Genomic DNA, 112,771 nt, shown 5'->3' with positions numbered 1-112,771 from the left:
GACGAACCGCGTCGCCGGCCGTCGGAACACCTCGTCTGGGGTGCCGACCTGTTCGATATGGCCGTCGCGCATGATGACGATGCGGTCGGCAAGCGTCATCGCCTCGACCTGGTCATGGGTGACATAGATCACCGTCGACCGCACCTTGGCGTGCAGCTTCTTGATTTCGGTCCGCATCTGCGTGCGCAGTTTGGCGTCGAGATTTGAAAGCGGCTCGTCGAACAGGAACACGTCGGGATCGCGTACGATGGCGCGGCCCATGGCGACGCGCTGGCGCTGGCCGCCGGAAAGTTGCGACGGGCGACGGTCGAGCAGCGTGTCGAGGCCGAGGATGGCCGAGGCTTCGGCGACGCGGCGCTCCATATCCTCCTTGGCGGCCCCGGCAATCTTCAGGGAGAAGCCGAGGTTCTCGCGCACCGTCATGTGGGGATAAAGCGCGTAGGACTGGAACACCATCGAGATGTTGCGCGAACGCGGCGGCAAATCGTTGACGACGCGGCCGCCGATCTCGATCGAGCCGGCACTGATCTCTTCCAGCCCTGCGATCATCCTGAGCGTCGTCGACTTGCCGCAGCCGGAGGGGCCGACCAGCGCGATGAATTCGCGGTCCGCGATGTCGAGGTCGATGCCGTGCACGATCCCGACATTGCCGTAGCGCTTGGTCAGCTTTTGGAGGGAAACCGTTGCCATGGGATCAGCCTTTCACCGCGCCGGAGGTCAAGCCGCCGACAAGGTGTTTCTGGACGATGTAGGTGAGGGTGAGCGCCGGGATGATCATCACCACGGCGAGCGCGCACATGCCGCGCCAGTCGATGGTGAATTCGGCCGTGTAGTCGAGCAGGCCGACCGGCAGGGTCTTGGCGCTGACCGAGCGGGTAAGCTGCGAGGCCAGCGCGAACTCGTTCCAGCAGGTCAGGAAAGCAAAGATCGCGGCGGAGGCGATGCCGGGCCCGGCAAGCGGGAACTCGACCTGCCAGAAGGCCTGCCAGCGGGTGCAGCCGTCGATCTGGGCGGCTTCCGCGAGGTCCTTCGGCACCTGGCGGAAGAAGCCGTCGATCAGCCAAATGGTGAACGGCACGTTGAGCGCGACATAGGCCAGGATCAGTCCGAAATGCGTGTCGATGATGCCGAGCCTGACATAAAGGAAGAACAGCGGCAGCGAGAGCGCGATACCCGGCACCGTGCGCGTCAGCATCAGGCCGAGGAAGACGCCCGACTTGCCGCGGAAACGGTAGCGCGCGAAGGCATAGCCGCCGGCCATGCCGATGGCCACCGCGATCATCGTCGAGGTCACCGAGATGATCAGCGAGTTGCGGAAATATTCTATGACCGGGATGCCGCCCTTGCCGATCCCTGAGAACATCGCAACATAGGCGTCGAACGAGATCTGCTGCGGGATCCACACCGGCGGCTTGGCCATGATCTCCACCGTCGGCCGCAGCGACGAAAGCACGATCCACAGGCCGGGCAGGCAGATGGTCAGCATCGCCAGGAACAGGCCGATGCGATAGGCGATGCCCAGCAGCCGGCGCTTGAGGCGGGCGGAAGAATTCTCGTCCATCACCACTCCGCACCGATCTGCGTGCGCGCCGCGGCGAGCTTGTTGAAGAAATAGACGGTGAAGGCGATCGACAGCAGGATCGAGAAATAGGCCATGGCGTTGGCCATGCCCATGCGCCCGTCGCTGTAGGCGGTGCGCGCCACCAGCGTCCATAAAAGCTCGGTGCGGCCCGCCGGCCCGCCATCGGTCATGATCTTGACGATGTCATAGGCGCGCGCGACGTCGAGCGAACGGATGGTCATGGCGATGTAGGCGAAAGGCATGACGAACGGCCAGGTCACATAGCGGAATGTCTGCCACGGCGTGCAGCCGTCGACGCGCGCCGCCTCGATCGGCTCCTTGGGCATGGCGAGCAGCCCGGCGAGGATCAGGATGGCGAAGATCGCCGTCGACGACCAGATCTCGGCGATCGAGATGGCGATGAAGGCGAGATGGCCTTCGATCAGCCACGCAATGGCATCCCTGGTGATGCCGAGCGATTGCAGGGCGTTGTTCACCAGGCCGATATTGTCGTTGAACATGAACTTGAACTGGAAGCCGACGAGGATCGGCGAGAACATCATCGGAAACATCATCAGCGTGCGCAGGATGCGCTGGCCGCGCGTCGCCTTTTCGACCAGCATGGCGAGGCCGAGGCCCAGCAGCATTTCGAGATTGAGCGCGATGGTCAGCAACAGAACCGTGCGGCCGAACGCCCACCAGAAATCGGCGTTCGCCAGGATCGAGAGATAATTGCGGAAGCCGACAAAGACGAAGAACGTTTCGGGCTTGGTCAGGCGGAACGGCGTGAAGCTGGAATAGAGCGACAAAAGCAACGGCACCACGACGACCGCCGCCAGCACGATCATCGCCGGAAGCAGCAGCAGGAATGGCGCGGATGGCTTGAAGCCCTTCATTGGGACCCTGTGAGTTGCATTCGATTGCCGCCTGTCGAGCCGGGCGGGGCAGGCATCGTCATCGTGGAACACCCGAGGCAGTGCGCGCCTTAAGACGCGAGCGCCTCCCCCATGACTGATGGGGGAGGCGGCCTTGGGAGCGGTTCTACAGCTTGCCGGCGTCTTCGAGGATTTGCGTCGCCTTGGCGGCGGCTTCGTCGAGCGCCTGCTTGGACGTCTTGTCGCCGAGGATCGCCGCCTGCAATTCGGGATAGACGGCGTTCGAGATCTCGATCCATTCAGGCGTCTGCGGCACCGCGAAGGCGTGCTTGGCTTCTTCCTGGAAGGCGGAGAGGACCTCCTTCTTGTAAGGATCGTTTTCGGCCTGCTTCAGGTCCCAGTCCCAGACCGCGGTGCGGGTCGGCAGCGGGCCCGCGGCGGCTTCCAGCTTCTGGCTGTCCTCGTTGGTCAGCCACCACACCAGCGATGCCGCGGCCTCCTTGTTCGGGCAGTTCTCGGTCACCGAGAAGCCATGGAAACCGGACCAGCCGGTGTGCTTGCCGGACGAGCCTTTCGGCGCGACCTTGACGCCGACATTGCCGGCGACCTTCGACGACTTCGGATCGTTGAAGAAGCCGGCCCAGCCCGGCCAGTCCAAGTTGATGGCGACGGTGCCCGAGGCAAAACCCTGGCCCAGATCGTCCCAGAGATAGTTGGTGGTTCCGGCCGGCACGGCCTTGGCCTTGTAGAGGTTGACGAACCAGTCGAGCGCCCGCACGCCGGCTTCGGAGTTGAAGACCGGCTTGCCGTCCTTGTCGAGATACTCGCCGCCCTCGGCCACCACCATCTCGTAGAAGCGGCCGTTGATCGCCTCTTCTTTACCGGCGAACTGCGTGCCGTAGAAGTTGGGCGGGTTGGCGAAGAACTCGGCCTGGTCGGTGACTTCCTTCCAGGTGTCCGGCGGCACCAGATCATAGCCGTATTTCGCCTTGAACTTGGCCTTGTTGTCGGCGTTCTCGTAGAGGCTCTTCTGGTAGTAGAGGGCAGAGACGTCGAACTGCGCGCGCGGCAGCATCTCCAGCTTGCCATCTATGGTCGCCGCCTTGATCGTCGATGGCACGAAGGCGTCGATCTCTTCCTTGGGCAGCAATTTGCTGAGGTCGGTATAGAGGCCGGTATACTGCGGCGCGAAGGAGGAATGGTTCCAGCCGACGCACCAGTTGGTGCTGCCCGAGGCGATGTCGGACTTCAACTCCTTGTCGATGTCGAAGCCGTTCTTCTTGGTCAGGATGTTGACCTTGGCGCCGGTCGCCTTCTCCCATTCGGGGATGCGCTCGTAGAGCTTTTCATATTGCTGGCCGCCGATCAGCTTCACGTCGACGGTAACGCCTTCGAACTTGCCGGGCAGGTCGCCGGCAAGGGCCGCGCCTGCGCCTGACGCAAGCAACAATGCGCCGGCGCACACGCCGGAAAGCAGTCTGTTCATTGGTATCCTCCCTGGGTGCGCCTTGGCGGCGACCGCAACTCGTCTGATGACAAGAAGTGTTACATTCATATACAAACAAAACATTCATGGATACGTCAAGGCGAATTTTGTTTCCGCCGGCAGCATTCCTGCGTATATGAAGAATCGATTTCACTGGAGGGAAAGCCCATGGATGATAGCGAAGACGAGCGGTATCGCGCGCCTGCGCTCGACAAGGGGCTCGACATCCTGGAACTGCTGGCCGGCGTCGACGGCGGCCTGACGCAGGCGGAAATCGCCAAGAAGCTCGACCGCAGCCCCAACGAGTTCTACCGCATGCTGGACCGGCTGGTGCGACGCGGTTATGTCACGCGGCTCGACGGTGACCGCTATTCACTGACGCTCAAGCTGTTCGGCCTGGCGCAACTGCACGCGCCGGTGCGGCGGCTGGTTTCCTATGCGACGCCGTTGATGCGGGAGCTGGCGGAGACGTCGCAGCAGGCCAACCAACTCGTTGTTTTTGATCGCGGTTCCGCCGTGGTCATCGGCCAGCAGGAGGCGCCGAACTACTGGGGCATCTCGATCCGGGTCGGCGCCCACATCAGCCTGTTCGACACCGGTTCGGGACATGTGCTGCTCGCTTTCCGTTCGCAGGAGGAGCGCCAGATGATGATCTCCGAACATGTCCGCAGCACCGACAATACGGCGCAGCCGCCCGAGTTCTTTGCCCGTCTCGACCAGATCAGGGAACGGGGATATGAGATGATGGCCTCGATGCAGACTGCCGGCGTCTACAATCTGTCGGCACCGGTGCGCGGCTCCGACGGCAAGGCGATCGCGGCGCTTTCGATTCCTTACATCACCGTCGTCAACGCACCGTCCGCGCCGGACATGACCCGCACCATCGAACTGCTGCTGGCCACATGTGAAAAGCTGTCGCGTCTGGCCGGGTCGGCCGTCGGTTCATCGGTGTAATTCTTATTTGAATGAAGAATTCCTCCGTGAGATGATGTGAAAGATACGGGAGGAGCCCTGCCATGATCATCGACACCCACCTGCACCTCATCGACCGCTCGGCCTTGCGCTACCCGTGGCTTGCCGGCGTGCCCGCTCTCAACCGCGACTTCTCCTACGAGGAGTACGGCGTGGAAGCTCAACGTGTCGGCGTCGAGCGTGTGCTGCATATGGAGGTCGATGTCGACCCTGCCGATATCGAGGCCGAGACCGAACGTGTCGAAGGCCTGTCGAGACAGGCCGGCAGCATGCTGGCCGGGGCGATCGCCGCCTGCCGTCCGGAAGAGGCCAATTTTGCGGCCTATCTCGAGCGCCAGCGAGCAAAGCCGTTCGTCAAGGGTTTTCGCCGCGTCCTCCACGTCATGCCCGATGAACTCTCGGAAGGCGCGCTATTCCGGGACAGCATCCGGCGGCTCGGCGGCACCGGGCTCACCTTCGATCTCGTCGTGCTACCGCATCAGATTCCCAAGGCGATCGCGCTCGCCGATCTGGCGCCCGACGTCCAGTTCGTGCTCGACCATTGCGGCGTCCCCGACATCAAGGGCAATGGCGAGCATCCGTGGCGCGAACACATGAGCGAAATCGCGCGGCGTCCCAACGTCGTGGCCAAGATTTCCGGCGTCGTCGCCTATGCCGATCCCGGCAGTTGGACGGTCGAGACGCTGCGGCCCTATGTCGAACACACGATCGGTTCGTTCGGCTGGGACCGCGTCGTCTGGGGCAGCGACTGGCCGGTCTGCACGCTAGGCGGCGGTCTGTCGACCTGGGTGGCGGCGACCCATGCGTTGCTTGCGGGTTGCAGTGTTGCGGAACGCGACAAGCTCTTGTCGGCGAACGCCCGCAAGCTCTGGCGGCTTTAACCGGCTCCGCTTGGGGTTCTTCAGATCGTCGCCGAAACGTGCCGTTCGCGGCCGTAGAGCGACACCAGCAGCACGATGATGAAGCCGAGTGCTGCCTGCACCGCCGAGGGCTGGAAACCGAGCCCGATCAGCAGTGTGTTGATCTCGGTCAGCACCAGCACGCCGGCGATCGTGCCGAGATAGCTGCCGCGGCCGCCGACCAGCGCGGCGCCGCCGACGACCACGGCCGCGATGGTCTGGAACAGGTAGGGCTGCCCGACGTCGCCATAGGCTGAGCCGGTGAAGCCGAGCAGCAGAACGCCCGCCACCGCGGCGAAGAAGGCGCTTGCCGCATAGGTGATCATCCACATACGGACGGGATCGATCAGCGCCAGAGGCGCGGCACCCGGATTGCTGCCGAGTGCGTAAAGCCGGCGTCCATAGGGCGTCCGCTCCAGCACCAGGACGACGAGCGCCGCCAGCACGACGAGACAGGGCACCAGCCATGGAACCGGCAGCGGTCCGGCCGATCCGCCGATAGACACGAAGCTCGAAACCGCCTGCGGTGCGGAGCCTGAAGGAAAGCCCGCGGTCCACAAAAGCACCAGCCCTTGCACGACCATGCCGATGCCGAGCGTGACGATAAGCGGCTGGATGTCGAGGCTGCGCGCGATCAGCCCGTTCAGGCCACCGATAAGGATCGCCAGCACGCCGACGAGGCCGCAGACGAGGACAAAATTCCAGCCATCGCCGTAGAGTTGCGCGGCCACGACATTGGCAAAGCCGATGACGAACGGGATCGACAGGTCGATGCCGCCCATGATGACGACCAGCGTCTGCCCGATCGAGGCGACGGCGAGCAGCGAGGCAAGCACCAGCATGGCGCGCACCGCAAACGGGCTGGAGTAGCCCGGAATGAGGATGATGCCGGCAAGATGCAGAAGGGCGGCAACACAGAAGGCGCCGACGACACGGGCATTGGTTGTCGCGAATAGATTTCGGCCAGCCATGTCAGCGCCTCCCGATGGCAAAGCGTTCCTGCAGCGCGGTCAGCATCACCGCCAGCACCAGTATGGCGCCGTAGGCGATCTGCAGCACGAAGGTCGAGACGTTGAACGTCGTCAGCACGCTTTGCAGCAGGAAGATGTCGACAGCGCCGATCGCGGCACCCGCGACGCCACCACGGCCGCCGGCAAGACTGACACCGCCGAGCGCCACGGCGGCGATGGCGATCAGCGTGTAGGTCGGGCCGATGTTGGGATCGGCCGACCCGATCAGCGCAGTCAGCATCAGTCCGGCGCAGCCGCCCAGGATGCCGGTCATGACATAGGCGATGAAGCGCACGAGCGTGACGTCGACGCCGGCCGTATAGGCGGCGCGATCGTCGCTGCCGACCGCCATCAGCTGGTCGTAATAAGGGCTGCGCCGCACCAGCCACCAGAAAAGGAACATCAAGGCCAGCGGCAGAAGCGAGAGTGGGCCCGCCAGGGCTTTCAGCCAGGCCGGCGCCGGGCCGATCGGCGCCGGCAGGATGGTCAGCGTCACCCCCGTCAGGATCAGATAGGTGCCGAGCGTGGCCACGATCGGCTGGATGCGCACGATGGTCGCCAGGAAACCGTTCGCCGCCCCGACCAGCGCACCGATGAGCAGCGCCGCCGGAACAAGCGCCAGCGGCGAGGATATTCCGGCGCGCAGGAAAAGCACCTGGATCACGATGGCGTTGACGAAGCCCATCAGCGGCCCGACCGAAATATCGATGCCGCCGCGCCCGGCGAGGATCACCGGCGTCGAGGCGATGGCCGCACCGATCAGCGGCGCCGCCAGACCAACCAGCGCACCCCAGGAGCCCGGCTGGAACCGTGCCGGGCTCAGCATCAGATTGATCGCCAGCAGGGCGATCAGCAGTACGACGGCGAAGCCGACGCTTCGGCCGAGGGACAGGATGCGTGCGAAGGGTCTCATGCCGCGCGTCCGAACATGGCTGCGATCACGTTCCCGGTGGTCATCGCCTGGCCGGCGATTTCCGCCACGACTTCATTTTCGCGGAACACCAGCACGCGATGGCAGAGAAGAAGGATCTCCTCGATCTCGCTGGACAGGATGACGAGCCCCATGCCGTCGGAAGCCAGCCCGCGAAAGACGTCGTAGAGAACATGCCGGGTCGCTACGTCGACGCCGCGCGTCGGGTCGTTGAGAAGCAACATTGCGGGGTCCAGCGCCAGGGCCCGCGCCAACAGCACCTTCTGCTGGTTGCCGCCGGACAGGGTGGTGATCGGCGCGTCGGGCCGAGGCGCCGATATCGACAGCCTTTCGCGATAGGCCTCGTAGCGCGCCTTGCGCGCCGCCGGGCTGATCAGGCCGAGGCGGGTATCGCGAGACAGCGTCGAGACGGCGAAATTGTCGAGCACCGATTGCGTCGGGAAAATGCCTTTGGCACGCCCGCGCGGAAGATAGGCGATGCCGCTCGATACGGCCTTGCGGAAGCCGGTGATGGCGCGGGATGCGCCGGGCAGATCGAGGGTTATCGAACCGCCAAGCGGCGCGACTAGGCCGGCGAGCATCTCGAGGAAAAGCTCCTGGCCGTGGCCATCCAGGCCGGCGAGCCCAACGATCTCGCCGGCGGCGACCGCCTGCATGATCGGGCTGGCGTCCGGTGCGATGACGAGGTCGCGGATAGTGAGGGCGGCGCGATCAGCCATGCGCCAGCTCCGCGGCGGTGCGTGGCGCCATCGCCTTGAGAAGCTCCGCCGGCGTCGAAGCGCCGCGCTCCTCGGTGCGCACCACGCTGCCGCCGCGCAGGATCGAGATGCGATCCGAAAGCGACGTCACCTCATCCATGCGGTGGGTGATGAACAGGATCAGGCAGCCTTCGCCGGCAAGCGTGCGCATCAGCGAAAAAACGGACTCGCGGTCGGCGAAGTCGAGTGCTGCGGTCACTTCGTCGAGGATCAGGATCTTTGGATCGCGCACGACCGCACGAGCAAGAACGACGAGTTGCTGTGCTGCGAGCGGCAACTGCCCGGCGGGCATGTCGAGCGGAACGTTGGTGACGGCGAAACGTTTGAGGGCGGCGGCTGCCCTGTCGCGCCGCTCGTTGCGGGGAACCGCGCGCCGGACCAGGCCGTCGAGGCCAAGCAGGATATTGTCGGTCACGCTGCGGTCCGGCGCGATCAGCACTTCCTGAAAGACCGTGGCGAAGCCTTGCGCCTGGAAGGCCGAGGGGGTTCCGCCCGAAAACGGCCTGCCTTGCAGCAGGACCGTGCCGCTGTCGGGCTGAACGATGCCGGACAGCAGCTTGACCATGGTGCTCTTGCCCGAACCATTCTCGCCCAGGATGGTGTGGATGGTTCCTGCCCGGAACGCGATCGAGGCGTCCGCAAGCGCGACCGTCTCGCCATAGCGTTTGGATATGTTTCTGATTTCAAGCATGTCGCGTTTCGAAGCTGGCAAGCCGGCCCTCCGAAAGGAGCCGGCTTGTCGAGGTCTTATCTGGCCCAGGCGTCACTTCGCGCAGGCGTCTGGCACCTTCGAATAGTCCCATCCCTTGGTCGGCGCCGGGTTGGAGAAATAGGCGTCGAGCCATTCTTCCGGCATCGGATCCTTGGGCGGCACCGGGAAGATCGATACGGCATCCGTCGTCATGCAGTCCTTGTACCAGGCGCCGAGATCGGCATTGTGGACCGGCGGAATCGGAATGAGCAGCGTGTTCAGCTTCGGCTTCTGGCCGTCGAGCATGCGTTCGCCGACGCGAAACAGCGTTTCGGCGGTCCAGTGCGGCAGCACGGCATGGCCCTCGAAGCGGTACTTGTCGGGATTGGCCTTCCAGTAGCCCAGGGCATCGCCGGTGATCGAACCGGTGATCAGCGGCGCCGGCCGGCCGGCTTCGGCGAACGCCTCCGCGACGACGCGGCTTTCGCTGCCTGTCGTCCACACCGCATCGATCGGCGCCGGGTTGGTGGCGATCGCCTGCAGCACCACCGTCTTGGTGACATTGGCCGTCCAATTGCCGTTGACCGTGCGCGAGATCTTCAGCTTGGGGTTTTCCGCCAGCGCCTTGTCGGCGCCCTGGCGCTCCTGAACCACGATCGGGTGGCCGGCGATGCCCTCGACCAGCAGGATGCTGGCGCCATCAGGCTTGGCCTTGCCGATCGCCGTCATCATGTCGTAGCCCCAGCGCGCATAGTTGGAATCGACATTGATCGCGTTCGGGCTGGTCACCGAACCGGCGGCGGTGATGAACGGGATGCCTGCCTTGGCGGCCGCATCGATGGCGTCATCGAGCGCTGTTGCCGAGCCCGGGATCGAGGTGATGATCGAGCACTTCTTGTCGATGAAGGCGCGGATCTGGTTGATCTGCTGGCTGGCGTCGTTGTTGGAATCCGACACTTCGAAGCTGGAGACGGTGCCGTCGGCGATCAGCCCGTCGACCAGGCGCTTCAGCTCCTTGGTGACGGTGACCCGCCAGGGGTTGCCCTGGTAGGATTCCGAATGGCACCATTTCCATGGCTTGGACGGCGGGTTGAAATTGTCCCAGGCCGATGGCAGCACGTTCTGCGGCGCGCCGTCATATTGCGCCTTGAGTTCATCGGGCAGCCCGCTGATGACGCCTTGCACGTCTTCGGCAAAAGCTGTCGTTGCGAGTGAGGCGAAGGCGGTTGCGGCCACAAGGCCGCGGATCAGGCTGTTCATTTGTCTCCTCCGTTCGATTTTTTCAGGCTCCTCCACCGGCAGTGCCGGTCGCCTGCGCCGGGGCGCTCTGCCGAAACAGGCGATTGAGATCGGCAATAACCTGGCTGGAACGATGCCCTGAGGTCATGCCGGAATTGACGCGGTCGGACGCGGCCTGCTGGAACGCCATGTAACCATCATGGCGAGGCCGCACCCATGCGCCCTCCAGGGTCGCGCGCGTATCGCGATAGAAATTGCCGGTCGCCGCATTGACGGCCTGATCCTCCCAGGCCGCGGCATGGCCGGGCTGTCCGCCGGCCGCGGCATAGGGGCCACGCTGGACCTCGCCGCTGGCGAGCCAGTAGGCGAAATCGGTTGCCGCCTCTTTCGCCTTCGAGAAGGCCGACACCGCTATGCCTGTGCCGCCAAGCGCCGTGCCAATCGGGCCGCTGGATCCGACAACAGGGATGTCGCCAAATGCCAGGCGATGTGGGCGAAACCCGGCCATCGCGTAGGAAACATAGCCGTAGATCAGCGGTGCGCAGACGATCGGGGATCCGGCCTGCGCCATCCGCTCCGAAACGGCGATCGGATCCATCTCGAAGCAGGCCGGGTCGACCAGCGCGGCAATCTCGCGCATTGTCTCGAAGACTTCGCTGCCGGCCTCGCCGTCGATGAGATCGTTGGACGGGTCGGTCGCGCAAGCATGCCCGAGATTGCCTGCGAGCGTGAAGAACACCATCATCGAATGCGGTGGCCGCAACGGCAGCAGCACGCGTGCCTGCCGGGCGAGATCGAGCACTTCGCTCCATCGCGATGGCGGTGCGCCAAGCGCATCGGGCCGCCATGCCTGGACCTGCGTCGCGGCATCGATGGGAAACGCCCAGTGCCGTCCCTGCCATGTGTAACTCGGATAGGACTGGCCGACGCTGCCGGAGGAAAGTGCCGCGCGCTCCGCCTCGCGGCCGGCGACATCGAGCGGCTCCAGGCAGCGTTCGGCGGTGATCTGGCCGACATGCGGATGGTCGATGACGATCAGATCATAGGCGCGCGCCAGTTCCTCGACCGGGAAGGACTCGAAGTCCTGCAGCGAACGCTTGTCCCATTCGACGGCAATGCCGGTTTTCTGCTTCCACAGCGACGAGCAGGCGACCATCGGATCATAGCCGCGCGGATGGTTCCAGGTCATGCCCCTGAGCGTGGGCTTTAGGAAGCGCGTGGTCACAGGCCGAACTCCTCGCGGATCGCGGCGCTATGCTCGCCGATGCGCGGTGCTGCCCGGTCGACCTTGGCCCTGATGCCGTCGACCCTGAGCGGCGAACTGGTGGTAAGGATCGAGACATCGTCCTCGCGCGTCACCGTCTGCAGCATGTCGAGCGACTGGAAGCCCCCGCTTGCCAGCATTTCCGGCCAGGTCAGCACCTTGGCGCACCAGATGTCGGCGGGTTCGAGAACATCAAGCCACTCGTCGACCGTCCTGGTCGCGATCCGCTGCGCGACGATCGCCTTGATGTCGTCGCGCGCGGTGAACCAGGATGCCGGCTTGTCGCGGTAGGGCGCCAGTTCCTCCAGCGACAGCAGGTCGGCGAGTTTCGGGATCGGTGTCATGGCGATGGCGAGATAGCCGTCCTTGGCGGGATAGACGCCGTAAGGTGCCGACAGATAGGCATGCGCGCTGCGGAAGCTGGAGCGGCGCGGCAAACGGCGGCCGTCATTGAGATGCGTGGTCAGTACCTCGAACTGGAAGTCGACCAGCGCTTCCAGCAGGCTGGTTTCGATATGGCTGCCCTGGCCGGTGATGCCGCGCCGCACAAGGGCGGCCAGTATGCCTTGCGCGCATGCCGCGCCCGCCAGCATGTCGCCGATAGCAAGCCCGAACGGCACCGGCCCCTGGTCCTCGTCGCCGTTCAGCCACATCACCCCGGAGCGCGCCTGCGCCAGGAGGTCCTGGCCGGGCCGCTTGACCCATGGGCCGTCCTCGCCATAGCCGCTGATCGAGGCATAGACCAGGCGCGGGTTGATCTTGCGGACCGCCTCGTAGTCGAGGCCGAGCCGTTCGATGACACCCGGCCTGAAATTCTGGATCAGCACGTCGGCCTTCGCCAGCAGGCCGCGCAGCGCCTTGAGATCCGCCTCGTCCTTCAGGTCGATGGCGAGGCTTTCCTTGGCCCGGTTGATGGCATGGAAGATGGTGGAATCACCGCCGATCTCGGTGTCGCTGAGATAGAGCCGGCGCGACAGGTCGCCGCCGTCCGGACGCTCGATCTTGATGACGCGGGCGCCGAGATCCAGCAGCCTGAGCGAGCAGTAGGGCCCGGACAGGAACTGGCTCATGTCGACGACGACGAGACCGGCAAGCGGCAATTCGGCTGCTGCCGGCATTTCTACTTCTCCGTCTTGCCGAGGAAATCGGCAGGGTTGCGGTACTTCACCGTCTGCAGATGCTCGCAATAGAGTACGAGTTCGCCTTCGCCCTTGAACACCTCGTAGCTGGCGCGGATCAGCCCCATGTCCTTGTAGCGCGGCGTCTTGTCGAGGTTGGAGCGGATCGAATAGATCGTGTCGCCGATGAAGACGGGCTTTATGAAGCGGAGCTTGTCGTAGCCATAGGAAAACGCATTGACGCAATTGGTGGCGACGAGCCCCAGGCCAGCCGAGAAGACGAAGGCGCCGGCCACCAGCCGCTTGCCGAAAATGCCCTCCGTCTCGGCAAACATCTGGTCCTGCACGTAAGGATGGATGTCGAGCACCAGCGTGTTGAACAGGTGGCTGTCCCCTTCGGCCATGGTGCGGCGCAACGAGCGGATCTTCTGGCCGACCGGCCAGTCCTCGTAGAACCAGTTCTCGGCGTTCCAAACCGGCAAGGCGGCATGTTCCGCGGGCATGTTGGCCGGATGCGTCGAGGCGACGCCGACGGTCGGTGCGAAGTCGTTCATCGCTGGCTCCGCTGGCACTGCGCGAGGCACGGCACAAGTTTCGGAACACGCGTCAAGGCGCCAGATTGCACGACGTCTCCTCCCGTCAATCTTCTTTTGTAAATACTATTTTCACATATGGGGTTGCGTTGCAAGCGAGGACGGGCGAAATTTTGGCTGTTTCCGCTGCGCTCGAGCCCGGCGGAACAGGGAGGAAAACATGCGCGATGCCTGTCTGGTCTTTGTCGGCAGCCTGAACCGGGAGGCGCCCTATTTTCAGGGCGCACGCGGCGTCGGCCTCGGCGTCTACAGCTTCGACGAGGAGACGCTGGAAACACGAAAGCTGGCCGAGACCAGTGACATCGACAATCCGACCTTCCTGTCGGTGACGCCGGACGGTTCGCGCCTCTACGCCAATTCGGAAGTCTTCGCCTGGCGCGAAGGAACGGTTTCGGCCTACGGCTTCGACCGCGCCTCGGGCACGCTCACTTACCTGAACAAGCAGCCGTCACTCGGCAGCATCACCGCGCATAACACCATCATCCATGATGGCACGAAGCTGCTGGTCGCCAACTACGGCATGGGCGAGGGCGGTCCAGATCGCGCAGTCGCGGTCTATGGCTTCGACAGCGATGGCGCCTTGTCGGCTCCTCTGGCCAGCGTTTCGCACAAGGGCACTGGCCCGAACGCAATCCGGCAAGAGCGCTCGCATGCCCATAGCGTCACCGAAACCATCACCGGCGGAACGGCCATTGTCGCCGATCTCGGCATCGACCGGCTGGTGTCCTACCGGATCGAGCACGATGGCAATCTGACCAAACTGGCCGAATCCGCTTTGCCGCCGGGCGCCGGTCCACGCCATCTCGCCTTGCATCCGAACGGCCGTTTTGTCTTCGTCATGAACGAGCTGGATTCGACCATCGTGTCGATGGCGCTGGACGAGGCAAGCGGCAAGCTCTCGACCATCGACGCCAGGCCGGCCGTGCCGGCCGAGGCGCGCCAGGCCAATCACTGCGCCGATATCCAGATCTCGCCCGACGGCCGCTTCCTCTACGGCTCCAACCGAGGCCATGACAGTGTGGTCGTCATGGCCGTCGACCAGCAAAGTGGCGCGCTGAGCCTCGTCGGCCATGTCCCTTGCGGCGGCGCCACGCCGCGCAACCTGGCGCTGACGCCGTCCGGCGGCCACCTGTTCTCGGCCAACCAGAATGCCGACCGCATCTCGATCTTCGCGCGCGACGCCGAGAGTGGCCGGCTGACCGACACCGGCCGTGCCATCGAGATCGGCACGCCGATGTGCGTCAAGATCGTGCGGTGAACCGTGCGCGACATCGGCATCGAGCTTCGGACGGAAACGGACCGGAGCTCAGGCCGGGCGATCCGGGTTGACGGGTGCCTTCGCCGGAGCTGTTGACGGAGTATTGAACGAAAAAACCCGCCTGCGCGGCGGGTTCCTGGCGCGACTCAGCACCATAGATAAAAATCTACCATAGCTGCCTTCACCCAGTCAAGAAAAAATTCCTATCTTGAGAAGCTGCCGGCCATGGAAGGCTGCTGACACAGCCGGACCGGCCGTCGTCGGGCCGCCTTTGTCAACGCGAGTTCCCCGTCTGGAGCTCAGGCCTGTTGGATTGCCGAGAGCTTCCAACTCGAGCCATTCTGACGCGTGAAGGTCCACAGCTCCGTCGTCTCCGTGGGATGATCCTCGTCGCCCTCGACGACCTTGCCGCTGGCCCGTTCGCGCATCACGTCGCGCGATTCATAACGCAGGGCCGCCGTGGCATAGTCGCGGTCATCCTCGCGCCAGCTTTCCGCGATGTCGGCCTGCAGGAGGGTGACGTCGGATACCTCGTTCCTGAGGCCCTTCTTCGCATTGTCGGCCAGCTCTTCAGAGAGATAGGACACCATTTCGGGAGTCGTCGTCTTGCGCAACGCGGCATGATCCTCACGCCCGAACGCTTCCTGGACATCGCTCAACAGCTGCTGGAATGCGTCGAGGTCGGTCTGGGCGAGCCGGATTTCATCGGAACCGGTGGCCGCCGCGGAGCCTCGGCCTGAACCGCCGCCAAAGCCGGGAATGGCGAAAGAACGCGCATTGTTGGCATCGCTCTGTCCGGCTGCGCGGTTTTCAAATCGCGAGGCATTGCCGGCGCCGGCGAGCGCAGGGGCGGGGCCACGCGCGGATTGCGACCGGAAGAACCTGATTGCCAGCATGATGGCGCCACCGATCAGCACGGCCTGCAGCAGGAAACCGAACATGCCCGCCAGCCCACCGAAGCCCTGGCCCAGGAGCAGCCCGATCAGGCCGCCGATCAGCAGGCCGCGCATCATCGTTCCACCGAAGCCGCTCATGAAGCCGGGCCTCTGCGGGCCGGCCTGCGGCTGCCGGGCCGCGGTGTTCACGCCGGTATTGGGCGTCATCGAACGCTCGACCGGAGCGGTCGGCGCCGGAGCGGTCCTAGTCGGCGGCGCTGATTGGAACGTGCGCATGCCGCGGCTGCCGAAACTGCCGCCGCGACGGGCCTCGGCATGGTCTACCGCGACCATGGAGAATGCCAGGAACAGTCCGGCAAACAGGGCGGCAAATCGGCTTGTGCGGGAAATCATCTGGACGGACCTTTATCGATGGGTTTCGGAAATTCTCGACAGACGTCGGGCCGGCTACCGGCGTGCGGTCAATCGAACAGCTCTTCGAAGAACGATTTCTTCCGTTTCGGATAGCGGTGGCCCTGCGAGCGCGCATAGTCGTCATCGCGGTCCCGGCCATGCTGGGGCTGGGAGAACGCTGCCGGCTGTGGCGCGGGCGAGGCCTCCTTGGCCGATCGCTCGATGATCTTGTCGAGTTCGCCTCGGTCAAGCCACACGCCACGGCACTGCGGGCAATAATCGATCTCGATACCCTGGCGTTCGCTCATCACGAGCGCGACGCGGCAGGAGGGGCAAACCAAACCAAGAAGGGAAGAAGATGTCATATGGGGCTCCAAACCAAAAGAGATGAGCCCGCTTGACCGAAAGGATGGAAACGGGCCCGTTAAAGCGGTCCGACATCACGGTCGCGAGATGCGACAGTCAGAGGGGCCCGGCCCGCATGCGAGAATTAGGAACGCAGAGCGGCGCCTTCAAGAGCGACATTGTCCGCGAGGATCGAATTTGTTCGTCATTGCGCTTCGAGCGCTGGGTACCGCGCCTGCGCCAACGACCCCGGCGTCCCTGCTCAGACCGTCACCACGATCTTGCCGAACTGCTCGTTCGATTCGAGATAGCGATGCGCCTCGACGATCTGCTCGAACGGGAAGGTCCTGTCGATCATCGGCTTCAGCGCGCCGGCCTCCAGCCCTTTGAGGATGAACGCCTTGGCGGCTTCCAGCTTCGCCGGGTCGCCGGTGATCTCGTGGACGAGGTAGCCGCGCAGCGTCAATGTCTTGCCAAGCACGGCGGGCAAGGGAAACGGCGTCGGCTCGGGGCTCAACCCGCCATATTCAATGAGAATGCCGCCCCGGGACATCGCCGCCGCGAGCGGCTCGAAAATCGGGCCGCCGATCGCCTCCAACACGATGCGCACGCCTCGCGGCCCGGCGATCCGGCGTAGCCGCGCCTCCAGATCCTCCTCGGCCAGGACCACGACTTCAGCCGCGCCGGCGTCGAGCAGGGCCTGCTTCTTCGTCGAGGTCCGTGTCACCGCGATCGCCGTCGCGCCGACGCTGTTGGCGATCTGGATCGCGGCAAGCCCGACGCTGCTCGAGGCTGCCGTGATGACGACGAAGTCCTCGTTGCGCAGTCTGGCGATGTCTATCAGCGCGCCATAGGCGGTGAGGTACGGCATCCACATCGCGGCCGCGGTCCGCCAGTCGAGTGATATCGGATTTTTGACGACGAGCCCGGCAGGATAGGTAACAAGCTCTCCGTAAGCCGGCCAGCGGATCATCGATTGCGGCGGGATGACGCTGACGGCATCACCCGGAGCCAGACCCGTCACGGCTTCGCCGACCGCTTCGATGAGGCCTGCGGCCTCCAGGCCAAGCCCGGAGGGCAGGGTGGGCGTCTCGATATAGGTGCCCGCGCGCAGCAGCGCCTCGGCGCGATTGAGGCCGAGCGCCTTGACGCGGATCTGAACCTCGCCCGGGCCGGGTAGGGGAAGATCCACATTTTCGATCCGCAGGACCTCGGGGCCACCATGCCGATGAAAGCGAACGACGCGCGCCATTCGGTCTACTCCTAATTGTCTGAACCGAAAGGAGCTATGCCGGTAAGATGAAGTCGGATAAATGGCCTTCGGAGCAGAACAGTAGAAACCAGGAGTTTCGAATATGGATCGGCTTGAGAGCATGGCCGTGTTCGTCAGGGCGGTCGACCTCGGCTCGTTCGCGGCGGCCGCGGCCGCACTCGATCTGTCCGGACCGATGGTCGGCAAACACGTCCGGTTTCTGGAGGAGCGTCTCGGCATGCGCCTGCTCAACCGCACCACGCGCCGGCAGAACCTCACCGAGTTCGGACGCGCCTACTACGACCGCTGTCGGCTGGTGCTGGCCGAGGCCGAAGCTGCCGATCAACTTGCCGCCGGCCAAATCTCGGAGCCGCGGGGCAAGCTGCGCGTCACCATGCCGGCGCATTTCGGCCGCCACTGCGTAACACCCGTGCTGCTGAAACTGGCGCGGCAATATCCGATGCTGGAACTCGATCTGTCGCTCAGCGACCGCTTCGCCGATCTTGCCGAGGACGGCTACGATCTTGCCATCCGAACCGGTGATCTGGAGGACAGGGCAGGCGTGATCGCGCGCCGCGTCGCGAGCCAGGACATGATTGTCTGTGCGGCGCCGTCCTATCTGAAAATTCAGGGCGAGCCACGGCGGATCGAAGATCTCGCCAATCATCATGCCATCGTATATCGCCGGCTCGGCCAAGCCGTTCAGCCTTGGCTGTTCCCGCGCGAAGGACAACCAGCACAGGAGATCATGCCCGGCGGCCGGCTGCGGCTCGACGATCTCGATGCCATCGCCGATGCTTCGGCCGAGGGCATGGGGCTCGCCTGGTTGCCATGGTGGCTGGTTCGCGAGCGCATTCAGGCAGGCGCGCTGGTCGAGCTCTTGCCGGACCAGCCGCGATATCTTTATGACTGCCACGCCCTTTGGCTGCAGACGCCTCACTTGCCGCTGAAAGTTCGGCTGGCCGTCGATGCGCTGGCGGCCGCCTTGCCGAAACGGATGGCGTGATCGCCAGCGCTCGCGGCCACTCTCGTTTTGGATCGCGCGGACATTCCGTGGAGAGGCGCCTCCGGCTCTTTGAGGCATCGCTTTCCAATGTGATATGGGGCAAAGCTGGCGGCATGCACGCGCATTGCGGGAGAGACGGTTGATGACCAAAGGTTCGGATCTGTTCGTGGCGGCCCTCGAGAACGAAGGGGTCGACCGGATATTCGGCATTCCGGGCGAGGAGAATCTCGACATCGTCGAATCCATCCGCCGCTCCTCGATCCAGCTCATCCTGACCCGTCACGAGCAGGCGGCCGCCTTCATGGCCGCCACGTATGGCCGGCTCACCGGCAAGCCAGGTGTGTGCATCACCACACTCGGCCCCGGCGCGCTCAATCTGACGACCGGCTCGGCCTATGCGCTGCTCGGCGCCATGCCGATGATCATGATCACCGGCCAGAAGGGAATCCTGTCGTCCAGGCAGGCGCGGTTCCAGATCGTCGACATCGTCGCGGCGATGAAACCGCTGACCAAGCTGTCGCGCCAGATCGTCTCGCCCAAAATGATCCCCTCGCTGGTGCGCGAAGCCTTCCGCGTCGCGCAGGAAGAGCGGCCGGGTCCCGTACATCTGGAACTGCCGGAAGACATTGCGGCGGCTGAGTGTGAGGATGTCCCGCTGGTGCCGACGCATCCGGTCGAACTGCCGCTGGCCGGTGCGGGCGCGCTCGACCGCGCCGCCCGCATGATCATCGAGGCCAAACGTCCGCTGCTGATGTTCGGCGCCGCGGCGTCGCGGCCGCGCGTCACGCCCGATGTCGCCCAGTTCGTGCTGCGCACCCAAATTCCCTATTTCACCACGCAGATGGGCAAGGGCACCGTGCCCGGCGGCACCGAACTCTACATGGGAACGGCGGCCCTTTCGGAACGCGACTACGTGCACGAGGCCATCGAACAGGCCGACCTGATCATCACCATCGGTCACGACACGGTCGAGAAGCCGCCCTTCATCATGGGCGTCAACGGGCCGAAGGTCATTCATGTCGGCTATCAAACCGCCGATGTCGAGCAGGTCTATTTCCCACAGACCGAGATCGTCGGCGACCTCGGCCCTTCGCTGGCGCTGCTGGCGGATCGCATCGAGGGCAAGATCCCCAACGCGCAGGCCCTGTTGCCGTTGCGCGAAGGCATTCTGAGCCGCATCGCCGCGCGCGCCACGGAAGACCGCTTCACGCCGCAACGCATCGTGCATGACGTGCGCGCCGTGATGCCCGCCGACGGGATCCTTGCCCTCGACAACGGCATGTACAAGATCTGGTTCGCGCGCAACTACCGCACGCGCATGGCCAACACGCTGCTGCTCGACAATGCGCTGGCCACCATGGGCGCGGGGCTGCCGTCGGCGATGATGGCGGCACTGCTCCATCCGCAGCGCCGCGTCATGGCCATCTGCGGCGATGGCGGCTTCATGATGAACAGCCAGGAACTGGAGACCGCCGTCCGGCTCAAGCTCAATCTTGTCGTCCTGCTGCTCGAGGACCACGCCTATGGCATGATCCGCTGGAAACAGGCGGTCGACGACTTTCCGGATTTCGGCATGACCTTCGGCAATCCCGATTTCGTCAAATACGCCGAGGCTTATGGCGCCAAGGGAACCAGGGTCGGCGCGATCGCCGAATTCCGGCCGGCGCTGGAACAGGCTTTTGCCGGCGGCGGCGTGCATCTCGTCGTCGTGCCCATCGACTATTCCGAAAACATCAGGGTGCTCGTCGACGAATTGCGTGAGCGGCTGCCAGCGGTGCAGGCGACCTGACGGCGGCCGGCGCCAAGGCCGTCGATGCCGCGATGCCTGGCTGGCTGGTTGCGAAGGCGTTTTCATCTGGCGTCGGGGGACCATTCCGTCTCGATCAGGGGAATCTGCGGCGCGGCGTCACGCGGCAGTGTTCCCTTGATCCTGGGATCGTCGGCGATTTCGAAGCCGGTCGCAAAGGGCTCAAATCCGCAGGCCCTGTAGAAACCGATGACACTGTGATGGTCGAAGCTGCTGGTATGCAGCCAAATGCGGCTTGGCCGGAGACGCCATGCCTGGTCGAGCGCGCCGGCCATCAGCCGCTTGCCGAAGCCGCGGCCGGTCAGGGAAGGGAACAGGCCGAAATAGGTGATCTCGATCTCGTTGTCCTCGGCCGCCGAGAACTCGACCATGCCGACATGGGCGCCGCTTTCATCATGGCCGTGATAGAGATGCTGGCGCGGATCGGCGAAATGCGCGGCGATCTCGGCATCCGACATTTCGGCGGCGCGATCCCAGAGCCAGGGAGCGCCGATCTCCAGGAAGATTGCACGGTAGGAAGCACTGTCGGGTTTCGCGATCCTTGTCATGGTCAACGGCCGCGCGAGACCCGGCACCGGCGCGCGCGCTTCCATCCATGTCACCGCATTGACGATCTTGCCGGCCGGCACCCGCCGATAGCCAACCGTTAGATGGGTGATTTCATCAGGCAATCTGCCTTCGGTGACCAACATCTGTCCTCGACCTCCCCACCGGCGCGCAAGAAGCTGATGCCAACTCTGCGCTCGCCTGCCAAGAGGCTCCCGAGGTGGGTCAAGATTTTTGGCCCGCCTGTCCCTTGCGTTTCACAGTGATGGCATATGAGATATGATACACCATCGAACGGAAAGCGGAATATCATGCCTGAGCGAATTGCCGACGAGGCCATTTTGAACGCGGTCGACGACGGCTTCGCGCGGCAGGTGGAATTCCTCGCGAACCTCGTGCGCTTCCCCTCGCAACGCGGCGAAGAACACGCGGCGCAATCCTTCATGGCAGCCGCGTATGAAACGGATGGCTATATGGTGGACATGTGGCGTGTCGATGTCGATGCGATTCGCGACCTGCCGGGCTTTTCGCCCGTGGCCGTCTCTTATGACGACGCCTTCAACGTCGTCGCCACCCACACGCCGCGAAACGCGACCGGCCGCTCGCTGATCCTCAACGGCCATATCGACGTCGTGCCGACGGGCCCGCTCGATCGCTGGCTGCGCGATCCCTATGATCCGGTCATCGAGGACGGCTGGATGCATGGTCGCGGCGCCGGCGACATGAAGGCTGGGCTCTCGGCCTGCCTCTACGCGCTGGCCGCACTGCGCCGCCTCGGCTATCAGCCGGCCGCGAAGGTCTTCCTGCAATCGGTGGTCGAGGAAGAGTGCACCGGCAATGGCGCGCTCGCTTGCCTGCTGCGCGGCTACCGCGCCGACGCAGCCTTCATCCCCGAACCCCTGGAGCCGAAGCTGATGCGGGCGCAGGTCGGCCCGATCTGGTTTAGGGTCGAGGTCGACGGCGACCCCCAGCATGCGTCGGGCGCTTTCTCGGCCGGCGCCAACGCCATCGAAAAGGCTTTCCTCATCATCCAGGCGTTGAAGCAGCTCGAAATCGTCTGGAACGCGCGCAAGGTCGACGACAGGCATTTCTGCGATCACCCGCATCCGATCCGTTTCAATCTCGGCAAGATCGAAGGTGGCGAGTGGACATCGAGCGTCCCCGCACGCTGTGTGTTCGAGATGCGTGTCGCCACCTATCCCGGCCAGAAGCTGGAGGATGCCAGGACCGAGCTCGAGGCCTGCATCGCCGACGCGGCCCGCGCCGATCCGTTCATGGCCAACCGCCCGCCCAGGATGACCTACAATGGCTTCATGGCCGAGGGCTATGTGCTGGAGGGCGCCGACGAGATGGAAGCCGTGCTGCGTCGTAGCCATACCGCCGTCTGGGGCGAGCCGCTGCAGGAACACGTTACCTCTGCCACCACCGATGCGCGCTTCTTCGGCCTCTACGCCGACACGCCGGCCATCGTCTACGGTCCGATCTGCCGCATGCCGCATGGCTATGACGAAGCGGTGGACCTTGATTCCGTACGCAAGGTCACCCAGACGATCGCGCTGTTCATCGCCGACTGGTGTGGGCTGGAGCCTGTCGACCCCGAGGCAAGGCCATGACCGGCGCCGTGACCAATGCATTCGGCGAGACGCTGGCCGAGGACGCGCCCGATGTCCCGATTGCCGATGCGCTTGCCATCCTGCGCCAGCACTACGGCCTTGCCGGAACCGCTCAGCCCTTGCCCGGGGAGCGCGACCACAATTTTCACATCCGCACCGATGGCGAGGGCGAATTTGTCCTGAAAATCTCACATCCGGCGGAAGAGGCCGGCTTCACCGATTTCCAGAACAAGGCGCTGGACCACATCCTTGCTGTCGATCCCGCCTTGCCGGTTCCCTCGGTGCGCAAAAGCCTCGATCGCGATGCGCAGTTTACGGTCAGCATCGGCGGTTCGCAGCCGCGTATCGTCCGGCTGGTCACCTATCTGCCCGGCCAGTTGCTTTCGCGCTCGCCGGTGTCGGCTGGGCAAGATCGCAATCTCGGCATCTTCCTCGCTCGGCTTGGCCGGGCACTGCGCGGCTTTTTCCACCCGGCCGCCGGCAGCGACCTTTTGTGGGATATCCGCAAGGTCGCCAAGACGCGGCCCATGCTGGCGCATATCGTCGATGCCGGGCGCCGCGCCATGGTCGAGCGCGTCATCGATGCCTTCGAGGAACATGCCGCACCCATTATTCCCAGCCTGCGCGCCCAGATCGTCCACAACGACATGAATTCCTACAATGTGGTGATGGACGCATCGCGGCCGGAGATCGTCAGCGGCATCCTCGATTTCGGCGACATGATCCATTCGCCGCTGATCTGCGATCTCGCCATCGGCGCCGTCTACCGCTGGCCGGCCGACGGTCACCCGCTGGCGCCCGCCGCGCGCTTCGTCGCCGGTTATCAGTCGGTGCAGCCGCTCGAGGCCGAGGAGATCGGCATCCTGTTCGACCTGATCCGTGCCCGCCTTGCTCTCATCGCCAACATTGCCACCTGGCAGGCGGAGCGCTTCCCGGCCAAGCGCGATTATGTGCTACGCCTCATCACCGAGGTCTGGGCCTCGCTCGAGCGGCTGGACGGACTGTCACACAGCGATGCCCGCCGTTATTTCCTCGATCATTCCAATCCGGAGTAGACGCTCGTGTCCCAATCCTCGCCCGCAAATGCCTCCGCCGATGCCGGTGCATCAGCATCCGCGCTGCTCGAGCGCCGTGCCAGGCTGCTCGGCCCGACCTATCGCGCCTTCTACCGCAACCCGATCCATCTCGTGCGTGGCAGCGGCGTCTGGCTCTACGATGCCCAGGGTCGCAAGTATCTCGATGCCTACAACAACGTCGCTTCGGTCGGGCATTGCCATCCACGTGTCGTCGAGGCGCTGTCGGGGCAGGCGGCCACGCTCAACACCCACACGCGTTATCTCAGCGAAATCATCCTCGACTACGCGGAAAGACTTCTCGGCACGCTTCCGCCTCATCTCGGCCATGCCATGTTCACCTGCACCGGCAGCGAGGCCAACGATCTCGCCATCCGCATCGCCCAGCATTCCAGCGGCAATACCGGCGTGATCATCACCGATTTCGCCTATCATGGCGCCACCATCGCCACCGCGCAGCTGTCGCCGGCCGCGGTCGGGGCGAAGGGCGTGCCCGCGCAGCACAGGACCGTGGCAGCGCCGGATACGTTTCGCGACCAGGGCCGGGCCGCGCGCGATTTCGCCAGGAATGTCGCCGCCGCCATCGAGGACATGCGCGCACAGAACGTGAGGCCGGCGGCGCTGCTGCTCGACTCGGCATTTTCCAGCGACGGGATTTTCTTCCCCGATGCATCGGTGATGCGCGAGGCGGCCGATCACGTCAGGAAGGCGGGCGGCATCGTCATTGCCGACGAAGTCCAGTCCGGCTTCGGCAGGCTCGGCCAGGGCATGTGGGGTTTCGCCAATTACGGCCTCGAGCCCGACGTCGTCACCATGGGCAAGCCGATCGGCGACGGGCATCCGATGGCCGCGGTCATCGTGCGGCCGCAGCTTGTTGCCTCCTTCGGTTCCAACACCGGCTACTTCAACACGTTCGGCGGCAATCCCGTCGCCGCCGCCGTCGGCATCGCGGTGCTCGACGTGATCGAAGGCGAGGGACTGGTCGAGAACGCGCGCACGGTTGGGACCTATACTGGCGAGCTGCTGCGCGCCTTGCAGGGTCGCCACGACATGGTCGCCGATGTCAGGCACAACGGCCTTTATTTCGGCGTCGAGTTGACGGCGGAGGGGGACGACGCGCTGGCCCCCACCAGGGCGTCGGCGGTCGTCGAAGCCATGCGCGAGGACGGCGTGCTGATCTCGTCGTGCGGTCCGCGCGGCAACGTGCTGAAGATCAGGCCGCCGCTGCCGTTCGCCAGGGACAATGCCGAGCAACTTGCCGAAACGCTCGACCGCACCCTGTCGCGCTGGTGAGGGGATAGGAAAGGGGCGGCAATCGACATGCTGAAGCTCGAACATCAGACCCTGAACGACCGCGCCTATGGCGCGCTCAAGCAGGAGCTGATTTCGGGCGGCTTCAGCCCGGGCCAGACATTGGTCATCCGCAAGCTGGCCGAGACGTTCGGCATTTCGACGACGCCGATCCGCGAGGCGCTGCAACGGCTCGTCGCCGAGCGGCTTCTGGAGTTGCAGAACAACCGCTCGATCATCGTGCCCTTGCTGTCTGCGCCGGCCTTCGAGGAACTGACCCGCATCCGCGTCGCCGTGGAGGGGCTGGCGGGTGAGATGGCCGCGTCGCGCATCACCGAAGACGGGCTGGTTGAAATACAGGCCGCGCTGGCGGGCATGCAGCGCGCGATCGAGGCGGGCGACGCCAGGGCCTATCTCTCGCTCAACGAGGCCTTCCACTTCGCCATCTACCGGCATGCCGGCGCCCCGATCCTCCTCAACATGATCGGTGACCTGTGGGGGCGGGTTGGGCCCTATCTGAAGCTCCTGATGCAGGCCGAGCGCTACATACCTCAGTCGAACGAGGCGCATCGCAAGATCGTCGCGGCATTGGCGCAGCGCAACGGCGCCGACGTCAGGACCTCCATAGAACAGGACATCGCCACGGCGGCGGCGGTGCTGGCGGGGAACCTTCGCGCGGCCGAATGACGACGCGATGCCGTCGCGCCCCGGCGATCGGCCTATGCGGTCTTGTCCAGCCGGTCGCGAAGCATGCTCCACGGCAGCAGCGCGTTTGGCGCGAAGCGCAGCAGGCTGTGGAACGGCATCGGCGACGGCGGCGCAAAGGGCAGTGGCAGATCGCGGGCGTCGGTTCCGCTAGCCCAGTCCGCAAGCACCTTGCCCATGGCCGTGGTCATGGCGATGCCGCGACCGTTGCAGGCGCGACCCGCGATCAGCCCCGGTCCGAGATCGATGAGGTGGGGCAGGAAATCGGGTTCGACCGCAGCCATGCCCGACCAGCCATAGGCGAGCGGCGGCAGGTCCGGGAGCTCGAGATGCCGGGCCAGCCGCCGCTGGATCGTCTGCGGCAGGCGTCGGTCCGCACCGGGGCCGAAGACATGCATGCCGCCGCTGATCAGCCTGTTTTCGGCATCGAAGCGGTAGGTGAAGAGATTGCGTCTCGTGTCGCCGATGCCTTGCCCGCCGGGCAACAGGCGGCTGCGCACCTCGCGCGGCAGCGGCGCTGTCGCGATCTGGAAGATTTTCAGCGGGAAAAAGCTTTTCCGAAGCCCCGGATTGAGCTGTCCGCCATAGGCATTGGTGGCGATCAGCACCTTTCCGGTGCGCACCGAACCCGTTTGCGTCTTCAGCGACCAGCCGTCCGCGATGGGGTCGATCGCGACGACGCGCGTGTGCTCGAACAGGCGCGCGCCGGCTTTTTCCGCCACGTCGGCCAGGCCGCGCGCATAGGCGACCGGATTGAGTACGCCTCCTGAACGATCCATCCAACCGCCGACATAACCGCGGGCGCCGGTCAGCGCCTCGATTTCTTGCCGGTCCAACACGACGGCCGGTCGGCCGCGCTCCGCCCATTGCCCCGCGCGTGATTTGACCTTTTCGAGCGCGACAGGGGAATGTGCCGGCTGGATCCAACCGTTCTGCACCGCGTCGCACTTGATGTCGTGCCGCCTGATCAGGCCGAAGACCAGATCGGCGCTGCCGGCCGCGAAGTCGATCAGCCTCTCGCCGCGCGCGGGGCCTAGATGGGCCTTTATCGCATCCGGATCCATTTTGGCGAAGTTAGGCACGATGAAGCCGGCATTCCTGCCGGTAGCACCCCAGGCGATGGTTTCGGCTTCAAGGACCGCGACCGAAAGACCTCTGGCCGCGGCATGCAAGGCCGTCGAAAGGCCGGTGAAGCCGCCGCCGACGATGGCAAGGTCGACTTCGAGCTCGCCTTCCAGCGCCGGGCGGAGGCGGGTCTCACGGCTGACCGCGTGCCAAAGCGAAAGCGCTTCCTGCCGGGCCATTGCGGTCACGAGCCGCTCTCGCTGGCGGCCACCTTCGCCCGCTTGCCGAGCCGTGCCCGCCGCGGCCGTTCCCCGAACAGTCCGTTGGGGCGGACCAGGAGGATGATGCACAGCATGACGCCGATTGCGACGATCTGCAGGGATGCGGCGCGGGCCTGTTGCTCCGGCGGGAACAGCGCGCTGGTGAGCGTGCCCGACCCGGCCCATATCCCCCAGACCAGGATGCTGCCGATGACGGCACCGGCATTGCTGCCCGAGCCGCCGACGATCAGCATCACCCAGACCTGGAAGGTCAGGATCGGCAGGTAATTGTCCGGCGCAATGAAGCCGGTGAAATGCGCCTGCAAGGCGCCCGCTAGGGCCATGATGGCACCGCCGACCGCGAAGGCCTGGACACGGTAGAAGCGCGCGCTCTTGCCGAGCGAGATCGCCGCCCGCTCGTCCTCCCGCAGCGCCTTCAGCACCCGGCCCCACGGGCTGCGAGACAGGTGCTCCAGCGCCAGATAGGCGACCAGCGTGACCGCCGAGACGACGGCAAGGTTCGACAGGTTGAACAGCAGCGGCGTCTCGGCGAGGCTGCCGAAGGGGCGCGGGATGAAGCCGATGCCGAACGGACCGCCGGTCAGTTTCTGCGCATTGAGCGCGACCAGTTGCACGACCACGGCGACGCCGAAGGTGGTGATGGCAAGATAGTCGGATCTGAGCCGCAGCGTGGCGATGCCGGTCAGTGCCGCGGCGATGCCGCCGACGACCATGGCGCCGACCCAGCCGGCCAGGATCGGTAGCCCAAAACCACCCAGGCGCGCGGCGTCGTCCGGCGTCGTCAGCAACGCCGAGGTATAGGCGCCGATGGCGACGAAGCCGGCGAGCCCGACATTGAAGAGCCCGGTCAGCCCCCATTGCAGATTGAGCCCCAGCGTGACCAACGAAAAGATCAGCGCCGTGGTCAGGAAGAAAGCGCCATAACCGAGCAGGTCCATCAGCGTTCCCTCACACCAAAGAGGCCGATCGGCCGCACGAACAGCACCGCCATCAGGATGATGAAGGAGACCGCGGCGCGCCATTCGGCGCCGATCAGTTGCACCGCGCCCGCTTCGGCGAGCCCGATGATCAGCCCGCCGAGCACCGCGCCCGGGATGCTGCCGATGCCGCCGAGAATGGCGGCGGCGAACATCGGCAGCAGCATGTCGAAGCCCATGAACGGGCGGATCTGCACCAGGATGCCGATCATCACGCCGGCGACGCAGGCAAGCGCTGCGCCGAGGATCCAGGTGACGCGCACCACCTTGGCGACATCGATGCCGACGACGCGGGCAAGGGCCGCATTCTGGCTCAGGGCCTGCATGGACCGGCCGGTCTGCGTGCGCGTCATCAACAGGTGTACGCCCAACACCAGAACCGCGGTCAGCAGCAAAAGCGCGATCTGGTCGGGCGTGATGCGGATGCCGAAGCCGACCGGCATGGCGATCTGGATGGCGCGGCTGAAATAGGTCGGGCGTGAGGTGAAGGTGAACTCGAGCAGGCTTCGCAGCGCCATCGAGGCGCCGAAACTTGCCATCACCACGATGATGGCCTGGCCCTGAGAGCGCAGCCGCGCGAACAGCACCTTGTCGAGCAGCAGCGCCAGCAGGGCGGTGAATGCCATGCCGACGACCAGCGCGACGATGAGCGGCCAGCCGAAGGAAAGCGGGGCGATCGGCGCCACCTTGCCGATCGTCGCGCCGATGGCGCCTACGACGGCCAGCGTCGCATAGGTGCCCCAGGCCATGAAGTCGCCATGGGCGAAGTTCGAGAAGCGCAGGATCGAATAGGTCAGCGTCACGCCGATGGCGCCGAGGCCGATCATCGAGCCCGTCAGCAATCCGTCGACGATGAATTGCAGGTTCATGCCGCACTTCCCTTGCCTGAAGGCGCGGCCTTGCCGGCGCTGTCCGGGCGCTGGCCAAGATAGAGCTCGGCGACCACCGGATCGCTCCACAGTTCAGAGGCGATGCCCTCGTGCCGGTCCTTGCCTTCGACCAGCACATAGGCGCGGTCACCGATGGCGAGCGCCGCCTTGGCGTTCTGTTCGACCAGCAGGATGGTGACGCCGGACTTGCGGATGCCGGCCAGCATCTCGAACACCATCGAGACGAATTTCGGCGACAGGCCGGCCGACGGCTCGTCCAGCACCAGCACCTTGGGATGGACGATCAGCGCCCGCGCCACGGCCAGCATCTGGCGCTGCCCGCCCGACAGATTGCCGGCGGCGATACGGCGCTGGCGCGCCAGGTCCGGGAAGGTCGCGTACATCTCGTCGATGCGGGCGGGAACCTCGCGGCGCTCGATAATGCCGCAGGCAACCCTGAGATTGTCGTCGACCGACATCAGTGGAAACACGTTCTCGGTCTGAGGCACGAAGGCGAGCCCAAGCCGCACCATGGTGTGGGCCGGTGCGGTGGTGATATCCTTGCCGTCGAGGAGAACGGTGCCGCCGGTGACCGGGACGAGACCGGCAATTGCCTTGATCAGGCTCGACTTGCCGGCACCGTTGGGGCCGAGAACGACGACGATTTCGCCCTTCCTCACCGTGATCGAGGCACCACGCACGATCGGCACGCCGGGTTCGTAGCCGGCTTCGAGGTTGCGGACGTCAAGCACGGTGCCGGTCACGCCGCGCCCCCGAGATAAGCCTCTATCACGCGCGGATCGCGCGCCACCTCGTCGGCCGTGCCCTCGCACAGAAGCTCGCCGCCCGCCATCACCAGAACGCGATGGCAAAGCCGGGTCACCATGTCGATGTTGTGCTCGATCAGAAGAAAGGTGATGCCGCTTCTGTTGATGTCGCGGATGCGGTCGATGATGACTTCGAGCAGCGTGGCGTTGACGCCGGCCGCGGGCTCGTCGAGCAGGATGATGGCCGGGTCGGCCATCATCACACGGGCAAGTTCGAGCAGTTTGCGCTGGCCGCCGGAAAGCACCCGCGCCGGTTCGTGCGCCAGCCGGGTGAGCGAGACGAGTTCAAGCAGTTCGGCAGCCTTCTCGGCGGCTGCCTTCTCTTCGGCGGCGACCCGCCACGGGATCAGGAAATTGGCGAGCAGCCGCTCCCCTGCCTGACGTTGCGCGGCGAGCATGACGTTTTCGATCAGCGTGAGATTGGGCAAGGGCCGGGGAATCTGAAAGGTGCGCCCAAGACCGCGGCCAATGCGCAGGTGCGCTGCTTCGCCGGAGACGAGCGCCCCGTTGAGACGTATCTCGCCGCTTGTAGGCAGGATGCTGCCGGCGAGCAGGTCGAACATCGTCGTCTTGCCGGCGCCGTTGGGGCCGATCAGGCCGAGGATCTCGCCCGGGCGGACCTCGAACGAGACATCGTTGACGGCGACAAGGCCGCCGAAACGCCGCACGACGTTCTTTGCCGCCAGAACCGGCGCCTGGGTCTCCGTCCCATGCCGTTTCGCCGTGTCGTTCATCAAGCCCTCTGGCCGAAGCGATCTTTGCCGCTTTCTGATTTTTTGATTTGTGATCACACTTGCTTTGATCACGCTAATCAGCTTTAATTTTCTCCGCAAGCCGAAAACAGGCCAGGCCGCCGAAAAGGCCAAGATCGGGAACGCCATGCAAAGGGCTGCTGTCGAGCGCACCAACGAGGTCATCGCCGCGCAACTCGCGCCGGTCGGCCGCGAGACGGTGCAGGACCGCGTCTATTCCGAATTGCGCCGGGCGCTGATTGGCGGTCTCTTCGAGCCGAGCCAGGTTCTGACCATACGCGGCCTTGCCGATGCGCTGGTCACGTCTACCATGCCGGTGCGCGAGGCGCTTGGGCGGCTGATCACGGAAAAGGCGCTGGAAGCGCTTCCAAACCGCTCGGTGCGGGTGCCGCCGATCACGCTGGAACGCATCGACGACCTCCTGCGCGCCCGTGCCCTGATCGAAGGCGAGGCAATCGCGCTTGCCGCCGCGCGCATGGATCCGCGTCAGATCGCCACCATCGAAACCATTCTCGGTGAATGGGACGAGATGCGGGCGCTGAAGCACAAGAAGGATGTCGACCGCGAGGTGACGCTCAATCAGAGCTTTCATTTCGAAATCTATCGCGCCTGCGGTTCCGCCGTGCTCATCCCGATGATCGAGAGCCTCTGGCTGCAGTCGGGACCATGCATCCGCGTTGCAATCTATGCCTTTTCCGAGGCCGGCGAGGTCGACACCGCCCATTATCATCGCAGCATCGTCGCCGCGCTTGCGGCGCAGGATGCCCAGGCCGCACGCGAGGCGCTGGTGGCCGACATCAGCCGCCCTTTCGCTTTCCTGCGCGACAAGCTGAAGTTGACGGCAAAAGCGGAGTGAATGCCTGATATGACCAGACGCATCATCAGGATCACCGAGCCGCATTCCGAGTTGTCGGTGACGGCGCAGTTGCTGCCGGAAAAAGCGCCAGAGAACGCAACGTTCCTGTGGTCTTACCTGGCCGAGCCGCGCGTCGTCGCGGGCATTCATGCCATGTGGACCGGCCCGGAAATCTCCTGTCCGATCCCCGCGGCGCATCTGGACGGCGAGGCCTTTGCCCAGGCCTTGCCGGCGGAGAACGCGACGCTGACGCCGCAGCCCGGCGACATCGTGCTTTCCTATGTGCCGCCGCGCATGTGGGGCGGCAACCCGCATGCGATCTTCGACATCGGCCTGTTCTACGGGCAAGGCGCGCGCCTGCTGTTTCCGATCGGCTGGCTGGCGGGGAGCGTCGTTGCGCAGGTGCTGCCTGAGCAACGCGATCAGTTCGCATCTGCCTGCGGCATCATTCGCCGCAATGGCGCCTGCGACGTCACCTTCGCGCGGCTGGAGAGCTGAAATGGCTGAACGCGACGACAGCTTCGAACTTTTCGACCTCCGCGTCGAGGCTGTCGTCCCCGAGGGCAAGCCGGTGTATTGCGGCGCCAAGCCCGGCGACTATTTCGAGCTGAAGGGCGAGATGCTGTCGATGCCGGCGGGCCAGGGATTTTCGATCTATTCCATAGCGGCCGTGCTGCCGCTGCTGGCGGCGAAGCAGCGCCCCACCCATGCCAATGACTGGATGACCTCGGATGCCGAGATCGCCTGTCCCGATCCCAATTGCGCCAGCAGGCTCAGGATCGTCAGGACCGGCAAACGGCGGTTCAGCCACGCCGAGACCACGGCGGTGCCGCTGCCGAAGGAGAGTGAGCAGAGATGACCGCCAAGACTTTCGAACTCAGCCCCGGCTACACAATCTCGCGCGTCATTCGCGGTGGCTGGCAGTTGGCCGGCGGCCACGGCGCGGTCGACCGTCAGCAGGCGGTGTCCGACCTGATCGCCACGTTCGACGCCGGCATCTGGACCTATGACTGCGCCGATATCTACACCGGCGTCGAGGAGCTGATCGGAGCGGCGCGGCTGCGTCTGGCCAACGAACGCGGTCTCGATGCCGCCGCCAGGATGAGGGTGCACACCAAGCTGGTGCCGGACCTCGAGCGGCTCGCCGGCATCAGCCGCGATTACATCAGAGGCATAGTCGACCAGTCTCTGCGGCGGCTGAAGACCGAGCGGCTCGACCTCGTGCAGTTCCACTGGTGGGACTATTCAGTGCCTCGCTATGTCGACGCGATGGGTTGGCTCGACGAGCTCCGGCTGGAAGGCAAGGTGCGCAATGTCGGCACCACCAATTTCGATACGCAGCGCCTGGGCGAAATTCTATCGGCCGGCGTGCCAGTCGTCAGCCAGCAACTGCAATACTCCGTCCTCGACCAGCGTCCGGCGGCGAGCCTCGCCGCGCTCGCCGCGCGCAATGGCGTCAGCTTTCTCTGCTACGGTTCGGTGGCCGGCGGCTTTCTCGGCGACAGATGGCTCGGCGTCGCCGAGCCGGACATGCCGCTCGAAAACCGCTCGCTGGTCAAATACAAGCTGATCATAGACGATTTCGGCGGCTGGGAGCTCTTCCAAGCCCTGCTCAGGGTGCTGAAGCGGATCGGCGACCGCCACGGCGTCGACATCGCCACTGTCGCCAGTGCCTGGGTGCTCGAGCAGCCGCAAGTGGCGGCCGTCATCGTCGGCGCCCGCAACCAGGCGCATGCGCTGGCCAATGCGAAGGTCATGGATGTCGCGCTCGGGACTGAGGATCGGGCAGAGATCGGCGCCGTGATCGCCCAGAGCCGCGGTCCCCTCGGCGACGTCTACACGCTGGAGCGCGATCGTCACGGCCGCCACGGCTCGATCATGCACTACAATCTCAACGCGGCCCGGCCATGAGCGCCACCACCGAAAGGCTGTTTTCGCGGGCCAGCACCGAAATCGTCGAGTTGCATCGCTTCTTCGTCGACTGGTTCGTCGCATCGCGCGCCGGCAAGGCCGATTTCAGCCGCTTCGAACGCGTCATGGGCGAAGGCCTGGCCATGGTCACGCCTGACGGCACGGTCTTCGATCGCGATGCGGTGGTCGACCATGTCCGCGCAAGCCGCGCTTCCTGCGACGAAGCCTTCGCCATCTCGATCGAGGACATCCGGCCGGGCTGGCAAACCGGCGACGCGATCGTCGTGCTCTATGTCGAGGCGGCAGTTGCGAGGCGGCAAGCATAGCCGCCGTCAGTCGAGTGCGCTCTTCACCACCAATCCATCGGCGCCCAACGGCGTCGAATGGCGACATCTGCATGAAACCTGGCTGCAGATGCCGGAAAGCTGAACAGGCTCCAGGCGTGAAATTTGGTTCGTGTAACTCGATTCGTGTAGCTCAAGGGGAACAACAATGAGAAAGACGATACTCCAACTCACCACCGCGCTCGCTCTCGTGACGATCGCCGGCGCGGCCCATGCCGCCGACTGCAAGATCACGGTCGGCCTCGTCATGGAATTGACCGGACCGGCCGGTGAATACGGCCAGGCCGGCGCGAAATCGGTCGAGATGGCCTTCCGCGACATCAACGACGCCGGCGGCGTTCGCGGCTGCGATCTGGTGACCGACACGCGTGATAGTCAGAGCCAGGGCAATATCGCCGTCGATGCGGCGACCCAGTTGGTTCAGGTCAAGAAGGTGCCGGTGATCATCGGCGGCATCATCTCCTCGGTGTCGATCCCGATCCTGACCTCGGTCACCGCCCCGGCCAAGATCGTGCAGGTCTCGCCGGCTTCGTCCTCGCCGACGCTGACCGCACTCGGGCGCGACGGCAAGACCAACGGCATCTTCTTCCGCACCATCACCTCCGATGCGCTGCAAGGCGTGGCCGCCGCGAAATACGCCATCGACAAGGGCTTCAAGAAGCTGTCGATCATCCATGTCAACAATGATTTCGGGGTCAACATGGTGGCCGAATTCTCCCGCGCCTACAAAGCGCTCGGCGGCACCGTCGTCTCCGACACGCCCTACAATGAGAAGCAGTCGAGCTATGCCTCGGAAGTCACGGCGGCCATGGCCGGCGAGCCTGACGGGCTTTATCTCGTCAGCACGCCGGTTGACGGCGCCACCGTCGCCCGCACCTGGATTTCGCAAGGGGGCGTGCAGAAATTCCTGCTCAATGACGGCATGAACAGCCCGGACTTCATCGAGTCCGTCGGCGCCGACTATCTCAAGGAGGCCTATGGCACCTCGTCCGGCACCAGCCCGACCGCCTCCACCGACTACTTCACCAAGAACTACAAGGCGTTTTCGGGCATCGAACCGTCCAATCCCGCGGCCGACCGTTCCTATGATGCCGGCGCCATCGTCGGCCTGGCAATCGCCATCGCTGGCTCGGAGGATCCGGCCAAGATCAAGGACGCCATGTACAAGGCGGTCGATCCGGCCGGCGCGCCCATCTTTGCTGGCAAGGAAGAATTCGCCAAGGCGCTCGGATTGATCAAGGACGGCAAGCCGATCCGCTACGAAGGTGTAATCGGCCCGGTCGCCTTCGACAAATATGGCGACATCACCGGTCCGTTCCGCTTATGGAAGATCGTCGACGGCAAGGTAACGACCGACGGTGAAATGACCACGGACGACGTCAACGCCCTGCAGGCGAAGCTCCAATAGGCCGCCACATCAGGCAGTCCGGCACCGATCGCTCGATGCCGGACTGCTCGCAACCTGCCTTGGCCTTGCGCTCTGAAATTCATGTCGTCCACAACAAGGGCTGCGGGCTTCATTCTCCCGACCCGCGTGACAGCCAGCGCCTGCGTCTTTCGCGCTGTTCGGCGAGCTCGGCCTCGTCCCAGTAGCCGATCAGCACGCCGGGCTCGATCAACGGATCGAAGTGCCGCAGCTTGTCGTCGTTTCCCGTCAGCCATTCCTCGGCGGCGGTGATGCGGTTGTTGGGCAGCGCCAGCCAGCGGAACAGCGCCTGCCGCAGTCGTTCGATGTCGGCCGCCGCCGATGCTTCGGTGCCGAGGTCGCGCAGCTCGTCCGGATCGCCGTGCAGATCGAAGAACATCGGCGCCAGGCCCTCGCCATGGACCAGTTTGAAGCGGCCGTCGGTGATCATGTAGAGCTTGCAGTCGGCGACCGGCATAGCGAGCTTCAGCCGCGCGGCATCGCCGCCATAATCGTACTCGCTCACCGCGTGCCGCCGCCAGTTCACGTCCTGGCCTGCCAGCAGCGGCAGCAGCGACCGGCCCTCGAGAACATGCGGCTTCGCCTTGCCGCCGAAGAAGTCGAGGAAGGTGGGCGCGAGGTCGATCATCTCCACCAGCGCATCGGACGTCGTGCCGCGCGTCGCGTCGGCCTGCCGGCGCGGATCGCAGACGATCATCGGCACCTTGGCCGCGACGTCGTGGAACAGGTATTTTTCGCCCAGCCAATGGTCGCCGAGATAGTCGCCGTGGTCGGAGGTGAACACGATCATCGTGTTGTCGAACAGGGCGCGCTGCTCCATGAACTCGAACAATCCGCCCAACTGATCGTCGATCTGCCTGATCAGGCCCATATAGCAGGGAACGACCCTTTCGCGGACCTCGTCGCGGGAGAAGTTCCTGGAATAGCGCTCCTGCTGGAAGGCTTCGAAGATCGGGTGAGGCGAGACGCGTTCTGCTTCGCTGCGCACGACCGGCTTTATGTCGGCCTTGCCGTACATGTCGTGATAGGGCGCCGGCACGATGTAGGGCCAGTGCGGCTTGATGTAGGAGAGATGCGCGCACCAGGCTTCGCCCTTTGCCTCGGCCTCCTCGATGAAGCGCATGGCGCGGCGCGTCATGTAGGGCGTTTCCGAATGCTCCTCGGGAATGCGCGCCGGCTTGTCGGCATGGACGAGCAGCCAGCCGTTGAAATTTTCGCCATCCTCGCCTTCACCGGAATTGGCCCAGTGCTCCCACGGATTGGCGGCGTCGAAGCCGTGCTCGCGCAGATATTGGTCATAGGCCGGATCGGGATCGTAGGCGGATGACGGATGCAACCCGTCGTCGCGCTCGAACGGTTCGAAGCCGCATTCGGCGACGCGCACGCCGATGATGGACGTCTTGTCGATGCCGAGGCGCTCCATGCCTTCCTCGTCGGCCCTCATATGCGTCTTGCCGATCAGCGCGCAGCGCACGCCGATCTCGCGCAGATGCTCGCCGAGCGTAGGCTCGCCGACCCTGAGCGGCACGCCGTTAAGCGTCGATCCGTGCGAGCGGACATAGCGGCCTGTATAGGCACTCATGCGCGAGGGCCCGCACACGGTCGATTGCACATAGGCGTTGGTGAAGCGCACGCCGCGGCTGGCCAGCCGGTCGATATTCGGCGTGTGCAGGGTCTGGTGTCCGGCGCAGCTCAAATAGTCGAAGCGCAGCTGGTCGCACATGATGAAAAGGACGTTGCGGCGGTCTGTCATTGGTCGTCCGTCATTGTGGTTCGCGCAAGACCGGTGTGCCAGAACGGCCGATGTCCTACAACGATGCCTCAAAATATCATTTTACCCAACCAGATGCCTCATGCACTGTGGGAGCCGGGAGGGTCGAAATCGTGCCGTTCGTCACCATTGGCGGCCTTGCGCTGCACCACCGCTATGTCGAGGCGACCGGCACCGCGCGGCCGGTGATCTTCATCAATTCGCTGGGTACCGATTTGCGCATCTGGGACGATGTCATCTCGCAATTAAGCGGTGACATGCCTCTGCTGGTCTACGACAAGCGCGGCCACGGACTTTCCGATATCGGCAGCGGCATCCGGTCGATCGATGATCATGTCGACGATCTCCTGGGCCTCATCGATCATTTCGATCTCGGCAGGGTCGTGCTGTTCGGCCTGTCGGTCGGTGGCTTGATCGCGCAGCGGCTCTATACCCGTCATCCCAGCTGCGTTGAGGCTCTGATCCTGTCCGACACGGCGCACAAGATCGGCACGGACGAGAGCTGGAATAAGCGTATCGCCACCGTCGAGCGCGACGGGATCGAGGCGATAGCCGACGGTGTGATGGAAGCATGGTTCACGCCCGGCTTCCATGCCGCGCGTGCGGCCGACCTTGCCGGTTGCCGCAATATGCTGACCAGGCAGGCGCTGCCGGGTTACATCGGGACATGCATGGCGGTCCGCGACGCCGACCTCACCGAGGCCGCGCGGCGTATCGCGGTGCCGACACTTTGCATGGTCGGCGACCAGGACGGCTCGACACCGCCCGATCTCGTCCGCTCGCTGGCAGCGCTGATCCCCGGCGCCCGCTTTGAAATCATTCCTAATGCCGGCCATATTCCCTGCATCGAACAGCCGGAGGCGGTGGTCGCGCTGATCCGCGATTTTGTCGCGTCGCCTCCTCCGGGGCAGAAACCTTTGAGCGCGGCTACCCCTTGATCGCCGAGCCGACGATGGAATCGACGAAAAAGCGCTGCAGCAGGACGAAGAGGATGAGCGGCGGCAGCACGGCAAGCGTCGCGCCGGCCATCACCAACCCGGTGTTGACGGCGCCTCTGTTGTAACTCAACAGCCGGCTGAGGCTGATGACGATCGGATAGGCGTCGGCGTTGCCTTGCAGCACGGTCAGCGGCCACAGATAGCTGTTCCAGTGATAGACGAAGGCAAACAGCGCCAATGCCGCGATCGCCGGCGCCACGCTGGGCGCCACGATCTTGAACAGGATCAGCAGTTCGGAGGCGCCGTCCATGCGCGCAGCGTCGATCAGATCGTCAGGCACGCTTGCAATGAACTGGCGCATCAGGAAGATACCGAAGGCATTGGCGAGGTTGGGCACGATGATGCCGGCGAGGCTGGCATTGAGGCCGATCGAGCCGACGAGGCGATAGAGCGGGATCAGCGTCACGATCGGCGGCAGGAACATGGTCGCGATCAGCACCGAGAACAAAAGCGAGCGGCCGGGGAAGTGGTATTTGGCGAAGGCGTAGCCGGCCATCATGCTGGTGATGAGGATACCGGCTGTGGTGATCGAGGCGATGACCAGGGAATTCCACATAGAACGGCCGACATTGACCACGCCCGAAACTTTCCCGTAGGCGTCGAGGCTCGGCGTGTGCGGGATCCACACCGGCGGCACCTGCATGCTCTCGGCCGGAGTCTTGAGACTGGACAGAACCATCCAAACCAGCGGAAAGGCCGACGCCACGGCCACGAGCAGCATGAGCGTGGCCAGCAGCGCCTTGCGGCCGGCGGGGCGTCTGCGCGGCAACCGGCTCGACGATCCCGCGCTCATTCCTGATCCTTCCGGTTGGCAAAGGCGAACAGAGCGCAGACCACGACGATCAGCGACAGCATCAGCATGACGGCCATGGCCGAACCCAGTCCGCCCTGCGCGCGCTCGATGCCGACGCGGCGTATGTGATAGGTCAAGACATTGGTCGAGCCGACCGGCCCGCCCTGCGTGATCAGCGCCACCGGCTCGAACACCTGCACGGCGTTGATGATGGCGATCACCGCGCTGAACAGGAGTGTGCGCCGCAGCAACGGCAAGGTGATGAAGCGGAACTGCTCGAACCGGTTGGCGCCGTCGAGTTTTGCCGCCTCGTAGAGGCTGCCGGAAATCTGGGTCAGCCCCGCAATCGCCAGCACCGTGAAATAGCCGACCTGCTGCCACACATTGAGCAGGACGATCGAGATCAGCGCCGAGCGCGGGGACGACAGAAAGGGCTGCGGGCCGACGCCGATCAGGCCGAGCATCTGATTCAGCGGCCCTTCACCAGGCGAATAGAGTTTCGACCACACCAGCGCCACCGCGATCATCGGTACCATATAGGTGGAAAACAGCACGGTCCGCAGCGCCGTGCCGCCGCCAACATCGTGCTGGTGGACCATCAGCCCGAAGGCGACCGAGAGCGGCAGGATGAGGATGACGGAAAGCGCGGTGTAGATGGAGGTGTTGATCAACGCGCCCTTGAAGTCGCGTCCGACCGATGAGGCGCCGAAAATCTCGCGAAAATTGTCGAAGCCAATGAAGGCCGCATTGGAAAAAGGCGTCTGCGTCGACCAGTCCTGGAAGGATAGCCAGACGGTGAGCAGCATCGGCAACAGGATGAAGATGCCGATCAGCGTCACGGCGGGCGCCAGCATGATGCCCGCCGAGGCACGGTACCTGTTGATCATGGTTCAGTCTACTTGGCGGCGCGCTCCAGGATCGAGGCGGCGTCCGCTTGCGCCGTCGCCTGCGCATCCTTGGCCGAGACCTGGCCATACTGCAACGCCTCCAGCGTCTGCTGCAGGGATTCCGAGAACTCCTGTCCGCCCGGCACGACCGGGAAGGGCTTGGCGTCGGCCAGCACGCTGACATAGCCCGACAGGAATTCCGAGCCGAGCTTGTCCTTGTGGGCCTCGATATCGGAGCTGCGCGAGGGCAGGATGCCCATCGACATCAATATGTCGGACATCGCCGAGGCGCCGTTCTTGCCGGATTTCGGATTGTTGAGCCAGGCCAGGAATTCCCATGCGGCCTTCCGCTCGGCCTCGCCGGCATTGCCGTTGACCACGGTCATCCAGGAATAGGAGATCGAATGCGGCTTGTCGCCGCTCGGGCCGACGGGGATTGGTGCGGTGGCGATATCCGCGAACCTGTCGCCCATGCCTGCCTTCAGCGCGCTTTCCCACCAATTGGCCATGATGATCATGCCGGTCTTGCCGGAGACGAAATTGTCGAGGAAGGGGCCGGTGGTGTTGGCGTCTGCCGTCGCCATGGCCGGCACGCTGGCGCCCGATTTGATGAGATCCTCATAGAGCTGGAAGGTCTGCGCGGCCTGCGGAGTGTCCAGCGCCGGCTTGCCGTCCTTGACCAGGTCGCCGCCATTGGAGACCAGCAGCGAGGCGAAGGGGTGGACGACGCCCGCCGCCCAGGAATTGATCATGCCGAAACCCTGCTGGCCGGCATCCTTGTTGGTCAGCTTCTTCGCCGCCTCCTTGAACTCGTCCCAGGTCTTCGGCGCAGCAGTAATGCCGGCCTGCTTGAACAGTGCCTTGTTGTAGTTCAGCGCGTAGACGTCGATCTCGTTGGGAATGCCGTAGAGCTTGCCGCCGACCGACGCGGCGCTCACCACGCCAGCGGGCCATGCTCCCTTGACCTCTTCGGCGACAGGGTCGGGGGCGGGCGCGACGAGCTTGTCGCGGGCGAGCTCAGGCAACCAGAGATCGTAGATGCCGCCGATCGTGGGACCGTCCGCGCCGCCGCCCTGGGAGCGCAGCGTGGTCAGGAGATCGCCGAAGGGAACGGCGCGCACGGTGACGCTGACATCTGGATTTGTCTTCGCATAGTCCTTGGCCGCCGCTTCCAGCAATGCGACCGTCTCCGGCGACCAATGGGTGAGATAGGAGATGTTGACCGACTGCGCCCAGCCGCTGGCGGGCAGGATGGCCAGGCTCGCGGCCAGAGCCAGTTTCGAAGTCCAGGCAAGAGACATCCTCATCCTCCCTCAGGCTAGCGATCACGATGACGTTATGACAACATGAAGCATTGGCGCAAGGGCCCGATTGCGAAAAAGCTGCGCATGGCGCTGTCCCTGATTTCTCTGCTGTCCGTTCACATACGAAATTTACGGTGGAAATACAGTTAGCTGTGAAGGAATCATGGTTGATTGGCTTAGCCCAGCCGTTCCCGGAGGGAGTGTCAGACCTCTTGCGGAGGCTGCTATGTCGTTATAATGACTTTCCTGAGGAATGACTCTCCGCGGCGTCGATAGGGCCGCGGGACGCCAAGGACAGATAAAAATGGGAGACTGGCAATGAGCATGCTTTCAATTCACCGACGCGCAGCCCTTGGCCTGATCGGCGGCCTTGCCGCCTGCGCTGGCCTGTTCACCAGCCTGCCGGCGCGGGCCGACAGCACGGTGACGCTGTGGAGCTGGCGCACCGAGGACGAAGCCGCGATGCGCCGCATCTTCGATGCCTTCGAGGCCAAGAACCCAGGCATCAAGGTCAACATCCAGTTCACGCCGGATGCCGACTACCAGAACCGCCTGAGCACGGCGTTGCGTGGCGGGCGCGGGCCCGACATCGCCCAGCTCAAGGCCTATGGCGAATTGCAGCCTTTCGTCGAGGCGGGCTATCTCGACGCGCTCGACGAGAGCGTGCCGGAACTGAAGAGCATGCCGGACGCAGCCCTTGGCGGCGCGCGCGGCCGCGCCGACGGCAAGCTCTACGGCGTGCCCTATTCGGTGCCGATGATGGGCGTCTTCTACAACAAGGATATCTTTGCCGCGCAGGGCATCGAGGTCCCCAAGACCTACAAGGATTTCGTCGCCGCCTGCGACAAGCTGAAGGCGGCCGGCATCACGCCGATCGCCACCGGCGGCGCCAACGGCTCGGCGTGGGAGCTGGAGATCGGCGTCGGCGTCATCGGCCCGACCGTCTACGGCCCCGGCTTTTACGACGAGATGATGACCGGCAAGGCGACCTTCGAGGATCCGCGCTATGTCGCGGCGCTGAAGCGCTTCGCCGAGCTGAAGCCTTATTTCCCCGACGGCTTCGCCGGGATCGACTACACCACCGCCACGCAGCAGTTCATTGGTGGCAAGGCCGCGATGTTCCTTGGCGGTTCGTTCGAGAATGGCAGCTTCAAATCGCAGAACCCGAAGCTGAAATTCTCGATCTTCCCGTTCCCCGCCGACGATGCGGGGGCAAAGCTCTACACCTCGGCCTTCTCGGACGGCTCCTACGGCCTCGTCTCCGAAAGCGCGAACAAGGAAGCCGCGATCAAGGTGCTGGACTTCATGGCCTCGGCCGAATTCGCGCAAATGTTCGCCGACGAACTCGGCTGGCCGCCGGCCCGCACCGATGTCACGGTGAAGGACCCGGTATTGGCCGAGATGATGGAGATGTCGAAGAACTCGACGCCTTACCTGACGCTGGTCGGCTTCCGCTGGCAGTCGCCGACCGCCTCTTCCGTCCTGCAAGCGGAGATCATCGACATGGTCGAAGGCAACATCGCACCGGAGAAGCTGGCGGCCGACATGCAGGCCGCCGTCGCCACCTGGTTCAAGCCGAAGCAGTAAGGAGCCGGGCCGGCCGCAATGCGGCCGGCCTCCCACCGGGCAAGCCACGCATGATCGATCGTCGCCGCAAAAGCAGCCTGAAGCGAACGCAGCAGCGCATGGCCGTGCTTTTCATCCTGCCGGCGCTGGCCGTCTACGCCCTGTTCGTCCTCTATCCCTTGGCGATGTCGCTGTGGGGCAGCTTCTTCATCTGGAAGGGGCTGCGCATCACCGAGTTCGCCGGCCTGTCGAATTTTTCGCGCCTGTTCGTTTTCCCCAGTAGCGCCAGGCTCTACGGCGCGCTCTGGCACAACACCGCCTGGTTCTTCGGCATCATGGTCTTCCAGAACGGCATCGGACTGCTGTTCGCCTGGCTGCTGTTCCTGCGTGATCGAGGTGCGGCCTTCTTCCAGTCGGTTTTTTTCTTCCCCGCGGTGCTGAGCCCGGTCATCGTCGGTGCGCTGTGGCGCCTGCTCCTGGCGCCGGGCGGCGTGGTCGAATGGGCGCTGAACGGGCTTGGCCTGCACCAGGGCAGCCTGACCGTGCTTGGCAACAGCCACACCGCGCTGGCCATGCTGGTCGCCGTCGACGCCTGGAACTGGATGGGCCTGCCGGTGCTGATCTACACGGCGGGCCTGCGGCAGATTTCGGGCCAGATCTTCGAGGCGGCGAAACTCGACGGCGCCGGCAATGCGCGCATGCTGTTCTCCGTCGCGCTGCCCTTGCTGATGCCGGCGCTGGGCACGCTGACGACTTTGTCCTTTATCAACACCTTCAACCAGTTCGACATCGTCTATGTGATGCAAGGCGTGCAGGGCAATCCGAGCTATTCGACCGACACGCTGGTGACCTATTTCTACAGGCTGGCCTTCGGCGCGGAGGGCGCCGTCGGCATCACCGACATCGGCCTAGCGCTGGCGTTGGGCACCATGCTGTTCCTCATCCTCAGCGTCGGCACGCTGTTGATGCTGCGTTTCTTCGACCGCCGCACGGTGCAGCTATGAGCGCGCTGACCATGGCAGGCAATCCCGTGATCTCGCGCCGGCTTTCGCGGCTGCCCGGCTGGACGGTGCTTGCCCTGTGGACGGCGGCCGTGCTGCTGCCGCTCTACATCCTCGTCGTCTCCTGCTTCAAGTCGACGGCCGAAATCTACGACAACCGGCTCGGCCTGCCGGCAAGCTGGGCCTTCGACAATTTCGTCAACGCCTGGACGCGCGCCGACCTCGGCCACAATTTCATCAACAGCCTGATCGTCACCGCCGGCGCGGTCATCCTCACCATCGTCGTCTCGGCCATGGCCGCCTATCCGCTCAGCCGCTATCGGCTGGGCTGGAACGCCATCATGCTCGGCCTGTTCCTGTCCGGCATCATGCTGCCGATAAGGCTCGCCTCGGTCGAGCTGTTCACGCTGATGCGCAATCTCGGCCTGCTGGATTCCCTGACCGGACTGATCCTCGTCTATTCGGCGATCCGCATTCCCTTCGCCGTCTTCATCTTCGCCAATTTCATGCGCGTTCTGCCCTCCGAACTCGACGAGGCGGCACGCATGGACGGCGCCGGCGAGGTCCGCATCCTGTTCCAGATCATCCTGCCGATGGTGAAGCCAGCGGTGTCGATCGTCGCCATCTTCACGGCAATCGCCGTGTGGAACGACTTCTTCTTCCCGCTGATCTTCATCTTCGACGACCGCTACAAGACCGTGCCGCTGGCCATCAGCGTCTTCGTCGGCCAGTACCGCACCGATTGGGGCCTGGTGTTCGCCTCGCTGGCGATCTCCATGGCGCCGATCCTGATCATGTATTGTCTGCTCGCCCGCCAGATTCGAGAGGGCGTAGGCGCCGGGGGAGGCATGAAATGATCGAGGACAGGATCTATGCCGCCAAATCCATCCTGGTCGTCGGCGCGCATGCCTTCGATGCCGAGGTGATCGCCGGACCGCTGGCGGCGGCCGCCGTAATGAGGGGCGCCACGGTGACGTTCCTGCACCTGAGCATGGGCGAGCAGGGCCATCCGTGCCTGATCCCCGAGCATTATTGCGCCCAGAAGGAAGAGGAAGCGGGCAGGGCCGCCGCTCGCCTCGGCGTCGCCATGCGCAATCTAGGCCTGCATGACGCCTTCCTGCCTTCCGATGACGAGACGGCGCTGAAACTGTGCGATGTCATTCGCGAGCTGAAGCCGGAAGTGGTCATAACCCATTGGCACGGCAGCTGGCACAAGGACCATCGCGCCGCAGCCAAGCTGACGCAGACCGGCATCTTCTTCGCCGCCTTGCCGACCGTTGCGCGCGACCATGCCGCCTTTACGCCGGGCTTGCTGCTGTTCGGCGAGAACTGGGAGGACGATGACGGTTTCCGCCCCGAGCATTTGGTCGACGTCAGCGACGGCTTCGAGGCGTGGAGCGAGGCGGTGCATGAATACGAGCTGGCGCGGGGCCTGAGCAGCTTCCCCTATGTCGATTACTACAGCGCCCTCTACCGTCTGCGCGGCTGCCTGCGCGGCACGCGCCATGCGCAGGCCTTCGCGGCGGCCTCGCATTCCTGGAACGCCGGCAGCGGTCTGTTCGCGCCGCCGGCTGCCGGAGGGCGTCGATGACGCGGGTTCTGGCCATCGATCTCGGCGGCACCAATCTGCGCGCCGCCGTCCAGTCCGGCAATGTCAGCGCGCTGGAGAGGCCGAGCCGCGAACCGGCGCCGGCAAGCCTTGATGCCTTCGTCGCCCGTATCACGGCGCTTTGCGCCGAGGCTGGCGCGGTCAAGGCGTTGGGCCTGGCGGTGCCAGGTCTCGTCGAGGGGTCAGTCTGCCGCTGGATCCCGAATCTCCCTTGGCTCGACGGTGTCGACATCGCGGCGCTGTTCCCGCGGTTGCGCGTCGCCGTTGGCAACGACGCGCAGATCGCCCTGCTGGCGGAAGCCGTTGAAGGCAGCGCGAAAGGCATGTCGGATGCGATCCTGCTGGCAATCGGCACGGGCATAGGCTCGGCGGTGCTCGCCAACCACCGCATCGTCGCCGGCACGCATGGCGGCGCCTGCTCGTTCGGCTGGGCCTGCGCCGACATCAAGGACCATGGCGAGGAGCGCAGCGGCTGGCTGGAGCGCGTTGCATCGGGCCGCGCGCTTGATGCGCTTGCCGGCCAGGTCGGCCTTGCCAGCGGCCGCCAGCTGATCGCGGCTGCCCAGGCGGGCGAACTCGCGGCACAGACCCTGCTCGAGTTGCCGGCGCGCCGGCTGGGCACCGCGCTTGCCGGCGCCGTCGCGCTGCTCGACCCCCAGGTGATCCTGGTTTCCGGCGGCCTTGCCGATGCGCTTGACGTCATCGGACCGCCGCTGCTTGCCGCGCTGCGGCGCCAACTGCCGCCGCATCTCCGCGGCATTTCTCTCAAGGCTGGCGCGTTCGGCCCCGGCGCCGGCCTGGTCGGTGCGGCAGTGGCCGGACAGGCCGGAAGCGGGTGGAGACAGATCCGATGAGTGAAGCCAGTTTTCAGCAGCCGGATCGCAGAAGGCCCGAGCCGCTCTGGTATCAGGTCGAGGAGGCCATCCGCGCCATCGTCAAGAGCGGCGAATGGGCGACGGGCGACCAGATCCCGGCCGAAGACCGGCTGGGCGCGCTTTTCGGGGTCAGCCGCATCACGCTGCGCCACGCTTTGCGCAATCTGGAGGAAAGCGGATTGCTGCGCCGCGAACACGGACGCGGCACCTTCGTGCGCTCCACCACGCTCGTCGCCGGCACCCGCGAACTGACGAGCTTCACCCAGGAGATGGGCAATATCGGCGTCGTTGCCGGCTCGCGCCTGCTCGATTGCAGCCTCACCATCGCCAATGCGGCGGCGGCCGGCGCGCTGGAGATTGAGGAGGGTGACCCGGTGGTGCGCATCCGGCGGCTGCGGCTCGGCAACAACGAACCGATCGGCATCCAGACGGCGCAGCTCTCAGCCGCACGTGTGCCGGGCTTCCTCGACGCCGGCCTGCTGCAGGGATCGCTGTACGAGGCGCTGGAGCGCCACTACGGCATCGTGCCGGTGGCGGCGCGCGAGAATTATCGCGTCGGCGCGGTTGGCGCGGCGGATGCCGAGCTGCTCGATCTGCCGGTCGGCAGTCCGGCTTTCGTGGTCGAGCGTATCGCCACCGACGAGCGCGGTCCGTTCGAGTTCACCGTCTCCATCATGCGCGGCGACCGCTACGAGATACGCTCGACGCTGCGCGCCGGGCGCGTCCCGTCAAATCCGCGAAGCTGATCCATCATCACCCAAGCAGACACTTAACAGGAGTACCCACGTGTCCGACCTCTACATTCACCGTCTCGCCGCCCTCATCGACCAGGCAGCGAAAACCAATGAAGCGGCCTTTGGCCAGGCAGCCAGCCGCTTTGCCGACTCGCTTGAAGGCGGCGGTCTGATCCATCTCTACGGTTCAGGCCATTCGGTGCTGCCGGTGCAGGAAGTGTTTCCGCGTTACGGCAGCTATGTCGGTTTCAACCCGCTGACGGACCCGCGCGTGATGTGGCACAATGTGCTCGGCGCCGGCGGCGTGCGTGAGCTGCTGTGGCTGGAGCGCACCGAGAAATACGCCGAAAAATTCCTGGATCATCAGCCGCTCAACAAGGGTGACTCCATCATCATCTTCGGCCACAGCGGCCGCAACTCTTCCGGCATCGATACGGCGCTCTATGCCAGGAAGCGCGGCATCTTCGTCGTTGCGGTCACCAGCAAGAACAATCTCGACAAGCCCGCGACGCACTCCTCCGGCAAGCGACTGGCCGACGCGGCCGATCTCGTCATCGACACCTGCTCGCCGATAGAGGATGCGATCGTGCCGGTCGAGGGCTGGAGCCGTCCGGTCTCCGGCTCTTCGACGGTACTCGCCATGATCCTGGCGCATGAGCTGATCGCGCGTACCGCCGAGCAGCTCGCCAAGCGCGGCATCGAACTGCCGGTCTTCGCCTCGCCGACGATCGCGGGCGTGACCCTGCACGACACCGATGTCATCTACGGCGTCTACCGCGAACGCATGCTGGAAGCACAGAAAAAGCACCTGCCGGCCTTCCAGGCGACGATGCGGGGCGAATGATGTTCGGGGCGAGAGGCGTCGCGGACGCCTCCCGCCATGGATGCGCCCAATACGAATTTATCATCGTCGATGCAAGACCGGGCCTATCCCATTGGCTTCCTTCCGAAGCTTCAGTGTCGCTTTGAAAGCGTCAATAAATAATTTGACGCGCGTAATGACTCCGCGATCTATTGGGAACCGTTAAAACTTGACTGGACAAGTTCGGTCGAGCATTGCTGCTTCCAGGCAACGGCCGCGTGACTCGTGTCGGCCGGGGCGGCGGGCGAGGGCAAGGGACCCTGAATATCGATGGCGGAAAAGACGCACCGCACGATGGATGACTTCGCCCGGGCGTGCGGCGTGTCACGGCCGACCCTGTCGAAATATTTCGATGATCCGGCGAGCGTCAAGCCGGCGACGCGCACCCGCATCGAGGCCGCGCTTCGCTCCTCGGATTATCAGCCGAACCTCTTCGCCCGTAATCTCAACCGCAAGCGCACCCGCAATGTCGGCATCGTCGTGCCGGCGATTACCGATCCGTTCTATGCCGAGATGGTCAGCCGCATTGAGCTGCGCTGCCGCGACGAAGGTTTTTGGCCGATCGTCATCTCCTCGCACGGTTCGCCCAGGCTTGAGTCGGAATCGGTCAAGACGCTCACCTCGCTGAAGGTGGCCGGCGCCATCGTGGCCCCGCTGGGATCGGTTTCCGAGCCGGGCGTCTTCGAACGGATGGGCAAAGACATCCCGATCGTCTATTTCGACACCTATATCGAGGGTGACACGCCCTTCGTCGGCAACGACAACCACCAGAGCACGTCGATCATGGTCGATTATCTCTGCCGGTCCGGCGAGCCGCCGGTGTATGTCGACATCCCGCACGTCAACCACAATTCGGGCGAGCGACTGCAAAGCTATATCGAGACGATGCGGGCCGCCGGCCTTGAGCCTGTCGTCATCAACGCGGCGCGCGACTACACCTGGGACTTCGAGCGGATCGGCCATGAATGGATGGAAAGGACGCTCGACAAGGGAGGCCTGCCTGGTCGCACGATCCTGTGCGCCAATGACCGGCTCGCCTTCGGCATCATGTCGGCCGCTTTCACGCGCGGGCTGAAGATCGGCCGCAAGCCCGATTGCGATTTCCGTGTCGCCGCCCATGACGACCACCCGTTGAGCCGCTACACCTGTCCGCCGCTCACCACCATGGCGCAGGACTTCGCCGCAATGGCCGGCCGCAGCGTCGAGATATTGCTGGCCTTGCTCGACGAGGCCCGCCCGCCCGCGCATGACCTCGTGCGAAACGTCAAGCTCGGCGCGACCCTGGTGATGCGTCAGTCGGCCTGAGCGCGCGTCTGCAATTGGAGCCAGGCCGCGGCCTCGCTCATCGCTTGCCGCGCGGCGAGAATGTAGCGGCCCATCGAGACGAAGCCGTGGATCTGGCCCGGCCAGTGCCGCAGGACCAGCGGCACCCCTTCAGCGAGCAGGCGTTCGCCATAGGCGGTCCCTTCGTCGGCCAGGATATCGTGACCGGCGGTCAGGACAAACGCCGGCGCCGCGCCTGCAAGGCTCGATGCCAGCAGCGGCGAAACGCGCCAATCCTTGATGTCGTCCGGGGTGCGCACATAGTGGTCGCGGAACCAGGCCATGGTGGCGGCGGTCAGTCCAAAGCCGTTGCCGAAACGGCGGTAGCTGTCCGCCGTCTGGCGGGCATCGGTGTTGGGATAGATCAGGATCTGTGCGGCAAGCGGCGGTGCTTGCCCGTCGCGGGCGAGCAGTGCCAGCACGGCGGCAAGGTTTCCGCCGGCACTGTCGCCGGCAACGGCGATACGGGCAGGATCGATGCCGAGATCCCCGGCGTCTTGCGCGATGAAGCGGAGCGCTGCCGCGCAGTCTTCGAGCCCGGCGGGGAATTTGTGCTCTGGTGCCAGTCGATAATCGGGGCAGACGACGAGGGCATTGGCCAGATTGGCCAGCCAGCGGCAGATCTCGTCATGCGAATCGAGATTGCCGATGACCCAGCCGCCGCCATGCAGATAGAGCACGGCGCGCGCGCCGGTTCGCGGTGCGCCGATGCCGCGATGGATGCGGATCGGAACCGGGCCGTTCGGTCCGTCGATCTGCCGCTGCGACGTCGCCGCGACCGGCTCATGTTCGCCCTGCTGCGCCGGGAACGAAGCGTTGTAGGCGGCCCGCGCCGCCGCCACGCTGCCGTTCTCGAACGGCGCACCGCCGGCCGCGCGGCCGATTTCCAGGGCACGCAGAGCATCAGGATCGAGCGTCATCGCAATCTCCGTCATGATTGCATCTAGGCGAGCAGGTCGCGCGCCTCGTCCTCCGAGAGTAGGGCCGGCTGGACGACATCGCCAGCAATGGCGACCGGGTTTTTCGTTTCGCCGGAGTGCAGGATCGCCTCCATGATCTCCAGCACATGCAGCGCCAGAGTGCCGGACGCGCGGGGCGTGGCACCTGTCGCGAGCGAACGCACGAGGTCGGCGACGCCGAGCATGCGATAGTTGGCGCGGTCGGGCGCGGCATAGGGCCAGTTGCGGGCGCCGTAGAGTTCGCCCTCGCTGGGGAAATCCTTCCACTCGGCGCCGCGCTCGGACAAGGACACGGTGCCGCCGAACGTGTCGGGGTCGGGCAGGCGCAGCGAGCCCTCCGTGCCGTGCAGTTCGATCGGATGGTTGGAGTGCTTGAAGACGTCCCATGAGGCGCCGAAGGTGACTGTCGCGCCTGACCGGAATTCGAGCAGCGACAGCACGTTGGTCGGCGTGCCGACCTTGAAGGTCGTGTTCTTGAACGGTCCCTCGGCTGATATCAGCCGCTCCTGCTGGCCCCGCGTCGCCATTGCCATGACGCGTTGGACGGGACCGAGCAAATGACCAGCATGGTCAGATAGTAGGGGCCCATGTCGAACACCGGGCCGCCGCCCGGCTGGTAGTAGAATTGTGGGTTGGGGTGCCAGTGCTCCATGCCGCGGCCCATCATGAAGGCTGTGCCGGTCACGGCGCGGCCGATGGCGCCTTCATCCATCAGGCGGCGCGCCCGCCGCCCGGCGGCGCCGAGGAAAGTATCGGGGGCCGAGCCGAGCAGCAGCCCTCGCTTGGCCGCCTCCGACACCAGGCGGCGCCCGTCGCTGGCCGAGGTCGCCAGCGGCTTTTCGGTGAACACATGCTTGCCCGCCGAAAGCGCCGAAAGCGAAACGTCGAAATGCGCAGCCGGGATGGTCAGGTTGAGGACGAGATCGATATCGGGATCGGCCAGCATGGCGTCGACGCCGAGCGCGCGGATGCCATATTCCTTCGCCCGCAGCGCCGCCATGTCGGCCGAGATGTCTGCGCAGGCGCGCAGCTCGATGCTGCCGAAGAGGGCGGCATTGCGCAGGTAGGTCATCGAGATGTTGCCGCATCCGACGACGCCGATCCCAAGCTTCGTCTTCGATCGTCCGTGCATTTTCTGTGTCATTCCTCCGATGCGGCCACGCTCTGCCGGATCCATTGCGCCGGCAACGGATCACTCCCCGCAAGCCGATATACAACATTTTGAATATTGACGCGCGTAAAATTTTTATAGACCATGCGAAACCCAGGGGCGCCAAGGAAACCCAGGGCGGCGTCAAGGAATGAACAACATGACGAAGACGAAGCTCAAGGTCGGCTGCCAGACCTTCACCTGGGAAATGCTCGGCAAGGCCTGGACCGGCGGCCCCGACGATCTCCTGAAGGCGATCGCCGATGGCGGCTATGCCGGCATCGAGATCACCGACACCATGATCGGCCGCTATGCAGGCAAGCCGACGGAGTTCGCCGCGGCGCTTGGAGCATCCGGCCTGACGCTGGTCTCCTTCGCCTTCGGTTCGAAAAGCGGCTTCACGCTGAAGGACGAGATCGGCGCCGATCTCGAAACCGCGAGGCGCTGGATCGATTTCGCTGCCGCGTTCCCAGGTGCGCTTGTCTCGATGGGCTCGGCGACCGTCGTCTCCAACGGCTCGCGCGACGACAAATTCGCTATCGCCGCGGAGGTCTACAACAGGGCCGGCGAGCTCGGGCGCAAGGCCGGCGTCCAGGTCGCAGTGCATCCGAGTTCGCACCACAACACGCTGCTGTTCGACCGCGCCGACTACGACGCGATCTTTGCCTTGCTCGAACCCGACCTGGTCGGCTGGGTGCCCGATACCGGCCACATATTGCGCGGCCACAAGGACATGGCCGATACGCTTACCACCTACCGCGACCGCATCCGCTACATCCATCTGAAGGACGTCGACGCCAAGGGTGATTGGGCGATGCTGGGTAAAGGCGTCTGCGACACGCCTGAAGTGATCGAGATCGTCGGTGCTGCGCCGCGCTTCAACGGCTGGCTGGTGCTGGAAGAAGAATCCGACACGGCCGCGGCCGATCCTGCCGGCGCGGTCAAGACCAACCGCCAGACGATGCGCGGCTACGGGGCCTGAGACGATGATCGGGAAACAGGACAGGCGCCTCAGGGTCGGCGTGCTCGGCTGCGGCCCCATCGCGCAGTTCGCGCATCTGGAATCTTGTGCAAAGGCCGTCAATGCCGACCTCTACGCCATTTGCGACGCCGCGCCCGACCTGCTCGCCCGCATGGGCGCCACCTACGAGCCGCGGAAGATGTATGCCGACTATGACGAGATGCTCGCCGATCCGGAGCTGGAAGCGGTCATCGTCGCCACCTCGGACGCCTATCACGTGCCGATGTCGATCAAGGCACTCGACGCCGGCAAGCATGTGCTGTGCGAAAAGCCGATCGGAACTTCGGTCGAGGAAGGCGAGGCGCTGGCGGCGGCGGTGAAACGCTCCGGCAGGATCCTGCAGGTCGGCCACATGAAACGCTTCGATCCGGCGCTGGAGGCGGCGCGCGACTTCGTCCGCGACGAAATGGGCGAGGTGCTGGCGCTGAAGGCCTGGTATTGCGATTCCACCCACCGCTACACCAATACGGATGCGGTGCAGCCGCTGCCTGTCACCAGCAAGCTGGCGAAGAAACCGTCCGGCAATCCGAAGGCGGATCTCCGGCAGTATTTCATGCTGGCGCACGGCTCGCATCTGGTCGATACGGCCCGCTTCCTCTGCGGCGAGATCACGGCCGTACGCGCCCGTCTCAACGAACGCTTCGGCGCCTATTGCTGGTTCGTCGAGACCGAGTTCGCCAGCGGCGCGCTCGGCCATCTCGATCTCACCGTCGCCGTACGCATGGACTGGCACGAGGGCTTCCAGCTCTATGGCGAGAACGGCTCCGTCATCGCCAAGACGTTCAATCCCTGGTACTTCCGCGCCAGCGAGGTCGATATCTTCCATGAGAAGGACGCGACCTCGCGAAAACCGCTCGGCGCCGACGGCCATTTCTTCCGCCGCCAGCTGGAAGGTCTCGCCGACACGGTGCTGAACGGCGCGCCGATGCGCGGTGCCAATGTCGAGGACGGCATTGCCTCGATCCGCGCCATGGTCGCCATTGCCCGCTCCGTCGAGACCGGCGAGCGGATCGAGCTCGCTTCGGTCTCGGGTGCGGTCTGATGCGTCTCGGCATCTTCGCCAAGACCTTTGCGGGCACCGAGCCGGCTGTTGTGCTGGAAGCAGTGCGGCAGGCGGGCTATGAGACGACGCAATTCAATCTCGCTTGCGCCGGCCTGCCGTCGATGCCCGATGCGGTGCCTGACGCAGCCATTCCGGCCATTCGCGCCGCCGCCCGATCAACAGGCGTATCGCTCGCCGCCCTGTCAGGCACCTACAACATGGCGCATCCAGACAAGGCGGTGCGCGACGATGGTCTTTGCCGCCTTGTCGTCGTCATCGATACAGCCGCCGCCCTCGACATTCCGCTGGTCACGCTCTGCACCGGCTCGCGCAATGCAGCCGACCAATGGGCCTATCATCCCGACAACGCCACACCGGCCGCCTGGTCCGACATGGCCACTGAGATGGAAAAGGCGCTGGCGCTGGCCGAAGGGGCAGGCGTCGATCTCGGCATCGAGCCCGAACAGGCCAACATCGTCACCTCGGCGAAGGATGCCACCCGCTTGATCGCCGACATGGGCTCGAAGCATCTGAAGGTCGTGCTCGATCCGGCGAACCTGTTCGAGCATGCGACGCCGGGCGAGGCGCGCGCCATCGTCGCGGCGGCGATCGACGAGGCCGCTGCCCATATAGCCATGGCGCATGCCAAGGACAGGCATGGCGACGGCCGCTTCGCCACAACAGGGGAGGGCATTGTCGATTTTCCGGATTTCGTCGCGCGGCTGAACGCTGTGAAATTCGATGGCCCGCTTGTCACGCACGGATTGTCGGCCGACGAAGCTCCCGCCGTCGCCGCGTTTCTGCGCGGGCTGCTCCGATGAGCGTCGCACCGACAATGATGCTTCGCGACGATGCTGCGCTTCGTATCTTCGACACGGAGCAAGGTAGGCTTTCCGTCGTCTTCCAGCACGGTCTCGGCGGTGACGCCGCCCAGGTGGCGCAGAATTTTCCCGACGGCCCGTCGCGACGCCGGCTCACCGTCGAATGCCGGGCCCAAGGCGGCTCCGGTGCCGGCCACAAGCGCCCCCTTTCGATCGCCATGTTCGCCGACGACGTGCTGGCCGCCGCCGATGCGGCCGGCATCGAACGCTTCGTCGCCGGCGGCATCTCGATGGGTGCGGCGATCGCGCTGCGCCTGGCCGTCCGGCATCCCGAGCGCGTCACCGGCCTGGTGCTGGTCCGTCCGGCCTGGGCCTTCGACGCTGCACCTGAAAACATGCGTCCCTATGCGGAAGTGGCCGAGCTCATCCGAAACCGCCCGCCGAACGAGGCGCGCGCCATCTTTGCCGCTTCGGCCACGGCGGCCCGGTTCCGCGCCGAGGCACCCGACAATCTAGCGTCCTTGCTCGGTTTCTTCGAACGCGACAATGCAGCGGACTTCGCCGAAATGATGCGGGCAATCGCCGGCGATGGGCCCGGCGTTTCGCGGGCCGCAGCCTCTGCGCTCTCAATCCCCACACTCGTCGTCGGAAGCGGCGTCGATCTCGTCCATCCCTTGGCGATTGCGCGCGAACTGGCGAAGACAATCCTCAACGCGATCTTCACCGAGGTGACACCAAAGGCCACCGACAAGGATCGCCACTTCGCCGAAATCCGTGCCGCGATCGGCGGCTTTCTCGATAAAAATTTCAACAACCAGGACCAGTCATGATCTCGAAACTCCTTTCAGGCCCGGCCGCCATCGCCGCATTGCCGCGCGATCGTCTGATCGCCGAATTCTCGCTGTGGTCGGCCGATCTCGCCAATTTCGAGAGCGACCTCAGGCGCATCGAACCCTATGTCGATCTTCACCACATCGATGTCGCTGACGGCCACTTCGCGCCGTCCTTCCTGTTCTTTCCCGATCTGGTCGCTCGCATCGCCAAGCTGACGGCCAAGCCCATCCATGTCCATCTGATGGTCGACGGGACAATCGTCGGGGAACAGACGCGCCAATTCATCGAGGCCGGCGCCGACATGATCAGCGTCCATGCCGAGAATGGCGAAGCAGGATTGCGCGCTGTGCGGCTGGCGCGCGAACTTGGCGCCGAAGCCGGCGTCGTGCTGCGGCTGGAAACGCCGGTCGAAGCGGTGAGGCCCTTCGTGTCCGAAGTCGCGTTCGTCACGCTTCTGGGAACCGCGATCGGCGTCAAGGGGCAAGGCCTTTCGGAGAAAGCCTGCGACAGGTTGGTTGAGGCCCGCGCCATCCTGCGCAAGACCGGACGCGAGGCGGACGTGGTTCTTGCCGCCGACGGCGGCATCCGCCATGAGACCGTGCCGCTGCTGCGTGCCGCGGGTGCCGAGACCGTGGTTCTTGGTTCGCTCGCCTTCGGTGACAAGGATCTGGCCGGCCGCATTGGCTGGCTGCACGGGCTGAAAGTCGCGGCATGAGCAACGAGGCCGCTCTCGCGATCGATCTGGGCGGCACCGAGCTTCGTGCCGCCCTGGTCGACCGTGATGGCAAGATACTGGCGTTCGCGGCGGTGCCGACGCAGGCGCAGGCCGGTCCCGAAGTGGTGATCGGCCAGATCGAGGCTCTCGCCGCGACCATCCATGCCGAGGCGCCGGCGCTCGCCATCCTCGGTGTCGGCGTCGGCGCGCCGGGACCGCTCGATCCGCTGGCCGGCATCGCGGTCGGGCCGCCGACGCTTGCCGGCTGGCTGGACGTGCCGCTGGCCGACATCCTCGAGCGGCGGCTCGGCCTGCCGGTGCGGCTGGAGAACGACGCCAATGCGGCAGCGCTCGGCGAGTGGCGCTTCGGCGCCGGCCACGGCGCCCGTTCGCTCGTCTTCGTCACCGTCTCGACCGGCATCGGCGGCGGCGTCGTCGTCGACGGGCGCATCCTGCATGGCCGCCGGGGTCTTGCCGCCGAGATCGGCCACATGACCATAACCAACGAAGGCGAGCGCTGCATATGCGGCGTCGTCGGCTGTTTCGAGGCCATCGCCTCGGGCACCGCGCTCGGCCGCCGCGCCAATGCCGCGACGTCGGCCTTCGACGGCTCGACGCTGCGCCGCCTCTCGGCTAATGCCGAGGTGACGGGCCGCCATGTCGTCGATGCAGCGCGGCTGCAGGACGATCTCGCCCTGGCCCTGCTCGAGGAGGAAGCGCGCTGGCTCGGCGTCGGCTTCACCAACCTCCTGCATCTCTATTCGCCCGACGTGCTGGTCGTCGGCGGCGGCATCGCCAATGGCCTCGATCTGATGGCTCCGGCAATAGAGGCGACAATCCGCCAGCGCGCCATGCGCGCCTATCGCGACGTGCCGGTGGTTCAGGCCCAGCTCGGCCGCCACGCCGGGCTGATCGGCGCGGCAAGCCTTGTCCTGTTCGCCGATGGCACGGCCCGCCTGCCTGTCGACGGGCCGAGCAGATATCCCGGACACGAGGACGGACACTGATGGTCGAGGTCAAGCTGCGCGGCGTGCGCAAGTCCTGCCGCCTCACGCGGTGAACATACGAAAAATGGCCGGAGGCAGCGATGCCTCCGGCCGTTTGCTATCGCTGTGCGGCCGTTGTGATTACTCGGCTGGAACGATGTCCGCCGGCAGGCTGTCGTCGGCCGTTCCCGCCAGCGCCCTGGCCAGTTTGGCCTCGTCGAGTTCGCCTTCCCAGCGCGCCACCACCAGCGTCGCCACCGCATTGCCGACGAAGTTGGTCAGCGCCCGGCATTCCGACATGAAGCGATCGACGCCGAGGATAAGCGCCATGCCGGCGACAGGCACGGCCGGCACCACCGAAAGCGTGGCGGCAAGGGTGATGAAGCCGGCGCCGGTGATGCCGGCCGCCCCCTTGGAGGAAAGCATCGCCACCAGGAGCAGCAGGATCTGGTCGCCGAAGGAGAGGTGGATGTTCGTCGCCTGCGCGATGAACAGCGCGGCCAGCGTCATGTAGATGTTGGTGCCGTCGAGGTTGAAGGAATAGCCGGTCGGGATGACCAGGCCGACCACCGAGCGCTTCGCGCCGGCCTTCTCCATTTTCTCCATCAGCGAGGGCAGTGCCGCTTCCGAAGACGAGGTGCCCAGCACCAGAAGCAGCTCCTCCTTGATGTAGCGGATCAGCGACAGGATGGAGAAGCCGTTGTAGCGGCAGACGGCGCCCAGCACGATGAACACGAACAGGAAAGCGGTCATGTAGAAGGTGCCGACCAGCATGGCGAGGTTGATGACCGAGCCGATGCCGTACTTGCCGATGGTGAAGGCCATGGCGCCGAAGGCGCCGATAGGGGCTGCCTTCATCAGCACGCTGACCAGCTTGAACATCGGCGCCATCAGCGCCTGCAGGAAATTGAGCACCGGCGCGCCCTTGTCGCCGACCAGGGCCAGCGCAATGCCGAACAGCACTGAAAAGAACAGCACCTGCAATATGTCGCCGTCGGCGAAGGCGCCGACGATGGTGGCAGGGATGATGTTCATCAGGAAGCCGGTGACCGACTGGTCGTGCGCCTTGGCGGCGTAGCTGTTGACGGTCGCGGCGTCGAGCGTCGCCGGGTCGATGTTGAAGCCGGCCCCGGGCTGCACGACATTGGCCACGATCAGGCCGATGATGAGCGCCAGCGTCGAGAAGGTGAGGAAGTAGAGCATCGCCTTGCCGGCGACGCGGCCGACCTTCTGCAGGTCGCTCATGCCGGCAATGCCGGTGGCGACCGTCAGGAAGATGACCGGGGCGATGATCATCTTGACCAGCTTGATGAAGGCGTCGCCAAGCGGCTTCATGCTCTCGCCGAGCGACGGATAGAAATGGCCGAGCAGGATGCCGACGGTGATCGCCACCAGCACTTGCACGTAGAGTTGGGCATAGAGCGGCTTGCGCTGCGCGGCGGGCGCGCGTGATTGGTCTGCCATGTGCATCTGCTATCTCCCTGGCCGGAGGGAACGGCACGCGCCGCCCCGCAAGACTTCTCCCATCGCGGCGCTCCGGTCGCTCGCCGCTGTCGGGAGTTTTGCAAGCGTCGTGCCAGATCGAGAAAAGGCCGGAACCCTGGGTTTCCGGCGGTTTTGTCCCCGCTTCGATGGAGGCCTGTGCGGATTTCCGCACTCACCCTTGTTTGCCTGGGCGGAGTTTCGCATTACAGTGGCTGCTGAACAGCGAACGGTGGAGAGGGCAGACGCCGCAGGCAGGCACCGATAGCGCATACCCGGAGTTCGCCGGCCGCGACCTGCTGCGCGAAGCGATGGCCAGGCTGCGTGACGGCCGCTGGCTCATTCTCCTGGTCGCCCTGGCAATGCTGGCGGGAGCGGTCGCGATTGCCGGGCGCCTTGCCGCCAACCAGGCCGCCGGCAATCTGCGCGACGGAGCACTGGCAGCCTTGCCGCTGGCGGCGGGCACCCTGACCGGCGAAATCGAAAAGCAGCGTCTCGTTCCCTTGGTGCTGGCACGCGACGATGCGGTGCGCGACGCGTTGCGCCGGGCCGGCAAAACCCAAGAGACAGCGCTCGACGACAAGCTCCGCGCCATTGCCGCCGACGCCTCGGCATCCGCCATCTATGTCATCGACACGGCAGGCATCGCGATATCGGCCAGCAACGCCGGCGAGCCGGGCAGCTTCGTCGGCATCGACTACAATTTCCGCCACTATTTCACCGACGCCATGACCAAGGGCGCCGCCAGCCAGTATGGCCTCGGCACGATCAGCGGCAGGCCGGGACTTTATCTCGCCAGCCGCGTCGATGACGGCAAGACGCCGCTCGGCGTTGCCGTACTGAAGGTCGAACTCGACGGAGTCGAAGCCAATTGGCGCTCCAGCGGCTTTGTCGTCTTCGTCACCGACGAGCGCGGTGTCGTGCTGGCGACCAGCCGGCCCGAGTGGCGTTTCCACGCGCTTGCGCCGCTCTCGGCCGCGGATGCCGCGACAGCCCACGCGCAGCTTCAACTTGCCGAAACCGGCTTCGAACCGCTGCCGATACGACGCGGTGCCGGTGATGGCCTGGCGACAATCGACAATGCCGGAAAATCGCGCCAGTTCGTCGAAGTGGCGCAGGACCTGCCCGGCGCCGTTCCCGGCTGGCGTCTGTGGCTGCTCACGCCTGCCGATGCCGCTTTGACGTCGGCCGCCAACACGGCGCGCCTGACCACGCTGCTGGCGTTGCTGCTCACGGGTTTGCTTGCCTACGTGCTTCTCAGGCGCCGCCGTGCGCGCCGCCTGAGGCAGGAAGCGCTGGCGCGCATGAATGCCGAGCTGGAGAGCAGGGTAAGCACGCGAACGGCGGAACTGACCCGCTCCAACATGGCCCTTGCCGGCGAGATCGCCGAGCGCGAAAACGCCGAGGCCAAGGTTCGCCGGCTGCGCGACGACCTCGCCCAGGCCAACCGGCTTTCCATCCTCGGCCAGATCGCCGCCGGCGTCGCGCATGAGATCAACCAGCCGGTGGCGGCGATACGCACCTACGCCGAGAATGCCGGCCGCTTCCTGCATGGCGGCAAGGTCGAATCCGTCTCGGGCAACCTGACATCGATCGTGTCGATGACCGAGCGCATCGGCGCCATCACCAGCACGCTGCGCACCTTCGCGCGGCGACCAGGCGTCGCCGCCTCGCCATTGCCCGTGCGCGAAGCGATCGACGGCGCGCTGTCGCTCCTGTCCGGCCGCATCCGCGATTCCGGCGTGACCGTCGTCAAGCCGCGCGGCACCGCCTCGCCGACGGTCATGGCCAGCCGAATCCGGCTGGAGCAGATCCTGGTCAATCTCTTGCAGAATGCGCTGGATGCCCTGAAGGACCGGCCCGATCCGCGCATCGAGATCGAGCTTGCCGAGCGCGACGACAGGGTGCTGGTTTCGGTGCGCGACAATGGACCTGGCCTCGGGCCGGAAGCGGCCGGCAATCTGTTCATGCCGTTCCAGACCACAAAGGAAAAGGGGCTTGGCCTCGGTCTGGTGATCTCGCAGGAGATCGCCCAGGAACTGGGCGGCACGCTGCGCCTCGATCCGGGCAGCACGAAAGGCGCATCCTTCACCATAGATCTGAGGCGAATTGAATGACTGAGGGATCAGGGCTGGTCGCGCTCGTCGAAGACGACGCGGATCTGCTTCACGCCACCACGCAATTGCTCGAGCTTGCCGGCTTCGGCGTGATCGCGTTCAAGGCCGCGGAGGCAGCGCTTGCCGCCGTCGACCGGGATTTTCAGGGCGTGGTGGTCAGCGACATCCGCATGCCCGGCATGAACGGTTTGCAGCTGTTCGATCGGATCAGGGCGATCGACATCGACATACCGGTGATCCTGGTCACCGGACATGGCGATATTGATCTCGCGGTGGCCGCGCTCAAGGACGGCGTCTACGATTTCATCCCGAAACCCTATGCGGGCGAGCGCCTTGTCGAGGCACTGAAGCGGGCAAGCGAAAAGCGGCGGCTGGTGATGGAGAACCGGCGGCTGCACGAGGCCGCCGCACAGGCCGCCGACGGCCTGCCGCTGATCGGCGAGGCGCCCGCCATCCGCCGCCTGCGCGAGACCTTGCGTCAGATCGCCGACATGGATGTCGACGTGCTGGTGGAAGGGGAGACCGGCACCGGCAAGGAGGTGGTGGCGGATCTCCTGCACCGATGGGGCCGGCGCCGCGCAAAGCCTTTCGTGGCGCTGAATTGCGGCGCTCTGCCGGAGACCGTCATCGAGAGCGAGCTGTTCGGCCACGAGCCGGGCGCGTTCACCGGGGCGCAGCGGCGGCGAATCGGTCGCATCGAGCATTCGAGCGGCGGCACGCTGTTCCTCGACGAAATCGAATCCATGCCGCCGCCGCTACAGGTCAAGCTGCTGCGGGTGCTGGAAACGCGCAGCCTCACCCCGCTCGGCTCCAACGAAACGCGCCGCCTCGATCTGCGGGTCGTCGCGGCAACGAAGGTCGATCTGGGTCGGCCGGACCAGCGCGGCGATTTCCGCGAGGATCTCTATTTCCGCCTCAACGTCGTGACGCTGCGCATCCCGCCGCTGCGCGAGCGGCGCGGCGACATCCCGATGCTGTTCGGGCATTTCCTGGGCAAGGCCTCGCAGCGTTTCGGCCGCCCGGTCGCGGCGGTGAATGCCGCGGTGAGCGACCATCTCCAGTCGCATGACTGGCCGGGCAATGTGCGCGAGCTCGCGCATTTTGCCGACCGCGTCGCGCTCGGCCTCGGGCCCGACGAGGAGGCCAGGGCAACGTCCGCGCGCTTGCCGGAGCCCTCAGCGGCGCTGCCCGGACGGGTCGGCCGCTACGAGGCGCAACTCATCCGGGAAGCCTTGCGCGATCATGCCGGCGACGTGCGCGGGGCCATCGACGCACTCGGCGTGCCGCGCAAGACCTTCTACGACAAGCTGAAGCGCTACGGCATTTCCGCCTCCGAATTCCGCAATGGTGGCGACCCGGACCGGCACGCTGTTCGGGGACGGACATAGGCGTTGCGCAGGCGCTCCGGCCTTCGTAACTCTGTTCGTCTCCCGTTGCACATTTCGGATGAGCCATGATCACGACACTTGAAACGACGGCAACCCCCTTGCCCGAGGAGCTCGCCTTTCTCGGCGAGCGTTTGATGGCGTTCAACGACGGCGATGTCGGCGCTTCCGAAAGGAAGGCCCTTGCGGTGTTCGTGCGTGATGAGGCCGGCGCGATTGTCGCGGGCATTTCGGGCTACACCGCCTGGGGCTGGCTTTACGTGCAATGGCTGTGGGTCGACGAAAGGCTGCGCGGCCGGCACATGGCCGGCACGATGCTGGACGCGGCTGAGAAGGAGGCGATGGCGCGTGGCTGCCAGAACGCCTGGATCGACACCTTCAACCCCAACGCCGCCAGGGTCTATCAGCGCCAGGGCTATCAGCCCTTCGGAACACTCGCCGATTTCCCCGTCGGCCGCAGCCGCGTCTTCCTGCAGAAAAAACTGTCGGCGGGCTGATCAACCGGCCAGCCGTCCGCCGCGCATCGGCTGCGGCGCGCCCGTCGTGCTGGGAAAACTGATCGGCAGGCCGCGCAGCACGCGCACCGCCAAAAAGGCAAAACATTCTGCCTCCACCGCGTCGCCGCTCCAGCCGAGGCTTTCGGCCTGCACCACCTCGATACCGGCGCGGCTGGCGATCATTGCCATCATCGTCGGGTTGTGGCGACCGCCGCCGCTGACCACCAGTCTTTTCGGCCGGCTCGGCAGAAGGTCGAGTGCCTTGCCGACCGCGGCGGCGGTGAAGGCGGTCAAAAGCGCGGCGCCGTCCTCGGCGCTCAGGCCATCCGCCATGGTGGCGCCGAAGTCGAAACGGTCCAGCGATTTCGGATAGGGTTTGGTCAAATAGGGGTGTTGCAGCAGCTTGGCGAGCCGGGCTTCGTCGACCGTTCCCCCCCGGCCAAGCGCGCCGTCGCGGTCCATTTCGCCGAGCCCCTTTGACTTGATGAAGTCGTTGAGCGGCGCGTTGGCGGGGCCGGTGTCGAAGGCAACGACATTGTCGCCGCCGTCCCACCAGGTGATGTTGGCGACGCCGCCCAGGTTGAGCACGGCTACCTCGCCGCTGGCGCCGGCGCTGCGCATCAGCGCGGTGTGATAGGCGGCCGCCAACGGCGCGCCCTGTCCTCCGGCGCGCATGTCGGCAGAGCGGAAATCATAGGCGACCTTGGTGCCGAGGATCGCATGCATCAACTCGCCGTCGCCGAGCTGCCGGGTCTGGCCGAGCCGGCCGATTTGCGGCGCGCGATGCAGCACGGTCTGGCCGTGGAAGCCGACGACGCCGATGTCAGCCATCGTCATCCCATAACCTTCGACGAGCTCCCCGACCGCCGCCGATTGCGCGCGCGTCAGCGCCTCCTCGGCGTCGCGGAAGATCGCCGGCTCCGGTCCGGTGAAATTCCAGGCTCGCGCCTGCTTCAGCGTCTCTTCCAGCAGCGAGCGGATCGACGGGGGGTAGGGCATCAGCCGGTAGGTGCCGAAATCGTCGATGCGCTCGCCATCGGTCTTGATCAGGGCGACATCGATGTTGCCGTCCAGCACGGTGCCGGTCATCAGGCCGACGGCCCAGATGGATTCCATTATCGAACTCCATTGATGAGATCGCCGACCGCTTGGCGAAGCGCGACGATTCCGCTGTCGAAGTGACGTGTCGGATGGATCCGGTTGGTAAGCAAGGTCCAGGCCTTGCCTCTGTCGAAGTCGATCCACAGCCCCGTGCCGGTAAAGCCGGTATGGCCTATCGTTCCGGGGCCGCACAAAGCGCCGCCGGACCAGCCGTCATAGGGACGCTCCCAGCCATGGGTGCGGGTGGCGGACAAGGGCGTGCGCATCGGCGCGATCGACCGTTCGGATGCGCCGGTCAGCAGCCCTTGGGCGAAATCGAGCACCGAGGCCGCCGTGCCGAACAGGCCGGCATGGCCGGCCCCTTGCAGCGCCGCGCAATTGTCGTCGTGAACCTCGCCGGACAGAACCCGATGGCGCCAGGTGCAGTCTTCTGTTGCAGCGGCGAGATCTGGCTCGGCGGACCACGCAAAGCCCGGACCGGGCTCCATGTCGCGGATGGTTTTGCCCGACAGCCGCTCGAGCGCAAAACCGAGCAGGATGAAATTGATGTCGGAATAGACCGGATCGCGGGCCCGCCATTCCCGTTGCAGGATGAAGGCGCGCAGCAAGTCGGGGTCGCGCCCGTAAGTGTAGATCGGTTCGACGGCCGGGAAGGGCGTCTGGTGCCCGAGGCACTGGCGAAACGTCACCTTCCGCTCCCAGGCACTCGCGTCATATTGGCGAAGGTCCGGCAGCACCGAGACGAGTGGTGCGTCGAGATCGATGGCACCGTCCTGAGCCAGCGCCAGAATGCGCGGCGTGGTGAAGATCACCTTGGTCAGGGATGCCAGGTCGAACCAGGTCTCCTCACGCATCGGTCGCTGCTTAGGCACGAGTTGGGCTGAGCCGATCGCCCTGGTGATGCGGTCGCCATTCCTGTCAACGATGCCGAGCACGCCACCGGGGATGCGCTTGGCGGCAACTGCCGCTGCGAGTGGTTGGAACGCGCGGTCGAAGATCTGGGCGAGGTTGGTCAATGCGGGCCTCCTGAAAGGCCGAGTTCCGTCACACCCCCCTCTGCCCGGCAGGACAGAGGGGGGTGCTGTCCCGCCGACCTAACCGAGCCCAGGGCACCATGCATCACCCTTCCACCCTCGCCATATGATCTACCCCAAATTCCTCCCATCTCGCCGGCGCCGGCTCAAACCCTTGCGGGCGCACCAGGGAAGGCACCTGGCGTGTGTCGACCTCGAAACGCTCATGCCGCCGGTCGATGGCCGGAACCGCTGATATGAGCTTCTTCGTGTAGGAATGTTTCGGCGCCGACAGCACCGAGGCCGCGTCTCCGATCTCGACGATCTGGCCGGCATAGATGACGGCGATGCGATGAGCGATCCGCTCGACGACAGCCATATCGTGCGAGATGAACAGATAGGCCAGCCCGAACTCGCGCTGCAGGTCGACCAGCAGCTCCAGCACCTTGGCCTGCACTGAAACATCGAGGGCGGAAACCGCTTCATCCAGAACGACGACCGACGGGTTGAGCATCAGCGCGCGGGCGATGCACAGCCTTTGCCGCTGGCCTCCGGAGAATTCGTGCGGATAGCGCTGCAAACTGTTCTGCGGCAGGCCGACGCGCTCCAGCAGGCTCGCCATCCTGGCTCGCGTTTCGGCGTCCGCCCGGCCGCCATTGGCGATCACCGGCTCCGCCAGGATGCTCTCGATGCTCAGCCGCGGGTTGAGCGAAGCGTAGGGATTCTGGAAAACCATCTGCACGGGCTTGGCGCCGTGCTTTGCCGAGGCCGTCCGGGCGCCGACCGAGAAGCTGCCGCGCGTCGAGCGCACCAGCCCAAGGACTGCTTTCGCGGTGGTTGATTTGCCCGAGCCACTCTCGCCGACAATGGCCAATGTCTCTCCCGGCATCAGGTCGAAGTCGACACCGTCCACGGCGTGCACCGCGCCGCTGGCATGGCTGAAGAAACTGCTCTTGAGCGGAAACCGCACCACGAGGCCGTTGACCTCAAGGGCCGGGTCCGTCCTTGCGTTCTTGTCGCGCTGCCCGTCCGTGCGTGTCGAGCGGCCGTGGGCGAAATGCGGCACATCCTGCAACAGATGCTGCGTGTAGGCGTGCTGCGGCCTGTCGAGGACCTGGTTCAGTTCGCCCTGTTCCACGGCCTGCCCGTTCTGCATCACCATCACAGTGTCGGCGATCCCGGCGACAAGGCCGATGTCGTGGGTGATGAAGATCATCGACATGCCGCTTTCCTGCTTGAGCTCCGCAAGCAGCGCCATGATCTGCGCCTGTACCGTCACATCGAGCGCCGTGGTCGGTTCGTCGGCGATCAGCAGACGCGGATTGCAGGCGAGCGCAATGGCGATCATTACCCTTTGCAGCATGCCGCCCGACAGCTGGTTGGGCGTGTATTTTAGCCGCCTTGCCGCATCGGGGATGCGCACCCGGTCGAGCGCGTCCTTGGCCGCCGCCGTGGCCTGCCGGCCGGTCAGGCCGCGATGCAGCCGGAACGATTCCTCGATCTGGGTGCCGATCGTCAGCACAGGATTGAGCGAGGTCATGGGCTCCTGGAAGATCATGCCGATCTCTGCGCCGCGAATCCCGGTCAGTTGCGGCTCGGTCGCGGTCGTCAGGTCGAAGAGACTACCGTCGGCCCGTTTCAGCGTCATGGCGCCGCCGGTGATGCGGCCGCCGCCGAAATCGATGAGACGGTTGATCGACAGTGCGGTGACGGACTTGCCCGAGCCGCTTTCGCCGACAATGGCCAGCGTTTCGCCGTCGGCGAGATCGAAGCTGACGCCGCGCACCACCTCATTGGCTCTCGGGTCGCGGCCGAAGCCGACGCCCAGGTTGCGGACCGACAGAAGCGGGATCATGCGAGCGCTCTCCGCATCTTCGGATCGAGGATGTCGCGCAAGGCGTCGCCCAAGAGGTTGAAGCCCAGAATACTGATCATGATCGCCAGGCCCGGGAAGATCATCAGCCATGGGGCGGTTTCCATCAGATTGCGGCTGTCGCTCAGCATCAGGCCGAGCGAGGCGGCCGGTGGCTGCGTGCCGAGACCGAGGAAGCTGAGGCCAGCCTCGGTCAGCAATGCCCAGGCGAGCGCCAGCGTCACCTGGACGGTCAAGGGCGCGATCAGATTGAGCAGCAGGTGCCGCGTGATGATGTAGCTGGAGCTGCTGCCGAAGGTGCGCGCGGCGTCGACGAATTCGCGCGCCTTGAGCGACAAAGCAGGGCCGCGCACCACGCGTGTGAAGATCGGCGTATAGACGATGCCGATGGCGACCACGCTGGTCCATGTGCCCGGTCCGGCAACGGTGACGATCAGCAGCGCCAGAAGAATGGCAGGAAAAGCCAGCAGCACATCCATGATCCGCATCAGCACGCCGTCCCAGCGACGCCCGAGCCAGGCGGCGGCGAGCCCCAGCACGGTGCCGGCAAGCGCGGCGAAGGCGACCGAAAGAAAGGCAACGGTGAAGGACTGGCCGACGCCCGCCATCAGCCGGCTCGCCACGTCGCGGCCGAACAGGTCGGTGCCCATCCAGTAGGCGGCACTGGGCGCATGCAGCCGGTCGACCCGGTATTGCGTGATCGGATTGTGCGGGGTCAGTCCCAACAGGCCGAGGATGGCGACCAGGAGATAGACGCCGACGATCACGCCGCCGACACGGCCGCTGCCGTGCCCGAAGATGGCGCGCAGCATGCGCATCACTGCTCGCCCAGCCGGATGCGCGGATCGAGCGCGACATAGGCGAGGTCGACCAGGAGATTGACGATCATGAAGTTGAAGGCGATGAACAGCACGCTGCCCTGCACCAGCGCGTAGTCGCGCTGGAGGATGGCGTCGAGCACCATGCGGCCGAGGCCGGGCAGGGCATAGATCTGCTCGACGATGACCGCGCCGCCCAGGAGATAGCCGAACTCGATGCCGCTCAGCGTCACTACGGGGATCAGCGCGTTGGGGAGCGCATGTCGCCAGATGACGCTGCGCGCCGAGGCGCCCTTGCTGCGGGCGGTGCGCACATAGTCGTCGCTCAACACGTCGAGCATGGCCGAGCGCGAGATGCGGGTGACCGAGGCGGCGAAGGCGAAGCCGAGCGTGATGGCAGGCAGGATCAGCTGGCTGAGATTACGCAAGGGATCCTGCCGGAGCGGCGCGAATTCGCCCATGGCCGGCAGCACGCCGAAGCCGGCCGACAGCGCGTAGATGATCAAAAGGCCGAGCACGAAGCTCGGCGTCGACTGGCCGATCATAGCGACGACGCGCACACCGAGGTCGGACAGTTTCTCGCTATGCGTGGCGGCGTAGATGCCCGCCGGCATGCCGGCGGCGAGTGCGATGATCATCGACAGCACGGCCAGTTCCAGCGTCAGCGGGAAGCGCTCGAGGATGACGTCCAATACCGGCCTACCATAGGTGACGGAGATGCCGAAATTGCCGTGCAGGATGCCGCCGATCCAGCGCCAGTACTGGACGAACCAGGGCTGGTCGATGCCGAAATAGGCGGCGAGCGCATCGCGCTGTGCCGGCGTCAGCAGGCCGGCTTCGGTGCCCAGCATCGCGGTGATCGAATCGCCCGGCACCATCCGGATCGCCACGAAGACCAGGATCGACACGCCAAGCAGGACGAGAGGAAACGCCGCAAGTCGTCGCATCAGATAATTCACGCGAAGAAGACCTCTCGTCTAGAGCATGATGCCGAAAAGTGTGAAGCGGTTTTCGGACGACATCATGCTTCTATCCCTTTGATCTAGAGGCGGATTCAGATTTCAGGTCGATTCAACCTGAAATCATCGGACTCTAGGGCCGGCGACGGCTACTGCTGGATGGTAACCTTGCTGAGGCTGAACAGCGTGCCCGTCGGCGTCGGCACGAACCCGGCAATGTTCTTCTGCTGGGCGGTATAGCTGTAGGACGTGTAGAGCCAGATCCAGGGCGAGACTTCGGCGAGGTGCTTCTCGAACTCGGTGAAGATCGCCTTGCGCTTGGCCGGATCGGTCTCGGCGCGGCCTTTCTGCATCAGGCTGTCCAGCGTGTCATCGATGTAGTTGGCCACCTTCTGCAGATTGCCTGACTTGGTCCAGTAGCGGTTGTACATGGTGTAGGGGTCGGCGCGGCCGCCATTGAGCGCGATCGCCATGTCGAAATCGCCCTTCAGCCAGGCGTCGACATAGACGTTGAGCTCCATCATCTTGATGTCGAGCTTGACGCCGATCTCGGCGAGCTGCGACTGGATGACCTGGGCTTCCGCCGCCGCCGTCGGCGGCTCGCCGGTGGCGCCGATCACGGTCGCCGAAAAGCCGTCGGCAAAGCCCGCTTCCGCCATCAGCTTCTTGGCCTTCTCGACATCGCGCTTGTAGCAGAAGAGCTGGCTTGGATCGGTCGCAAGTGCTGGGATGGTCAGCGGTCCGGTGACCTTGCCTTCACCGAGCGCGGCGGTGTCCAGAACCTCCTGCCGGTCGATGGCGCAGGAGATCGCCTGGCGCACCTTGAGTTCGGTCATCGGCTTGCGTGACGGATTGAGCTGCAGCACGTTATAGGCCAGCACCGGCGCGCGGTTCAGTTGCAGGCTAGCCTCCTTCGGCACCAGCGTGGCGACGAGCGGATCGTTGAGCAGCGCGAAATCGACCTGCTTGGTGCGCATGGCGGCGAGGATCGCCGCTTCATCGGGCAGCACGCTGATTTCGATACCGTCGACGCCGGTCGCGCCGCCGGCCCATTCCTTGTTGGCGCTCAAGACTTCCTTGGCGTTGGGGTCCCATTTGTCGAGCTTGAACGGGCCGGAGCCGACCGTTTTGGTGCCGATCGAGCCGGCCTTGATCTCGGCCGCCGGCACGATGGCCGCGTTGATGTCGCTCATCGCCGTCAGGATCGGCGCGTCGGGCTGCGATAAATGGAACACGACGGTTCCAACGTCCGGCGTGTCGATGCTGGCGATCGACACGAAGTTGGCGCGGGCGGCGGCGCCTGTCTTCTCGTCCAGGATGCGCTCGAACGATGCCTTGACGTCGGCCGGAGTCACGGCAGCGCCGTCCTGGAATTTCGCCTTGGGATCGAGCTTGAAGGTCAGCTCCTTGCCGTCCTTGGAGAATTCCCAGGAGGTGGCGATGGCCGGGACGATCTGCAGGCTGGCATCGACCCGCACCAGCGGCTCATAGATCAGCTCCAGGAGCCGCAGCGAGGAAAAGGCCGTCTGCTTGTGCGGATCAAGTCCCGTTGCGTCCTGCGACCAGGCCATGTGCAGCGTCGCCGCCTGCGTCGAGACCGTGGCGATGCCGAGCATGGCTGCCAGCGTGATGCCCGACAGCAGCTTTCTTGTGAGGTGAACCATTCTCGTCTCCCATCTTTGCTTGAACCCGATGCCCTTGCAGTTTCTGCGGACCGCTTCCAAGACACACGCGCTTTGGACTATCGGCCCAGTCTATGCGGCCTCGCGCCGTCTTGTGTAAAGCGGCTTCACGCCGTCTGGTCTCAAGCGCCTTCATGCGTCTCGTCGCTGATTGCCTTTCGCAGGAAACCCCTTGCCTTGGCGAGGGCTGCGCGCGCCTCCTCGACCTCAAGCCCGGTGATGGTCAGCAGGATCGCCAGCTTCACGTCGCTGCCGGTCCGGCCGAGCGCCTGGCGCGCCTGCGCCGCCGTGCAGCCTGTGGTCTGCATCACGATCCTGGTTGCCCTGGCGACCAGTTTCCTGTTGGACGGATTGAGGTCCACCATCAGGTTCTGGTAGCTCTTGCCGATGCGGATCATCGAGGCCGTGCTCAGCATGTTGAGCACCAGCTTCTGCGCCGTTCCGGATTTCAGCCGCGTTGAGCCGGTCAGCACCTCGGGACCGACGACAGGCGAGATGGCGATGTCGGCAATGCCCGCTATGGTCGATGCCGGATTGCAGGACAGGGCGACCGTCGTTGCTCCCACCTGCTTGGCATAGTTCAGCCCGCCGATCACATAGGGCGTGCGCCCACTGACCGCGATGCCGACCACCACGTCGTCCGGAGTGAGCTTGATGTCCTGCAAGGCCCTGGCGCCCCTCTTGGGATCATCCTCGGCGCCTTCGGTCGAGCGCACCAGCGCGTCGGGCCCGCCGGCGATCAGGCCGACGACCATGCCTTCCGGCACGCCGAAAGTGGGCGGACATTCCGAGGCATCGAGTACGCCGAGCCGGCCGCTGGTGCCTGCGCCCATATAGACGAGCCGAGCGCCTTTCTGGAAGGCGAGGACGATGCAGTCGACCGCGGCCGCGATGTCCGGCAGCACCTTTTCGACCGCTGCCGGGACCACCCGATCCTCGTCGTTGATCTTGCGCAGCACATCGATCGTCGGCAGCAGGTCGATGTCCATGGTCCGCGGATTCCGGCCTTCGGAAACCAGCCGGTCCAGCTCGGACATCAAACCTTGCTCGCTCATCCCAGTGCTTTCAAATCAGTGCTTTCAAAAATCAGGCCGCTCAGCCTGTTCGGAAGTGGTTCCTCTTTGGCTCCGGCACACGCGTATTTCGTTATGCTACCCCGTTTCGTTAACGTCTTAGAATTCAATATTCGTTCCGTCAACGGAAAGATGGAATAAATTATTCCTTCCGCGCTAATGCTTGCCGAGTGACCTGCGGGCAAGAATGATCGCCCCGGAAACCGCGTCGCCATCGGCGGCTTTCAGGCGCCGGCGAACGTCGGGTGCGAGCCATGGTTCGAGCGGACTGGCGAGCCCGCCCAGCAGGGCCACGCGCGGCGCGCCTTTTTCGAACAGAACCCGCACCAGCGTGTCGATCTGTTCGGCGGCCTTTTGCACGATGCGCCGCCCTGCCGGATCGCCCTGGTCGGCGTGGCGCATCACCATCGGCGCCAGGGCCGCATAGTCGGTGGCGCTGGCGCGGTCCATCCAGGCCACGGCTTGCATCGGGTCGTTCTCGAAACGCTGCATGACTTCCGCCAGCAGTGCCGTGCGCTCATGCCGGCCGTCATGGGCGCGCAACGCCAGCTGCACGGCCTTCAGCCCGAGATCGGCGCCGCTGCCTTCGTCGGAGATCGGAAAGCCATAGCCTCCGGCGCGCAGGTCGCGGCCCTCGACGAAGCCGAGGCCGATCGAACCGGTGCCGGCGATGACGATGGCGCCGTCCTGGCCCGAATGCGCGCCGAGGCAGGCGGCGACGCCATCGCTGACGAAATCGATGCTGGCAAAGGGATGCGCGATCGCCCGCAGCGCCTCCAGCGCGCCCTTGCGGCCGATCCCGGCAAGGCCGATGCCGGCGTGAATCCGGGCGCTTTCCGCCGCTCCGAATCCTGCCTCCTCGATCGCCACGTCAAAGGCCTTGGCAACCGACGCCCAGGCCGCGTCGATGCCGAGCCGCGTCGACGCCGGACCGGAGAGGCCTTGTCCCAGCACGATTCCTTCGGCGTCCTCGATACGGGCGCGGCAGCCGGTCCCGCCGCCGTCGACACCGAGAAAATAATCGGAGCGGCCGTTGTTCATGCGCTCAGCCGCTCGATGTCGGCGCCGCACAGACGCAGCTTGCGGTCCAGTTGCTCATAGCCACGGTCGAGATGATAGACCCGGTTGATGGTCGTCTCGCCCTCGGCGACCAAGGCCGCCAGCACCAGCGACACCGAGGCGCGCAAATCGGTGGCCATGACTTGCGCGCCATGCAGTTTCTCGCCGCCGCGCACCAGCGCGGTGGTGCCTTGCAGCTTGATGTTGGCGCCGAGCCGCATCAGTTCGGGAACATGCATGAAGCGGTTCTCGAAAATGGTTTCGCGCAGCAGCGACGCGCCCTGCGCGCAGCACATCAGCGCCATGAACTGCGCCTGGAGATCGGTCGGAAAGCCCGGATAGGGTTCCGTCGTGACGTCGGCGGCCTTGAGCGGCCGCTCGCGCGACACGATGAGCCCGCGGTCGCCCGGCCAGACGCCGACGCCGGTCGCCTCCAGCAGTTGCACCACCGAGGCCATGTGCTCGAGCCGGGCATGCGTCAGTTCCAGTTGCCCGCCGGTGATCGCCGCGGCGATGGCATAGGTGCCGGCCTCTATCCGGTCCGGAATGATGTCGTGCCTGGCCGCGCGCCAGTCCGTGTCGCCGGCGATCAGGATGCGATGCGTGCCGGCGCCTTCGACGCGCGCGCCCATCGCGTTGAGGCAAGCGGCGAGGTCGGCCACCTCCGGCTCGCGCGCCGCGTTGAGGATTTCGGTTTCGCCCTTGGCCGTGGCCGCCGCCATCATGGCGGTTTCCGTCGCCCCCACCGATGGCGAGCTCAGCACGATGCGCGTGCCGGTGAGCCCGTTTGGCGCCGAGGCGACGATCAGCCCGTTCTCGATGGCGATGCGGGCGCCCAGCGCCGCGAGTGCGGCGACATGCATGTCGACCGGCCGCGCGCCGATCGCGCAGCCGCCGGGCAGCGAAACCCGCGCATGGCCGAAACGGGCGAGCAGCGGCGCCAGCACCAGCACCGTCGCGCGCATCTTTCTGACGGTGTCGTAGGACGTCTCCCTGGAAACGGCGGCACTGGTGTCGATCGTCGCGGCATGGGCCGATCGCGTCACCTCGGCGCCGTGCAGCCGCACCACGCCGAGCATGTTCTCGACATCGGTCACATCGGGCAGGTTGGTCAGTTCGAGCGGGTAGGGACTGAGCAGCGCCGCCGCGATCTGCGGCAGAGCGGCGTTCTTGGCGCCCGATATGGTGACCGCGCCTTGCAGTCTTTGCCCGCCGACGATGCGCAGTCTGTCCATGGCTGAAACCTTGTGCGCCGGGCCGCGTCCGGGCGCGGCGCTCTCGAAAGCTGTTCCCGAGCTCAATCCGGCCCGCTTGAGAATTAATTCCGCGTTCTTGGCTGTCAATCGAAATTGGAATAAATTATTCCTTGGCCGTGCGGCTGGACGCCAAAGCGCAAGGGGAATCATGTCCGTTCTGAACAGGATCAATGCCAAGCTCGACGGCATGGCGCCCGGCGATCGTGAGATCGGCCAGTACATCGTCGAAAATCCCGAGGAGATGCTGCGGCTGTCGACGGCTGCTCTTGCGGCTGAGATCGGGCGCAGCCAGTCGAGCGTCGTCAAATTCAGCCAGAAGCTCGGCTATGCCAGCTACCAGGAGCTCAAGCTCGCCGTCAGCGAAGCCAAGGCGCGGGAATGGCAGGTGCCGGCCGGTATGATCCACGGTTCGATCGAGGTCGGCGACGGCTATCAGGTCATCTTGAAGAAGCTGATCGGCAGCAAGCTTCTGTCGATGGAGCGGACCGTCGCCGCCAACAGCGAGCGGATCATCTCCAGGGCGCTGGAACTGCTGGATGGTGCGCGCCGCATACATCTGGCCGGCGTCGGCGCCTCCTCGCTGGTGGCGCGTGATTTCTCCTACAAGCTGATGAAGCTTGGCCGCAATGTGCTGCATGACAGCGACAGCCATATCCAGATGGCCAATGCCTCGACGCTCGGGCCTGACGATGTGCTGTTCGCGCTCTCCCATTCGGGCGCCAGCATCGAAACTCTGCGCATCGCCGAGCTTGCCCGCAAGCGCGGCACCATGGTGATCGCGGTCACCGGCCTGCACGACAATCCGCTGAGCCGCGTTGCCGATATCTGCCTCTACACCATCGCCGACGAGGAGCGTGCGCGCTCATCGTCCATCACCGCGCGCGATGCGCAGCTGACGCTGACCGACCTTCTGTTCATCCTCCTGGTGCAGAAGCAGCCGGACGCCAATGACTACGTCCACAACAGCGAGGCGGCGGTCTCGGTGCTGAAGGCCGAATGGTCTTCCTGACATGCCCGGACCGCGTCAGCCCTGACGAGGCACGCCCTTGGCAAGCAGGTAGACGAGATACGGCCCGCCGAGCAGTGAGGCGAATAGGCCGACAGGCAGTTCGTACGGGAAGGCCGCCATGCGCGACAGCCAGTCCGATATGGTCATCAGCAAGGCGCCCAGAAGCATCGCCCCGGCAAGATGAATGCGTGCGCGCCAAAAGCCGAGGAGCCGGGCAAGGTGTGGCGCGATCAGGCCGACGAAGCTCAACGGGCCGACGATCAAAGCGGCCAGCGCGGTCAGGAGCGCGCTGACGACGACCAGCATCAGCCGCCCGCCGGCTACGGGCACGCCAAGTCCGCGCGCGCTGTCGGCCCCGAGCGGCAGGATGTCCAGCCAGCGCGCGGCAAGAAAAAGCGGCAGCGTCAGTGGCAACAGGCAGGCCAGTGCAACGGCTGCGTCCAGGGCGGTCGCCTGGCCGGTCGAACCGCTCAGCCAGCGCAACAGCACATAGGACTGTGTATTGCCCATCGCGATCGTCGCGGTGATCAGCGCGCTGCACAGTGCGCTCATGGCAATGCCGGCAAGCAGCAATCGGTCGGCGCCGAACTTTGCCTTGGCGGCGATGGCCAGCATGGCGGCCAGTGCCGCCAGTGAGCCCGCGGCCGAGCCGGCGAGCTGCCAGCCGAGCCCGGTCGTTGCGCTGACCGTCAGCACGGCGGTCAGACCGGCGCCCGCGCCGGTGCCGACGCCAAGCACTTCGGGGCTCGCCAGAGGGTTGCCGGTAACGCGCTGGATGACCACGCCCGCCGCCGCGAGCATCGCGCCGGCGGCCGCGGCCACGCCGACACGCGGCGCGCGCCAGGAGACAAGATCGGCCAGCAGGTCGCCGCTGGCGATCGACCACCCTGCCGGTCCGCGCCCGACCACGAGGGCCAAGGCGGCGGCAAATGTGAGCGCAAGCAAGACGAGGATGATGAGCCACGGACGGCGGGCCTTGCGCGGCGTCACGCCATTGGAACCGAGATGCGGCCATTCGAACATGCGCAACCGCGGCAGCAGCCACAGCAGCAGTGGGCCGCCCAGAAGCGCGGTTCCCGCGCCGGTCGGAATACGCTCGCCGCCGGAGCCGGCGGCCAGCTGGACCAGCCCGTCCGTCAGCCACAGCAGTACCGCGCCGATCAGCGGCGCGGCGATCAGCTTCTGCCGCAGGGTGCGCGCGCCCGAAAGCATGGCGAGCGCCGGCGCGGCAAGGCCGACGAAACCAATGACGCCGATCTGCGCCGCGACAGTCGTTGCCATCCACACCGCAAGCGCGATGATGAGAAAGCGGCTGGTGTGGCGGGCAACGCCAAGGCCGCGCGCCGAGGCGTCGTCGAGGCCAAGGATGGTCAGCGGCCGCAGCAGCATCAGCGCCGCGGCGGCGCCGGCCGCCAGCCTGATCGTCAGGGCGATAGCCGGTTGCCAATCCTGCTGCACCAGCGACCCGCCGCCCCAGATGAACAGCGAGAACAGGTAGTCGCCATTGGCGAGGATCAGCGCGAAGCTGACGGAACTCGCGGTCAGCGCCACCATCATTCCGGCGAGCACGACCGACACCGGCTCCAGCCCGCGCCGCCAGGTCAACGCGAGCACGAGCAGCACAGCGGCGGTGCCGCCGGCAAAGGCGACCAGCCCTTGCGACCGCTCCATCAGCAACGGCGCGTAAAGCGAGGCGAGCGTCATGGCCAGTTGCGCGCCGCCCGAAATGCCGAGCGTCGATGGTTCCGCCAGCGGATTGCGCAGCACATGCTGCAACAGCAGGCCGGACAGGCCGAGCACGGCCCCCGCCAGCACCGCGACGAAGGCGCGCGGCAGCGAGCTGTAGAACAGGATGACATGGCGGAGATCGTCCGGCACCGATGCCGGCTGCTGCATGCCGACGCGCCATGCGAACAAGAGTGCGGCCAGCCCCGCGAGCAGGCCCCACAGGATAATGGGCGACAGCGCGCCGCCGATGGTGCGGTGAGGTATCTCGCTTCGGGCCACAGCGCGCTCCGTCACGAAGCATGACCCGCAAGCGCCGCCGTCGCCAGCCGCGCGAAGCGGCGCGCCGACGGCAGGCAGCCGAAATGGTTGATCGCTTCGAGCACCGCGACGCGGCCTTTGCTCACGGCCGGCAGCGCGTTCCACAACGCATTGGTGGGAAGCGAGCGCCCGACATCCGCCGGCAAGGGCGAGACGATCAGGATGGAGGCCTCGGGCACCCGCGCCAGCGCCTCCAGGCCAACGGGTGCTGCCGCGCTGTAACTTGTCTCGTCGGACCAGGCATTGACCAGGCCGAGCCGCGTGAGCACGTCACCGAACATGGAGTCCCGGCCGAAGGCGCGGAAGTGCCTGGAGTCGCCGAGGCTGATGACAAAGACCGGCCGTGCGGACCTGGTTGGCATGGCGGCGCGACGCCGCGCTATGTCGTCGGCGGTTTCGTTGACGTAACGCTTCGCTTCGGCCGGTCGTCCGAGCTTTTCGCCCAGGGCCAGCGTCGCTGCCTCGGCGAGTGCGTAGGGCGGCACTCCGGCCTCGTAGACGGTTTGCGCGAACACCGGCGCTATGCGTTCCAGAATCGGGCGTTGGTACTCGTAGAAATTGGAGATGACGATCAGGTCCGGCGCGACGATGCGCAACAGCTCGTAGTTGGGCGTGCCGCGCAGTCCGAGATCGGTCACGGTTTGGGGAACGGCAGGCTCGAGCGCAATCCTGCGGAACTGGATCAGTTCGGTCGCCGCCACCGGCTCGACGCCGAGCGCCAGAAGCGTTTCCAGCATGCCCCAATCGATCGCGGCAACATTTGTCGTCGCAGTCCTGCCGGCAACCGGCGGCAGCAAGGCCGCGGCCGTCAGCGCAAGCACCTGCCGTCTGTTGGGCGGATGGATCATCGCCGGTGGGTTCGGTCCATGACTACCAACTCGTGTGCGCCTTCAGCTTGAAGGAGCGGCCTTCGCCGTAGGAGCAGGTGAGCGTTGTCTGGCAACTCGACACATAGCTCTTGTCGAAAAGGTTGGTGATGTTGAGGTCGACGCCCCAGTTCTCTTTCTCGTAGCCGAGCTTCAGGTCGGCCAGCGTCACCGCCGGAACCTTCGCTGTATTCTCATTGTCTGCCCATGAGGAGCCGATATAGCGCAACCCGCCGCCAATCGAGATGCCGTCATACCAGTCGCCACGGAAGGTGTAATCGACCGATGCGGAAGCCATCACTTCCGGCACGATGAAAGGCGTCTTGCCGACGAGCGCCGGGTTGGCGTCCCTGGTGATGTCGATGTCGTAAGCTGTGAATGCACCGGTAAGCCGGAAATCCTCCGTCACGTTCACCTTGCCTTCGAGTTCGACGCCGCGTGAACGCACCTCGCCGGTCTGCATCTGGGTGAAGGGAGTGACATTCGACGGCACGTTCTGGCGGGTCAGGTCGAACAGCGACAGGGTGAACAGGCCATCGACAAAAGTCGGCACATACTTCACGCCGACTTCGTATTGCGTGCCCTCTTCCGGCTTGAACAGATTGCCCATCGCATCGGTGCCGATGATCGGATTGAAGAAGGTGGCGATGCTGGCATAGGGGGTTACGCCGTTGGCAAACTCATAGGCCAGGCCGGCGCGGCCGGAGAAGTCGCCAACCGTGCTGCTCTGCGTGCTGGAGCCCGCCGAGTAATAGGTCGGGCGGTTGTCGGCTTCGAGCCAGCCACGGTCGTAGCGGCCGTTCAGCGTCACCAGCCAGCCGTCGCCGAAGCGCATTTGATCCTGTGCATAGAAGCCAAGCTGTTTCTGCGTCAGGTCCTGATTGAGATAGCTGACGCGAGGTGTCAGCGGCGAACCGTACACCGGATCGAAAGCGTCGATTGGATTGTCATAATTGGGATCGTAGAGGCCGGACGACTGTACCTGGTCGATGTTGTAATATTTGAAATCGACGCCAGCGAGGATCGTATGTTCGATCGCTCCGGTCGCCACCTTGCCTTCGATCTGGTTGTCGGCGAGGAACGTCTTGGCCGTGGTGTCATGATCGAAATTGATCCGCGCCAGCTCGGTCGGCCCTCCGATCGTTGACCAGCCGTTCGGATAGACGCTGACCTCGTTGATGTCGGCGGCGGTGAAACGGGCGCTGGAGCGAACGGTCCAGTCATTGTCGAACGTGTGCTCGAGCTCGTAGCCGAGGGAGCCCTGTTCGCGCTTGTAGAGATCGATGCTCGGCTCCGTGAAGTTCGCATCGGGATCGATGCGGCCATAGTTCACGCCGCCGACAATGTGATCGACCACGGTGCCATCGTAGGGCAGGAAGCTGCCGCCATTATGGTTCTCGTCGATGTGGCTGTAATTGGCCAGTATGGTTAGCGTGGTCGCTTCGTCTGGCTTCCAGCTAATGCTCGGCGAGATGAAGCCGCGCCAGCCGTTCTGCAGGTCGCTGTAGGTATCGCCGCCGGCGACCTTGCCCGTCATCCGGTAGCTGACCGTGCCGTTGCTGGCGACATCGCCGATGTCGAAGCCGAGATAGACATTGCCGGCATCGTTGATGCCGGTTTCGACATAGCGCGTGCGTTCGAAGTCCGGGCGCTTGCTGACATAGTTGACCAGGCCGCCCGGATTGCTGCCGCCATAAAGCACCGAGGCCGGCCCCTTCAGCACTTCGATGCGCTCAAGGCCGAAGCTGTCGACATAGAAACCGCCGAAACCATAACTGAACAGCTGGAGGCCATCCATGTAGGTCCCGGTGGCCGTTGCATCGAAGCCACGAATGTACATCCAGTTGGTGTCGCTGTCGGGGCCAAAAGGCTGCGCAAAGGCCCCGGCGGTGTAGCGCAGCGCCTCGTCAGCTTTCTGTGCACCCTGATCCTCGATCTCCTGCCGTCCGACCACCGAGACGGATTGCGGGACCTCCTTGATGTCGGTCGCCGTCTTGGAGCCCGTTCTGGTCGTCTTGGCGACGACGCCGTCGACCGGCCCGGTCGCGCTATCTCCGGCCTCGCCTTCGACCACGACCGGTTCGAGCTGGGTGCTGGATTGCGCCGTCTGCGCGAACGCCGGCATTGGCGGGATCATCGCGGCAGCTGCGACGCCAGCCGCCAGAAGCGCCTTGATCCGGTAAATTCTGCTCATTCAGGAAAGTCCCCGCCTGTCGTCGTTGAGATACTTGATGGTTTACCTCAACTTATCAACGGGTCATTGGACTGATTTGGGCGGCTTGTCCATTCTTGTCCAAACCACTGATATCGCGGTGCCGTGTTGCGGAAATGTCACCGGCGGCCGGCGCTCTTCATCCACGCACCCGGGGTCAATCCGACCACGGACTTGAACACGCGGGTGAGGTGCGCCTGGTCGAAGAAGCCGGTGGCCTGGGCGATGTCGCCAAGCGAGGCAGCCTCATGCGCCATCATCGCCTTTGCCCTGTCGATCCGCGCCTGCATCTGCCAGCGATGCGGCGGCACGCCCGTTGCTGCCTTGAAGGCATGGCTCATCGCGGTTTCGGACAGGCCGGTCAGCGCGGCAAGATCAGCAAGGCGGATCCTGTCCAGGCAGTGGGCGTCGATGTAATCCGTGACGAGGCGCAGTTTGCGGCGGGGCAGGGGCGACCGGCGCCTGGCGGCACTTGGCCGGTCTATCTGGAAAAGGGATGCGAACAAGGCGTTGAGCAGACCTTCGCCATAAAGATCATGCAGGTTCCACTCGCTGCCGCATTCAGCGGCGATAAGGCCGGCAAGCGTGGCGATCCGATCATCGCGAAACTGGAGGCGCGAGATCTGCAAGGCATCGCGATCGAGGCTGCGGCCGAAGCGGCGGGTCAGTGTCGCGGCGTCGAAATGCAGGTCGAGATGCCTGATCCGTTTGAGTCCCTCGACGCGGCCGCGGATCGGCACCCCGGCCGGTATATAGGCTGCGGAAAACGCCTGGTTGTGGCGGCGCGGTTCGCCCTGGGCGCCTTCGACGACGAAGGCACCGTCGCCGTCGATATCGAGAGCGACGAACAGCCGGGGGTCGGGAGAGATGTAGTAACCCTCGGCATTGTCACCGCATGAGACGTCCCAGAGGTCGGCGACCACGCCGTCCCAGACGTGCCATTTCAGGTCGCCAATTACGGCAAATCCCTGAATCCGGCTCTCCATGCGCGCGACGAAGGTCAATTCTGCTTAGAAACTATCATGTTATGCCCGGTCAGCGACAGCACCGCAAGCCCTTGCGTCGAAGGTCGTGCTGAACCGACGCCGCTGCTGTCGGTCAGCGCAGCCTCAGACGCTTTCGAGATAGGTCTCGATCTCGAAGTCGCTGACGTTGAGCGCGAACGTATTCAGTTCCTGGCGTTTGCAGGCGATGAAAGAGTGGCGCAGGATCGCCGGGAAGATCTCCGCCACATGCGTCCCGCTTTCAAAGGCCGCGATCGCGGATGCCCAGTCCGGCGGCAGCTTGGCCGGGGCAAGGCCTTGCCCGTCGTTCCCGGTTGGGTCGCCCGGTGACATCTGCCTTTCGATGCCGACCAGTGCCGCGCCCAGTATGGCGGCAAGCACAAGATAGGGATTGGCGTCCGCTCCCGACACGCGATGCTCGATCCGGCGCGCACCAGTCGGGCCGCCGGGAATGCGGATCGCGACCATGCGGTTCTCGTAACCCCAGGCGACGGCGGTCGGCGCGTAGGATCTCGGCCGGAGCCTGCGGTAGGAGTTGAAATGCGGCGCGAACACCAGCGTGCTCTCGGCCATCGCCGCCAGCAGTCCGCCGACAGCGTGGCGCATAATGCCGGAGCCCTGGTCGGTGCCGTCGTCGAAGACGTTGCGCCCGTTGGCGTCGACAAGGCTGAAATGGACGTGGAAGCCGTTGCCGGCTCGGTCGCCATAAGGCTTGGCCATGAAGCAGGCGGCAAAGCCGTGCTTGCGGGCAATGCCCTTCACCGTGCGCTTGAACAGGACGGCGTCGTCGGCCGCCCGCAGCGCGTCCGCGACATGGTTCAAATTGATCTCGAACTGGCCGACGCCGTTCTCGGCAATGGCGGTATCGACGGGAATGCCTTGTGCTCGGCAGGCTTCGTAGATGTCGTGGATGAAGGCCTCGAAGTCGTCGATCTCGTCGATTGACAGTGCCGCGTCGGAATCCAGACGCCGCCCGGTGACCGGCGAGACAGGCCCGACCGGTCGCTGCGATTGCGGGTCGACAAGATAGAATTCGAGCTCGGTGGCGGCCACAGGCGTCAGGCCCAAAGCCTTGTAGCGGTCGAGGATACGGGCCAGTGCCCGCCGGGGATCCCCGAGATACGGTGCGCCGCCTTCGTCGGCGAGCCAGAGCGGGATGAGGGCGGTCGGATGCGCCGTCCAGTTCACCGGAAGGATGCCGCGGCCGGTCCATTGGCACAATCCGTCTGCGTCGCCGGTCGAGAACACCAGCGCGTTGCCTTCGATATCCTCGCCCCAGATGTCCAGCCCGATCAGCGAATAGGGCATGCGCAGCTTGCCCTCCAGTGCCTTGCGCGCCTGCTCGACGGGGATGCGCTTTCCCCGCATGATGCCGTTGAGGTCGCACACCGCGGCCCTCAGGCTCTGGATGTCGTTTCGGCTCTCAAGCCAGCTCAGAACGTCCGCAATTGCATCGCCCAATTTCCAACCTCTGGTTTCGAAGGTGCCCGAGCCCTGATCGGCCGCGCTGTCCCTGGTAAAAATGGCTTGTGAGTTTTCGGGATCCATATCTGGCCGCAGCCGGATGTTTCCCTATTTATTCAAGTCATTAGCTGGGATGTCGGGAGGCATTTCAAAACCAGTTGCGCGATCTGCGACCGAAACATAGAGGCAAGAGCGTGGAAAGCCAAGGCTCGGCATCGGGCTTGGCGCGCGCAGGGTGAAGCCGGGATGCCGGCATCACTCTCGGGCATGCGCGGCCGTCGTGGGGATATGAAACGTCCCTATCACAAATCTTGACCTTCCCCGCACTTGCACCTCTGGCCGCTCTCTGGCTTTTTGGGACACCCATCCGAGCGGACTGATTCGTCACGCCGCTCTGCGTCGATTGCCGTTTTGCGGTGTGATCGATCTGGCGGGGCGTGAAGCGCGAGCGACTGGCGAAGGAGAAGACGCATGGCCGAGTTCAAGAAGCCCGAGATCTCCGAGATGAGACCCAAGATCACCGTTGTCGGCGTCGGCGGCGGCGGCGGCAACGCCATCAACAACATGATCGCCGAGCAGCTTCAGGGCACCGAATTCATTGCCGCCAACACAGATGCACAGGCGCTCACCATGTCCAAGGCGACGCGGCTGATCCAACTCGGCGCGCATGTAACCGAAGGGCTGGGCGCCGGATCGCTTCCCGAGATCGGCCGCGCCGCGGCCGAGGAATCGCTGGACGAGATCATGGACCATCTGGCCGGCACCCACATGTGCTTCGTCACCGCCGGAATGGGCGGCGGCACCGGAACCGGCGCCGCGCCGGTCATAGCCCAAGCGGCGCGCAAGGCAGGCATCCTGACGGTCGGCGTCGTCACCAAGCCGTTCACTTTCGAGGGCAGGCGCCGCATGCAGATGGCCGAAGAAGGCATCGAGCGGCTGCGCGAAAGCGCCGACACCGTGATCGTCATCCCCAACCAGAACCTGTTCCGGATCGCCGACGCCAAGACCACCTTCGCCGATGCCTTCGTCATCGCCGACCGGGTGCTCTATGCCGGCGTCAGCTGCATCACCGATCTCATCGTCAAGGAAGGCCTGATCAATCTCGACTTCGCCGACGTCAAATCGGTGATGCGCGGCATGGGCCGCGCCATGATGGGAACCGGCGAGGCGTCAGGCGATAGCCGGGCGATGAAGGCGGCGGAAGCCGCCATCGCCAACCCGCTGCTGGACGAGATGTCGATGAAGGGCGCCAAGGGCGTGCTGGTCTCGATTTCCGGCGGCCGCGACATGACCCTGTTCGAGGTCGACGAGGCCGCCACGAGAATCCGTGAAGAGGTCTATGAAGACGCCGACATCATCGTCGGCGCCATCTTCGACAAGAGCATGGAAGGCCGGTTCAGGGTTTCGGTGGTGGCCACCGGCCTCGACCGCGGGCTCGGCGTGGAAGATGCCGATGCCGGCATGGCGCACGACCATTCCATGCCATTCGCGGCGCGGACGTTGCAATAGGCGCTGCTCGCCGGCGGCCTTGGCCGCTGCCGGGCACCTCGACGTCCCCGGCGCACCACCAAGTTCGGCCTGGACCTGATCACCCGAAAGCGGCCTGCCGAATGGTGCGATCCGCTCACCGGCGAACGCTGGGCGCCGCCGCTTCACCTAGACGGCGGCGACGGTGATCGGATTCCTGCGCTTTCGCTGCCGCTGTTACCCTGACCGGTGCCACGCCCGGTGTTCGCTCGTCCATTCTCATTGAAAATCAGCGTTTGCAGGCGCTTGGCGCTTGACTCCGATGCGTCCATGTGAAAAATTTTGCAGAACCTGAAAAAAATATCAGAGGGCGGAACGTGGTTGGATTTGGAAACGGCCTCTTGCGCGATGATGAAACCGGCATGGCGGCACGCGCCGCCTGGCTTCATTACGCCGGCGGCCTGACCCAATCCGAGGTTGCCAAGCGCCTCGGGCTGACCAGCCTCAAGGCCCACCGCCTGATCACCAAGGCCAATCAGGAAGGGCTGGTGAAGGTCTATATCGACGGCGAAGTCTCGGAATGCGTCGAGCTCGAGGACGAGCTGTCGCGCCGCTACGGCCTCGATTATTGCGAGGTGGTTCCCGATTTCGATTCCGAGGAGTTGCCGCTCAAGGCGCTCGGCATCGCCGGCGCGCAATTCCTCAAGCGTGAGATCGAACGCGGCGAGCAGGCGCTGATCGGCGTCGGCCATGGCCGCACGCTCGCCGCCTGCGTGGAATACCTGCCGCGCAGCTCGACAGACAAGATCCGCTTCGTTTCGCTGCTCGGCGGCTTGACGCGGAAGTTCTCGGCCAACCCGCATGACGTCATTCACCGCCTCGCCGAGCGCACCGGCGCCGAAGCCTATGTGATGCCGGTGCCAATGTTCGCCAACACGGTGGACGACCGCGCGGTGTTGCTGGGACAGAAGGGCATCAGCGAGGTTTTCGATCTCGCAAGATCCGCCGACCTTTTGTTTGCCGGCATCGGCACGGCCGAACGCGAAGCCTCGCTCGTCGCCACCGGCATGATCGAGAAGGGCGAGATGGAGGAGATCCGCCGCAATGGCGGCGTCGGCGAATTGCTCGGCCATTTCTTCGACGATGCCGGCAAAGCGGTGGCGACAACCCTTTCCAATCGGGCGCTGGCGCTGGCGCGCGAGGACATCGCCAGCCGCCGGATCGTCGCGGTCGCCGGCGGCAAGGTCAAGGTTCGAGCCGTCAAAGCGGTGCTGGAGGGCCGCTATCTCAAGGGCCTGATAACTGATGAGCGGACAGCGCGATCGCTCGTGGAGGAGACGCCAGTCGGGTAGCCGGCGTCGGTTCAGTTAAAACTACCCTGTGGAGGAGAAGACCAAATGCATGAGAAAGAGAAAGACCTCATTGACGCTTTCCTGCGCGGACAAGTCGACCGTCGTGGGCTGATCAAGGGCCTGGGTGCGATGGGCCTTGCCGCCGGCACGGCCGGTACGCTGCTCAATCTTGGGCAGACCCGGGCGCTGGCCGCCGACTTCGACTGGAAGGCGCACCAGGGCAAGACCATCAAGCTCCTGCTCAACAAGCATCCCTATGCGGATGCGATGATCGCCAACCTCGAAAACTTCAAGCAGTTGACCGGCATGAATGTCGTCTACGACGTGTTCCCGGAAGACGTCTATTTCGACAAGGTCACGGCCGCGTTGTCGGCGAGCTCGCCCGAATACGATGCCTTCATGACCGGCGCCTATATGACCTGGACCTACGGCCCAGCCGGCTGGATCACCGACCTCAATGAATGGATCAAGGATCCGGCCAAGACCAACCCCAACTATGCCTGGGATGACTTCCTGCCCGGCGTCAAGAACTCCTGCGCCTGGAACGGCAAGCCGGGCGGCGCTCTGGGGTCCGAAGACGCCAAGCAATGGTGCATTCCGTGGGGCTTCGAGCAAAACAACATCACCTACAACAAGGGGATGTTCGACAAGGCGGGCGTCAAGGTTCCCGGCAATATGGACGAGATGGTGGCCGCGGCCGCCAAGCTCACCAAGGATGTCGGCGGCGGCGTCTACGGCATTGGCGTGCGCGGGTCGCGCTCCTGGGCGACGATCCATCCGGGTTTCCTTTCGGCCTACGCCAATTTCGACCAGAAGGACCTGAACGTGTCGGCCGACGGCAAATTGTCGGCCGCCATGAACACCGCCCAGTCCAAGGCTTTCCACAAGCAATGGGTGCAGATGATCCAGGAAAGCGGTCCGAAGGACTGGTCGACCTACACCTGGTACCAGGTCGGCGCCGATCTCGGCGCCGGCGCCTCGGCGATGATCTTCGACGCCGACATCCTCGGCTACTTCATGAATGGCGGCGACAACAAGATGGCCGGCAAGCTTGCCTTTGCCGCCTTCAAGGCCAACCCGGAAGCCAAGGCGCCAACGCCGAACATCTGGATCTGGTCGCTGTCGATGTCCAACTTCTCCAAGGACAAGGACGCCACGTGGTACTTCATGCAGTGGGCCTCCGGACCCGAGCATGCTCTGTTCGGCGCCACCAAGATGGATTTCGTCAATCCGGTCCGCCAGTCGGTCTGGAAGGATGAGACGTTCCGCGAGAAGCTGAACAAGAGCTATCCCGGTTATGTCGAGATGTTCGACGCCTCGGCGCCGGGCGCCTCGATCAAGTTCACGGCGCAGCCGCTGTTCTTCGATCTCACCACCGAATGGGCGGCGACGCTGCAAAAGATGGTGGCCAAGGAAGTGCCGGTGGACGAGGGTCTCGACAAGCTGGCCGAAAGCATCAACGGCCAGCTCAAGGAAGCCGGCCTCGGCTAGATGTAACAGAGGACCGGCCAGCCTTGGCAGGCCGGTCCTCACCTGATCTTTTCAAGATTGCGACGCGGGGCCGTAAGGTGGCCGCCAATTCGCCCGACCGGCCGCCTTGCTCCCTTGGGCGGCCGGCAGGGCGGAGCGACAGGGACAACGGAGCAGCACGATGACTGCGGTGGTATCGCAAAGGCCCAAGCCCTCGGGCTTCAGGATCAGCAAGAGAGTGCTGCCCTACGTGCTCAGCCTGCCGGCTCTGCTGGTCTGCATCGGCATCCTGATTCCGTTCCTGACCTCGGTCGTCTATTCCTTCCAGCGCTATCGGCTGAGCCAGCCCTGGGCGCGGCAGTTCAACTGGGGCGACAACTATATCTCCTTCTTCACCGATCCGAAGTTCTGGAACACGCTCAAGATCTCGCTGCTCTATGCCGGCACCACGGTGGTGCTGGAACTGCTTCTCGGCCTCGCCATCGCGCTGCTTTTGCAGAAGCGCTCGACCCTGAACAACTTCATCTCGATCATGCTGCTGATGCCGCTGATGACGGCGCCGGCACTGGCCGCGCTGATGTGGAAGCTGATGACCAATCCCGGCTTCGGCGTGCTGAGCTATCTTGCCAGCCTCATCGGCTTACAGGACTTCCGCTGGGCCTCGTCGCCGTCGACGGCTTTGTTCACCGTCGTTCTCGTCGATATCTGGGTCTACACGCCTTTCATCATGATCCTGCTGCTTGCCGGCCTGCGCAGCCTGCCGACGCAGCCCTTCGAGGCCGCGGCCCTCGATGGCGTGCCGAGGAGCTTCGTCTTCTTCCGCATCACGCTGCCGATGCTGACGCCGTATATCCTGACGGCGACTTTGTTCCGCCTGCTCGATTCCATCCAGCAGTTCGACATCATCTACGCCATGACGCAAGGAGGACCGGGCGACACGCTGACCGTCTTCCAGGTCGAGGCCTATCTCAACTTCTTCCAGTCGACCAATGTCGGCCGCTCGGCGGCGCTGATGATCATCCTGTGGGCGATCACCTATTTCCTCTCCAACATCTTCATCAAGAACTGGCTCAGGCTGCGCGAGCGCGCCCGTGGCCAGGCATAGGAGGAGGCAGCCATGGAACACACCTCCTTGCTTGAACGCACCCTGCGCGGCGCGGCACTCACGCTGGTCGTGATCTTCTTCATGTTCCCGATCGTCTGGATCCTGATGATGTCGTTCCAGACCAACGAGACCATCCTGCGCATTCCGCCGCAGCTGGTCTTCGAGCCGACGCTTGCCAATTACACAGCGCTGATCACCGGCAAGCTGACGACCGCCGCCGGCACGCTCGACATCGCCTTCATGCGCAACCTGTGGAATTCGGTGTTCCTGTCGGTGACCTCGGTGGCGGTCTCGCTGCTGCTCGGCGTCCCGGCGGCCTACGCCTTCGCGCGGCACAAGTTCCGCGGCTCGGAGGACATCGCCTTCACGCTGCTGTCGTTCAGGTTCGCGCCGGCCCTGCTGGTGCTGTTGCCGCTCACGCTCTATTTCCAGAAGCTCGGGCTGGCCAACACCTATATCGGGCTGATCTGGGTCTACCAGCTGATCTGCCTGCCGCTGATCCTGTGGATCGTGCGCGGCTATTTCGAGGATATTCCGGCCGACATCGAATATGCCTATCGCATCGGCGGCCATTCCTGGTTTGCCACCTTCCGCAAGATCGCGCTGCCGCTCGCCGGCCCCGGCATCGCCGCTGCCGGCCTGCTTGCCTTCATCTTCGCCTGGAACAATTTCGTCTTCGCGCTGGTGCTGGCCTCGGCCGACAAGCAGCCGGTGACGGTCGGCGCGCTCGCCTTCATCACCTCCTCGGGCATCCAGTACGGCCAGATCTCGGCGGCCATCGTCCTGTCGATCACGCCGACGCTGGCGCTCGCCCTCTATGCACAGCGCTATCTGGTCGAAGGCCTGTCGCTCGGCGCGGTGAAGGGGTAGTTCCATGGCCAGCCTCGAACTCAGAAACCTCGTCAAGCGCTACAAGAGCCAGACCGTGCTCGACAATCTTTCGCTGACCGTCGCTGACGGTGAGACGCTGGTCCTGTTCGGACCCTCCGGCGCCGGCAAGACGGTGCTGCTGCGCCTCGTCGCCGGCGTCATCGACCCCGACGAAGGCAAGATCCTCATCGGCGGCGAGGACATGACCGACGTCGACGCCGAATTCCGTGGCGTCGGCATGGCGTTCCAGAATTTCGCGCTGTTTCCGCATATGAGCGCGTTCGACAACATCGCGACGCCGCTGGAGGCCAAGCGGTCGTCGCAGGGCGCGATCAAGGCCGGCGTCGAGAGCGTCGCCAAGCTGTTGAAGATCGCCCATGTGCTCTCCCACAAGCCGCGTGCGCTCTCCAATGGCCAGAAGCAGCGCACCGCGCTTGCCCGTGCGCTGGTCGGCTCGCCACCGCTGCTGCTGCTCGACGATCCCTTGCGCAATGTCGATGCCAAGCTGCGTTTCGAGATGCGTCTCGAACTGCCGCGCCTGCTAGCCGACCGCGGCGCCACCGTCGTCTACGTCACCCAGGATTATAAGGAAGCCATGGCGCTCGGCGACCGCATCGCGGTGATGTCGCAAGGCGTCATCAGCCAGCTCGGCACGCCCGAACAGATCTATCGCGAGCCGGCCAACATCGAGATCGCGCGGCTGTTCGGCGACCCGACCATCAACCTGCTCGACGTCAAGCCGGCGCTTGGCGCCAAGGGAATCCATGTCGCCCTGTCGAATGTGCAGGTCCATCTCGGCGGGGCTCCCGAGACCGCGGTCGGCCGCGACTGCATCATCGGGCTCAGGCCGGAAGCACTGCATTTCGTCGGAGAAAATGAACCCGGCGCCATTCCGGTGACGGTCGAGGCCGAAACCCCGCTCAACGAAAAGATCGTCACGCTGGTGCGCACGTTGCGCGGCCGCGAGATCCTGGTTTCGCGGCCGGCCGGAACACCGGGCCGCAGCGAAGGCAAGGCCCACATTGCCGTCGACGGCAAGAGCGCCCTGTTGTTCGATCGCGCCGGCGGCGAGCGCATCGGCTCGAAGAATGTCGTCAGTTTGCGCAACGGAGAAGCCGCATGAGCGCGAGCGCACTCACCATTTCCGGGGTCGACAAATTCTATGGCCCGATCGACCGGGGCGTCCACGCCGTCAAGAAGCTGACGATGGAGATCGGCAAGGGCGAGATCGTGGCGCTGCTCGGTTCGTCCGGCTGCGGCAAGACCTCGACGCTGCGCATGATCGCCGGCTTCGAGGAGGTGTCGCGCGGCGCGATCTCGGTCGCCGGCCGCCAGGTGCACACGCTGCCGCCGGTCAGGCGTAACGTGGCGATGGCCTTCGAGGGCTATTCGCTCTACCCGCCGCTGACGGTGCGCGAGAACATGGCCTTCGCGCTCAAGGCGGCCCGGCTGCCCAGAAGCGAGGTCGAGGCCAGGGTCGCCAGCATCGCCAAGCTGCTCGAGATCGAGGATATATTGGAGCGTTACCCAAGCTCTATCTCCGGCGGCCAGCAGCAGCGCGCCAGCCTCGGCCGGGCGCTGATCCGCGACGCCGATTTGCATCTGCTGGACGAGCCGATGGGGCAGCTCGAACCGCAGCTGCGTGCCGTGCTGCGCGGCCGCATCAAGCATTTCATCAAGGAGCGCGGCTTGACCGCGATCCTGGTCACGCACGACCAGACCGAGGCCAATGCGCTTGCCGACCGCATCGCGGTGATGGAAGGCGGCGTGCTGCAGCAGTTCGATACGCCGGACAGGATCAAGGAGCGTCCGGCGAACCTGTTCACCGGCACCTTCGTTGGCGAGCCGCCGATGAACGTCTTCGAGGCCTATGTCGGCGCCACCGCCGGCCGCATCAATCTCAGGCTTCCCGACGGGCTGTCGCTGGACTACGACAAGGACGCCTTCAGCGCTCCGGTCCGCGACCAGCTGCTCAGCCGCGAGCGGGTGGTCATCGGCATCAGGCCTTATGCGGTGCGGCGCTCGAAGGAGGGTGTTCCCGCCAGGGTCTCGGCCAACCAGTGGCTTGGCGACCAGACCCATATCGCGGCCGATTTCGCCGGCGGCTCGCTGGTCCTGGTCGAGCACGACCGCACCCGGCTGGATCTTGGCGCGCCGATCAATGTCAGCATCGACCCGAAGAACCTGCATGTCTTCGACCAGGCGAGCGGCGAGGCCATTTCGCACGGCATGGAGCTCGCCTGATGCGTGATCTCTTGATCGGTATCGACGCCGGTACTTCCGTCATCAAGTCCATCGCCTTCGACACGAAAGGCCGGCAGATCGCCGCCGCGGCAACGCCGAACCATTACGAGACGCGGCCGGGCGGCGGCGCCGAACAGGATCTTGCGCGCACATGGGCGGATGCGGCGGCGACCTTGCGCCAGCTCGCCGAGAAAGTGCCCGATCTCGCCGGCCGGACCATCGCCATCGCGGTGACCGGGCAGGGCGACGGCACCTGGCTGATCGACGGCAAGGGCGAGCCGGTGGCGAAGGGCTGGCTCTGGCTCGACGCGCGCGCCGCCGGCGTCGTCGAGGAGATCCGCGCGCGGCCCGAGGACCGGCTGCGCTTCGAAAAGACCGGCAGCGGGCTCGCCGCCTGCCAGCAGGGCTCGCAGTTCGTGTTCATGAAGCGCAACATGCCTGAAATGCTCGACAAGGCGGCGACGGCGTTTCACTGCAAGGACTGGCTCTATTTCAAGCTGACCGGCGAGCGCGCCACCGACCCCTCCGAGGGAACCTTCACCTTTGGCGATTTCCGCACCCGCGACTATAGCGAGGATGTGCTCGACGTGCTCGGCGTCGCCGACCTCAGGCATTTGCTACCGCCGGTCACAGACGGCACCAGGCACAGCGCCGGTCTGTCGCAGGCGGCGGCCGCCGCCACCGGCATACTTGCCGGCACGCCGGTCGTGCTCGGCTATGTCGACGTCGTCTGCACCGCGCTTGGCGCCGGCCTGCTCGACCGCGAGCGCAAGCCCGGCTGCACCATCATCGGTTCCACTGGCATGCATATGCGGCTGGCCGAGACGCCGGACGACGTGCAACTGAACGAGGCGGCAACCGGCTACACCATGGCCATGCCGGCGCCCGGCGTGTTCGCGCAGATGCAGTCCAACATGGCGGCGACCCTCAACATCGACTGGGTGCTTGGGCTCGCTTCCGGCATCCTCGCTTCGCAAGGCATCACCCGCAGCAATGGCGAGATGATCGCGCTCGTCGACACCTGGATCGCCGCCTCGCAGCCCGCCTCGCTGCTCTACCAGCCCTATGTGTCCGAGGCCGGCGAGCGGGGGCCGTTCGTCGATGCCAATGCCAGGGCCGGCTTCGTCGGCATATCCTCGCGCCACGGCTATGCCGACCTGGTGCGCGCCGTCTTCGAGGGATTGGCCTTCGCCGCGCGCGATTGCTACGCCGCCATGGGGCCATTGCCGCGCGAGATCCGGCTGACCGGAGGCGCCGCCCGAAGCCCGGCGCTGCGCAAGATCCTCGGAGCCGCCGTCGGCGCAGACATCCGCACCAGCCAGCGCGAGGAGGCCGGGGCGGCCGGCGCGGCGATGATAGCCGCGGTCTGCGTCGGCCTGTACAAGTCGATGGACGAATGCGTCGCGGAATGGGTGACGCCGCTGCTTGGCGAGGCGGAGCCGAGTGATCGGGACCTCGCCGCGATCTACGACAGGATGACCCCGTCCTACATGTTGGCGCACCAGGCGCTGCGGCCGGTCTGGCGCGCGATGGCTTCGGTGCAGGCAAATTGAGAAGTCGAGTATGCCCAGGAAAATAGCGATCATTGGTGACAACTTCATGCTTCCGGAGGTGTTTCGCGCCAAAATCGAGAAGGTCGCGAGCGGTGACCTCGATGTCAGGACATTGCAGACCGCCTGGCCCGACGAGCCGATGGAATTCGGCGATCCGGCGCTCGGCCTCGACAAGGTCAAGGAGTATTTCGGCCGTCCCGACGAGGTCGTCGAGTTCATTGGCGATGCCGAGATCCTCGTCACCCAGCTTGCACCATTGTCGGAGGGCATGATGCGCCGCCTGCCGGCCCTGAAGCTGGTCGCGGTGTCGCGCGGCGGCCCGATCAACATCGACATGGAAGCGGCGCGCGCGCATGGCATCACCGTCGTCAACGTGCCCGGCCGCAACGCGACCGCCGTGGCCGAATTCACCATCGGCGCCATATTGGCCGAAACGCGGCTGATCCGGGTCGGCCACGAAGCGCTGCGCAGGGGCGAATGGCGCGGCGATCTCTACCGCGCCGACCGCACCGGCCGCGAGCTTAGCGAGATGACGGTCGGCGTCGTCGGTTACGGCAATATCGGAACAAAGGTAGTCAGGCTGCTGCGCGCTTTCGGCTGCCACGTTCTGGTCAGCGACCCCTATGTGCAGTTGAGCGCAGAGGACCGCAACGCCGGCGTCGAACTGGTCGCGCTTGACGATCTCCTATCCCGCTCCGACGTGGTCACGCTGCATTCGCGGGTGACGCCGGAGACGCGCGGCCTGATCGGCAAGGACACCATCGCGCGGATGAAACCCGGGGTGATCTTCGTCAACACGGCGCGCGGGCCGCTGGTCGACTATGACGCACTCTATGAGGCGCTTGTTTCAGGCCAGATCGCCAGCGCCATGCTGGAGACGTTCGCGGTCGAGCCTGTGCCGTCGGACTGGCCCTTGCTGCAGCTTCCCAACGTGACGCTGACGCCGCATATCGCCGGCGCCTCGGTGCGCACCGTGACCTATGCGGCCGAGCAGGCCGCCGAGGAAGTGCGCCGCTATATCGCCGGGCTGCCTCCGGTCAATCCGTGCTGAGGCGGCAGCCATGGTGTGTAAATCCGGCAGCGAGATCGTGACGAGATGAGTGGCGGACCCGAAATCGTCGACCTTTTCGTCATCGGCGGCGGCGTCAACGGCGCCGGCATAGCCCGCGATGCAGCAGGCCGCGGCCTCTCCGTCATCCTGTGCGAAAAGGACGATCTGGCGGAAGGCACCAGTTCGCGATCGGGCAAGCTCGTCCATGGCGGCCTGCGCTACCTCGAATATTACGAGTTCCGCCTGGTGCGCGAGGCGCTGATCGAGCGCGAGGTACTCCTGGAATCGGCACCGCACATCATCTGGCCGATGCGCTTCGTGCTGCCGCACAGTCCTGACGACCGGCCGGCCTGGCTGGTGCGGCTCGGCCTGTTCCTCTACGACCATCTCGGCGGCCGCAAGCGGCTGCCGGCCACCCGCACGCTCGACCTGCGCACCGCGCCCGAGGGCGCGCCGATCAAGGACGAGTTCAAGCGCGGTTTCGAATATTCCGATTGCTGGGTCGACGACGCCCGTCTCGTGCTGATCAATGCGCTGGATGCGCGCGAGCGCGGAGCGAAGATCTTCACCCGAACCGCCTGCACCGCCGCCCGCCGGGAAGGCGGCCTCTGGTCGGTGGAGATGCGCGACGGCAAGACCGGCGTGAAAACCACCGTGCGAACGCGGGCGCTGGTCAATGCCGCTGGCCCTTGGGTCAACGACATCATCAACCGCGTTGCTGGCCAGAACTCGACGCGCAATGTCCGGCTGGTCAAGGGCAGCCATATCGTCGTGCCCAAATTCTGGGAGGGCCGCCAAGCTTACCTCATCCAGAACAGCGACAAGCGGGTGATCTTCATCAATCCTTATCAGGGCGATCTCGCCTTGATCGGCACCACCGACATTCCCTATGACGGCCGACCCGAGGACGTGGCGGCGGATGAGAGCGAGATCGAATACCTGATCAGGGTGGTCAACCGTTATTTCAAGCGTGGCCTCGCGCGCGGCGATGTCGTCTATTCGTTCTCCGGCGTCAGGCCGCTCTATGACGACAATGCCGACAACCCGAGTGCCGTGACCCGCGACTATATTTTCGAACTCGACGCGCCGGATGCTGAGGCGCCGCTGCTGTCCGTCTTCGGCGGCAAGATCACCACCTTCCGCAAGCTCGCCGAGCATGCGCTGGACAGGATCGCTCCGTTCTTCCCCCGGATGGGCAAGCCTTGGACGGCGAAGGCGCATCTGCCTGGCGGCGACATCGCCAATGCCGATTTCGAACAGTTTCTAGGAGATCTCGGGCGGGAGTATCCATGGATGCCTGCATCGCTGCTCAAGCATTACGGTCGGCTCTACGGCACCAGGACACGTCTTCTGGTCGGCGCGGCCCGTTCGCTCGCGGAACTCGGGCGATGTTTCGGCAAGGATTTCTTCGAGCGCGAGGCCAGTTACCTGTTCGAGCAGGAATGGGCTGAGACACCGGCCGACATTCTCGAACGGCGCACCAAGCACGGCCTGCATCTTTCCGCCGAGGAGAGATCGGCTTTCGAACACTGGTGCGCGAGCCGGCTGGCGAGGGCAGGGTGATGGCAATCATTGCCAATGTAGCGCGACAGGGCTGAGAGGATCGCGATCTTGGCATTCACGCTCTCCCTCAACACCAATCCGCTGGTCAATCGCTTTGCCGAGCCTGACGACCTGGTTGATACCATTGCCTACGACATCGGCATCAGGGACATTCAGCTCACGCATGAATTCGTCAATCCGGGCTGGCCGGCGGCGACGATCGTGAAATTCGTCCGCCTGTTTCGTGGCGCACTCTCCCGCACGGGCGTGCGCGTGACCTCGGGCATGACCGGTCCTTACGGCCGGCTCAACCATTTCGGCCATCCAGACGCGGACGTGCGCCGCTACTATGTCTGCTGGTTCAAGACCTTTGCCGACATCTCGGCCGAGCTTGGCGCCGGCGGCATGGGTACCCAATTCGCGATCTTCACCCATCGCGATTATGATGATCCCGCGCGCCGCGCGCGCCTGTTCGACATTGCACTGGAATGCTGGCGCGAGGTCGCCGAACACGCCCGCGCGGCCGGGCTTAACTACCTGTTCTGGGAGCCGATGTCGGTCGGCCGCGAGTTCGGCCACACGATCGAGAATTGCAGGCTGCTGCAGAATGCGATCGACGCGGCCGGCATGGCCATTCCGCTGGAGATGATGGTCGACATCGACCATGGCGACGTCACCTCCAGCAACCCGGCCGATATCGATCCCTATGCCTGGGCCGAGGCTTTCCCCAGGAAGTCGCCGATCATCCACATCAAGCAATCGTCGAGGAACAAGGGTGGTCATTGGCCGTTCACAGCGGCTCACAACAGGGACGGCCGCATCACGCCTGAAAAGCTGCTGGAGACGGTGCGGCGCGGCGGCGGCACCGACAACGAGATCTGCCTCGAACTGTCGTTCCGCGAGCGCGAACCGGTCGACCACCAGGTGGTCGCCATGATCCGCGAATCGGTCGACTACTGGGCGCCCTTTATCGACACGGGCAGGCCTGATCTGCTGCCGAAAACCGGGTAGAGGTCGGGGCGGCAGCCGATGCCACTCGCGCCTGTTGGCGGTCCAACCGGTTGGCCCGCCAGCGAAGCAATCAGATATCCCAGATACATTACATAATGCGAGTATTGCGGCAGCCTGCGCTGCTGATTGCTATAAAAGTACAATGCGAAAGATACTTTTGTTTAACTTCGCCATGCATACTGCGAATTGGTCCGATTTGTTGTCCGGCTTCCCTCGCGAACTAGAGAACCCGCATGTCGGTTACACGTCGCACGCTGCTCACGGCCGGAAGCGTCGGCTTGCTGGTCGCGCAAGCTCGGGCGGCCAACACTCCAGGACAGCAGGCGGAGATCGCTCCCGTCATCAGCGACAATGCGCTGCGCATTGCGATGCCGGCCTTTGCCTCCGATCCATTTTTCCCGGCCGATGGATCGGGGGACAGCGGCATAGACATGGAACTGGCCCGCGGCATAGCAGCGGAGCTTGGCGTCGAGCCGGTGTTCGACCGATCCGCCGCAACGTTCGACGGCATGGTGAAACAGCTGACTTCCGGCCAGGCGGACATAGCCATCGGCAAGCTCAGCCGAACCCTTCGCCGTGGCCGCTCAATCCTCTATTCCCGGCCCTATGCCATGCTGCACCAAGGCCTCATCGCCAATCGCCTCAACCTGGCGCGCATCGCGCAAGGCAAACCACCCGAGCAGATCATCCGCGATTTCTCGGGCGATCTCGGCGTGATCGAGGGCTCTTCATTCGCAACCTATGCCGCGACGACCTTCCCGCATGCACAAGTTCATCGTTTTGCAGGCTGGGACATGGTTGTCGATGCGATCCGCGACGGGACGATCGACATGGCGTATCGCGACGATTTCGAGATCAAGAAGCTGATGGTCGACGATCCGTCGATGACGGTCGCCGCGCGCTCGATCACGCTGACCGACAAGGTAGACACGATCGCAATCGGTGTGCGACCGGACAATCCGCATCTCGCGGCGTTTATCGACCTTTACCTCGATCTCGCGCGCGGTCAGCAGGTTCTCAACACTGACGAGATCATCGCGCGCTACCGGTTGGGGAGCAAAGCCTGACGATGGCCGTCACGGAAGCAGCCGGACCCTTGGCTTTCGATTGGCGCCTGGCGGCGAGGCGCATATTGCGCTCGCCCGCGACGACGATTGCGATGATCGGGGCGGGAATCCTTTGCGGCCTCTATTATCCAGCATTTGCCCATGCGATCAGCCCGGTGGCGCAGCTCTACCTGAATTTCCTCAAGATGGTCGTCCTGCCCTACCTGGTCTCGTCGGTCATCTTCTCGATCATGTCGATGGTTCAGGATCCCAACTCGGTCCGTTACCTTGGCCGGGTGGGTATGGCGGTGCTGGTCGTGTCGTTCCTGAGCGTATTGGTGAGTGGCACCTACTCGCTTGTCCTTCAGCCGGGCCAGATCGAGAATCCTCAATCGCGCATCGAGCTTGGCGAGTTCATCAATTCGCAGGGCAGCGTATCCACCGATCTCGCATTCCCCTACCAACCACCACCCAATGAGGGATCCGACACCGGGCGTTCGATACTGCTCGATCTTGTACCGAACAACGTCTTCAGCGCGCTGGCCTCCGGTCAAACCATCCAGGTCCTGCTGTTCTGCCTGCTTTTCGGGCTCGCGATGGGCAAGATTCCCCAGCCTTCGTCCATGAGCCTGTCTCAGGCGCTGAACGCGGTTTACCGGGCCTGCACGGTCCTTACCAACTGGTTCATCTGGGGATTGCCGTTTGCAACCTTCATCCTGATCGCGGATCAGACCGCGTCGACCGGAACCAAGCCGCTCACGCTGATGGGCGGTTATCTGCTGGTGATGGGTCTTTCCTGCCTCACATTCATCGCCGGCGCATTTGGCGTTATCGCCATCCGCTCTCGGCGAAGCTACTGGGCCACGATCAAGACCTGTCAGCCCCTTCTCATGGTAGCCATCACCACGCGCTCTACCGTCGCCTCGCTTCCGTGGGTCATAAACCTGCTGAGCGAGCGTCTGCGGTTCAGCCTCGTGGTCGTCGAACTGCTCGTGCCGCTGCAGGCGGCACTGCTGCGGACAGGCCCGGCGCTGCTTTACACGTCTGGTGTTCTTTTCATCGCCCAGCTCTACGGCCGTCCGCTGGCAATCCCCGACCTCCTGCTCGTCGGCATCACCTCGGCGCTTCTCGCGCTCACGACCGGCGGCATGGGCAGCCTGCTCATCCTGTCCCAGATGTCGATCGTCTGTGGCTACCTGAAGATTCCCTTCGAGGCGGCGTTCGCCCTGTTCGTCGCGGTCGACGCGGCCGTCGACACGTTCATGACGCTGTCCAGCGTCTGCACCGTTGCGGCGAGCACCGCAATGATCGCGCCCAGCCACAGGGAGACAACGCAGTCTGTCGAAGCGGCGTCGGAACAGCTCGAAGCCGAGCCCGCTCGATGATCGACCATGGCATCAGCCTCCAGCTCGGCGTCATTGGCGGCCTCGGGCCGTTGGCATCGGCTGACTTCTACTTCAAGCTGACCCGAATGACCCAGGCGTTCCGGGACAATGAGCATGTGCCCGCCGTCATCCTCAGCGTGCCACAGCTGCCTGACAGGACCGAGGCGATCCTTGCCGGCCATGACGGTCCGCTGGCGTCTTTGAAAGCCGGGGTCTCGACGCTCAATGCGCTCGGCGTTGCCTGTATCGCGATGCCGTGCAACACCGCCCATCATTGGTATGAGCAGTTGGCGGCGAGCTCGCAGGCGCGGATCATCCATATCGCCGACGCGGTCGTAGCTGAAACCCATCGTAGCCTGGGCCGAGGCAAGGTTACGATCCTCGCCACGCAGGGCACGCTGGTCTCCGGCTTCTATCGGGACAGGATGTCGGCGGCGGGATTTGAGCTCTGCTTTCCCGCCGTCACGGAATTCCAGGGTCGCGTCGATAGAGCGATCGGCCTGGTCAAGGGTGGTTCGATCGCGGAGGCGGCGAGCGAAACCGAGCGCGCGCTTGAAATCGCGCGATCGGCCGGCGCCGATACGGCCGTTCTCGGCTGCACCGAACTGTCGGTGGTGGCCGCCAGCCTCAACCCTACGAACGGATTGGTCGTCATCGACAGCAATGCAGCCCTGGCGCGAGCCTGTTTGACACGGTTGGGCTTCGCCGCGCAGGACGTTCCGCGACCTCGGCCGGTGTTCTCATCCCGTAAAGAGCTGGAGCGGTTCGGCGGTTCTATCCAACACTGAACCGCTCCGGGAACTGGTCGTTTAGCCGAATTTCGGATCGAGGCTGCCCGCTTTGTAACGCTTGGCCATTTCCGAGACCGGCAGCGGCTTGATCTTCGGCGCGTTGCCGGCGGTGCCGAACTGCTCGAAACGCTCCTTGCACAGCTTCCTCATCGCCGCCATCGCCGGCGTCAGATATTTGCGCGGGTCGAATTCCGAGGGATTTTCCGTCAGCACCTTGCGGATCGCGCCGGTCAGCGCCATGCGGTTGTCGGTGTCGATGTTGATCTTGCGCACGCCATGCTTGATGCCGCGCTGGATCTCTTCCACCGGCACGCCCCAGGTCGGCTTCATCTGCCCGCCATATTTGTTGATGATCTCCTGCAGATCCTCCGGCACCGAGGACGAACCATGCATGACCAGGTGCATGTTCGGCAGGCGGCGGTGGATTTCCTCGATGACGTTCATCGCCAGCACCGCGCCGTCCGGCTTGCGCGAGAATTTATAGGCGCCGTGGCTGGTGCCCATGGCAACCGCCAGCGCGTCGACATGGGTGTCGCGCACGAACTGCTCGGCCTGCACCGGATCGGTGAGCAATTGGTCGTGGCTGATCGCGCCTTCGACGCCGTGGCCGTCCTCCTGCTCGCCGCCGCCGCTCTCCAGCGAGCCCAGCACGCCGATCTCGCCTTCGACCGAAACGCCGCCCCAATGCGCCATATCGACGACGCGCTTGGTGATGCCCGAATTATAGGCGTAGTCGGCCGGCGACTTGCCGTCCTCCTTGAGTGATCCATCCATCATCACCGAGGTGAAACCATGCTGGATCGCGGTGACGCAGGTAGCCTCGTTGTTGCCGTGGTCGAGGTGCATGCAGACCGGGATGTCGGGATGGATCTCGACCAGCGCATCGATCAGCTTGGCCAGCACCACGTCATTGGCATAGGCACGCGCACCGCGGCTTGCCTGCAGGATGACCGGCGACTTGGTCTCCTCCGCAGCCTCCATGATGGCGAGGCCCTGTTCCATGTTGTTCATGTTGAAGGCCGGCACGCCATAGCCGTATTCGGCGGCGTGATCGAGCAATTGTCTCAGTGTGATGCGAGCCAACGAATAGTCTCCCGTATCTGGTTTCTAACCTGTGCTTGCTGGCTGTCCGCGCATCGTCCAGCCCACCGATGCTTCTGGCCGGATTTCCGCGCAACCGCAACCGTCAGACACCGTCCCGGCAGCAATTCTTGTTACAGGGCCGTGATGAAAGCCACGGGAATATCCCAGGAAAACATCTCATTATCACAAAAATCATGATAGTTTCAGGAAGAAATATGTTATCTTATCGAGGAGCCAGCGTCGGTTGGCGGACATCGGCAGCAATGAAGAGCGATAACAGGCGTCAAGGCATCATGGACTTTCTGATGGACGTCGGCGCGGCGAGCGTCGACGATCTTGCCTCACGCTTTGGCGTCTCCAGGATGACGGTGCATCGTGACCTCGACGACCTTGAGGAGAGCGGTTTCCTGCGCAAGGTGCGTGGCGGCGCTTCGATCCAGCCGAGCGGTCTCTTCGAAAGCGATTTTCGCTACCGGCAAAAGCAGGCGACAGGGGAAAAGCAGCGCCTTGCGGCGGCCGCCGTGGCGATGATCGAACCCGGCCAGACTGTCATCATCGACGACGGCTCGACGGCTGGCGGCATCGCACGGCATCTCGCCGATTTCAGGCCGCTGACGGTGATCTCCAACAATCTGGCCGTCATCCAGGACCTGGCCGGCGCCGGGGGCATCGACCTGATTGCGCTCGGCGGCCAGTATAGCAAGAAGTTCCACGGCTTCTTCGGACTGCTTGCCGAGGCTTCGCTGAGATCGCTGCGCGCGGACGTCGCCTTCCTGTCGTCATCGGCTATCCACGGCGCCTCCGCTTTCCACCAGGACCAGGAGGTGGTGCAGATCAAGCGGCTGATGATGGAAGCAGCGACCCGCAAATACCTTCTGGTCGATCACGGCAAGTTCGGCCGCACGGCGCTGCATTTCCTGACCGAACTCGAGGCGTTCGATGCCGTCTTCACCGGTCGCGCGCCTGAGCCTGGAATGCGCGCCGCACTGGATGCAGCCGGCGTTTCGTTGACGGTGGTCGCCAACAAGGATTGAGGATCAAGGAGCGCAGGCGTGGTTTATTGGGTCGGTACAAGCTGGAAGATGAACAAGACGCTCGCCGAGGCGCTGGATTTCGCCGGGGCATTGGCCGGCTTCGTGCCAGGCTTCGACGAGCGCATCCAGCCTTTCGTCATCCCGCCGTTCACGGCGGTGCGCGAGGTCAAGCAGGCGCTGTCGTCGACGCGGGTCAAGGTCGGTGCCCAGAACATGCACTGGGCCGATGCCGGGGCCTGGACCGGCGAGATTTCGCCGCTGATGCTGAGCGACTGCGGTCTCGACATGGTCGAACTCGGCCACAGCGAACGGCGCGAGCATTTCGGCGAGACCGATCGTACCGTCGGCCTGAAGACGGCGGCCGCCGTCAAGCACGGACTGATACCGCTGATCTGCGTCGGCGAGACGCTGGCGGAGCGCGAAAACGGCAAGGCGGATGCGGTGTTGACCGGCCAGGTCGAGGGTGCGCTGCTGTTCCTCGAAGGCGGGGCGAAGGCGGCAAAAATCCTGTTTGCCTATGAGCCGGTCTGGGCGATCGGCGACAAGGGTATTCCGGCCAGCTCCGCCTATGCCGAAAAACAGCAGGCGCTGATCAAGAAAGTGGCCGGCGGCCTGCTGCCGTCCATCCCGCCGGTGCTCTATGGCGGCAGCGTAAATCCCGGCAACGCGGCCGAGCTGATCGGCCAGCCCAGCATCGATGGCCTCTTTATCGGCCGCTCGGCCTGGCAGGTGGAGGGCTATGTCGACATCCTCAGGCGCTCCTCGGCGGCGATCTGAACGAACGAAATCTCATTCAAGGAAGGATACGACCATGAAAATAGCCATTGGAGCCGACAGCGCCGGCAAGCCGCTGCTCGATGTCATCGCCGCACATTTGGCGACGAAGCCCGGACTTGCCGTCAGCGATCTCAGCCAGGCCGGCTTTTATGCCGACCTGTCACAAAAGCTCGCGCAGACGATCATCGACGGCGAGAACGACCGCGGCATCCTGTTCTGCGGCACCGGCATCGGCGTCTCGATCTCGGCCAACAAGGTGCCTGGCATCCGGGCGGCACTCACCCACGACACCTATTCCGCGGAGCGCGCCGCCAAATCCAACAACGCGCAGATCATCACCATGGGCGCCCGCGTCATCGGCCCGGAACTCGCCAAGGCGATCGTCGATACCTGGTTGGCCTCGGAGTTCGACGAGAAGGGACCGTCGGCCGGCAATGTCCAGGCGATCAACAAGCTCGATGAAGCGAAGCAGGCCTAAGCCAGGTTGTCGCGCAAAGCCTCGATGACGGTCACGGCCGAGGCGGCGCCGGGGTCGATATGGCCGAGCGAGCGTTCGCCGAGCCGCGAGGAGCGGCCCTTGACGGCGATCATGTCCTTGGTCGCCTCGGCCCCCAGGCGCGCCGCGTCCACTGCCGCGTCGAGGCTTTCGGCAAGACCTTTTCCCGCCGCATTGCTGGCGCCGGCCGCTTCCGCCGCCGGCAACCAGGCGTCGATCATCGTCTTCTCGCCGATCTCGGCCTTGCCGCGATCGCGGATGCCTTGCGCCATCGCCTGGAACAGCGCGACGACATCCGCATCAGCTAGCGTGGTCTTGCCCTTGACGGCAGCGGCGGCGCGCATGAAGGCGGTGGCATAGAGCGGGCCAGACGACGCACCGACCGCGTTGAGGAACGATTTAGCCGCCATGTTGAGAAGCGCGGTCGGCTCGGTCGCCGTCAGGTCGAGTGGCGCCAGCGCGTCGCGCACTGCGTTGAAGCCGAGCGCCATGGCGATGCCGTGATCGGCGTCGCCGATGACGCCGTCGAGCTGGCAGAGCCGGTCCTTGTCGGCTTCGATCGCCACCGCGATCGCATCGAACATTCTCTTCAGGTCAGCGCTATCGATGCTCACGGGTCACTCCTCAGCCGGCGCGGAACATGGCGCAGTCGCACGGATGGTCGAGCATGGTCTGCAACTCGCCATCGAGATGGAACAGCGTCACCGAGGCGCCGGCCATTTCGAGCGACGTGCAGTAATTGCCGACCCAGGTCGCATGGATGGAAACGCCGATGTCGTCGAGACGCTGCTTGACGCGACGGTTCATGATGTAGAGCTCCATCAACGGTGTCGAGCCCAGCGAATTGACCAGCACCGCAACCTTGTCGCCAGGCGAAGGCGCCATCTCGGCGAGAATCTTGTCCAGCATCTCGTCGGTGATCTCGTCGGCGGTCCCGAGCTTGCCGCGCGCGATGCCCGGCTCGCCATGGATGCCCATGCCGATCTCCATCTCGTCGGCGCCGATCTCGAAATTCGGCCGCCGGGTCTGCGGCAGCGAGCAGGGCGACAGCGCCACGCCCATGGTGAAGGTATGGTCGTTGGCCTTGCGCGCCATGCGCTCGCATTCGTCGAAGGAGAGCATGCGGTCACAGGCCGCGCCGGCCGCCTTGAAGACGAAGAAATTGCCGGCGACGCCGCGACGCTTCTGCCGCTGGTCGCGCGGTGCCGAGGCGACATCGTCGGTGGTCAGCACCGTGCGCACCTCGATATCGTCCATGGCGGCCATTTCGGCCGCCATGTCGAAATTCATCACGTCCCCGGCATAGTTGCCGTACGTGAACAGGACGCCGGCGCCGCCGTTCGCCGCCTTGGCGCATTCAAGGATGGGATCGGGTGGCGGCGAGGCAAAGACATTGCCGATCGCCGCCGCGTCCGCCAGGCCCTTGCCGACAAAACCGAGAAAGGTCGGCTCATGGCCCGAGCCGCCGCCGACGACGAGCCCGACCTTGCCGGGACGCGGTCCGTTGCGGGCGATGATCGAGCGCGGGTTGCCGTCCACGCTCCTGAGATGGCTGGGATGCGCGGCCAGAATCCCCTCTAGCATCTCGTCGACGGCACGGTTGCCGTCATTGATGATCTTCTTGGTCTGCACCGGCATCCTCCCGAACTCGGCATTTTCCTGAGATACTACAGGCTGTTACCGCGATTTCCACCCCGCTCTCGGCTGTTTCAGGCGGCGATGTGCCTTCGCGCCGCCAGAATCTGGAGGCATGCGCCGGCCGCTTCCTTGCCCTTCACCTGGAAGTGCTCGAGGAAGAAGCGGTGGTGCTCGGAGCTGTCGTGGTAATTGTGCGGCGTCAGTACCGCCGAAAGCACCGGCACGCCGGTCGTCAACTGCACGTTCATCATGCCGTCGATGACGGCGCCGGCGACGAATTCGTGCCGATAGATGCCGCCATTGACGACGAAGGCAGCGCCGAGGATCGCGGCGTAGCGACCCGTCTCGGCCAATGTCTTGGCGTGCAGCGGGATCTCGTAGGCGCCGGGCACGTCGAAGATTTCGACGGCAAAGCGGCCGTCGCCCAGTGCAGCAAGCTCCGCCTCGAAGGCAGCGACGCACTGGTCGACGATATCCGCGTGCCAGCGTGCCCTGACAACGGCAACGCGGGTCGTTTCATAGTCTTTGTGGGAATGCTGATTCATGGGTCCATCCTTCCGTTTCGAACCAGAATCAGGACGCACGATACGAAAACCGGCCGCCGGGGCGGTCCGTCTTCCGTTTCGTTCTCTTCCATCCGGACTGTGACCGTCGGCTCCGGAATCACACCGGATCTGCTGACCCTTCCGGTTTTGCCGGAAAGCGCTCGCGGGCTTGGGTCCCGCGCATGACCCCGAAAACCGGACCGGTTTTCGGAAAGAAATCGTGCGCAATCAGGAGTCCTTACCGCCGGTGGGGACTTTCACCCCGCCCTGAGAACATTAACGGCTTTGTATGGAAGGGCAGGGGCGCCGCTGTCAACCGCGCGCGGGCTGGTGGCCCATCACGTCCTGTGTGGCTGGCGCGTGCGCCAGGCGGCGGCCGAAGCCGCGACCAGCATCAGCAACGCCGCCACCATTGCCGATGCGGCAAAGCCGAAATCCGAATATAGCGGCCCGAAGCCGGTGGTGCCGACAAAGACCGCCAGATATGTCACCGCGCTGTTCAGGCCCATGATCGTGCCGCGCCGTGACGGATCGAGCGCCGACAGACGCATCACCAGCACGTTCAGACCGAAGTGATTGGCGAGACCCCAGGCCGCCACCATGGCGAGCATCATGCCATAGCTGTTGCTTGTCGCGGCGATCGCGACATAGACGATGGCGACGAGCAGGTAAGCGAAGGGCATGACGCGGCGAGCCCCCAGGCGATCGATGATGCCGTCGAAGAGCGCCGCCGTGCCGAACCCGGCGCCATAGGCGAGTGCGGCCAGGCCGTTGGCGCTGACCGGCTGACCCAGCCCGCTGTGCAGATGGTCGCCAAGATAGCCATAGACACCATAGAAGGCGGTCATGAAGGCGCCGCAGGCGATCAGAAGCGGCACGATGCCGGGAATGCCGAGCGCCTCGAGCGGCGCCGGCGCCGGGCCGGCCTTTCTGACATCCGGGAGTGACGACGCGGTAAGGCTGCCAAGCGCCAGCGCCGCCAGCAGCGCCACGGCGGCGAAGACGGCCCGCCAGTGCACGAGATCGGCAAGCACCGCCGACAGCGAAACGCCGGCCACCATGCTCAGCGTCCATCCGGTCAGCACAACGCCGATCGTCCCGCTTTCCCGTCCAGGTGGGGCAATCGCCGCGGAGCTGGCATAGATTGCCGGCATGGCGACGCCGGCGGCGATGCCGGCGAGAAGCTGCGCGGCGACCAGCGCCGTCACCGTCGGCGCCGCAGCGCTTGCGACAAGCGCCAACGCCAGCAGCAGCAAGGCCGCCTGAAGCATCCGGCGCGCGCCGACCCGGTCGATGTAGCGCGCCAGGAACAAGGCGCTCGCCGAGGTGCCGAGGCCGAACGCGGCGGCCGCCATCATGACGACAGGCACGCTGGTCGCGAACGACACGGCCACGGCGGGAGCAATCGGACCCAGCACCAGGGAGTTCGAGCCGATGACGGCGATGCATCCGGTCAAGAGATAGGCCAGCGCCGGGATGGGCGGCCGGGCATTCGCACCCAGGGTTACTGCTTGATCGCTGTTCGACATATATTCATAATGGCCGTATTTTATTCGGCTACAATCGGGAATTTGCACTATGAACGAAGAAACAAATAGCATTCCGCAGAACAGGCCGGCGCCCCGCGATGTCGACGCGATCGACAGAAAGATATTAGGCGTTCTCGTCGACGACGCCACGGTCAGCTATGCTGAGCTCGGCGATCGTGTCGGCCTCTCGCCGCCCGCCGCGCATGAGCGCGTCAAGCGCCTTCGGCGCAGCGGCGCCATTCGCGGCACGGCTGCCATCATCGACCCCAAGGCGGTCAAGAAGCCGCTGCTGGCATTCGTGCATATCGACACCAAGGGCTGGGGCAAGACGCCGGAGCTGATGGCGGTTTCGCAATATCCGGAGGTCGAGGAGATCCACACGGTTGCCGGCGACACCTGCATGCTGCTGAAGGTCCGTACGGAGGACACGCGGGCGCTCGAAGGCCTGCTGTCGCGCCTCTACGAGACACCCGGCGTCACCTCGACGCGCAGCTACGTGGTGCTGTCGACCTATCTCGAGCGGCCGGTGCAGCCCGGCGTCACGACGCAGTGGCCGGCGCCCAAGCACATGGCCGAGCCTCTGTACTAAGGCCTGATGCCATAAGCGCGAAGCGGTTTTCGGACGACATCATGCTCTATCTCTTTGATTTGGAGCTGGACTCGCCGCCTCCGCCGAAAACGCCGCAAAACAAGGAATGATATGCTAATCTCCCGAGCCTCTAGGCAGAGGGCGGGTGGTGGCAATGCTGGAAACGGACAAGGTATTCGCTGGCTCTATACCGGAAAACTACGACCGCTATATGGTGCCGTTGATTTTCGAGCCCTTCGCTGCGGATATTGCAGGACGAGCAGCGTCCCTGTCGCCCGCCGCCGTTTTGGAGACGGCCGCCGGCACCGGGGTCGTTACCCGTGCATTGGCGCCGAAACTGTCTCCCGGCGCAAGCTATACGGTAACCGACCTCAACCAGCCGATGCTCGACTATGCCGCTTCGCGACAACCTCCCGACGGTCGCATCACATGGCGTCAAGCGGACGCCTTGGCGCTGCCGTTTGAAGATGCGGCCTTCGACCTCGTTTGCTGTCAGTTCGGTGCGATGTTCTTTCCCGACCGGCCATCGGCCTACCGCGAAGCCAGGCGTGTCCTGAGGCCGGGCGGACATTTCCTGTTCAGCGTATGGGATCGCATCGAGGAGAACGTCTTTGCCGATGATGTGACGAATGCTCTCGCAAGGATCTTCCCCGACGATCCGCCGCGCTTTCTGGCACGCACGCCGCATGGCTACCACGACAAGGCAGTGATCCGTCGCGAGCTGGAGGAGGCTGGCTTTTCTCCTGTGATGATCGAGACGAGAGCCGAACAAAGCCGTGCATCCTCGCCGCGCCTTCCCGCCGTCGCTTATTGCCAGGGAACTGTGCTTCGCACCGAAATCGAGGCCCGGGAGGCAGGGAAGCTGCAAGCCGCGACCGACTACGCCGCATCCGCGATTGCAGACAGACATGGCAGCGGCGCGGTGGCCGCCAAAATTCAGGCCCACGTCATCATGGCAACGGCTTAGAGCAATTCCAGGAAAAGTGTGTACGGTTTTCCGTCCGGAATTGCGCAAAAACAAACGTCTAGCTTCCCAGCCGGATCGTCTCGAAATAGGCGTCGGTGCCGACCTGGCCGCCCTTGAGCGCGATTTCGAGTCCATCGATTGCGCCGCCGCCATGGGCGACACAGAGCGGTGATCCCGGCGATTGCGGCAACGGCATGCGCACGGTCAGCGCGTCGATGGCCAATTGTCCGAGCGCGTGACTGGAGGTGTCGCCGCCGGCGATCACCGCGCGCTTGAGTTTCTGTTCCACGATTAACCGGCGCAGGATTGTTCCCAGCGCTCGCCCGAGCGTGTTTCGCGCACCTTCGATCCGGTCGATCTCGGCGCCACGGTCGGCCTGTGGGCCAAGCGCGGTGTAGAGGATGACGCTGCGCCCCGCAGCCAGGCTTGCCAATCCGCTCGCGACGGCGCGCTCGATTGCCTCCTTGGCGCCCTCCGTGACCAGTTGCATGGCATCCATCTCGACGCCGTCGAAACCGTGGGCAAGGGCGTGGCGGATCTGCTTTTCGGTGGTCGGCGACACGCTGCCCGAGACCACCGCGAGGCGGTCTACCGGTCCCGGCGGCGCGAACGACGCCTGCCCGGAGGCAATGCCTTTGCCGGCCCATTCGGCAAGCAAGGCATATTCGACGCCCGAGGATCCGACGACGAAGCCATGGCCTTGGTCATGGATGCGCCAGATCTGTTCGCCGACGCGTCTCTGTGTCTGGCGGCTTTCGACATCAAACAGGATGATCGCCCTGTTTTGCACGGCCTGGTCGACCGTTTGCGCGAGATCGTCGGTCTGCAATGCAGCCAGGTCGACAAGGCCGGAGCTGAGACTGGTCTGGCGCGAGAGATGCACGAGCAGGTCTGCTTCGTTCATCGGCGTCACCGGATGCCTGCTCATCACCGGATGCCTGTCGATGCGGAAATACTCGCCGCGGAACGCCGCGAAAAGATTGCCGAAGGCCGTGTAGCGCTTGAGCTGCGGCGCGCCGACGACCATCGGCACGCTACTCTGGCCGAAGATGCGCCGGCCGATCTCGATGGCGCGGCCGATATTGCCGACCGTCGGGCTGGAATCGAAGGTCGAACAGATCTTGTAATGGCAGATCGCCGCTTCGAGGCTCTTCAGCCATTCGAAGGCGGGCGCCAGATTCTGCTCCATCCATTGCGGCGTTTCGCTTCGGCTGGTGCCGGCCAGTCCGACGGCGCGGCAATGGAAAAATCGCGCCAGCAGGCGCTCGTCGGGCCGACGCATGAACAGCACCGTCGGCACGCCGCCGAGCTCGAGCGCCTCCATGACATCCGTCGAGCCGGTGAGGTCGTCGCCATAGTAGCTCAGGAGCAGGTTCTGCATGGCTTCGCTCAGGCCGCCTTGCCGTCGCTGAATTTCTCGATCGAGCGTGCCAGCTCGGCATGGTCGCGCGCGAATTCGTCGAGGGTAATGCCCTCGACCGCGGCCTGCCACGCTTGCAGCACCGCGCGCACCCCGGCGCCGGGCCCGTCCGGATGGCTGACGATGCCGCCGCCGCAGAGATAGAGGAGATCGACCGTGCGGCCGGTGCGCTCATAGGTCTCGGGCGCCTGGCCGCCCCATTGGCCGGAGCAGGCCACGGGCAGCGTGCAATCGTATGATGAAAACAGCGGCGTGGTCACCGCTTCGAAAGAGCGGATGAAAGAATCGTCCGGCTCCCAGTATTTCGAGCCGATACCGTTGATCTGGAACTGGTCGACGCCGAGCAGCCGCCAGAATTGCTGCCATACCTTGAAATCCATGCCGAGGCCGGGATGGCGGGTGAGAATGTCCCAGCCATTGCGGTGCGCATGCAGCGCCAGCCCGGAGCGCTTCCTGAGGAAAGCCATGCCGCCGAATCCGATGGAGTTGATGTTGACGACCGCGCAATTGCCGCCGGCTTCCAGCACCAGATCGTGGTTGCGCATCATCTCGTCGGGATCGGCATGCGAGATGCCGAAGGCGTACATCACTTTCTTGCCGGTCTTTTGCTCGTGGTCGCGGATCAGCGGCATGATCGCCTTCACCCGCTCAGCGAGCGGCGAATAGGCCGGGCTCATCAGCTTCTCGTCGTCCTTGATGAAATCGACGCCGGCTTCGATCAGTTCGCCCACCATCGCGGCTGTCTCGTGCGGCCTGAGGCCAAGCGCCGGCTTGACGATGGTGCCGATGATGGGACGGCCCTCGACCCCGGTCAGCCTGCGGCTGCCGGCCACGCCGAATTGCGGGCCGGGATGGGCGCCCCGGTATTGTTCCGGCAGCTTCATGTCGATGACCCGGATACCGGACAGGCCCCTGATCGAATAGGTGCCGCTGATGGCGATCGTCATCAACGCCGACAGGTCGGTGCCGATGGCGTCGAACGGGAAGCCGATATCGACATCGGCGCGCCGGAAGGGGCCATTCCCGGATCCGGGAAGCGACGGCTGCTCGGCATCGGGCAGGGGCCTGATCGCCAGCACACGAGCCGCCACACGCGCCTTTAATTCCTCGGTCTCGCCGGGCAGTGGGACGAAGGTGCCGGTCGACTGGTCGCTCGCGATCTTGGCCGCCAGCGCTTCGATGCTGCCAGAGGTTTCGATGCGATAGGTAAGCGTGATCATGGTCTGTCGGCCGCTCGAAAAGGGTTCGAAAAAAGTTTTGTCGCGCAGGAAATCTGGTATAATGAGTACCTAAGTATTGCAAGCAATATCCCGACTTCGGCAAGAGGGCCGGCTTCGGCAATTCCGGGAAATGAGCGGCGTTTTTCGTTCGGAATGCCTGGAACAAACAGCTGGCGCGGCTTGGCGATTGCATGAAATCGCGGGACCGCTCCAGGCGCAGGCATTCCGGTAATCCTGCCTGGAATGCTAAACAGGAACCGGGCCAGGGAGTGATTCGTCACGATGAACCGTTCGGAGCCGATCGTCCGGCGCAAACTTTCCGACGAAGTCTTTGCAAGGCTGAAGCGGCTGATCACCAGCGGCGAGCTGCAGCCGGGCGACGACATGCCGTCCGAACGCGAGTTGATGGAGCGCTTCGAGGTCGGCCGGCCGGCGATCCGCGAGGCCATGCAGGCGCTGAGCAATATGGGACTGGTCGCCATCTCGCATGGCGAGCGCGCCAAGGTGCTGCAACTAACCGCCAAATCGATCATCAAGCAGGTCGACGGCGCGGCCAAGATCATCCTGTCTTCATCCAGGGACACGCTGGAGCACCTGAAGACGGCGCGCATCTTCTTCGAGCGCGGCATGGTCAGGGAAGCCGCGGAAAAGGCGACCGCCGAGGATGTGCAGCGGCTCAGGGCAACGGTGGCCGAGCAGCGCGCCGCGCGCGGTGATTCCGAAGCCTTCATCTCCGCCGACATGAAGTTCCACACCCAGATATCGGCGATATCGGGCAATCCGATCTATGTCGCCGTCAGCGAAGCCACGCTCGGCTGGCTGAAGGAATACCACACCGAGATGCTGATCTGGACCGGCAAGGAACAATACACGCTTACCGAGCATGAGGAGATCATCGACCGCATTGAGCACCGTGATGCCGACGGCGCCGAAAAGGCGATGATCAAGCATCTCGAACGCTCGCGTGCGCTCTATGTGATGAATTCCGATAAGTAGCTCTAGCCAACCCAGACAATGGCGTAGGGCGACATCGTAAGATGGCCCTGACCCAGTGCCGAAACATCAACCGGGACGTCGTTCGCCGTCAGGTTCGCCAGCCAGACGGCAATGTCGCCCGAGGCGGCGCGACCGGCCAGCGCCGCAACACGCGTCTCGTCGCTTGTTTTCGCGGCAACATGCGCGAGCCCAGCCAGTTCGCAAAGCCCTTGGACGGCCCGGAAAATCGGCCGCGGCGATCCCTCGGCGACAGGTTCGCCGGATGCGGCCAGCACGCCGAATGGTCCGGTGATGCTGGACAGTGTCAGCATCTCCAGCCCGGCCGGCGCGACGCGCGCGGCATAGCCAATGGTCCAGGCGGCGGCAAACTGCGCGGCATGGCGGGGATCACGGTTCGCCATGGCAATGCGTTGGCCGGCAAAATTGTCCTTGGTCGCACCGCCATAGGGGTTCTGTCGCATGGCAATGGTCGACGGGCCGATCCGGTAAGGCTTGTCGCCGAAGATCGCCCGGGTCGACCGGGTGATGAAGGGCAGCGCCTCCAGCGATTGCATGACGCTGAGATCGTCGGCGGCGTGAACGATCGGACAGGTGCAGTGCGTGACGAAATCGAGTTGGTCGGCGGGCACGCGCTTACGGTTGAGCTCGGTGAAATAGCTGAACATGCCGCCGCCGAGGCGGATCCCGGGAAAGGCGCGCCGCGCCGCGGCATAGATTTCTTCCAGCGGCGGGCATGCCGGCCAGGCGCTGCCCGGCGGCGTCGACTGGCGGTCGACCGAAGGCGAGACGGCAACCGCATCGAGCCGCAGGCCGACCCGGCGCACCATATCGGCGACATCGGAGAATTCGGCATCGAGGTCGCCCGTGCAGGCCACCACGCATTCGAGCGTGGTCGAGGCGGGATGCGCCGCGGCGAGCCGGGCATGGGCGCGCAGCGCGTCCAGGCCGTGGCCGCGCGTCGGATCGAAGTGGAACAGGAGTTGCTGCGGACCGAGCCTTGCGAGCATCGGCAGTTCGGCCAGCGTTGCCTCTACGTCCTCGGGATAGACGATCACGCCGACATCGGGCAGCCTCGGCCCGGTCTCGCCGAGTTCGATGCGGACCGGTTCGGCACTCGCGGTCGCGGCGGGCATCCCGGCGCCGCCGGTGAGGCGCAGGCTCACCGTCTGGCGCAGCGGTTCGCCGGCCGGCAGCACATAGGGCCACGGCAAGGCCAGCGGCCGCACATAGGTCTTGTAGGAGGCGTCCGACCAGTTGCGCTGGTCCTCCATTTCGAAAGTATCGCCTTCCATCCTGCATTCGGCGCTGACGCCGGGACGCACTGCATGGGTGATGGCACGCAGGTCCTTGAAGGGCTGCCATGGGTCGATCAGATCAGGCAGTTCCGTGTCCACCACCCTGCCATCGGTGTGCTCCACCGTCACCGGGCTGCCGGCGAGGCCGGCGATCGGATGCAGGATGCAGAAGCCGCAGCGGTTGGTCTCGAAATCGCTCTCCGGCAGCGTTGTCACATCGAAGACCAGCCTGCCGTCGGCGGAGCCTTCGATCGTCGCGTGGAAGCGCAGGCTGCTGCCGCCCGGGCCGGTGCAATTCGCCTCATAGCTTACCGAGAAACGGTCGACCTTCTGGTCGATGGTCAGGTCCGTCAGCTCCGGCTCATAAGTGCCCCAGTCGCGGTCGCGTACGATATAGGCGATGGCGCGCAGCACTTCGGTGCCGGCATGCCGGATTGTGCGCAGATTGCCATTGACCAGCTCGGCACTCAGCGCGCCCGCCTGCAGCAGGATCGGTGCCGCTTCGGCCGCCCGTGTGCCGTAAAGATCGAACACGTCGGCCGTCATTGCAGCAAGGCTTCGATCTGCACCGGTTCGCGGCTCGCAGCACCCGCATAGGCGGCCTCGACCAGGGCGAATGTCTTCAGATTGTCGGCGCCCGAGGTCGCCGGCTCCTTGCCGCCGACAAGGCAGTCGACCCAGTGCCGCTGGATGGCCAGCACGCTTTCCTGGATGTTGTGCCATGGCCGCGAGGCCCAGGGCAGGAGCGGCGGCGAGACATCGCTCACTCTGGTTCCGCTCTTGCCGGTGACGGTCAGCCGGTAGCCCTGCGCCAGCCGGATCGTGCCGTCGACGCCGTCGAGCTCGATAAGTGTTTCCGGGAACGGCTCGGTGGCAAGCTTGGTCGCATAGCTGCAATCGACAACCGACGTGGCGCCGCCGGCATGATCCATGAGCATCGTCGCCACATCCTCGCCGGCGATCGCGGGGTTGATGCGTGTGGTCCGCGCGGTCAGGCTCGTGACGTCGCCGAGCAGGAAGCGGGCGATGTCGAGGATGTGGATGCCGAGGTCCTCGATGATGAAGCGTTTTCCGGTCGCCAGATAGGGCTGGCCGGAAAACACGTCATAGCCGGAGCGGAAGGAGATGCGGCCGAAGAACGGCGTGCCGATCTCGCCTCTGTCGAGCACAGCGCGCACCGCCTGGATCGGCGACTGCCAGCGGAAGTTCTCATGCACCATCAGCGGCACGCCGGCTTTG

Annotated in this window: 104 protein-coding genes, 1 pseudogene and 1 riboswitch (2 of these 106 running past the window's edge); of the genes and pseudogenes, 54 read left to right on the top strand and 51 right to left on the bottom strand. The window is 64.8% G+C overall.

Going from position 1 to position 112,771, the window contains the following annotated elements; translation table 11 throughout:
* From FJ972_RS23945 to FJ972_RS23930, 4 genes are all read right to left on the bottom strand, one after another.
* Positions 1-690, bottom strand: partial view of an ABC transporter ATP-binding protein gene (locus FJ972_RS23945; RefSeq protein ID WP_140520949.1) — the 5' portion only. It extends 408 nt beyond the left edge of the window; 690 of the gene's 1,098 nt are visible here — the first part of the coding sequence; it begins with the start codon at positions 688-690; the stop codon falls past the left edge of the window.
* A 4-nt stretch (positions 691-694) separates the two neighbouring features.
* On the bottom strand, positions 695-1,561 hold the full coding sequence (locus FJ972_RS23940; protein WP_140497611.1) for a carbohydrate ABC transporter permease: 867 nt from the start codon (positions 1,559-1,561) through the stop codon (positions 695-697).
* Positions 1,561-2,457, bottom strand: coding sequence for a carbohydrate ABC transporter permease (locus tag FJ972_RS23935; RefSeq protein WP_140514521.1), 897 nt, complete (start codon positions 2,455-2,457; stop codon positions 1,561-1,563). Before FJ972_RS23935 ends, FJ972_RS23940 begins: the two co-directional genes overlap by 1 nt.
* 145 nt (positions 2,458-2,602) lie before the next feature.
* A complete protein-coding gene (locus FJ972_RS23930) occupies positions 2,603-3,922 on the bottom strand; it encodes an ABC transporter substrate-binding protein (RefSeq protein WP_140520948.1) in 1,320 nt (439 codons plus the stop codon).
* Between the two features lie 168 nt (positions 3,923-4,090).
* Between FJ972_RS23930 and FJ972_RS23925 the strand changes: the two genes are divergently transcribed.
* On the top strand, positions 4,091-4,876 hold the full coding sequence (locus FJ972_RS23925) for an IclR family transcriptional regulator (protein ID WP_140514524.1): 786 nt from the start codon (positions 4,091-4,093) through the stop codon (positions 4,874-4,876).
* Positions 4,877-4,938: 62 nt separating this feature from the next.
* Complete coding sequence (locus FJ972_RS23920) at positions 4,939-5,775, top strand: amidohydrolase family protein (RefSeq protein ID WP_140520947.1); 837 nt, start codon at positions 4,939-4,941, stop codon at positions 5,773-5,775.
* 20 nt (positions 5,776-5,795) lie between these two features.
* Here FJ972_RS23920 and FJ972_RS23915 read toward each other — a convergent pair whose 3' ends face one another.
* The 8 genes from FJ972_RS23915 to FJ972_RS23880 form a co-directional block, all read right to left on the bottom strand.
* Positions 5,796-6,764: an ABC transporter permease gene (locus FJ972_RS23915; protein ID WP_140520946.1), complete on the bottom strand. Its 969-nt coding sequence runs from the start codon at positions 6,762-6,764 to the stop codon at positions 5,796-5,798.
* A gap of 1 nt (position 6,765) precedes the next feature.
* Positions 6,766-7,716, bottom strand: a complete 951-nt coding sequence (locus tag FJ972_RS23910; protein WP_140497623.1) for an ABC transporter permease — start codon at positions 7,714-7,716, stop codon at positions 6,766-6,768.
* Positions 7,713-8,453 (bottom strand): ATP-binding cassette domain-containing protein, encoded by a 741-nt coding sequence (locus FJ972_RS23905; RefSeq protein WP_140497625.1) that lies wholly within the window; start codon positions 8,451-8,453, stop codon positions 7,713-7,715. Before FJ972_RS23905 ends, FJ972_RS23910 begins: the two co-directional genes overlap by 4 nt.
* Positions 8,446-9,183, bottom strand: coding sequence for an ATP-binding cassette domain-containing protein (locus FJ972_RS23900; protein ID WP_140497628.1), 738 nt, complete (start codon positions 9,181-9,183; stop codon positions 8,446-8,448). The genes FJ972_RS23905 and FJ972_RS23900 overlap by 8 nt, the downstream gene beginning before the upstream one ends.
* A 72-nt stretch (positions 9,184-9,255) precedes the next feature.
* Complete coding sequence (locus FJ972_RS23895) at positions 9,256-10,443, bottom strand: ABC transporter substrate-binding protein (RefSeq protein ID WP_140520945.1); 1,188 nt, start codon at positions 10,441-10,443, stop codon at positions 9,256-9,258.
* A gap of 22 nt (positions 10,444-10,465) precedes the next feature.
* Positions 10,466-11,611: an extracellular solute-binding protein gene (locus tag FJ972_RS23890; RefSeq protein WP_140498094.1), complete on the bottom strand. Its 1,146-nt coding sequence runs from the start codon at positions 11,609-11,611 to the stop codon at positions 10,466-10,468.
* Positions 11,612-11,643: 32 nt separating this feature from the next.
* Positions 11,644-12,804: a CaiB/BaiF CoA transferase family protein gene (locus FJ972_RS23885; protein WP_140497632.1), complete on the bottom strand. Its 1,161-nt coding sequence runs from the start codon at positions 12,802-12,804 to the stop codon at positions 11,644-11,646.
* Between the two features lie 2 nt (positions 12,805-12,806).
* Positions 12,807-13,358: a MaoC family dehydratase gene (locus FJ972_RS23880; RefSeq protein WP_140520944.1), complete on the bottom strand. Its 552-nt coding sequence runs from the start codon at positions 13,356-13,358 to the stop codon at positions 12,807-12,809.
* Between the two features lie 199 nt (positions 13,359-13,557).
* On the opposite strand from FJ972_RS23880, the gene FJ972_RS23875 reads away from it, so the two are divergent.
* Positions 13,558-14,655, top strand: a complete 1,098-nt coding sequence (locus tag FJ972_RS23875; RefSeq protein WP_140520943.1) for a lactonase family protein — start codon at positions 13,558-13,560, stop codon at positions 14,653-14,655.
* Positions 14,656-14,954: 299 nt separating this feature from the next.
* Here FJ972_RS23875 and FJ972_RS23870 read toward each other — a convergent pair whose 3' ends face one another.
* The 3 genes from FJ972_RS23870 to FJ972_RS23860 all read right to left on the bottom strand — a co-directional run bounded on the left by FJ972_RS23870 (position 14,955) and on the right by FJ972_RS23860 (position 17,541).
* Entirely contained in the window at positions 14,955-15,944 is a 990-nt protein-coding gene (locus FJ972_RS23870) for a Tim44 domain-containing protein (protein WP_140520942.1), read from the bottom strand.
* Positions 15,945-16,012: 68 nt separating this feature from the next.
* Complete coding sequence (locus tag FJ972_RS23865) at positions 16,013-16,309, bottom strand: zf-TFIIB domain-containing protein (RefSeq protein WP_140497640.1); 297 nt, start codon at positions 16,307-16,309, stop codon at positions 16,013-16,015.
* Positions 16,310-16,551: 242 nt separating this feature from the next.
* Entirely contained in the window at positions 16,552-17,541 is a 990-nt protein-coding gene (locus FJ972_RS23860) for a zinc-dependent alcohol dehydrogenase family protein (RefSeq protein WP_140520941.1), read from the bottom strand.
* A gap of 103 nt (positions 17,542-17,644) precedes the next feature.
* Between FJ972_RS23860 and FJ972_RS23855 the strand changes: the two genes are divergently transcribed.
* Positions 17,645-18,547 (top strand): LysR family transcriptional regulator, encoded by a 903-nt coding sequence (locus FJ972_RS23855; protein ID WP_140520940.1) that lies wholly within the window; start codon positions 17,645-17,647, stop codon positions 18,545-18,547.
* 142 nt (positions 18,548-18,689) lie between these two features.
* Positions 18,690-20,336: an acetolactate synthase large subunit gene (locus tag FJ972_RS23850; protein ID WP_140520939.1), complete on the top strand. Its 1,647-nt coding sequence runs from the start codon at positions 18,690-18,692 to the stop codon at positions 20,334-20,336.
* Between the two features lie 62 nt (positions 20,337-20,398).
* On the opposite strand, the gene FJ972_RS23845 is transcribed toward FJ972_RS23850, so the two are convergent.
* Positions 20,399-21,046 carry a GNAT family N-acetyltransferase gene (locus tag FJ972_RS23845; protein WP_181173501.1) on the bottom strand — a complete coding sequence of 216 codons (648 nt, stop codon included), beginning with the start codon at positions 21,044-21,046 and terminating at the stop codon, positions 20,399-20,401.
* Between the two features lie 165 nt (positions 21,047-21,211).
* Between FJ972_RS23845 and FJ972_RS23840 the strand changes: the two genes are divergently transcribed.
* From FJ972_RS23840 to FJ972_RS23825, 4 genes are read left to right on the top strand one after another with little or no spacing between them, the layout of a single operon-like run.
* Positions 21,212-22,513, top strand: coding sequence for an ArgE/DapE family deacylase (locus FJ972_RS23840; RefSeq protein WP_181173500.1), 1,302 nt, complete (start codon positions 21,212-21,214; stop codon positions 22,511-22,513).
* Positions 22,510-23,568: a phosphotransferase gene (locus tag FJ972_RS23835; protein WP_140520938.1), complete on the top strand. Its 1,059-nt coding sequence runs from the start codon at positions 22,510-22,512 to the stop codon at positions 23,566-23,568. Before FJ972_RS23840 ends, FJ972_RS23835 begins: the two co-directional genes overlap by 4 nt.
* Positions 23,569-23,574: 6 nt before the next feature.
* On the top strand, positions 23,575-24,879 hold the full coding sequence (locus tag FJ972_RS23830; protein WP_140520937.1) for an aspartate aminotransferase family protein: 1,305 nt from the start codon (positions 23,575-23,577) through the stop codon (positions 24,877-24,879).
* 27 nt (positions 24,880-24,906) lie between these two features.
* Complete coding sequence (locus FJ972_RS23825) at positions 24,907-25,563, top strand: GntR family transcriptional regulator (RefSeq protein WP_140520936.1); 657 nt, start codon at positions 24,907-24,909, stop codon at positions 25,561-25,563.
* Positions 25,564-25,595: 32 nt separating this feature from the next.
* On the opposite strand, the gene FJ972_RS23820 is transcribed toward FJ972_RS23825, so the two are convergent.
* The 5 genes from FJ972_RS23820 to FJ972_RS23800 are packed head-to-tail and all read right to left on the bottom strand — an operon-like array spanning position 25,596 to position 30,334.
* Complete coding sequence (locus FJ972_RS23820; protein ID WP_140520935.1) at positions 25,596-26,894, bottom strand: NAD(P)/FAD-dependent oxidoreductase; 1,299 nt, start codon at positions 26,892-26,894, stop codon at positions 25,596-25,598.
* Entirely contained in the window at positions 26,891-27,868 is a 978-nt protein-coding gene (locus FJ972_RS23815; RefSeq protein ID WP_181167662.1) for a branched-chain amino acid ABC transporter permease, read from the bottom strand. The genes FJ972_RS23820 and FJ972_RS23815 overlap by 4 nt, the downstream gene beginning before the upstream one ends.
* Positions 27,865-28,773, bottom strand: a complete 909-nt coding sequence (locus tag FJ972_RS23810) for a branched-chain amino acid ABC transporter permease (protein ID WP_140520934.1) — start codon at positions 28,771-28,773, stop codon at positions 27,865-27,867. Before FJ972_RS23810 ends, FJ972_RS23815 begins: the two co-directional genes overlap by 4 nt.
* Positions 28,770-29,537, bottom strand: a complete 768-nt coding sequence (locus FJ972_RS23805) for an ABC transporter ATP-binding protein (RefSeq protein ID WP_140520933.1) — start codon at positions 29,535-29,537, stop codon at positions 28,770-28,772. The genes FJ972_RS23810 and FJ972_RS23805 overlap by 4 nt, the downstream gene beginning before the upstream one ends.
* The gene (locus FJ972_RS23800; protein WP_140520932.1) at positions 29,534-30,334 is read right to left on the bottom strand and encodes an ABC transporter ATP-binding protein; all 801 of its coding nucleotides are present in this window, start codon (positions 30,332-30,334) and stop codon (positions 29,534-29,536) included. Before FJ972_RS23800 ends, FJ972_RS23805 begins: the two co-directional genes overlap by 4 nt.
* Before the next feature lie 145 nt (positions 30,335-30,479).
* Between FJ972_RS23800 and FJ972_RS23795 the strand changes: the two genes are divergently transcribed.
* The 6 genes from FJ972_RS23795 to FJ972_RS23770 all read left to right on the top strand — a co-directional run bounded on the left by FJ972_RS23795 (position 30,480) and on the right by FJ972_RS23770 (position 34,871).
* Positions 30,480-31,208, top strand: a complete 729-nt coding sequence (locus FJ972_RS23795) for a GntR family transcriptional regulator (protein ID WP_140497664.1) — start codon at positions 30,480-30,482, stop codon at positions 31,206-31,208.
* A 9-nt stretch (positions 31,209-31,217) separates the two neighbouring features.
* Positions 31,218-31,706 carry a DUF3830 family protein gene (locus FJ972_RS23790; protein ID WP_140497666.1) on the top strand — a complete coding sequence of 163 codons (489 nt, stop codon included), beginning with the start codon at positions 31,218-31,220 and terminating at the stop codon, positions 31,704-31,706.
* A gap of 1 nt (position 31,707) precedes the next feature.
* A complete protein-coding gene (locus FJ972_RS23785; protein ID WP_140520931.1) occupies positions 31,708-32,067 on the top strand; it encodes a TIGR04076 family protein in 360 nt (119 codons plus the stop codon).
* Positions 32,064-33,119, top strand: a complete 1,056-nt coding sequence (locus FJ972_RS23780; RefSeq protein WP_140520930.1) for an aldo/keto reductase — start codon at positions 32,064-32,066, stop codon at positions 33,117-33,119. The genes FJ972_RS23785 and FJ972_RS23780 overlap by 4 nt, the downstream gene beginning before the upstream one ends.
* The gene (locus tag FJ972_RS23775) at positions 33,116-33,445 is read left to right on the top strand and encodes a DUF4440 domain-containing protein (protein ID WP_319023020.1); all 330 of its coding nucleotides are present in this window, start codon (positions 33,116-33,118) and stop codon (positions 33,443-33,445) included. Before FJ972_RS23780 ends, FJ972_RS23775 begins: the two co-directional genes overlap by 4 nt.
* A gap of 166 nt (positions 33,446-33,611) precedes the next feature.
* A complete protein-coding gene (locus tag FJ972_RS23770; protein ID WP_140520929.1) occupies positions 33,612-34,871 on the top strand; it encodes an ABC transporter substrate-binding protein in 1,260 nt (419 codons plus the stop codon).
* Between the two features lie 109 nt (positions 34,872-34,980).
* Here the strand turns inward: FJ972_RS23770 and FJ972_RS23765 are convergent, their stop codons facing one another.
* Positions 34,981-36,642 (bottom strand): alkaline phosphatase family protein, encoded by a 1,662-nt coding sequence (locus FJ972_RS23765; RefSeq protein ID WP_140520928.1) that lies wholly within the window; start codon positions 36,640-36,642, stop codon positions 34,981-34,983.
* Positions 36,643-36,773: 131 nt separating this feature from the next.
* Here FJ972_RS23765 and pcaD point away from each other — a divergent pair, with 131 nt between their 5' ends.
* Positions 36,774-37,598, top strand: coding sequence for a 3-oxoadipate enol-lactonase (gene pcaD / locus FJ972_RS23760; protein WP_140520927.1), 825 nt, complete (start codon positions 36,774-36,776; stop codon positions 37,596-37,598).
* Here pcaD and FJ972_RS23755 read toward each other — a convergent pair.
* The 3 genes from FJ972_RS23755 to FJ972_RS23745 are packed head-to-tail and all read right to left on the bottom strand — an operon-like array spanning position 37,588 to position 40,639.
* Positions 37,588-38,451, bottom strand: a complete 864-nt coding sequence (locus tag FJ972_RS23755; RefSeq protein WP_140497680.1) for a carbohydrate ABC transporter permease — start codon at positions 38,449-38,451, stop codon at positions 37,588-37,590. The genes pcaD and FJ972_RS23755 overlap by 11 nt on opposite strands.
* Complete coding sequence (locus tag FJ972_RS23750) at positions 38,448-39,338, bottom strand: carbohydrate ABC transporter permease (protein WP_140497682.1); 891 nt, start codon at positions 39,336-39,338, stop codon at positions 38,448-38,450. Before FJ972_RS23750 ends, FJ972_RS23755 begins: the two co-directional genes overlap by 4 nt.
* Before the next feature lie 8 nt (positions 39,339-39,346).
* Positions 39,347-40,639 carry an ABC transporter substrate-binding protein gene (locus FJ972_RS23745; RefSeq protein WP_140520926.1) on the bottom strand — a complete coding sequence of 431 codons (1,293 nt, stop codon included), beginning with the start codon at positions 40,637-40,639 and terminating at the stop codon, positions 39,347-39,349.
* 321 nt (positions 40,640-40,960) lie between these two features.
* Here FJ972_RS23745 and FJ972_RS23740 point away from each other — a divergent pair, with 321 nt between their 5' ends.
* The 8 genes from FJ972_RS23740 (at position 40,961) to FJ972_RS23705 (ending at position 48,594) form a co-directional block, all read left to right on the top strand.
* Positions 40,961-42,229: an extracellular solute-binding protein gene (locus tag FJ972_RS23740; RefSeq protein WP_140520925.1), complete on the top strand. Its 1,269-nt coding sequence runs from the start codon at positions 40,961-40,963 to the stop codon at positions 42,227-42,229.
* Positions 42,230-42,279: 50 nt separating this feature from the next.
* Complete coding sequence (locus FJ972_RS23735) at positions 42,280-43,212, top strand: carbohydrate ABC transporter permease (protein WP_140514575.1); 933 nt, start codon at positions 42,280-42,282, stop codon at positions 43,210-43,212.
* On the top strand, positions 43,209-44,066 hold the full coding sequence (locus FJ972_RS23730; RefSeq protein WP_140520924.1) for a carbohydrate ABC transporter permease: 858 nt from the start codon (positions 43,209-43,211) through the stop codon (positions 44,064-44,066). Before FJ972_RS23735 ends, FJ972_RS23730 begins: the two co-directional genes overlap by 4 nt.
* Positions 44,063-44,800 (top strand): PIG-L deacetylase family protein, encoded by a 738-nt coding sequence (locus tag FJ972_RS23725; RefSeq protein WP_140514580.1) that lies wholly within the window; start codon positions 44,063-44,065, stop codon positions 44,798-44,800. Before FJ972_RS23730 ends, FJ972_RS23725 begins: the two co-directional genes overlap by 4 nt.
* Entirely contained in the window at positions 44,797-45,672 is an 876-nt protein-coding gene (locus FJ972_RS23720; protein ID WP_140520923.1) for an ROK family protein, read from the top strand. Before FJ972_RS23725 ends, FJ972_RS23720 begins: the two co-directional genes overlap by 4 nt.
* Positions 45,669-46,439 (top strand): GntR family transcriptional regulator, encoded by a 771-nt coding sequence (locus FJ972_RS23715; protein ID WP_140520922.1) that lies wholly within the window; start codon positions 45,669-45,671, stop codon positions 46,437-46,439. Before FJ972_RS23720 ends, FJ972_RS23715 begins: the two co-directional genes overlap by 4 nt.
* A gap of 40 nt (positions 46,440-46,479) precedes the next feature.
* Positions 46,480-47,271 carry a sugar isomerase domain-containing protein gene (locus tag FJ972_RS23710; RefSeq protein WP_140520921.1) on the top strand — a complete coding sequence of 264 codons (792 nt, stop codon included), beginning with the start codon at positions 46,480-46,482 and terminating at the stop codon, positions 47,269-47,271.
* Positions 47,272-47,559: 288 nt separating this feature from the next.
* Complete coding sequence (locus tag FJ972_RS23705) at positions 47,560-48,594, top strand: LacI family DNA-binding transcriptional regulator (RefSeq protein WP_140520920.1); 1,035 nt, start codon at positions 47,560-47,562, stop codon at positions 48,592-48,594.
* Here the strand turns inward: FJ972_RS23705 and FJ972_RS23700 are convergent.
* A complete protein-coding gene (locus tag FJ972_RS23700; protein WP_413466303.1) occupies positions 48,582-49,547 on the bottom strand; it encodes an alpha/beta hydrolase in 966 nt (321 codons plus the stop codon). The genes FJ972_RS23705 and FJ972_RS23700 overlap by 13 nt on opposite strands.
* Positions 49,548-49,555: 8 nt before the next feature.
* A pseudogene (locus tag FJ972_RS23695) lies at positions 49,556-50,643 on the bottom strand (Gfo/Idh/MocA family oxidoreductase); the annotation flags it as partial.
* Positions 50,644-50,881: 238 nt separating this feature from the next.
* Here FJ972_RS23695 and FJ972_RS23690 point away from each other — a divergent pair.
* From FJ972_RS23690 to FJ972_RS23665, 6 genes are read left to right on the top strand one after another with little or no spacing between them, the layout of a single operon-like run.
* Positions 50,882-51,703, top strand: coding sequence for a sugar phosphate isomerase/epimerase family protein (locus FJ972_RS23690; RefSeq protein ID WP_140520919.1), 822 nt, complete (start codon positions 50,882-50,884; stop codon positions 51,701-51,703).
* A gap of 4 nt (positions 51,704-51,707) precedes the next feature.
* Positions 51,708-52,784, top strand: a complete 1,077-nt coding sequence (locus tag FJ972_RS23685; RefSeq protein ID WP_140520918.1) for a Gfo/Idh/MocA family protein — start codon at positions 51,708-51,710, stop codon at positions 52,782-52,784.
* On the top strand, positions 52,784-53,605 hold the full coding sequence (locus FJ972_RS23680; RefSeq protein WP_140520917.1) for a sugar phosphate isomerase/epimerase family protein: 822 nt from the start codon (positions 52,784-52,786) through the stop codon (positions 53,603-53,605). Before FJ972_RS23685 ends, FJ972_RS23680 begins: the two co-directional genes overlap by 1 nt.
* On the top strand, positions 53,602-54,435 hold the full coding sequence (locus tag FJ972_RS23675) for an alpha/beta fold hydrolase (protein WP_140520916.1): 834 nt from the start codon (positions 53,602-53,604) through the stop codon (positions 54,433-54,435). Before FJ972_RS23680 ends, FJ972_RS23675 begins: the two co-directional genes overlap by 4 nt.
* Complete coding sequence (locus FJ972_RS23670) at positions 54,432-55,154, top strand: ribulose-phosphate 3-epimerase (protein ID WP_140520915.1); 723 nt, start codon at positions 54,432-54,434, stop codon at positions 55,152-55,154. The genes FJ972_RS23675 and FJ972_RS23670 overlap by 4 nt, the downstream gene beginning before the upstream one ends.
* Entirely contained in the window at positions 55,151-56,161 is a 1,011-nt protein-coding gene (locus tag FJ972_RS23665) for an ROK family protein (protein WP_140520914.1), read from the top strand. Before FJ972_RS23670 ends, FJ972_RS23665 begins: the two co-directional genes overlap by 4 nt.
* Before the next feature lie 120 nt (positions 56,162-56,281).
* Here the strand turns inward: FJ972_RS23665 and FJ972_RS23660 are convergent, their stop codons facing one another.
* A complete protein-coding gene (locus FJ972_RS23660) occupies positions 56,282-57,610 on the bottom strand; it encodes a dicarboxylate/amino acid:cation symporter (RefSeq protein WP_140520913.1) in 1,329 nt (442 codons plus the stop codon).
* 323 nt (positions 57,611-57,933) lie between these two features.
* On the opposite strand from FJ972_RS23660, the gene FJ972_RS23655 reads away from it, so the two are divergent.
* From FJ972_RS23655 to FJ972_RS23645, 3 genes are all read left to right on the top strand, one after another.
* Positions 57,934-59,739: a sensor histidine kinase gene (locus FJ972_RS23655; protein WP_140520912.1), complete on the top strand. Its 1,806-nt coding sequence runs from the start codon at positions 57,934-57,936 to the stop codon at positions 59,737-59,739.
* A complete protein-coding gene (locus FJ972_RS23650; protein WP_140520911.1) occupies positions 59,736-61,127 on the top strand; it encodes a sigma-54-dependent transcriptional regulator in 1,392 nt (463 codons plus the stop codon). Before FJ972_RS23655 ends, FJ972_RS23650 begins: the two co-directional genes overlap by 4 nt.
* A 65-nt stretch (positions 61,128-61,192) precedes the next feature.
* The gene (locus tag FJ972_RS23645; protein WP_140514598.1) at positions 61,193-61,621 is read left to right on the top strand and encodes a GNAT family N-acetyltransferase; all 429 of its coding nucleotides are present in this window, start codon (positions 61,193-61,195) and stop codon (positions 61,619-61,621) included.
* On the opposite strand, the gene FJ972_RS23640 is transcribed toward FJ972_RS23645, so the two are convergent.
* The 9 genes from FJ972_RS23640 to murA all read right to left on the bottom strand — a co-directional run bounded on the left by FJ972_RS23640 (position 61,622) and on the right by murA (position 72,434).
* Positions 61,622-62,737, bottom strand: coding sequence for an anhydro-N-acetylmuramic acid kinase (locus FJ972_RS23640; RefSeq protein ID WP_140520910.1), 1,116 nt, complete (start codon positions 62,735-62,737; stop codon positions 61,622-61,624).
* Entirely contained in the window at positions 62,737-63,738 is a 1,002-nt protein-coding gene (locus tag FJ972_RS23635; protein WP_140520909.1) for a serine hydrolase domain-containing protein, read from the bottom strand. Before FJ972_RS23635 ends, FJ972_RS23640 begins: the two co-directional genes overlap by 1 nt.
* A 103-nt stretch (positions 63,739-63,841) precedes the next feature.
* Positions 63,842-65,590 carry an ABC transporter ATP-binding protein gene (locus FJ972_RS23630; protein WP_140520908.1) on the bottom strand — a complete coding sequence of 583 codons (1,749 nt, stop codon included), beginning with the start codon at positions 65,588-65,590 and terminating at the stop codon, positions 63,842-63,844.
* On the bottom strand, positions 65,587-66,426 hold the full coding sequence (locus tag FJ972_RS23625) for an ABC transporter permease (protein WP_140520907.1): 840 nt from the start codon (positions 66,424-66,426) through the stop codon (positions 65,587-65,589). The genes FJ972_RS23630 and FJ972_RS23625 overlap by 4 nt, the downstream gene beginning before the upstream one ends.
* The gene (locus FJ972_RS23620) at positions 66,426-67,385 is read right to left on the bottom strand and encodes an ABC transporter permease (protein WP_140520906.1); all 960 of its coding nucleotides are present in this window, start codon (positions 67,383-67,385) and stop codon (positions 66,426-66,428) included. The genes FJ972_RS23625 and FJ972_RS23620 overlap by 1 nt, the downstream gene beginning before the upstream one ends.
* 149 nt (positions 67,386-67,534) lie before the next feature.
* On the bottom strand, positions 67,535-69,049 hold the full coding sequence (locus FJ972_RS23615; protein ID WP_140520905.1) for an ABC transporter substrate-binding protein: 1,515 nt from the start codon (positions 69,047-69,049) through the stop codon (positions 67,535-67,537).
* A gap of 140 nt (positions 69,050-69,189) precedes the next feature.
* Positions 69,190-70,122, bottom strand: coding sequence for an N-acetylmuramic acid 6-phosphate etherase (gene murQ, locus FJ972_RS23610; RefSeq protein WP_140520904.1), 933 nt, complete (start codon positions 70,120-70,122; stop codon positions 69,190-69,192).
* A gap of 174 nt (positions 70,123-70,296) precedes the next feature.
* A complete protein-coding gene (locus FJ972_RS23605) occupies positions 70,297-71,181 on the bottom strand; it encodes an N-acetylglucosamine kinase (RefSeq protein WP_140520903.1) in 885 nt (294 codons plus the stop codon).
* Positions 71,178-72,434 carry a UDP-N-acetylglucosamine 1-carboxyvinyltransferase gene (murA, locus tag FJ972_RS23600; protein ID WP_140520902.1) on the bottom strand — a complete coding sequence of 419 codons (1,257 nt, stop codon included), beginning with the start codon at positions 72,432-72,434 and terminating at the stop codon, positions 71,178-71,180. The genes FJ972_RS23605 and murA overlap by 4 nt, the downstream gene beginning before the upstream one ends.
* 169 nt (positions 72,435-72,603) lie before the next feature.
* Between murA and FJ972_RS23595 the strand changes: the two genes are divergently transcribed.
* Positions 72,604-73,464, top strand: a complete 861-nt coding sequence (locus FJ972_RS23595) for a MurR/RpiR family transcriptional regulator (protein WP_140497745.1) — start codon at positions 72,604-72,606, stop codon at positions 73,462-73,464.
* Between the two features lie 15 nt (positions 73,465-73,479).
* On the opposite strand, the gene fhuB is transcribed toward FJ972_RS23595, so the two are convergent.
* The 5 genes from fhuB to FJ972_RS23570 all read right to left on the bottom strand — a co-directional run bounded on the left by fhuB (position 73,480) and on the right by FJ972_RS23570 (position 81,053).
* A complete protein-coding gene (fhuB, locus tag FJ972_RS23590) occupies positions 73,480-75,471 on the bottom strand; it encodes a Fe(3+)-hydroxamate ABC transporter permease FhuB (RefSeq protein WP_210239836.1) in 1,992 nt (663 codons plus the stop codon).
* 11 nt (positions 75,472-75,482) lie between these two features.
* A complete protein-coding gene (locus FJ972_RS23585) occupies positions 75,483-76,358 on the bottom strand; it encodes an iron-siderophore ABC transporter substrate-binding protein (protein ID WP_140520901.1) in 876 nt (291 codons plus the stop codon).
* A 22-nt stretch (positions 76,359-76,380) separates the two neighbouring features.
* Entirely contained in the window at positions 76,381-78,570 is a 2,190-nt protein-coding gene (locus FJ972_RS23580) for a TonB-dependent siderophore receptor (RefSeq protein ID WP_140520900.1), read from the bottom strand.
* Between the two features lie 137 nt (positions 78,571-78,707).
* Positions 78,708-79,592 carry a helix-turn-helix domain-containing protein gene (locus FJ972_RS23575; protein WP_181173453.1) on the bottom strand — a complete coding sequence of 295 codons (885 nt, stop codon included), beginning with the start codon at positions 79,590-79,592 and terminating at the stop codon, positions 78,708-78,710.
* Positions 79,593-79,697: 105 nt separating this feature from the next.
* Positions 79,698-81,053, bottom strand: coding sequence for a glutamine synthetase family protein (locus tag FJ972_RS23570; protein WP_140514618.1), 1,356 nt, complete (start codon positions 81,051-81,053; stop codon positions 79,698-79,700).
* Positions 81,054-81,527: 474 nt separating this feature from the next.
* Here FJ972_RS23570 and ftsZ point away from each other — a divergent pair, with 474 nt between their 5' ends.
* The 14 genes from ftsZ to FJ972_RS23500 all read left to right on the top strand — a co-directional run bounded on the left by ftsZ (position 81,528) and on the right by FJ972_RS23500 (position 97,940).
* Positions 81,528-82,565 (top strand): cell division protein FtsZ, encoded by a 1,038-nt coding sequence (gene ftsZ, locus FJ972_RS23565; RefSeq protein ID WP_140497755.1) that lies wholly within the window; start codon positions 81,528-81,530, stop codon positions 82,563-82,565.
* Positions 82,566-82,900: 335 nt separating this feature from the next.
* Positions 82,901-83,875: a sugar-binding transcriptional regulator gene (locus FJ972_RS23560; protein WP_181165158.1), complete on the top strand. Its 975-nt coding sequence runs from the start codon at positions 82,901-82,903 to the stop codon at positions 83,873-83,875.
* A 45-nt stretch (positions 83,876-83,920) separates the two neighbouring features.
* On the top strand, positions 83,921-85,366 hold the full coding sequence (locus FJ972_RS23555) for an ABC transporter substrate-binding protein (protein WP_140497757.1): 1,446 nt from the start codon (positions 83,921-83,923) through the stop codon (positions 85,364-85,366).
* Positions 85,367-85,526: 160 nt separating this feature from the next.
* A complete protein-coding gene (locus FJ972_RS23550) occupies positions 85,527-86,450 on the top strand; it encodes a carbohydrate ABC transporter permease (RefSeq protein ID WP_013896837.1) in 924 nt (307 codons plus the stop codon).
* A gap of 12 nt (positions 86,451-86,462) precedes the next feature.
* Positions 86,463-87,320 (top strand): carbohydrate ABC transporter permease, encoded by an 858-nt coding sequence (locus FJ972_RS23545; RefSeq protein ID WP_140497759.1) that lies wholly within the window; start codon positions 86,463-86,465, stop codon positions 87,318-87,320.
* A 4-nt stretch (positions 87,321-87,324) separates the two neighbouring features.
* Positions 87,325-88,443: an ABC transporter ATP-binding protein gene (locus FJ972_RS23540; RefSeq protein ID WP_140497761.1), complete on the top strand. Its 1,119-nt coding sequence runs from the start codon at positions 87,325-87,327 to the stop codon at positions 88,441-88,443.
* Positions 88,440-89,564 (top strand): ABC transporter ATP-binding protein, encoded by a 1,125-nt coding sequence (locus FJ972_RS23535; RefSeq protein WP_140497763.1) that lies wholly within the window; start codon positions 88,440-88,442, stop codon positions 89,562-89,564. Before FJ972_RS23540 ends, FJ972_RS23535 begins: the two co-directional genes overlap by 4 nt.
* A complete protein-coding gene (locus FJ972_RS23530) occupies positions 89,564-91,117 on the top strand; it encodes an FGGY-family carbohydrate kinase (protein WP_140520899.1) in 1,554 nt (517 codons plus the stop codon). The genes FJ972_RS23535 and FJ972_RS23530 overlap by 1 nt, the downstream gene beginning before the upstream one ends.
* 10 nt (positions 91,118-91,127) lie before the next feature.
* Positions 91,128-92,168 (top strand): 2-hydroxyacid dehydrogenase, encoded by a 1,041-nt coding sequence (locus FJ972_RS23525; RefSeq protein ID WP_140497767.1) that lies wholly within the window; start codon positions 91,128-91,130, stop codon positions 92,166-92,168.
* Positions 92,169-92,213: 45 nt separating this feature from the next.
* Positions 92,214-93,731, top strand: coding sequence for a glycerol-3-phosphate dehydrogenase (locus tag FJ972_RS23520; RefSeq protein WP_140520898.1), 1,518 nt, complete (start codon positions 92,214-92,216; stop codon positions 93,729-93,731).
* A 48-nt stretch (positions 93,732-93,779) separates the two neighbouring features.
* Positions 93,780-94,721 carry a sugar phosphate isomerase/epimerase family protein gene (locus FJ972_RS23515; RefSeq protein ID WP_140520897.1) on the top strand — a complete coding sequence of 314 codons (942 nt, stop codon included), beginning with the start codon at positions 93,780-93,782 and terminating at the stop codon, positions 94,719-94,721.
* 233 nt (positions 94,722-94,954) lie between these two features.
* Positions 94,955-95,788 carry a substrate-binding periplasmic protein gene (locus FJ972_RS23510; RefSeq protein WP_181167181.1) on the top strand — a complete coding sequence of 278 codons (834 nt, stop codon included), beginning with the start codon at positions 94,955-94,957 and terminating at the stop codon, positions 95,786-95,788.
* A 2-nt stretch (positions 95,789-95,790) separates the two neighbouring features.
* On the top strand, positions 95,791-97,152 hold the full coding sequence (locus FJ972_RS23505; RefSeq protein ID WP_140520896.1) for a dicarboxylate/amino acid:cation symporter: 1,362 nt from the start codon (positions 95,791-95,793) through the stop codon (positions 97,150-97,152).
* The gene (locus FJ972_RS23500) at positions 97,149-97,940 is read left to right on the top strand and encodes an aspartate/glutamate racemase family protein (protein WP_140520895.1); all 792 of its coding nucleotides are present in this window, start codon (positions 97,149-97,151) and stop codon (positions 97,938-97,940) included. The genes FJ972_RS23505 and FJ972_RS23500 overlap by 4 nt, the downstream gene beginning before the upstream one ends.
* A gap of 21 nt (positions 97,941-97,961) precedes the next feature.
* On the opposite strand, the gene fba is transcribed toward FJ972_RS23500, so the two are convergent.
* On the bottom strand, positions 97,962-99,026 hold the full coding sequence (gene fba / locus FJ972_RS23495) for a class II fructose-bisphosphate aldolase (protein ID WP_140497777.1): 1,065 nt from the start codon (positions 99,024-99,026) through the stop codon (positions 97,962-97,964).
* A 263-nt stretch (positions 99,027-99,289) separates the two neighbouring features.
* Here fba and FJ972_RS23490 point away from each other — a divergent pair, with 263 nt between their 5' ends.
* The 3 genes from FJ972_RS23490 to FJ972_RS23480 are packed head-to-tail and all read left to right on the top strand — an operon-like array spanning position 99,290 to position 101,315.
* Positions 99,290-100,060, top strand: coding sequence for a DeoR/GlpR family DNA-binding transcription regulator (locus FJ972_RS23490; protein WP_140520894.1), 771 nt, complete (start codon positions 99,290-99,292; stop codon positions 100,058-100,060).
* Positions 100,061-100,108: 48 nt separating this feature from the next.
* Positions 100,109-100,837 carry a triose-phosphate isomerase gene (locus FJ972_RS23485; RefSeq protein ID WP_246674148.1) on the top strand — a complete coding sequence of 243 codons (729 nt, stop codon included), beginning with the start codon at positions 100,109-100,111 and terminating at the stop codon, positions 100,835-100,837.
* Between the two features lie 34 nt (positions 100,838-100,871).
* Positions 100,872-101,315, top strand: a complete 444-nt coding sequence (locus FJ972_RS23480) for an RpiB/LacA/LacB family sugar-phosphate isomerase (RefSeq protein WP_140520892.1) — start codon at positions 100,872-100,874, stop codon at positions 101,313-101,315.
* Here FJ972_RS23480 and dhaL read toward each other — a convergent pair.
* The 4 genes from dhaL to FJ972_RS23460 form a co-directional block, all read right to left on the bottom strand.
* Complete coding sequence (gene dhaL / locus FJ972_RS23475; protein ID WP_181170887.1) at positions 101,312-101,947, bottom strand: dihydroxyacetone kinase subunit DhaL; 636 nt, start codon at positions 101,945-101,947, stop codon at positions 101,312-101,314. The two genes, FJ972_RS23480 and dhaL, sit on opposite strands and share 4 nt — an antisense overlap.
* A 10-nt stretch (positions 101,948-101,957) precedes the next feature.
* Positions 101,958-102,965 carry a dihydroxyacetone kinase subunit DhaK gene (locus FJ972_RS23470; protein WP_140520891.1) on the bottom strand — a complete coding sequence of 336 codons (1,008 nt, stop codon included), beginning with the start codon at positions 102,963-102,965 and terminating at the stop codon, positions 101,958-101,960.
* A gap of 77 nt (positions 102,966-103,042) precedes the next feature.
* Positions 103,043-103,516 carry a 6,7-dimethyl-8-ribityllumazine synthase gene (locus FJ972_RS23465; RefSeq protein WP_140497787.1) on the bottom strand — a complete coding sequence of 158 codons (474 nt, stop codon included), beginning with the start codon at positions 103,514-103,516 and terminating at the stop codon, positions 103,043-103,045.
* Positions 103,517-103,592: 76 nt separating this feature from the next.
* Positions 103,593-103,795: riboswitch (FMN riboswitch) on the bottom strand.
* Between the two features lie 59 nt (positions 103,796-103,854).
* Positions 103,855-105,045, bottom strand: a complete 1,191-nt coding sequence (locus FJ972_RS23460) for an MFS transporter (protein WP_140520890.1) — start codon at positions 105,043-105,045, stop codon at positions 103,855-103,857.
* A 49-nt stretch (positions 105,046-105,094) separates the two neighbouring features.
* Here FJ972_RS23460 and FJ972_RS23455 point away from each other — a divergent pair, with 49 nt between their 5' ends.
* The gene (locus FJ972_RS23455; protein WP_140520889.1) at positions 105,095-105,634 is read left to right on the top strand and encodes an Lrp/AsnC family transcriptional regulator; all 540 of its coding nucleotides are present in this window, start codon (positions 105,095-105,097) and stop codon (positions 105,632-105,634) included.
* 154 nt (positions 105,635-105,788) lie between these two features.
* Positions 105,789-106,601: a class I SAM-dependent methyltransferase gene (locus FJ972_RS23450; protein WP_140520888.1), complete on the top strand. Its 813-nt coding sequence runs from the start codon at positions 105,789-105,791 to the stop codon at positions 106,599-106,601.
* Positions 106,602-106,659: 58 nt separating this feature from the next.
* Here FJ972_RS23450 and FJ972_RS23445 read toward each other — a convergent pair whose 3' ends face one another.
* Both FJ972_RS23445 and oiaX read right to left on the bottom strand, forming a co-directional pair.
* On the bottom strand, positions 106,660-107,982 hold the full coding sequence (locus FJ972_RS23445) for a four-carbon acid sugar kinase family protein (protein ID WP_140520887.1): 1,323 nt from the start codon (positions 107,980-107,982) through the stop codon (positions 106,660-106,662).
* Between the two features lie 8 nt (positions 107,983-107,990).
* Positions 107,991-109,241 carry a 3-oxo-isoapionate-4-phosphate decarboxylase OiaX gene (oiaX, locus tag FJ972_RS23440; RefSeq protein ID WP_140520886.1) on the bottom strand — a complete coding sequence of 417 codons (1,251 nt, stop codon included), beginning with the start codon at positions 109,239-109,241 and terminating at the stop codon, positions 107,991-107,993.
* 282 nt (positions 109,242-109,523) lie between these two features.
* Here oiaX and FJ972_RS23435 point away from each other — a divergent pair, with 282 nt between their 5' ends.
* Positions 109,524-110,237 (top strand): transcriptional regulator NanR, encoded by a 714-nt coding sequence (locus FJ972_RS23435; RefSeq protein ID WP_140514647.1) that lies wholly within the window; start codon positions 109,524-109,526, stop codon positions 110,235-110,237.
* Between the two features lie 2 nt (positions 110,238-110,239).
* Here FJ972_RS23435 and FJ972_RS23430 read toward each other — a convergent pair whose 3' ends face one another.
* Together FJ972_RS23430 and FJ972_RS23425 are read right to left on the bottom strand one after the other, a co-directional pair.
* Complete coding sequence (locus tag FJ972_RS23430; RefSeq protein ID WP_140520885.1) at positions 110,240-112,078, bottom strand: hypothetical protein; 1,839 nt, start codon at positions 112,076-112,078, stop codon at positions 110,240-110,242.
* Positions 112,075-112,771, bottom strand: partial view of a Gfo/Idh/MocA family protein gene (locus FJ972_RS23425; protein WP_140520884.1) — the 3' portion only. 338 nt of this gene lie beyond the right edge of the window; the window shows 697 of its 1,035 coding nt (coding positions 339-1,035); its start codon lies off the right edge, out of view; it ends in the stop codon at positions 112,075-112,077. Before FJ972_RS23425 ends, FJ972_RS23430 begins: the two co-directional genes overlap by 4 nt.

It is taken from the genome of Mesorhizobium sp. B2-1-1, assembly GCF_006442975.2.
GTDB lineage: Bacteria > Pseudomonadota > Alphaproteobacteria > Rhizobiales > Rhizobiaceae > Mesorhizobium.
Note: the sequence above shows the minus strand (reverse complement) of the source record. Positions and strands in the feature narration are given on the sequence as shown.

What these genes read in the sequence shown, in the direction of transcription:
- FJ972_RS23940 (WP_140497611.1), bottom strand. Translation starts at nt 1,561, where the DNA reads ATGGACGAGAATTCTTCCGCCCGCCTCAAGCGCCGGCTGCTGGGCATC.
- FJ972_RS23935 (WP_140514521.1), bottom strand. Translation starts at nt 2,457, where the DNA reads ATGAAGGGCTTCAAGCCATCCGCGCCATTCCTGCTGCTGCTTCCGGCG.
- FJ972_RS23930 (WP_140520948.1), bottom strand. Translation starts at nt 3,922, where the DNA reads ATGAACAGACTGCTTTCCGGCGTGTGCGCCGGCGCATTGTTGCTTGCG.
- FJ972_RS23925 (WP_140514524.1), top strand. Translation starts at nt 4,091, where the DNA reads ATGGATGATAGCGAAGACGAGCGGTATCGCGCGCCTGCGCTCGACAAG.
- FJ972_RS23920 (WP_140520947.1), top strand. Translation starts at nt 4,939, where the DNA reads ATGATCATCGACACCCACCTGCACCTCATCGACCGCTCGGCCTTGCGC.
- FJ972_RS23915 (WP_140520946.1), bottom strand. Translation starts at nt 6,764, where the DNA reads ATGGCTGGCCGAAATCTATTCGCGACAACCAATGCCCGTGTCGTCGGC.
- FJ972_RS23910 (WP_140497623.1), bottom strand. Translation starts at nt 7,716, where the DNA reads ATGAGACCCTTCGCACGCATCCTGTCCCTCGGCCGAAGCGTCGGCTTC.
- FJ972_RS23905 (WP_140497625.1), bottom strand. Translation starts at nt 8,453, where the DNA reads ATGGCTGATCGCGCCGCCCTCACTATCCGCGACCTCGTCATCGCACCG.
- FJ972_RS23900 (WP_140497628.1), bottom strand. Translation starts at nt 9,183, where the DNA reads ATGCTTGAAATCAGAAACATATCCAAACGCTATGGCGAGACGGTCGCG.
- FJ972_RS23895 (WP_140520945.1), bottom strand. Translation starts at nt 10,443, where the DNA reads ATGAACAGCCTGATCCGCGGCCTTGTGGCCGCAACCGCCTTCGCCTCA.
- FJ972_RS23890 (WP_140498094.1), bottom strand. Translation starts at nt 11,611, where the DNA reads ATGACCTGGAACCATCCGCGCGGCTATGATCCGATGGTCGCCTGCTCG.
- FJ972_RS23885 (WP_140497632.1), bottom strand. Translation starts at nt 12,804, where the DNA reads ATGCCGGCAGCAGCCGAATTGCCGCTTGCCGGTCTCGTCGTCGTCGAC.
- FJ972_RS23880 (WP_140520944.1), bottom strand. Translation starts at nt 13,358, where the DNA reads ATGAACGACTTCGCACCGACCGTCGGCGTCGCCTCGACGCATCCGGCC.
- FJ972_RS23875 (WP_140520943.1), top strand. Translation starts at nt 13,558, where the DNA reads ATGCGCGATGCCTGTCTGGTCTTTGTCGGCAGCCTGAACCGGGAGGCG.
- FJ972_RS23870 (WP_140520942.1), bottom strand. Translation starts at nt 15,944, where the DNA reads ATGATTTCCCGCACAAGCCGATTTGCCGCCCTGTTTGCCGGACTGTTC.
- FJ972_RS23865 (WP_140497640.1), bottom strand. Translation starts at nt 16,309, where the DNA reads ATGACATCTTCTTCCCTTCTTGGTTTGGTTTGCCCCTCCTGCCGCGTC.
- FJ972_RS23860 (WP_140520941.1), bottom strand. Translation starts at nt 17,541, where the DNA reads ATGGCGCGCGTCGTTCGCTTTCATCGGCATGGTGGCCCCGAGGTCCTG.
- FJ972_RS23855 (WP_140520940.1), top strand. Translation starts at nt 17,645, where the DNA reads ATGGATCGGCTTGAGAGCATGGCCGTGTTCGTCAGGGCGGTCGACCTC.
- FJ972_RS23850 (WP_140520939.1), top strand. Translation starts at nt 18,690, where the DNA reads ATGACCAAAGGTTCGGATCTGTTCGTGGCGGCCCTCGAGAACGAAGGG.
- FJ972_RS23845 (WP_181173501.1), bottom strand. Translation starts at nt 21,046, where the DNA reads ATGTTGGTCACCGAAGGCAGATTGCCTGATGAAATCACCCATCTAACG.
- FJ972_RS23840 (WP_181173500.1), top strand. Translation starts at nt 21,212, where the DNA reads ATGCCTGAGCGAATTGCCGACGAGGCCATTTTGAACGCGGTCGACGAC.
- FJ972_RS23835 (WP_140520938.1), top strand. Translation starts at nt 22,510, where the DNA reads ATGACCGGCGCCGTGACCAATGCATTCGGCGAGACGCTGGCCGAGGAC.
- FJ972_RS23825 (WP_140520936.1), top strand. Translation starts at nt 24,907, where the DNA reads ATGCTGAAGCTCGAACATCAGACCCTGAACGACCGCGCCTATGGCGCG.
- FJ972_RS23810 (WP_140520934.1), bottom strand. Translation starts at nt 28,773, where the DNA reads ATGAACCTGCAATTCATCGTCGACGGATTGCTGACGGGCTCGATGATC.
- FJ972_RS23800 (WP_140520932.1), bottom strand. Translation starts at nt 30,334, where the DNA reads ATGAACGACACGGCGAAACGGCATGGGACGGAGACCCAGGCGCCGGTT.
- FJ972_RS23795 (WP_140497664.1), top strand. Translation starts at nt 30,480, where the DNA reads ATGCAAAGGGCTGCTGTCGAGCGCACCAACGAGGTCATCGCCGCGCAA.
- FJ972_RS23790 (WP_140497666.1), top strand. Translation starts at nt 31,218, where the DNA reads ATGACCAGACGCATCATCAGGATCACCGAGCCGCATTCCGAGTTGTCG.
- FJ972_RS23785 (WP_140520931.1), top strand. Translation starts at nt 31,708, where the DNA reads ATGGCTGAACGCGACGACAGCTTCGAACTTTTCGACCTCCGCGTCGAG.
- FJ972_RS23780 (WP_140520930.1), top strand. Translation starts at nt 32,064, where the DNA reads ATGACCGCCAAGACTTTCGAACTCAGCCCCGGCTACACAATCTCGCGC.
- FJ972_RS23775 (WP_319023020.1), top strand. Translation starts at nt 33,116, where the DNA reads ATGAGCGCCACCACCGAAAGGCTGTTTTCGCGGGCCAGCACCGAAATC.
- FJ972_RS23770 (WP_140520929.1), top strand. Translation starts at nt 33,612, where the DNA reads ATGAGAAAGACGATACTCCAACTCACCACCGCGCTCGCTCTCGTGACG.
- FJ972_RS23765 (WP_140520928.1), bottom strand. Translation starts at nt 36,642, where the DNA reads ATGACAGACCGCCGCAACGTCCTTTTCATCATGTGCGACCAGCTGCGC.
- FJ972_RS23755 (WP_140497680.1), bottom strand. Translation starts at nt 38,451, where the DNA reads ATGAGCGCGGGATCGTCGAGCCGGTTGCCGCGCAGACGCCCCGCCGGC.
- FJ972_RS23750 (WP_140497682.1), bottom strand. Translation starts at nt 39,338, where the DNA reads ATGATCAACAGGTACCGTGCCTCGGCGGGCATCATGCTGGCGCCCGCC.
- FJ972_RS23745 (WP_140520926.1), bottom strand. Translation starts at nt 40,639, where the DNA reads ATGTCTCTTGCCTGGACTTCGAAACTGGCTCTGGCCGCGAGCCTGGCC.
- FJ972_RS23740 (WP_140520925.1), top strand. Translation starts at nt 40,961, where the DNA reads ATGAGCATGCTTTCAATTCACCGACGCGCAGCCCTTGGCCTGATCGGC.
- FJ972_RS23735 (WP_140514575.1), top strand. Translation starts at nt 42,280, where the DNA reads ATGATCGATCGTCGCCGCAAAAGCAGCCTGAAGCGAACGCAGCAGCGC.
- FJ972_RS23730 (WP_140520924.1), top strand. Translation starts at nt 43,209, where the DNA reads ATGAGCGCGCTGACCATGGCAGGCAATCCCGTGATCTCGCGCCGGCTT.
- FJ972_RS23725 (WP_140514580.1), top strand. Translation starts at nt 44,063, where the DNA reads ATGATCGAGGACAGGATCTATGCCGCCAAATCCATCCTGGTCGTCGGC.
- FJ972_RS23720 (WP_140520923.1), top strand. Translation starts at nt 44,797, where the DNA reads ATGACGCGGGTTCTGGCCATCGATCTCGGCGGCACCAATCTGCGCGCC.
- FJ972_RS23715 (WP_140520922.1), top strand. Translation starts at nt 45,669, where the DNA reads ATGAGTGAAGCCAGTTTTCAGCAGCCGGATCGCAGAAGGCCCGAGCCG.
- FJ972_RS23705 (WP_140520920.1), top strand. Translation starts at nt 47,560, where the DNA reads ATGGCGGAAAAGACGCACCGCACGATGGATGACTTCGCCCGGGCGTGC.
- FJ972_RS23700 (WP_413466303.1), bottom strand. Translation starts at nt 49,547, where the DNA reads ATGACGGAGATTGCGATGACGCTCGATCCTGATGCTCTGCGTGCCCTG.
- FJ972_RS23690 (WP_140520919.1), top strand. Translation starts at nt 50,882, where the DNA reads ATGACGAAGACGAAGCTCAAGGTCGGCTGCCAGACCTTCACCTGGGAA.
- FJ972_RS23685 (WP_140520918.1), top strand. Translation starts at nt 51,708, where the DNA reads ATGATCGGGAAACAGGACAGGCGCCTCAGGGTCGGCGTGCTCGGCTGC.
- FJ972_RS23680 (WP_140520917.1), top strand. Translation starts at nt 52,784, where the DNA reads ATGCGTCTCGGCATCTTCGCCAAGACCTTTGCGGGCACCGAGCCGGCT.
- FJ972_RS23675 (WP_140520916.1), top strand. Translation starts at nt 53,602, where the DNA reads ATGAGCGTCGCACCGACAATGATGCTTCGCGACGATGCTGCGCTTCGT.
- FJ972_RS23670 (WP_140520915.1), top strand. Translation starts at nt 54,432, where the DNA reads ATGATCTCGAAACTCCTTTCAGGCCCGGCCGCCATCGCCGCATTGCCG.
- FJ972_RS23665 (WP_140520914.1), top strand. Translation starts at nt 55,151, where the DNA reads ATGAGCAACGAGGCCGCTCTCGCGATCGATCTGGGCGGCACCGAGCTT.
- FJ972_RS23660 (WP_140520913.1), bottom strand. Translation starts at nt 57,610, where the DNA reads ATGCACATGGCAGACCAATCACGCGCGCCCGCCGCGCAGCGCAAGCCG.
- FJ972_RS23655 (WP_140520912.1), top strand. Translation starts at nt 57,934, where the DNA reads ATGGCCAGGCTGCGTGACGGCCGCTGGCTCATTCTCCTGGTCGCCCTG.
- FJ972_RS23650 (WP_140520911.1), top strand. Translation starts at nt 59,736, where the DNA reads ATGACTGAGGGATCAGGGCTGGTCGCGCTCGTCGAAGACGACGCGGAT.
- FJ972_RS23645 (WP_140514598.1), top strand. Translation starts at nt 61,193, where the DNA reads ATGATCACGACACTTGAAACGACGGCAACCCCCTTGCCCGAGGAGCTC.
- FJ972_RS23640 (WP_140520910.1), bottom strand. Translation starts at nt 62,737, where the DNA reads ATGGAATCCATCTGGGCCGTCGGCCTGATGACCGGCACCGTGCTGGAC.
- FJ972_RS23630 (WP_140520908.1), bottom strand. Translation starts at nt 65,590, where the DNA reads ATGATCCCGCTTCTGTCGGTCCGCAACCTGGGCGTCGGCTTCGGCCGC.
- FJ972_RS23625 (WP_140520907.1), bottom strand. Translation starts at nt 66,426, where the DNA reads ATGCGCATGCTGCGCGCCATCTTCGGGCACGGCAGCGGCCGTGTCGGC.
- FJ972_RS23615 (WP_140520905.1), bottom strand. Translation starts at nt 69,049, where the DNA reads ATGGTTCACCTCACAAGAAAGCTGCTGTCGGGCATCACGCTGGCAGCC.
- murQ (WP_140520904.1), bottom strand. Translation starts at nt 70,122, where the DNA reads ATGAGCGAGCAAGGTTTGATGTCCGAGCTGGACCGGCTGGTTTCCGAA.
- FJ972_RS23605 (WP_140520903.1), bottom strand. Translation starts at nt 71,181, where the DNA reads ATGAACAACGGCCGCTCCGATTATTTTCTCGGTGTCGACGGCGGCGGG.
- murA (WP_140520902.1), bottom strand. Translation starts at nt 72,434, where the DNA reads ATGGACAGACTGCGCATCGTCGGCGGGCAAAGACTGCAAGGCGCGGTC.
- FJ972_RS23595 (WP_140497745.1), top strand. Translation starts at nt 72,604, where the DNA reads ATGTCCGTTCTGAACAGGATCAATGCCAAGCTCGACGGCATGGCGCCC.
- FJ972_RS23585 (WP_140520901.1), bottom strand. Translation starts at nt 76,358, where the DNA reads ATGATCCATCCGCCCAACAGACGGCAGGTGCTTGCGCTGACGGCCGCG.
- FJ972_RS23580 (WP_140520900.1), bottom strand. Translation starts at nt 78,570, where the DNA reads ATGAGCAGAATTTACCGGATCAAGGCGCTTCTGGCGGCTGGCGTCGCA.
- ftsZ (WP_140497755.1), top strand. Translation starts at nt 81,528, where the DNA reads ATGGCCGAGTTCAAGAAGCCCGAGATCTCCGAGATGAGACCCAAGATC.
- FJ972_RS23555 (WP_140497757.1), top strand. Translation starts at nt 83,921, where the DNA reads ATGCATGAGAAAGAGAAAGACCTCATTGACGCTTTCCTGCGCGGACAA.
- FJ972_RS23550 (WP_013896837.1), top strand. Translation starts at nt 85,527, where the DNA reads ATGACTGCGGTGGTATCGCAAAGGCCCAAGCCCTCGGGCTTCAGGATC.
- FJ972_RS23545 (WP_140497759.1), top strand. Translation starts at nt 86,463, where the DNA reads ATGGAACACACCTCCTTGCTTGAACGCACCCTGCGCGGCGCGGCACTC.
- FJ972_RS23540 (WP_140497761.1), top strand. Translation starts at nt 87,325, where the DNA reads ATGGCCAGCCTCGAACTCAGAAACCTCGTCAAGCGCTACAAGAGCCAG.
- FJ972_RS23535 (WP_140497763.1), top strand. Translation starts at nt 88,440, where the DNA reads ATGAGCGCGAGCGCACTCACCATTTCCGGGGTCGACAAATTCTATGGC.
- FJ972_RS23530 (WP_140520899.1), top strand. Translation starts at nt 89,564, where the DNA reads ATGCGTGATCTCTTGATCGGTATCGACGCCGGTACTTCCGTCATCAAG.
- FJ972_RS23525 (WP_140497767.1), top strand. Translation starts at nt 91,128, where the DNA reads ATGCCCAGGAAAATAGCGATCATTGGTGACAACTTCATGCTTCCGGAG.
- FJ972_RS23520 (WP_140520898.1), top strand. Translation starts at nt 92,214, where the DNA reads ATGAGTGGCGGACCCGAAATCGTCGACCTTTTCGTCATCGGCGGCGGC.
- FJ972_RS23510 (WP_181167181.1), top strand. Translation starts at nt 94,955, where the DNA reads ATGTCGGTTACACGTCGCACGCTGCTCACGGCCGGAAGCGTCGGCTTG.
- FJ972_RS23505 (WP_140520896.1), top strand. Translation starts at nt 95,791, where the DNA reads ATGGCCGTCACGGAAGCAGCCGGACCCTTGGCTTTCGATTGGCGCCTG.
- FJ972_RS23500 (WP_140520895.1), top strand. Translation starts at nt 97,149, where the DNA reads ATGATCGACCATGGCATCAGCCTCCAGCTCGGCGTCATTGGCGGCCTC.
- FJ972_RS23490 (WP_140520894.1), top strand. Translation starts at nt 99,290, where the DNA reads ATGAAGAGCGATAACAGGCGTCAAGGCATCATGGACTTTCTGATGGAC.
- FJ972_RS23485 (WP_246674148.1), top strand. Translation starts at nt 100,109, where the DNA reads ATGAACAAGACGCTCGCCGAGGCGCTGGATTTCGCCGGGGCATTGGCC.
- FJ972_RS23480 (WP_140520892.1), top strand. Translation starts at nt 100,872, where the DNA reads ATGAAAATAGCCATTGGAGCCGACAGCGCCGGCAAGCCGCTGCTCGAT.
- FJ972_RS23465 (WP_140497787.1), bottom strand. Translation starts at nt 103,516, where the DNA reads ATGAATCAGCATTCCCACAAAGACTATGAAACGACCCGCGTTGCCGTT.
- FJ972_RS23460 (WP_140520890.1), bottom strand. Translation starts at nt 105,045, where the DNA reads ATGTCGAACAGCGATCAAGCAGTAACCCTGGGTGCGAATGCCCGGCCG.
- FJ972_RS23455 (WP_140520889.1), top strand. Translation starts at nt 105,095, where the DNA reads ATGAACGAAGAAACAAATAGCATTCCGCAGAACAGGCCGGCGCCCCGC.
- FJ972_RS23450 (WP_140520888.1), top strand. Translation starts at nt 105,789, where the DNA reads ATGCTGGAAACGGACAAGGTATTCGCTGGCTCTATACCGGAAAACTAC.
- FJ972_RS23445 (WP_140520887.1), bottom strand. Translation starts at nt 107,982, where the DNA reads ATGCAGAACCTGCTCCTGAGCTACTATGGCGACGACCTCACCGGCTCG.
- oiaX (WP_140520886.1), bottom strand. Translation starts at nt 109,241, where the DNA reads ATGATCACGCTTACCTATCGCATCGAAACCTCTGGCAGCATCGAAGCG.
- FJ972_RS23435 (WP_140514647.1), top strand. Translation starts at nt 109,524, where the DNA reads ATGAACCGTTCGGAGCCGATCGTCCGGCGCAAACTTTCCGACGAAGTC.
- FJ972_RS23430 (WP_140520885.1), bottom strand. Translation starts at nt 112,078, where the DNA reads ATGACGGCCGACGTGTTCGATCTTTACGGCACACGGGCGGCCGAAGCG.